At 70.8% G+C, this 115,343-nt stretch carries 101 protein-coding genes, 1 tRNA gene and 1 riboswitch (1 of these 103 running past the window's edge); of the genes, 62 read left to right on the forward strand and 40 right to left on the reverse strand.

The genetic code is table 11. From position 1 onward, the window contains the following. Positions 1-18: the 3' end of a hypothetical protein gene (locus OG866_RS25470; RefSeq protein WP_329338111.1), read on the forward strand. It extends 168 nt beyond the left edge of the window; the window shows 18 of its 186 coding nt (coding positions 169-186); its start codon lies beyond the left edge, outside the window; its stop codon occupies positions 16-18. Between the two features lie 163 nt (positions 19-181). On the opposite strand, the gene OG866_RS25475 is transcribed toward OG866_RS25470, so the two are convergent. Further along, a complete protein-coding gene (locus OG866_RS25475) occupies positions 182-3,451 on the reverse strand; it encodes a S41 family peptidase (RefSeq protein ID WP_329338112.1) in 3,270 nt (1,089 codons plus the stop codon). A gap of 170 nt (positions 3,452-3,621) precedes the next feature. Between OG866_RS25475 and OG866_RS25480 the strand changes: the two genes are divergently transcribed. The 7 genes from OG866_RS25480 (at position 3,622) to OG866_RS25510 (ending at position 10,507) form a co-directional block, all read left to right on the forward strand. Next, positions 3,622-4,227, forward strand: a complete 606-nt coding sequence (locus OG866_RS25480) for a TetR/AcrR family transcriptional regulator (protein WP_329338114.1) — start codon at positions 3,622-3,624, stop codon at positions 4,225-4,227. Positions 4,228-4,356: 129 nt separating this feature from the next. Continuing rightward, positions 4,357-6,582, forward strand: a complete 2,226-nt coding sequence (locus OG866_RS25485; RefSeq protein ID WP_329338116.1) for an MMPL family transporter — start codon at positions 4,357-4,359, stop codon at positions 6,580-6,582. Between the two features lie 101 nt (positions 6,583-6,683). After that, on the forward strand, positions 6,684-7,244 hold the full coding sequence (locus tag OG866_RS25490) for a cysteine hydrolase family protein (RefSeq protein WP_329338118.1): 561 nt from the start codon (positions 6,684-6,686) through the stop codon (positions 7,242-7,244). A 41-nt stretch (positions 7,245-7,285) separates the two neighbouring features. After that, a complete protein-coding gene (locus tag OG866_RS25495; RefSeq protein WP_329338119.1) occupies positions 7,286-7,804 on the forward strand; it encodes a YbaK/EbsC family protein in 519 nt (172 codons plus the stop codon). Next, the gene (locus tag OG866_RS25500; RefSeq protein WP_329338121.1) at positions 7,801-8,646 is read left to right on the forward strand and encodes a DMT family transporter; all 846 of its coding nucleotides are present in this window, start codon (positions 7,801-7,803) and stop codon (positions 8,644-8,646) included. The genes OG866_RS25495 and OG866_RS25500 overlap by 4 nt, the downstream gene beginning before the upstream one ends. 29 nt (positions 8,647-8,675) lie before the next feature. Beyond that, complete coding sequence (locus OG866_RS25505) at positions 8,676-10,139, forward strand: toll/interleukin-1 receptor domain-containing protein (RefSeq protein ID WP_329338123.1); 1,464 nt, start codon at positions 8,676-8,678, stop codon at positions 10,137-10,139. Between the two features lie 92 nt (positions 10,140-10,231). Beyond that, positions 10,232-10,507, forward strand: a complete 276-nt coding sequence (locus tag OG866_RS25510; RefSeq protein ID WP_329338125.1) for a DUF1876 domain-containing protein — start codon at positions 10,232-10,234, stop codon at positions 10,505-10,507. A 4-nt stretch (positions 10,508-10,511) separates the two neighbouring features. Here OG866_RS25510 and OG866_RS25515 read toward each other — a convergent pair whose 3' ends face one another. The 6 genes from OG866_RS25515 to OG866_RS25540 form a co-directional block, all read right to left on the reverse strand. Beyond that, a complete protein-coding gene (locus OG866_RS25515) occupies positions 10,512-11,666 on the reverse strand; it encodes a serine hydrolase domain-containing protein (RefSeq protein ID WP_329338126.1) in 1,155 nt (384 codons plus the stop codon). A 45-nt stretch (positions 11,667-11,711) separates the two neighbouring features. Beyond that, positions 11,712-12,158, reverse strand: a complete 447-nt coding sequence (locus tag OG866_RS25520; RefSeq protein WP_329338127.1) for an organic hydroperoxide resistance protein — start codon at positions 12,156-12,158, stop codon at positions 11,712-11,714. Between the two features lie 128 nt (positions 12,159-12,286). Next, entirely contained in the window at positions 12,287-12,757 is a 471-nt protein-coding gene (locus tag OG866_RS25525; protein ID WP_329338128.1) for a MarR family winged helix-turn-helix transcriptional regulator, read from the reverse strand. Positions 12,758-12,767: 10 nt separating this feature from the next. Further along, positions 12,768-13,583: an energy-coupling factor ABC transporter ATP-binding protein gene (locus OG866_RS25530; protein WP_443063563.1), complete on the reverse strand. Its 816-nt coding sequence runs from the start codon at positions 13,581-13,583 to the stop codon at positions 12,768-12,770. Further along, positions 13,559-14,320, reverse strand: a complete 762-nt coding sequence (cbiQ, locus tag OG866_RS25535) for a cobalt ECF transporter T component CbiQ (protein WP_329338131.1) — start codon at positions 14,318-14,320, stop codon at positions 13,559-13,561. Before cbiQ ends, OG866_RS25530 begins: the two co-directional genes overlap by 25 nt. Position 14,321: 1 nt before the next feature. Continuing rightward, positions 14,322-15,371, reverse strand: coding sequence for an energy-coupling factor ABC transporter permease (locus OG866_RS25540; RefSeq protein WP_329338133.1), 1,050 nt, complete (start codon positions 15,369-15,371; stop codon positions 14,322-14,324). A gap of 201 nt (positions 15,372-15,572) precedes the next feature. On the opposite strand from OG866_RS25540, the gene OG866_RS25545 reads away from it, so the two are divergent. Next, positions 15,573-15,923: an SsgA family sporulation/cell division regulator gene (locus OG866_RS25545; protein ID WP_329338134.1), complete on the forward strand. Its 351-nt coding sequence runs from the start codon at positions 15,573-15,575 to the stop codon at positions 15,921-15,923. Here the strand turns inward: OG866_RS25545 and OG866_RS25550 are convergent. The 3 genes from OG866_RS25550 to OG866_RS25560 form a co-directional block, all read right to left on the reverse strand. After that, positions 15,920-17,602 carry a penicillin-binding transpeptidase domain-containing protein gene (locus OG866_RS25550; RefSeq protein WP_329338135.1) on the reverse strand — a complete coding sequence of 561 codons (1,683 nt, stop codon included), beginning with the start codon at positions 17,600-17,602 and terminating at the stop codon, positions 15,920-15,922. The genes OG866_RS25545 and OG866_RS25550 overlap by 4 nt on opposite strands. Positions 17,603-17,702: 100 nt before the next feature. Further along, positions 17,703-19,337, reverse strand: coding sequence for a penicillin-binding transpeptidase domain-containing protein (locus tag OG866_RS25555; protein WP_329338136.1), 1,635 nt, complete (start codon positions 19,335-19,337; stop codon positions 17,703-17,705). Positions 19,338-19,431: 94 nt separating this feature from the next. Further along, positions 19,432-21,183, reverse strand: coding sequence for a dolichyl-phosphate-mannose--protein mannosyltransferase (locus tag OG866_RS25560; RefSeq protein ID WP_329338138.1), 1,752 nt, complete (start codon positions 21,181-21,183; stop codon positions 19,432-19,434). A 62-nt stretch (positions 21,184-21,245) separates the two neighbouring features. On the opposite strand from OG866_RS25560, the gene rsmI reads away from it, so the two are divergent. The 14 genes from rsmI to OG866_RS25630 all read left to right on the forward strand — a co-directional run bounded on the left by rsmI (position 21,246) and on the right by OG866_RS25630 (position 38,822). After that, positions 21,246-22,094, forward strand: a complete 849-nt coding sequence (gene rsmI / locus OG866_RS25565; protein WP_329338141.1) for a 16S rRNA (cytidine(1402)-2'-O)-methyltransferase — start codon at positions 21,246-21,248, stop codon at positions 22,092-22,094. Positions 22,095-22,342: 248 nt separating this feature from the next. After that, entirely contained in the window at positions 22,343-22,753 is a 411-nt protein-coding gene (locus OG866_RS25570) for a hypothetical protein (RefSeq protein ID WP_329338143.1), read from the forward strand. A 45-nt stretch (positions 22,754-22,798) separates the two neighbouring features. Next, positions 22,799-23,689, forward strand: coding sequence for a TatD family hydrolase (locus OG866_RS25575; protein WP_329338145.1), 891 nt, complete (start codon positions 22,799-22,801; stop codon positions 23,687-23,689). A gap of 87 nt (positions 23,690-23,776) precedes the next feature. Beyond that, entirely contained in the window at positions 23,777-25,150 is a 1,374-nt protein-coding gene (locus OG866_RS25580) for a ubiquitin-like domain-containing protein (RefSeq protein ID WP_329338147.1), read from the forward strand. 312 nt (positions 25,151-25,462) lie between these two features. Beyond that, positions 25,463-26,401, forward strand: coding sequence for a 16S rRNA (adenine(1518)-N(6)/adenine(1519)-N(6))-dimethyltransferase RsmA (gene rsmA / locus OG866_RS25585; protein WP_329344294.1), 939 nt, complete (start codon positions 25,463-25,465; stop codon positions 26,399-26,401). Next, positions 26,398-27,300 (forward strand): 4-(cytidine 5'-diphospho)-2-C-methyl-D-erythritol kinase, encoded by a 903-nt coding sequence (locus OG866_RS25590; RefSeq protein ID WP_329338149.1) that lies wholly within the window; start codon positions 26,398-26,400, stop codon positions 27,298-27,300. Before rsmA ends, OG866_RS25590 begins: the two co-directional genes overlap by 4 nt. A gap of 223 nt (positions 27,301-27,523) precedes the next feature. Beyond that, positions 27,524-28,303: an MHYT domain-containing protein gene (locus OG866_RS25595; RefSeq protein WP_329338151.1), complete on the forward strand. Its 780-nt coding sequence runs from the start codon at positions 27,524-27,526 to the stop codon at positions 28,301-28,303. A 127-nt stretch (positions 28,304-28,430) separates the two neighbouring features. Further along, complete coding sequence (locus OG866_RS25600) at positions 28,431-30,431, forward strand: sensor histidine kinase (protein ID WP_329338153.1); 2,001 nt, start codon at positions 28,431-28,433, stop codon at positions 30,429-30,431. 99 nt (positions 30,432-30,530) lie between these two features. Beyond that, the gene (locus OG866_RS25605; protein ID WP_329338155.1) at positions 30,531-31,637 is read left to right on the forward strand and encodes a peptidoglycan recognition protein family protein; all 1,107 of its coding nucleotides are present in this window, start codon (positions 30,531-30,533) and stop codon (positions 31,635-31,637) included. Between the two features lie 84 nt (positions 31,638-31,721). After that, a complete protein-coding gene (locus OG866_RS25610; protein WP_329338156.1) occupies positions 31,722-33,524 on the forward strand; it encodes an ABC-F family ATP-binding cassette domain-containing protein in 1,803 nt (600 codons plus the stop codon). Between the two features lie 191 nt (positions 33,525-33,715). Then, positions 33,716-35,485 carry an outer membrane protein assembly factor BamB family protein gene (locus tag OG866_RS25615; RefSeq protein WP_329338157.1) on the forward strand — a complete coding sequence of 590 codons (1,770 nt, stop codon included), beginning with the start codon at positions 33,716-33,718 and terminating at the stop codon, positions 35,483-35,485. Between the two features lie 76 nt (positions 35,486-35,561). After that, positions 35,562-37,397 (forward strand): outer membrane protein assembly factor BamB family protein, encoded by a 1,836-nt coding sequence (locus tag OG866_RS25620; protein ID WP_329338158.1) that lies wholly within the window; start codon positions 35,562-35,564, stop codon positions 37,395-37,397. Between the two features lie 223 nt (positions 37,398-37,620). Beyond that, on the forward strand, positions 37,621-38,325 hold the full coding sequence (locus tag OG866_RS25625; protein ID WP_329338160.1) for a helix-turn-helix transcriptional regulator: 705 nt from the start codon (positions 37,621-37,623) through the stop codon (positions 38,323-38,325). Further along, the gene (locus OG866_RS25630) at positions 38,322-38,822 is read left to right on the forward strand and encodes a hypothetical protein (RefSeq protein ID WP_329338161.1); all 501 of its coding nucleotides are present in this window, start codon (positions 38,322-38,324) and stop codon (positions 38,820-38,822) included. The genes OG866_RS25625 and OG866_RS25630 overlap by 4 nt, the downstream gene beginning before the upstream one ends. A 54-nt stretch (positions 38,823-38,876) precedes the next feature. Here the strand turns inward: OG866_RS25630 and OG866_RS25635 are convergent, their stop codons facing one another. Together OG866_RS25635 and OG866_RS25640 are read right to left on the reverse strand one after the other, a co-directional pair. After that, positions 38,877-39,197 (reverse strand): hypothetical protein, encoded by a 321-nt coding sequence (locus OG866_RS25635; protein ID WP_329338162.1) that lies wholly within the window; start codon positions 39,195-39,197, stop codon positions 38,877-38,879. A 21-nt stretch (positions 39,198-39,218) separates the two neighbouring features. Continuing rightward, the gene (locus OG866_RS25640) at positions 39,219-40,907 is read right to left on the reverse strand and encodes a sodium:solute symporter family protein (protein WP_329338165.1); all 1,689 of its coding nucleotides are present in this window, start codon (positions 40,905-40,907) and stop codon (positions 39,219-39,221) included. Positions 40,908-41,016: 109 nt separating this feature from the next. Between OG866_RS25640 and galT the strand changes: the two genes are divergently transcribed. The 7 genes from galT to OG866_RS25675 all read left to right on the forward strand — a co-directional run bounded on the left by galT (position 41,017) and on the right by OG866_RS25675 (position 47,363). After that, entirely contained in the window at positions 41,017-42,078 is a 1,062-nt protein-coding gene (galT, locus tag OG866_RS25645; protein ID WP_329338167.1) for a galactose-1-phosphate uridylyltransferase, read from the forward strand. Continuing rightward, positions 42,075-43,043 (forward strand): UDP-glucose 4-epimerase GalE, encoded by a 969-nt coding sequence (gene galE, locus OG866_RS25650; protein ID WP_329338169.1) that lies wholly within the window; start codon positions 42,075-42,077, stop codon positions 43,041-43,043. Before galT ends, galE begins: the two co-directional genes overlap by 4 nt. Next, positions 43,043-44,197 (forward strand): galactokinase, encoded by a 1,155-nt coding sequence (galK, locus tag OG866_RS25655; protein ID WP_329338171.1) that lies wholly within the window; start codon positions 43,043-43,045, stop codon positions 44,195-44,197. The genes galE and galK overlap by 1 nt, the downstream gene beginning before the upstream one ends. A gap of 154 nt (positions 44,198-44,351) precedes the next feature. Then, positions 44,352-44,645, forward strand: coding sequence for a hypothetical protein (locus tag OG866_RS25660; protein ID WP_329338172.1), 294 nt, complete (start codon positions 44,352-44,354; stop codon positions 44,643-44,645). A gap of 2 nt (positions 44,646-44,647) precedes the next feature. After that, on the forward strand, positions 44,648-45,925 hold the full coding sequence (locus OG866_RS25665) for a putative T7SS-secreted protein (RefSeq protein ID WP_329338174.1): 1,278 nt from the start codon (positions 44,648-44,650) through the stop codon (positions 45,923-45,925). Then, entirely contained in the window at positions 45,925-46,548 is a 624-nt protein-coding gene (locus OG866_RS25670; RefSeq protein WP_329338175.1) for a hypothetical protein, read from the forward strand. The genes OG866_RS25665 and OG866_RS25670 overlap by 1 nt, the downstream gene beginning before the upstream one ends. Beyond that, the gene (locus tag OG866_RS25675) at positions 46,545-47,363 is read left to right on the forward strand and encodes a hypothetical protein (RefSeq protein WP_329338176.1); all 819 of its coding nucleotides are present in this window, start codon (positions 46,545-46,547) and stop codon (positions 47,361-47,363) included. Before OG866_RS25670 ends, OG866_RS25675 begins: the two co-directional genes overlap by 4 nt. Here the strand turns inward: OG866_RS25675 and OG866_RS25680 are convergent. Then, the gene (locus tag OG866_RS25680; RefSeq protein ID WP_329344296.1) at positions 47,360-47,815 is read right to left on the reverse strand and encodes a GNAT family N-acetyltransferase; all 456 of its coding nucleotides are present in this window, start codon (positions 47,813-47,815) and stop codon (positions 47,360-47,362) included. The genes OG866_RS25675 and OG866_RS25680 overlap by 4 nt on opposite strands. Before the next feature lie 262 nt (positions 47,816-48,077). Here OG866_RS25680 and OG866_RS25685 point away from each other — a divergent pair, with 262 nt between their 5' ends. Further along, positions 48,078-48,851 (forward strand): response regulator transcription factor, encoded by a 774-nt coding sequence (locus OG866_RS25685; protein WP_329338177.1) that lies wholly within the window; start codon positions 48,078-48,080, stop codon positions 48,849-48,851. Between the two features lie 13 nt (positions 48,852-48,864). Here the strand turns inward: OG866_RS25685 and tamR are convergent, their stop codons facing one another. Continuing rightward, complete coding sequence (gene tamR / locus OG866_RS25690) at positions 48,865-49,362, reverse strand: MarR family transcriptional regulator TamR (protein ID WP_126903729.1); 498 nt, start codon at positions 49,360-49,362, stop codon at positions 48,865-48,867. Positions 49,363-49,451: 89 nt separating this feature from the next. Between tamR and OG866_RS25695 the strand changes: the two genes are divergently transcribed. From OG866_RS25695 to OG866_RS25705, 3 genes are read left to right on the forward strand one after another with little or no spacing between them, the layout of a single operon-like run. Beyond that, the gene (locus tag OG866_RS25695) at positions 49,452-50,249 is read left to right on the forward strand and encodes a trans-aconitate 2-methyltransferase (protein WP_329338180.1); all 798 of its coding nucleotides are present in this window, start codon (positions 49,452-49,454) and stop codon (positions 50,247-50,249) included. A 2-nt stretch (positions 50,250-50,251) separates the two neighbouring features. Next, on the forward strand, positions 50,252-50,614 hold the full coding sequence (locus OG866_RS25700) for a VOC family protein (protein WP_329338181.1): 363 nt from the start codon (positions 50,252-50,254) through the stop codon (positions 50,612-50,614). A 58-nt stretch (positions 50,615-50,672) separates the two neighbouring features. After that, positions 50,673-50,846, forward strand: coding sequence for a CsbD family protein (locus OG866_RS25705; protein WP_329338183.1), 174 nt, complete (start codon positions 50,673-50,675; stop codon positions 50,844-50,846). Positions 50,847-50,926: 80 nt separating this feature from the next. Here the strand turns inward: OG866_RS25705 and OG866_RS25710 are convergent, their stop codons facing one another. Together OG866_RS25710 and OG866_RS25715 are read right to left on the reverse strand one after the other, a co-directional pair. Continuing rightward, complete coding sequence (locus tag OG866_RS25710; RefSeq protein WP_329338185.1) at positions 50,927-51,604, reverse strand: TetR/AcrR family transcriptional regulator; 678 nt, start codon at positions 51,602-51,604, stop codon at positions 50,927-50,929. Beyond that, the gene (locus OG866_RS25715) at positions 51,601-52,611 is read right to left on the reverse strand and encodes an acyl-CoA desaturase (protein ID WP_329338187.1); all 1,011 of its coding nucleotides are present in this window, start codon (positions 52,609-52,611) and stop codon (positions 51,601-51,603) included. Before OG866_RS25715 ends, OG866_RS25710 begins: the two co-directional genes overlap by 4 nt. 302 nt (positions 52,612-52,913) lie before the next feature. On the opposite strand from OG866_RS25715, the gene ppc reads away from it, so the two are divergent. Further along, on the forward strand, positions 52,914-55,655 hold the full coding sequence (gene ppc / locus OG866_RS25720) for a phosphoenolpyruvate carboxylase (protein WP_329338189.1): 2,742 nt from the start codon (positions 52,914-52,916) through the stop codon (positions 55,653-55,655). Between the two features lie 93 nt (positions 55,656-55,748). On the opposite strand, the gene OG866_RS25725 is transcribed toward ppc, so the two are convergent. The 8 genes from OG866_RS25725 to OG866_RS25760 all read right to left on the reverse strand — a co-directional run bounded on the left by OG866_RS25725 (position 55,749) and on the right by OG866_RS25760 (position 62,258). Continuing rightward, the gene (locus OG866_RS25725; protein ID WP_329338191.1) at positions 55,749-56,420 is read right to left on the reverse strand and encodes an LPXTG cell wall anchor domain-containing protein; all 672 of its coding nucleotides are present in this window, start codon (positions 56,418-56,420) and stop codon (positions 55,749-55,751) included. A gap of 134 nt (positions 56,421-56,554) precedes the next feature. After that, entirely contained in the window at positions 56,555-57,070 is a 516-nt protein-coding gene (locus OG866_RS25730; RefSeq protein WP_329338192.1) for a hypothetical protein, read from the reverse strand. A 63-nt stretch (positions 57,071-57,133) separates the two neighbouring features. Next, positions 57,134-57,736: an aminoacyl-tRNA hydrolase gene (gene pth / locus OG866_RS25735; RefSeq protein WP_329338195.1), complete on the reverse strand. Its 603-nt coding sequence runs from the start codon at positions 57,734-57,736 to the stop codon at positions 57,134-57,136. A gap of 95 nt (positions 57,737-57,831) precedes the next feature. Beyond that, positions 57,832-58,425 carry a 50S ribosomal protein L25/general stress protein Ctc gene (locus OG866_RS25740; protein ID WP_329338196.1) on the reverse strand — a complete coding sequence of 198 codons (594 nt, stop codon included), beginning with the start codon at positions 58,423-58,425 and terminating at the stop codon, positions 57,832-57,834. A gap of 201 nt (positions 58,426-58,626) precedes the next feature. Next, positions 58,627-59,607 (reverse strand): ribose-phosphate diphosphokinase, encoded by a 981-nt coding sequence (locus tag OG866_RS25745; protein ID WP_329338198.1) that lies wholly within the window; start codon positions 59,605-59,607, stop codon positions 58,627-58,629. A gap of 133 nt (positions 59,608-59,740) precedes the next feature. Beyond that, positions 59,741-61,189: a bifunctional UDP-N-acetylglucosamine diphosphorylase/glucosamine-1-phosphate N-acetyltransferase GlmU gene (gene glmU / locus OG866_RS25750; RefSeq protein ID WP_329338200.1), complete on the reverse strand. Its 1,449-nt coding sequence runs from the start codon at positions 61,187-61,189 to the stop codon at positions 59,741-59,743. A gap of 111 nt (positions 61,190-61,300) precedes the next feature. Continuing rightward, positions 61,301-61,374: transfer RNA gene (locus OG866_RS25755), tRNA-Gln, on the reverse strand. Positions 61,375-61,385: 11 nt separating this feature from the next. Continuing rightward, positions 61,386-62,258: a hypothetical protein gene (locus tag OG866_RS25760; protein ID WP_329338202.1), complete on the reverse strand. Its 873-nt coding sequence runs from the start codon at positions 62,256-62,258 to the stop codon at positions 61,386-61,388. A gap of 167 nt (positions 62,259-62,425) precedes the next feature. Here OG866_RS25760 and OG866_RS25765 point away from each other — a divergent pair, with 167 nt between their 5' ends. After that, positions 62,426-63,730 (forward strand): sensor histidine kinase, encoded by a 1,305-nt coding sequence (locus OG866_RS25765; protein ID WP_329338204.1) that lies wholly within the window; start codon positions 62,426-62,428, stop codon positions 63,728-63,730. Positions 63,731-63,749: 19 nt separating this feature from the next. On the opposite strand, the gene OG866_RS25770 is transcribed toward OG866_RS25765, so the two are convergent. Together OG866_RS25770 and OG866_RS25775 are read right to left on the reverse strand one after the other, a co-directional pair. Then, positions 63,750-64,244, reverse strand: a complete 495-nt coding sequence (locus OG866_RS25770; protein ID WP_329344297.1) for an SUKH-3 domain-containing protein — start codon at positions 64,242-64,244, stop codon at positions 63,750-63,752. 58 nt (positions 64,245-64,302) lie between these two features. Continuing rightward, positions 64,303-64,860: a YwqJ-related putative deaminase gene (locus tag OG866_RS25775; protein ID WP_329338206.1), complete on the reverse strand. Its 558-nt coding sequence runs from the start codon at positions 64,858-64,860 to the stop codon at positions 64,303-64,305. Between the two features lie 322 nt (positions 64,861-65,182). On the opposite strand from OG866_RS25775, the gene OG866_RS25780 reads away from it, so the two are divergent. The 4 genes from OG866_RS25780 to OG866_RS25795 all read left to right on the forward strand — a co-directional run bounded on the left by OG866_RS25780 (position 65,183) and on the right by OG866_RS25795 (position 70,931). Beyond that, a complete protein-coding gene (locus tag OG866_RS25780) occupies positions 65,183-66,184 on the forward strand; it encodes an SMI1/KNR4 family protein (RefSeq protein ID WP_329338208.1) in 1,002 nt (333 codons plus the stop codon). Positions 66,185-66,192: 8 nt separating this feature from the next. After that, positions 66,193-69,225, forward strand: a complete 3,033-nt coding sequence (locus OG866_RS25785) for an SUKH-4 family immunity protein (protein ID WP_329338210.1) — start codon at positions 66,193-66,195, stop codon at positions 69,223-69,225. Between the two features lie 237 nt (positions 69,226-69,462). Continuing rightward, positions 69,463-69,924 carry a carboxymuconolactone decarboxylase family protein gene (locus OG866_RS25790; protein ID WP_329338211.1) on the forward strand — a complete coding sequence of 154 codons (462 nt, stop codon included), beginning with the start codon at positions 69,463-69,465 and terminating at the stop codon, positions 69,922-69,924. 119 nt (positions 69,925-70,043) lie between these two features. Next, positions 70,044-70,931, forward strand: a complete 888-nt coding sequence (locus OG866_RS25795; RefSeq protein WP_329338212.1) for a cellulose-binding protein — start codon at positions 70,044-70,046, stop codon at positions 70,929-70,931. A gap of 29 nt (positions 70,932-70,960) precedes the next feature. Here OG866_RS25795 and OG866_RS25800 read toward each other — a convergent pair whose 3' ends face one another. From OG866_RS25800 to OG866_RS25815, 4 genes are all read right to left on the reverse strand, one after another. Then, positions 70,961-71,884 (reverse strand): RNA polymerase sigma-70 factor, encoded by a 924-nt coding sequence (locus OG866_RS25800; protein WP_329338214.1) that lies wholly within the window; start codon positions 71,882-71,884, stop codon positions 70,961-70,963. A 69-nt stretch (positions 71,885-71,953) separates the two neighbouring features. Next, complete coding sequence (locus tag OG866_RS25805; RefSeq protein WP_329338216.1) at positions 71,954-72,184, reverse strand: DoxX family protein; 231 nt, start codon at positions 72,182-72,184, stop codon at positions 71,954-71,956. 74 nt (positions 72,185-72,258) lie between these two features. Then, on the reverse strand, positions 72,259-73,869 hold the full coding sequence (locus tag OG866_RS25810; protein WP_329338217.1) for a sodium/solute symporter: 1,611 nt from the start codon (positions 73,867-73,869) through the stop codon (positions 72,259-72,261). Continuing rightward, positions 73,866-74,321, reverse strand: a complete 456-nt coding sequence (locus OG866_RS25815; RefSeq protein WP_329338220.1) for a DUF485 domain-containing protein — start codon at positions 74,319-74,321, stop codon at positions 73,866-73,868. Before OG866_RS25815 ends, OG866_RS25810 begins: the two co-directional genes overlap by 4 nt. A gap of 328 nt (positions 74,322-74,649) precedes the next feature. Here OG866_RS25815 and OG866_RS25820 point away from each other — a divergent pair, with 328 nt between their 5' ends. Beyond that, positions 74,650-75,348: an NAD(P)-dependent oxidoreductase gene (locus OG866_RS25820; protein ID WP_329338221.1), complete on the forward strand. Its 699-nt coding sequence runs from the start codon at positions 74,650-74,652 to the stop codon at positions 75,346-75,348. Positions 75,349-75,400: 52 nt separating this feature from the next. On the opposite strand, the gene OG866_RS25825 is transcribed toward OG866_RS25820, so the two are convergent. Continuing rightward, positions 75,401-75,907 carry a GNAT family N-acetyltransferase gene (locus OG866_RS25825; protein ID WP_329338222.1) on the reverse strand — a complete coding sequence of 169 codons (507 nt, stop codon included), beginning with the start codon at positions 75,905-75,907 and terminating at the stop codon, positions 75,401-75,403. A gap of 65 nt (positions 75,908-75,972) precedes the next feature. After that, positions 75,973-77,466: an MFS transporter gene (locus OG866_RS25830; RefSeq protein ID WP_329344298.1), complete on the reverse strand. Its 1,494-nt coding sequence runs from the start codon at positions 77,464-77,466 to the stop codon at positions 75,973-75,975. 446 nt (positions 77,467-77,912) lie between these two features. On the opposite strand from OG866_RS25830, the gene OG866_RS25835 reads away from it, so the two are divergent. The 4 genes from OG866_RS25835 (at position 77,913) to OG866_RS25850 (ending at position 87,120) form a co-directional block, all read left to right on the forward strand. Beyond that, positions 77,913-78,701, forward strand: a complete 789-nt coding sequence (locus OG866_RS25835; protein WP_329338223.1) for an ABC transporter ATP-binding protein — start codon at positions 77,913-77,915, stop codon at positions 78,699-78,701. Continuing rightward, positions 78,698-81,262 (forward strand): ABC transporter permease, encoded by a 2,565-nt coding sequence (locus tag OG866_RS25840; RefSeq protein WP_329338224.1) that lies wholly within the window; start codon positions 78,698-78,700, stop codon positions 81,260-81,262. The genes OG866_RS25835 and OG866_RS25840 overlap by 4 nt, the downstream gene beginning before the upstream one ends. A gap of 283 nt (positions 81,263-81,545) precedes the next feature. Next, positions 81,546-85,076, forward strand: coding sequence for a transcription-repair coupling factor (gene mfd / locus OG866_RS25845; RefSeq protein WP_329338225.1), 3,531 nt, complete (start codon positions 81,546-81,548; stop codon positions 85,074-85,076). A gap of 52 nt (positions 85,077-85,128) precedes the next feature. Continuing rightward, complete coding sequence (locus OG866_RS25850; RefSeq protein WP_329338226.1) at positions 85,129-87,120, forward strand: NACHT domain-containing protein; 1,992 nt, start codon at positions 85,129-85,131, stop codon at positions 87,118-87,120. Positions 87,121-87,123: 3 nt separating this feature from the next. On the opposite strand, the gene OG866_RS25855 is transcribed toward OG866_RS25850, so the two are convergent. The 3 genes from OG866_RS25855 to OG866_RS25865 form a co-directional block, all read right to left on the reverse strand. Further along, positions 87,124-87,495 carry a MerR family transcriptional regulator gene (locus tag OG866_RS25855; RefSeq protein WP_329344301.1) on the reverse strand — a complete coding sequence of 124 codons (372 nt, stop codon included), beginning with the start codon at positions 87,493-87,495 and terminating at the stop codon, positions 87,124-87,126. Positions 87,496-87,527: 32 nt separating this feature from the next. After that, positions 87,528-88,283, reverse strand: a complete 756-nt coding sequence (locus OG866_RS25860) for an SDR family NAD(P)-dependent oxidoreductase (RefSeq protein WP_329338228.1) — start codon at positions 88,281-88,283, stop codon at positions 87,528-87,530. Between the two features lie 524 nt (positions 88,284-88,807). Further along, positions 88,808-89,392 carry a TetR/AcrR family transcriptional regulator gene (locus OG866_RS25865; protein ID WP_329338230.1) on the reverse strand — a complete coding sequence of 195 codons (585 nt, stop codon included), beginning with the start codon at positions 89,390-89,392 and terminating at the stop codon, positions 88,808-88,810. A 128-nt stretch (positions 89,393-89,520) separates the two neighbouring features. Here OG866_RS25865 and OG866_RS25870 point away from each other — a divergent pair, with 128 nt between their 5' ends. After that, positions 89,521-90,420: an SCO6745 family protein gene (locus OG866_RS25870; protein WP_329338232.1), complete on the forward strand. Its 900-nt coding sequence runs from the start codon at positions 89,521-89,523 to the stop codon at positions 90,418-90,420. A gap of 145 nt (positions 90,421-90,565) precedes the next feature. Here the strand turns inward: OG866_RS25870 and OG866_RS25875 are convergent, their stop codons facing one another. Further along, complete coding sequence (locus OG866_RS25875) at positions 90,566-90,751, reverse strand: Rv0909 family putative TA system antitoxin (RefSeq protein WP_329338233.1); 186 nt, start codon at positions 90,749-90,751, stop codon at positions 90,566-90,568. Between the two features lie 177 nt (positions 90,752-90,928). Between OG866_RS25875 and OG866_RS25880 the strand changes: the two genes are divergently transcribed. Beyond that, positions 90,929-91,699: an HNH endonuclease family protein gene (locus tag OG866_RS25880; RefSeq protein ID WP_443063564.1), complete on the forward strand. Its 771-nt coding sequence runs from the start codon at positions 90,929-90,931 to the stop codon at positions 91,697-91,699. Positions 91,700-91,781: 82 nt separating this feature from the next. Beyond that, entirely contained in the window at positions 91,782-92,525 is a 744-nt protein-coding gene (locus OG866_RS25885; RefSeq protein WP_329338234.1) for a GNAT family N-acetyltransferase, read from the forward strand. 12 nt (positions 92,526-92,537) lie between these two features. Here the strand turns inward: OG866_RS25885 and OG866_RS25890 are convergent, their stop codons facing one another. Next, a complete protein-coding gene (locus OG866_RS25890; RefSeq protein ID WP_329338236.1) occupies positions 92,538-93,347 on the reverse strand; it encodes a hypothetical protein in 810 nt (269 codons plus the stop codon). Between the two features lie 104 nt (positions 93,348-93,451). Further along, entirely contained in the window at positions 93,452-94,135 is a 684-nt protein-coding gene (locus tag OG866_RS25895) for a hypothetical protein (RefSeq protein ID WP_329338237.1), read from the reverse strand. Positions 94,136-94,357: 222 nt separating this feature from the next. On the opposite strand from OG866_RS25895, the gene OG866_RS25900 reads away from it, so the two are divergent. From OG866_RS25900 to OG866_RS25965, 14 genes are all read left to right on the forward strand, one after another. Continuing rightward, complete coding sequence (locus OG866_RS25900; protein ID WP_329338239.1) at positions 94,358-96,535, forward strand: N-6 DNA methylase; 2,178 nt, start codon at positions 94,358-94,360, stop codon at positions 96,533-96,535. Between the two features lie 227 nt (positions 96,536-96,762). Then, complete coding sequence (locus OG866_RS25905) at positions 96,763-97,452, forward strand: hypothetical protein (protein ID WP_329338240.1); 690 nt, start codon at positions 96,763-96,765, stop codon at positions 97,450-97,452. Between the two features lie 38 nt (positions 97,453-97,490). Next, positions 97,491-98,984, forward strand: a complete 1,494-nt coding sequence (locus OG866_RS25910) for a protein kinase domain-containing protein (RefSeq protein WP_443063659.1) — start codon at positions 97,491-97,493, stop codon at positions 98,982-98,984. A 147-nt stretch (positions 98,985-99,131) separates the two neighbouring features. After that, on the forward strand, positions 99,132-99,776 hold the full coding sequence (locus OG866_RS25915; protein WP_329338242.1) for a SurA N-terminal domain-containing protein: 645 nt from the start codon (positions 99,132-99,134) through the stop codon (positions 99,774-99,776). A gap of 94 nt (positions 99,777-99,870) precedes the next feature. Beyond that, positions 99,871-100,866 (forward strand): nucleoside triphosphate pyrophosphohydrolase, encoded by a 996-nt coding sequence (locus tag OG866_RS25920; protein ID WP_329338243.1) that lies wholly within the window; start codon positions 99,871-99,873, stop codon positions 100,864-100,866. Between the two features lie 113 nt (positions 100,867-100,979). After that, complete coding sequence (locus tag OG866_RS25925) at positions 100,980-102,260, forward strand: cytochrome P450 family protein (RefSeq protein WP_329338245.1); 1,281 nt, start codon at positions 100,980-100,982, stop codon at positions 102,258-102,260. Between the two features lie 192 nt (positions 102,261-102,452). Then, on the forward strand, positions 102,453-103,433 hold the full coding sequence (locus OG866_RS25930; RefSeq protein ID WP_329338247.1) for a LysM peptidoglycan-binding domain-containing protein: 981 nt from the start codon (positions 102,453-102,455) through the stop codon (positions 103,431-103,433). A gap of 194 nt (positions 103,434-103,627) precedes the next feature. Then, positions 103,628-103,795, forward strand: a riboswitch (cyclic di-AMP (ydaO/yuaA leader). Between the two features lie 3 nt (positions 103,796-103,798). Further along, positions 103,799-104,491 carry a transglycosylase family protein gene (locus tag OG866_RS25935; protein WP_329338249.1) on the forward strand — a complete coding sequence of 231 codons (693 nt, stop codon included), beginning with the start codon at positions 103,799-103,801 and terminating at the stop codon, positions 104,489-104,491. A gap of 317 nt (positions 104,492-104,808) precedes the next feature. Then, complete coding sequence (gene eno / locus OG866_RS25940) at positions 104,809-106,104, forward strand: phosphopyruvate hydratase (RefSeq protein ID WP_329338251.1); 1,296 nt, start codon at positions 104,809-104,811, stop codon at positions 106,102-106,104. A gap of 105 nt (positions 106,105-106,209) precedes the next feature. Beyond that, the gene (locus OG866_RS25945; protein WP_329338253.1) at positions 106,210-106,686 is read left to right on the forward strand and encodes an FtsB family cell division protein; all 477 of its coding nucleotides are present in this window, start codon (positions 106,210-106,212) and stop codon (positions 106,684-106,686) included. Positions 106,687-106,736: 50 nt separating this feature from the next. Further along, positions 106,737-107,261 (forward strand): DUF501 domain-containing protein, encoded by a 525-nt coding sequence (locus tag OG866_RS25950; protein WP_329338255.1) that lies wholly within the window; start codon positions 106,737-106,739, stop codon positions 107,259-107,261. A 123-nt stretch (positions 107,262-107,384) separates the two neighbouring features. Continuing rightward, complete coding sequence (locus OG866_RS25955) at positions 107,385-108,338, forward strand: Ppx/GppA phosphatase family protein (RefSeq protein ID WP_329338257.1); 954 nt, start codon at positions 107,385-107,387, stop codon at positions 108,336-108,338. 467 nt (positions 108,339-108,805) lie between these two features. Next, positions 108,806-110,197: an NAD(P)/FAD-dependent oxidoreductase gene (locus OG866_RS25960; RefSeq protein ID WP_329338258.1), complete on the forward strand. Its 1,392-nt coding sequence runs from the start codon at positions 108,806-108,808 to the stop codon at positions 110,195-110,197. A 175-nt stretch (positions 110,198-110,372) separates the two neighbouring features. Beyond that, positions 110,373-111,665, forward strand: a complete 1,293-nt coding sequence (locus OG866_RS25965; RefSeq protein WP_329338259.1) for a cyclopropane-fatty-acyl-phospholipid synthase family protein — start codon at positions 110,373-110,375, stop codon at positions 111,663-111,665. Between the two features lie 53 nt (positions 111,666-111,718). On the opposite strand, the gene OG866_RS25970 is transcribed toward OG866_RS25965, so the two are convergent. After that, positions 111,719-114,247: an ABC transporter permease gene (locus OG866_RS25970; protein ID WP_329338260.1), complete on the reverse strand. Its 2,529-nt coding sequence runs from the start codon at positions 114,245-114,247 to the stop codon at positions 111,719-111,721. After that, positions 114,247-115,017, reverse strand: a complete 771-nt coding sequence (locus OG866_RS25975) for an ABC transporter ATP-binding protein (protein WP_329338261.1) — start codon at positions 115,015-115,017, stop codon at positions 114,247-114,249. Before OG866_RS25975 ends, OG866_RS25970 begins: the two co-directional genes overlap by 1 nt. Positions 115,018-115,343 lie beyond the last annotated feature (326 nt).

Below are 115,343 nucleotides of genomic sequence, written 5' to 3' on the forward strand. Positions count from 1 at the left end.
CAGGACTACGACGCGTAGCCGCTGCGCTCGGCTTTAGCCGCTGAACATGGGGTGCCCTGAGGAGGGGCGCCCCATGTTTGCGTTGCTGTTTTGAGGTGCGTTGTCTGGTGCGAGGCGGTGGGGGCTTGTCGCGCAGTTCCCCGCGCCCCTTACGGTTTACGGCATCAACGCATCACCCTTTTCATGTTCTCGGCGGCAGTTTTGGCCTTGATCGGTCCGGTACGTTCGAGTAGTCCGGCGGGGTCGCGGGTGGGTTGGTGGTCAGTAGGTCCACCGCCAGTTGCACCGCGTCGTCCAGTTGGGCGTGGCGGCCCTCTGCCCAGTCCAGGGGGGTGCGCAGGACTTCCAGGTCCGGGGTGACGCCCCGGTTCTCCACGGTCCAGCCGTACGCGTCGAACCAGCCCGCGTTCATCGGTACGGTGATGATCGTTCCGTCGCCCAGTTGGTGGCGGCCGGTCATGCCGACGACTCCGCCCCAGGTGCGCTGGCCCACGACCGGGCCGAGCTTGAGGAGTTTGAAGGCGGCCGTGATCATGTCGCCGTCCGAGGAGGTCGCCTCGTCGGCGAGGGCGACTACCGGGCCGCGAGGGGCGTTTGAGGCGTACGACACCGGCTGGGCGTTTCTCGTGAGGTCCCAGCCGAGGATCGTGCGGGTCAGCTTCTCCACCACCAACTCGCTGATGTGGCCGCCCGCGTTGCCGCGTACGTCGACGATCAGGGCCGGCCTCGACACCTCCATGCGCAGGTCCCGGTTGAACTGGGCCCAGCCCGAGCCGCCCATGTCGGGGATGTGCAGATAGCCGCAGCGACCGCCGCTCAACTCCCGTACCACCTGCCGTCGTTTGGCCACCCAGTCCTGGTACCGCAGGGGGCGTTCGTCGAGCAGGGGGACCACCGCCACGCGCCGTGCGCGGCCCTCGCCCTCCGCCGGGGTGAACGTCAGCTCCACCGTCGTACCGCCCGCCCCGGCGAGCAGCGGGTACGGGCCGGTCACCGGATCGACCGGGCGGCCGTCGACGTGGGTGAGGACCGCGCCCTCGCGGATGCCCGTGCCGGCCAGCGGGGAGCGGGCCTTGGAGTCGGAGGAGTCGCCGGGGAGGATGCGCCGGACCGTCCAACCGGCCTCCCGCCGGACCAGGTTGGCGCCCAGCAGGCCCTGGCGGCGCTGGTAGTGGGGCGGGCCCTCGTTGCGGCGGGCGGCGGTGACATAGGCGTGGGAGGTGCCCAGTTCGCCGAGGACCTCGCGGAGCAGGTCGGCGAACTCGTCCGGGGTCGCCACCCGTTCCACCAGCGGGCGGTACTGGTCGAGGACCGCGTCCCAGTCGATGCCGCACATCCCGGGGTCCCAGAAGTAGGCGCGGATGATCCGGCCCGCCTCCTCGTAGGACTGGCGCCACTCGGCACCCGGGTCGGCCTCGTGCAGGATGCGGCGGGCGTCGATCCAGACGGTGGAGTCGCTGTCGCCGGACTCCGTGGCGGGCACCGCGCGCAGATCGCCCTCGTCGACGATCACCAGCCGCGACCCGTCACCGCTGACCGCGAACCAGTCGAGGTCGTCGACGAGTTCGGACTTCTTCGCCTTGGTGATGTTGAAGTACTCCAGGGTCGGACGGCCGCTCGTGTCGTCCGGGTTGGCGAAGGTCTCGCCGAGGGCGCCCGAGATCGGCCAGCGCAGCCAGACCAGTCCGCCGCCCGCCACCGGGTACAGCGCCGAGTACTTGGAGGCGCTGACCGGGAAGGGCGTCACGCGGCTTTCCAGGCCCTCGACCTCCACCGTGACCGCGCTGCCGTCGCCCGGCTCGTCCTCCGCCGGGTCCAGGCCGCCGGCCGCCGGGCGCCCTTCCGGGTTCAGGGCGAAGGGGGAGGGGGTCGCGGAGGACAGCGGGACCAGGTACGGGCGGCAGCCCAGCGGGAAGGAGAGGTCGCCGGTGTGGACGTCGTACACCGGGTCGAAGCCGCGCCAGGAGAGGAAGGCGAGGTAGCGGCCGTCCCGCGTGAAGACCGGGTTCTCGTCCTCGAAGCGGCCGTTGGTGACGTCGATGATCAACCGGTCCTTTATGCGGGCCATCTTGATCTGGCGCAGGGAGCGCCCGATGCCCGGGTGGGACCAGGTCAGCCACGCCCCGTCCGGGGAGAAGGAGAGGTCCCGTACCGGGCCGTTGACGGAGCGGATCAGCTCGGTGACCTCGCCGTTGGAGTCCTCCGTCCCCGCGGCGGCAGCCGCATCATCAGACACAGTGATGAGGAGGAGCCGCCCGTCGTGGGAGGCGATGGCCAGACGCTCGCCCTGAGGGTCGGACACCAGCTCCAGGACGCGGCCCAGCTCGCCCGAGGCCAGGCGTCTGGGCTCGCGGTCGCCGGTCGCGCGCGGCAGATAGGCGATCTCGATCGCGTCCTCGCCGTCCGCGTCGGTGACGTACGCGACCTGGCCGACCGAGCCGAGCATCTCCGGGAGCCGGACCCGTACCCCCGGGGTGTCGGTGATCGTACGGGCCGGGCCGTCGCGGTGGGTGAGCCAGTAGAGGCTGCCGCGGACGACGACGGCGCTCGCGCGGCCCGTCTCGTCGACCGAGACGCCGTCCACGTGCTGGGCGGCCGGCACCTGGTACGTACGGCGTCCCGCGCGCGGGCCGCTGAGGCGGACGTCGAGCCTGCGGGGCGTCCCGGCCGGGGACAGGTCGTCGACGATCCACAGGTCGCCCGCGCACTGGTACACCACCCGGTGGCCGTCGCTCGACGCGTGCCGGGCGTAGAAGGCGTCGTGGTCGGTGTGGCGGCGCAGGTCGGTGCCGTCGTGGGCGCAGGAGTAGAGGTTGCCGACGCCCTCGTGGTCGGAGAGGAATGCGATCCGGCCGCCGACGAACATGGGGGAGTGGAGATGGCCGTCGAGCTCTTCGAGCAGGCGGTGGCCGTGCAGCCACAGGCGGCCCGTGGCGCCGCCCCGGTAGCGCTTCCAGGCGGCCGGTTCGTGCGGTGGGGTGCCGGTGAGCAGCAGGGTTCTGCGGTCGCCGTCGAAGTCGGCGACCTGGAGGTCGGAGACCGGGCCCCAGGGCAGCTTGCGGCCGGGATCGCCGTCGGTGGGCACCTTGTAGGCCCAGGTGAAGTACGAGAAGGGCTCGCCGTGCGAGGCGACGGCGAGGATCTGCGCCCCGCCGTTGCTGTCGGCCGGGGTCCAGCCGCACACCTGGGTGTCCGGCGACCCCCAATAGGTCAGCCGTCTGCCGGGGCCGCCCGCCACGTCCACCAGGTGGATCTCGGGCACGAGGCTGCGCCAGCTCGTGTACGCGATGTGGCGGCCGTCGGGGGAGAAGCGCGGGTGGCCCACCTTGGTGCGGTCGACGGTGAGCCGCCAGGCGCGGTCGGCTCCGTCCAGGGGGGCCAGCCACAGGTCGTCCTCGGCCACGAAGCACAGCAGGTCACCGCTCAGATGCGGCAGGCGCAGATAGCTCACCTCCCTATGCTTTTCCGGGGGATGGACCGGAGCAACTTATGAATAATCGCCCCCGGGTGACCCATGACACGAACGAAACCGTTTCGTTTCGCTAGCGGGTGCGCTACATTCGTCATGTACGAAACCGTGTCGTTCGGCGCGGGAAGTCGGAGTGGGAAAGGGTGATCGGCATGACTGAGGTCGCAACGGCGCGTCGCAGTCGGATCACGCCCGAGCGTGAGGCCGAGCTGTACGAGGCCGTGCTCGACCTGCTCCGCGAAGTCGGCTACGACGCCCTCACCATGGACGCCGTGGCCGCTCGCACCAAGTCCAGCAAGGCCACGCTCTACCGCCAGTGGGGCGGCAAGGCCGAACTCGTCGCGAAGGCCGTCCGGCACACCAAGCCCGGCGGCGCGGGTGTCGCCCAGATCGACACCGGGTCGCTCCGAGGCGACCTGCACGCCCTCACCATGCGCTCGGACGACTGCGAGATGGAGCAGAACTCCGCGCTCATGCGAGGCCTGGCCATGGCGATCCACGGCAACCCGGATCTTCTGAAGGCGTTCAAGGAACACCTCATCGGCCCGGAGGTGGCGGATTTCCGTACCGTGCTGCAACGCGCGGTCGACCGCGGTGAGATCCGCCCGGACAACCCCGCGATCGACTTCGTGATGCACATGATGATCGGCGGGTTCGCCGCCCGCTCGATGATCGACGAGCAGCCGCCGACACAGGCCTTCCTCCTGTCGTACATCGACGCCGTGGTCCTCCCCGCCCTCGGCAACCAGAACTACTGACCCCTTTCCCCGGCACGACCCTCACCTGACGTACCCGCTCACGTCGTCGGGACGATCACGCCTGCCACCCACCGGGCTGATCACCCCTGCCCCTGAACCACCTCACGACCTGACCGGGAGTACGCCCACGTGGCCACTTTCCTGTACAAACTCGGCCGGCTCGCCTTCAGGCGACGGCATTTCGTCGCCCTGATCTGGGTCGCCCTGCTGACGCTCGCGGGCGTCGGCGCGGCCAGCGCCCCCGCCGCGGGCTCCTCCTCCTTCTCGATCCCGGGCACGGAGGCGCAGAAGGCCTTCGACCTGCTGGAACAGCGCTTCCCCGGGGCCAGCGCGGACGGCGCGACCGGACGCCTCGTCTTCAAGGCGCCCGACGGCGAGAAGATGACCGACGCCGCCAACAAGGCGACCGTCGCGAAGACCGTGGCCGCGCTCGGCGACGGCTCCGAGGTCGTCTCCGTCACCGACCCCTACAAGACCAACGCCGTCAGCAAGGACGGCACCGTCGCCTACACCTCCGTGTCGTACGACGCCCCCGCCATGGAGCTCAAGGACTCCACCCGGGACGCCCTGGAGGCGGCCGGGGACGAGGCCAGGGACGCGGGGCTGACCGTCGAGGTCGGCGGTGACGCGCTCCAGGCCGGGGCCGAGCCGGGCGCCATCGGCGAGGTCATCGGCCTCGCGATCGCCGCGGTCGTCCTGGTCATCACCCTGGGCTCACTGGTCGCGGCCGGGCTGCCGCTGCTGACGGCGATCATCGGCGTAGGGATCGGCGTCTCCACCATCACCGCCCTCGCCAACGCGCTCGACCTCGGCGACACCACCTCCACGCTCGCGCTGATGATCGGCCTCGCGGTCGGCATCGACTACGCCCTGTTCATCGTCTCCCGCTACCGGGGCGAGCTGGCCGAGGGCCGCGACCGCGAGGAGGCGGCCGGCCGGGCCACCGGCACCGCGGGCTCCGCGGTGGTCTTCGCCGGCCTCACGGTCGTGATCGCGCTGGCCGGACTGTCGGTGGTCGGTGTGCCGATGCTGAGCAAGATGGGCCTCGCGGCGGCGGGCACGGTCGTCATCGCCGTCCTCATCGCGCTGACCATGATCCCGGCGCTGCTCGGCTACGCGGGCAAGAAGATCCGGCCGACGGGCGAGAAGCGCAGGAAGCAGGCGAAGAACGCGGCGGAGAAGCCGGCGGAGAAGGCGGTGGAGAAGCCGAACCTCGGCACCCGCTGGGCCAGCTTCGTCATCCGCCGCCCGGCCGTCGTGCTCCTCCTCGGCGTCGTCGGCCTGGGCGCCATCGCCCTGCCCGCCACCTCCCTCGAACTGGGTCTGCCGGACGACGGCTCGCAGCCGACCTCCACCACCCAGCGCCGCGCCTACGACCTCCTCTCGGAGGGCTTCGGACCCGGCTTCAACGGACCGCTCATGGTCGTCGGCGACGCCAAGGACAGCGCCGACCCGAAGGGCGCCGCCACCGAGGTCACCGACCGGATCAAGGGCCTCGACGACGTCGTGACGGTGACGCCGGCGGCGTTCAACAAGGCCGGGGACACCTTCACCATCACCGTGATCCCGGACTCCAAGCCCTCGTCGACGCAGACCGAGGACCTGGTGCACGCCATCCGGGACAGCGGGGCGGACGTCAAGGCCGCCACGGACACCGACGTCCTGGTCACCGGCACCACGGCCATGAACATCGACTTCTCGCAGAAGCTCTCCGACGCGCTGATCCCGTACCTGGCGCTGGTGGTCGGCCTGGCCTTCCTGCTCCTGATCGTGGTCTTCCGCTCGATCCTGGTCCCGCTGAAGGCGGCCCTCGGCTTCCTGCTCTCGGTGCTCGCCGCGCTCGGCGCCGTCGTCGCGGTCTTCCAGTGGGGCTGGCTCGGCGGTCTGATCGGGGTCGAGGAGACCGGCCCGATCATGTCGATGATGCCGATCTTCATGGTGGGCGTGGTCTTCGGCCTCGCGATGGACTACGAGGTGTTCCTCGTGACCCGGATGCGGGAGGCGTACGTCCACGGCGAGTCCCCGAGCCAGGCCGTCGTCACCGGCTTCAAGCACAGCGCCCGGGTCGTGGTCGCCGCCGCGGTGATCATGATGGCCGTCTTCGGCGGCTTCATCAGCTCCAGCGAGTCCATGATCAAGATGATCGGCTTCGGCCTCGCGATCGCGGTCTTCTTCGACGCGTTCGTCGTCCGCATGGCGATCGTCCCGGCGGTGCTCGCGCTGCTCGGCAAGAAGGCCTGGTGGCTGCCGAAGTGGCTGGACCGCGCCCTGCCGAACGTGGACGTCGAGGGCGAGGGCCTGCGCAAGTCCGACGACGACAAGAAGGACGAGGACCGGGAGCTCGTACCGGCCTGACGTCAGGGTCCTGAACCGAAGCCGTGGTGGAGTCCGCTCCACCACGGCCTCGGCCGTTCAGGCCGGGGCCATTGTCAGTGGTCGGGTCTAACGTGGCGGGCATGACCACACTTGCCGCACGACCTCGCACGGCCCTGCTGGTGATCGACGTCCAGAAGGGTGTCGTGGCCGAGGCCCACCAGCGTGACGCGGTCGTCGCCACCATCGCCGCGCTCGTCGACCGGGCCCGCGAGGAGGGCGTCCCGGTGGTCTGGGTCCAGCACTGCGACGACGACCTGGTGAAGGGCAGCGAAGCCTGGGAGTACGCGCCGGAGCTGATACGCCGGGACGCGGAACCCCTGATCCACAAGAACTACGGCGACTCCTTCGAGGACACCGAACTGGAGGAGGTCCTCGCGGGCGCCGGGGCGGGCCACCTCATCGTGACCGGGGCGTCGACCGACGTCTGCATCCGCTCCACCCTCCACGGCGCCTTCGTCCGCGGCTACGACGTCACCCTCGTCGCCGACGCCCACACCACGGACGACAACAGCAAGTGGGGCGCCCCACCGCCGGACCAGGTCATCGCCCACACCAACCTGTACTGGCGGTACCAGTCGGCGCCGGGACGGACGGCGGCGGTGGCGGAGGCGAAGGACGTGACGTTTCAGTACCCGGCTTAACCGTTCGCCCGCGCCATCCACCCACCGCTAGCGTGCCCCGCATGACGACGACCGACAGCCCAGCGGGCACCGCCGACTCCGGAGCCCACCCCCTGTTCGCCGAGGCCCTGCGGGAGAAGGGGCTCGATGAGCTGCGTGCCCAGGTACGGCGGTTCCCGGAGGCGACCCGTACCGCCGCCGAGGCCGCCGCGGCCATCGGGTGCGAGCTGAGCCAGATCTGCAAGTCGCTGATCTTCGCGGCGGACGGGGTGCCGGTGCTGGTGCTGATGGACGGCGCCTCCCGGGTCGACGTCGAGCTGGTGCGCGAGGTGCTCGGGGCCGAGAAGGTGACGCGGGCCGAGGCGGACGTCGTACGGGAGACCACCGGGTACGCCATCGGGGGTGTCCCGCCCTTCGGGCACCGGACCAGGACGCGGGTGCTGGCCGACCGTTCGCTGCTGGAGCACGACCTCGTGTGGGCCGCGGCCGGCAATCCGCACGCCGTCTTCCCGATCTCGCCCAAGGACCTCGTCGCGCACGCCGGTGCCGACCTCGTGGACGTGCGCGAGCCCACCGCGTGACGCCGGCCGTCACCGCGGCCGTGCTGCTCGCCGCGGTCACGCACGCCAGCTGGAACGCCATCGCGCACAAGATCACCGACAAGCTGGTCGGGTTCACGCTGATCGCCGGCGGCGGGATGCTGATCGGGCTGGTCATGGTGCCGTTCGTGGCGATACCGGCGGCGGGGGCGTGGCCGTATCTCATCGCCTCCGCCGTGATCCACGTCGTGTACTACATGCTGCTGATGAAGTCCTTCCGGCTGGGGGACTTCGGGCAGGCGTATCCCATCGCCCGCGGCAGCGCGCCCCTGGTCGTCACCCTCCTCGCCGCCGTCTTCGCCCACGAGGTGCCCGACGGATGGGCCGCCGCCGGGATCGCGGTGTCCTGCGCGGGACTGACCGGCGTCGCGCTGTGGGGGCTGCGCGGGCGTCGGCCCAACTGGGCGGCGATCGGGGCCGCGTTGGCGACGGGCCTGTCCATCGCCGCGTACACCGTCGTCGACGGGCTCGGGGTGCGCGCCTCCGGATCGTCGCTCGGGTACATCGCCTGGCTGATGGCCCTGGAGGGCGTGTTCGTACCGGCATACGCGCTCTACCGTCGGCGCGGGCAACTGATCGCCGAGCTACGGCCGTTCGCGGCGGTCGGACTGCTCGGGGCGGCGCTGTCCGTCGCCGCCTACGGGCTCGTCCTGTGGGCGCAGACCAAGGCCGAGCTGGCGCCGATCGCCGCCCTGCGGGAGTCGTCGATCATCGTCGGCGCGGCCATCGGGGCGGTGTTCTTCAAGGAACGGTTCGGCGCGCCGCGGATCGTCGCGGCCGGGTTGCTGGTGGCCGGGATCGGGCTCATGCTGCACGCCGGGTGACCGAGCCGTCACTGGCTAACCTGTGGGCCATGAGCGGTGTCTTCATCAACTACCGCAGGGGCGGGCACTCCGGTGTCGTCGACGATCTCGACGCGGCCCTCGCGCGGCACTTCGGCCGGGGGCAGGTGTTCCTGGACCGGCCGTCCCTGCTGCCGGGGCAGCGGTTCGCGGACGCGCTGGCGGAGCGGGTCGGCGACTGCGACGCGCTGGTCGCCGTGCTCCACCCCGGCTGGGCGGACGCACGGCACCCGTCCGGGGCCCGGCGGCTCGGGGACGAGGACGACTGGGTCCGGCGGGAGATCGAATGGGCGCTGGCGGGCGGGAAGTTCGTCCTGCCGGTGCTGCTCGACGGGGCCGAGATGCCCACCGCCGCCGAACTGCCCGACACGCTCCGGGCGCTCGCCGGGCTCAACGCGCCCCAGCTGCGCGAGACGCACTGGACCGCCGACCTCGCCGTGGTGATCGCCGCGCTGGAGGGGAGCGTGCGCGCGAAGTGGCAGCCGGTCCCGGCGCCCGACGAGCCCGGGCCGCGCCCCGGGCGGTGGCTGGGGGCGCTGACCGTGCTGCTCGCCGCGGCCACCCTGGCCGGCGTTCCCGCGCTGCCGCAGGACGACGACTGGGTCGGCACCGGCGTGCTGCCGTACACCCTGACCGCCGCCCTGATGTGCTGTCTGCTGCTGTGCGCGCCGCTGGTCGCGGTCGCCGCCGTGCGGGTCGTACGGCGGTCCGTCGACGGCCTGGAGCGTGATCTGCACGCGGTCCGGCACCGGACGTACATCGGCAAGACCTGGCCGGTCGGGGTCGGGCTGGTCCTGGTCGGGGTGTACGGCGCGCTCCGCGGCGACCTGGGCATGGTGCAGGCGCTGGTCCTGCTGCTGGTCCTGGGCGTCGCGGTCGCCCGGGCGGCGGCGACCGACATCCGGCTGCGCCGCCGCGACGACGACCTGTGGGCCCGCTGGCCGCACCGGCTGCCCGAGCGGGTGAACCGGGCCGTGCTGCGCCGCGCGGTCGCCCGGCTCCATGTCCGCCTCGACGGGATGACCGCCCCGCTCTCGCTGGAGCAGCGGGAGAAGGCGGACTGGGAGCTGGAGGACATCGGCGGGGCGGTCGGGCGGGTGGCGGACGAGGCGGGGCGCTCGCGCGGGGAGTGGCTGCGGGAGGACCATCCGTGGCTGTTCGCCGGGTACGTGGTGTGGCTGGCGCTGATCGCGGCGCTGGCCGTCGCCTCGGGGCTCGCCTTCGCCGACGCCGGGGAGGGGACGGTCCGGCGGTATGTGACGCTGGCGGTGGTGGTGCTGATCGGCGTGCTGCTCGCGCTCGGCACGCTGGAGCTCGCGCACCGGTATCAGCGGCGGCAGCGGCGGGAGCTGGTACGGCAGGTGGGCGGGTTCCGGGTGACGCTGGCCGCGCGGGTGGCCGCGATGAGTCTCCCCGCACGCACCAAGCCGACGGCGCCCGCACCGCGGCCGGAGGAGTACGCGGAGCCTGAGTAGTAATCGCCGCGGACCGAGCGCTCAGCTCGCCGACTGGTCGCGTTCGCCTCTCCGGTAGCACTCTGGAAGGAGTTCTTCCGGAGGTGATCGTCATGATGCACACCACTGTGGGATGGCACGTCGAGATGGAGTTCATGGAGGACACCGATCACACGCGCGCGGTGGCGATGGTCCGGCTGCCCGACGGCAGCGAGGTACGGGCCCACGGCCACGCCAGCCGTCACCACACCGACTCGCATCAGCCGCGGGTCGGCGAGGAGGTCGCCGGGGCCCGCGCGCTCAACGAACTCGCCATGCAGCTGCTGACCAAGGCGCACGGCGAGATCGACGCGGCGTCCGGGCGGACGTCCCACCCGATCCACGTATAGGCGGCTATACGGCTGCCCGTACCGCCCGCACCAGCGCCTGCGCCCGCGGATCCGCCGTGACCGTCCTGCGCAGGCCGTTGGTCACATAGCCGAAGGCGATGCCGGACTCGGGGTCGGCGAAGCCGAGCGAGCCGCCGCGGCCGGGGTGGCCGAAGGAGCCCGGGCCGAGGAACGGGGCCGCGCTGCCGTGCAGCATGTAGCCGAGCCCGAAACGCGTGTTGACCACCAGAACGCGGTCGGGCCCGGCGGACTCCTCGGCGCGTGCCCGCTCCACCGTGGCCGGGGACAGCAACCGGACGCCGTCCACCTCGCCGATCGTCGCCGCGTAGAAGCGGGCCAGACCGTCGGCCGTGGCGATCCCGTTGGTCGCGGGCAGGGCGCTCGCCCGGTAGGCCGGGTCGTTCTGGTCGGGGAAGGGGGTGATCGCGCCGAAGGCGCGGTTGGTGAGCGAGTCGGGGTCCTGATAGGCCTCGGTCACCGAACGCTTCGGCCGCATCCGCGGCGCGGCGGCGGCCTCCGGCGCGTCGACCCGGCCCACGCGCCCGGCCCGGTGCGCCTCCGTCTCGGGCAGCCCCAGCCACAGCTCCGCCCCGAGCGGCCCGGCGATCTGCTCGGCGATCCACTCACCGGTGCCGCGGCCCGTCACCCGTCGCACCAGCTCGTCCAGCAGCCAGCCGTACGTCAGCGCGTGATACCCGTGATCCGTGCCGGGCTCCCACACGGGCGTCTGCGCGGCCACGGCCTCCGGGCCCGTCAGCGGGTCCAGGGCCTGCTCGGGCGTGATCGGGCGGTCGAGGACCGGCAGTCCGGCCCGGTGGTTCAGCACCTGCCGGACGAGCACCCGCTCCTTGCCGTGCGCCTTGAACTCCGGCCAGTACTCGCCGACCGGCGCGTCCAGGTCGAGGCGTCCGCGCTCGGCCAGCATCAGGGGTACGGCGGCGGCGACGCCCTTGGTCGCCGAGCGCACGATCTGGGCGGTGCCGCGCTGCCACGGCTCACCACCGTCGACATCTTTGGTGCCGGCCCACAGGTCGACGACCTTGTGTCCGTCCCGGTACACGGTGACGGCCGCGCCCCGGTCCCCGAGCTGCTCGAAGTTGCGGACGAACGCGTCCCTGACCGGCTCGAAGCCCTCGGCGACTGTGCCGTTCACGTCCACGGCCGTACTCCTCTGCGTGCTGACCGGTGCGGGTGTGCCCCTGTCTCACCCAAGCAGGATCGTCACGTCGATGTTCCCGCGGGTCGCGTTGGAGTACGGGCACACCTCGTGGGCGGCGTCCACCAGCTGGCTCGCGAGGGTCTGGTCGAGCACGGGGAGCGAGACGCTCAGGGCGACCGCCAGACCGTAGCCGCGCTGGGCGTTGGGGCCGATGCCGACCTTCGCGGCGACCATGGAACCGGTCAGGTCGAACCCGGCGCGGCGGCCCACCAGCACCAGCGCGTTGTGGAAACAGGCGCTGAAGCCCGCCGCGAACAGCTGCTCCGGATTCGTGCCGTTGCCGTCGCCGCCCAGCGCCGGAGGCATCGCGACCTTCAGCCCGATCTGGCCGTCCTGGCTGGTGACGTAGCCGTCCCGGCCGCCGTGGGCGGTGGCCTCGGCGACGTACATGATCTTCGTCGGGCGGGTGTCGACGACGGTGGTGTCACTCATGGCTGGCCCCCCAGAGAACGAGTGTGCGCAAATACATCGTGCACAAGGTACCGGTCGGTAGGTCGACCTTGAACGAGCAGGGGGTAGCGACCGGCGGTAACAGGAGGTCAGTAGAAGGCGGCAGGGGCTCAGTAGGGGCGCTCGGTCGCCGCGTGTGCCCTCTTTGCGAGCTCCCACAACTCCTCGCGCAACCTCGCGACGCCCGGGGCGTCGAGCCCCGTCGCGGACAGGAGCGCGCCGGGCACGCGCGCCGCGCGCTCCCGCAGTTCCTCTCCGCGCCCCGTGCAGGCGACGAGCACCGAGCGCTCGTCGTGGGCCGCGCGCTCCCGGCGCACCACCCCGGCGCTCTCCAGCCGCTTGAGCAACGGCGACACCGTGCCGTAGTCGAGCCGCAGCGCCGCCGCCAGCTCCTTGACCGTCGTCTCGCCGCGCTCCCAGAGCACGAGCAGCACCAAGTACTGCGGGTAGGTGAGACCGAGTTCCTCCAGCAGCGGGCGGTACGCGGCCGTCACGGCGCGCTGGGCGGCGTACAGCGCGAAGCACAGTTGCTCGTCGAGGAGCAGTGAGCCGTCGGCCGCTGTGGGGTCCTCGTTCGTCACGCGCCCATTGTCACGGACGGTCCGACCCGGCGGACACCGAACGCGGATCGAAGCCGAACGGCAGCTCCAGGCGGTGGGCGCGCATCAGGTCGTCGTCGGAGAGCAGCTCGGACGTCTTGCCGTCGGCCGCGATGACGCCCTCGCTGAGGATGAGGGAGCGCGGGCACAGCTCCAGGGCGTACGGGAGGTCGTGCGTGACCATGAGGACCGTGACGTCCAGGGAGCGCAGGATGTCGGCGAGTTCGCGCCGGGAGGCGGGGTCGAGGTTGGAGGACGGCTCGTCGAGGACGAGGATCTCCGGTTCCATGGCGAGCACGGTGGCGACGGCCACGCGGCGGCGCTGGCCGAAGGAGAGGTGGTGCGGCGGGCGGTCCTTGAACTCCGCCATGCCGACGCGCGCCAGCGCACGGTCGACGCGCGCCTCCAGTTCCGCGCCCTTCACGCCGGCGGCCGCCGGTCCGAACGCGACGTCCTCGCGCACGGTCGGCATGAACAGCTGGTCGTCCGGATCCTGGAAGACGATCCCGACCCGGCGCCGGATCTCCGCCATGTGCCGCTTGCCGACGGGCAGCCCGGCGACGCGCACGCTGCCGGTGCCGCCGGACAGGATGCCGTTGAGGTGGAGCACGAGGGTCGTCTTGCCGGCGCCGTTCGGCCCGAGCAGCGCGACCCGCTCCCCGCGCGCGACGGAGAAGTCCACGCCGAACAGGGCCTGATGCCCGTCGGGGTAGGCGAAGGCGAGGCCGGAGACCTCGAGAGAAGCGGTCACGGCATCCAACCCACTCACAGCGTCCAACCCACTCACAGCATCCATCCCAACAGACATACGACCAGAGCCGCGCCCGGCAGCGCGAACGCGTACGTCCACTGCGCCCGGGACGCGGTCACCTCGTCGATGACCGGCATCGAACCGGCGTAACCCCGGCTCACCATGGCGAGGTGCACGCGCTCGCCGCGCTCGTAGGACCTGATGAACAGGGCGCCCGCCGACTTGGCGAGCACCCCCCAGTGCTTCACGCCCCGCGCCTCGAAACCGCGCGACTCCCGCGCGATCCGCATGCGCCGCATCTCGTCCGTGATGACATCGCCGTAGCGGATCATGAAGGAGGCGATCTGCACGAGCAGCGGCGGGAGCTTCAACCGCTGGAGCCCCAGCAGGAGTTCGCGCAGCTCGGTCGTGGACGCCAGCAGGACCGAGGCCGCCACGCCGAGCGTGCCCTTGGCGAGCACGTTCCAGGCGCCCCACAAGCCGTTGACGCTCAGCGAGAGGCCCAGCACCTCGACCCGCTCGCCCTCCGCCACGAACGGCATCAGCACCGCGAACGCGACGAACGGCACCTCGATCAGCAGCCGCTTGAGCAGGAAGCCGGCGGGCACGCGCGCGAGGTACGTGACAACGCCCAGCAGCACGGCGTACAGCCCGAAGGCCCACATCGCCTCCCGCGGGGTCGAGACGACGACCACCACGAAGCAGAACACCGCGGCGAGCTTGGTGTGCGGCGGCAGGGCGTGCACGGGGGAGTGCCCGTGCCGGTAGAGCTTGTGAGCGTGTCCGGCGCCCATCTCAGACGCCCGCGCTCACGGGGGAGGCGTCCGCGTCGGCGGTACGGCGCCTGCGCACCGCCCAGAACACCGTGCTGCCCGCGACGACCGTGACGCCGACGCCGATCACGCCCGCGAGACCGCCGGAGAGCCGGGCGTCGTCGACGTCCTTGACGCCGTAGTCGGCGAGCGGGGAGTCGGCGGAGGCGTGCTTCTCGGTGTTCTTGTCGATGCCCTGGTCGGCGGCGACCTTCTCCAGGCCGTCGGGGCTGGCGGAGGCGTAGAAGCTGACGCCGCCCGCGAGGACGAGGGAGGTGACCAGGCCGGCCAGCCACACCTTGCGGTGCGAGCGGGCGGCGACGGGGACGGCCACCGGGTCGGGCGCGTCGACGAGTTCGCCGTTGACGCGCAGCTTGAGCCGTTGCCGCAGGTCGCGGGCGCCGTACACGAGGTCCGGGCGGACGGCGACGACGGCGCCGACCGTCAGCGCGGTGATCACGGCCTCGCCGATGCCGATCAGCACGTGCACGCCGACCATCGCGGTCGTGACCTTGCCGATGGAGACGTCGGTGGTGCCGCCGACCCAGTAGATGAACGTGAAGGCGACGGCCGCGGCCGGGACGGAGAGCAGCGCGGCGGCGAAGGAGGCCACGGTGATCGACCGGCGCTTACGGGGCAGCACCTTCACCAGGGCGCGGAAGACGGCGTACGCGACGACCGTCGTGACGACGGCCATGTCCGTGATGTTCACGCCGAGCGCGGTCAGTCCGCCGTCCGCGAAGAGGATGCCCTGCATGAGCAGGACGACGGAGACGCAGAGCACGCCGGTGTAGGGGCCGACGAGGATCGCCGCGAGGGCGCCGCCCAGGAGGTGGCCGCTGGTGCCCGCGGCGACGGGGAAGTTGAGCATCTGCACGGCGAAGATGAACGCCGCCACCAGGCCCGCCAGAGGCGCGGTGCGCTCGTCGAGCTCGCGGCGCGCACCGCGCAGGCTCACGGCGACGGCGGCAGCCGCGACCACTCCGGTCGCGGCGGATACGGGGGCGTCGATAAATCCATCAGGCACATGCACGGTTAGATGATGCGGCTTAATGCGAACAAGTTGCAAGAGCGATCCTCTTGTGGGCTCGCTGTGGGTTTCGCCGCGACCTCGCTGTGTGAGATGCCCGACGATGTCCGGCGTCCGGGGGCGGACCCGGGAAAATGTGCGACATTGGAGGGGAAGCGGTCGCACAGCTTCCGCACAGGTCACGCAGCGTAAGGGGCCGAGCCGATGTCGGTAGTCGAACAGTACGCGCGAGCCCATATCGTCACGGACGCCGACATCACGGTCGCGGAACCCGAGGCGGTCCCCGTCGTCCTGCGCTACGACCCCGACGCCGACCCGCGCGCGGTACGCGTCGGCCTGCCGGGGCCGCACGAGTGGACCTTCGAGCGGGCGCTCCTCGAACAGGGCCTGCGGGCGCCGGTCGAGGCCGGGGACGTACGGGTGTGGCCGTGCGGGCGGGTGCAGGCTGTGGTCGAGTTCCACTCCACCCACGGCGTCTCTGTGGTGCAGTTCGAGTCCAAGGCACTGCTCAGGTTCCTGCGCCGGACGTACACGGCCACCCCGGTGGGCAGCTAGCTCCCCATCTTCAGCAGCGCGGCCACGATCGGCCCCGCCGTGTCACCGCCGTGCCCGCCCGCCTGGACGACACCGGCGGCGGCGAGGTCGCCGCGGTAGGCGGTGAACCAGCCGTTGGGCTTCTTCTGGCCGTCGACCTCGGCCGAGCCGGTCTTCGCGCCGACGTTGCCGTAGACGCCCTGCATCGCCTCCGCCGCCGTGCCGTAGGCCGCTGTGTACGCCATCAGCTCGCGCAGCTGGGAGAGCGTGCCCGAGGACATCGTGCGCGAGGCCTTCGCGAGCGTGCGGCCGTCCACGTCGGGGGAGACCAGGTACGGCTGCCTGAAGACGCCGGACTCCACGGTCGCCGACACCGACGCCATGTTCAGCGGGTTCATCCGCACCGCGCCCTGGCCGATCAGCGAGGCCGCCATCTGGGCCTGCGACTGCACCGGCACCGAGCCGTCGAAGGTGGGCACGCCGACCGCCCAGTTGTTCATGGACAGACCGAAGACCTGCTGGGCCTGCTCGGTCAGCGAGTCGTTCTCCAGCTTGGGCGCCTGGCTGATGAAGGCGGTGTTGCAGGAGCGGGCGAAGCTCGCCTTGAAGGTGCCGCCCTTGATCGAGAACTTGTCGTCGTTCTGGAACTTCCAGCCGCCGTACGTGAAGTACTTCGGGCACGGATGCGCCTTGTCCGCCGACGCCAGCCCCTTCTCGATCAGCAGCGAGGAGGTGACGACCTTCATCGTCGAGCCGGGCGCCAGGGAGCCCTGGAAGGCCACGTTGAAGCCCTTGTTGGCGTTCGCCACGGCGAGGATCTCGCCCGTCGAGGGCCGCAGCACCACCACGGACGACTGCGCCCGCTTCGCGACCTGCGCCTCGGCCGCCGCCTGGAGCGTGGGGCTGAGCGTCGTCTTCACCGTGCCCGGCGTGCCCTTGCTCAGCTCCAGCAGGGTCTTGTCGGACAGCTTGGCCTTCTTCGACTCCTTGCCGCGCACGACCTGGAGCTCGACGCCCGCCTTGCCGCCGGCCTTCTTGCCGTACTTCTCGCGCAGCCCGTCGAGCACCGAGCCCAGCGACGGGTACTTCTCGGTGGTGATCTCGCCGCCGTCGCGGTCCATGGCCTTGACCGGCGGGGTCCCGGACTCACCGGTGACGAGCGTGTCGCCGTCCTTGAGGTCGGGGTGGACGACCGCGGCGTGCCAGTCGACCTGGGGCTTGCCGGTGGTGGTGTTCCGGACGACGGTGAGCGAACTGTCGTACGACAGCGGCTTGGAGGTGCCCTTGTACGACACCGTCGCCTTCACCGCGAAGGGCACCTTGCCGCCGGTCGGGGTGCCGGGGGTGAGGGTGACGTCCTTGAGGTGGGCGTCCTTGGTGTAGCCGGTGAGGAGCTTCGCGGCGGCCTCGGTGTCACTGGTGACGGCGGCGGCCCGGTCGGCCTTGCCCTGCTGCCAGGACGTCAGGAACGTCCGGGTCGTGGTGTTGACCTCGGTCGCGGACAGCGGGCCCGTCTTCACCTTCGGCTTCTCGTCGGCCGAGGCCGCCGTCGAGGACGTACGGTCCTCGGCCGCCGCCCCACCGCTGTACAGCACGTACCCGGCGAAGCCGGCGCCGCCGACGACCACGGCGACCATCCCGCCGATCACGGCGGGACGGTGCGTCCTACGTCGCTCGGCGACGCGCCTTCTCTTGCCCACAGCCTTCGTTCCTCCGCGAATTTCACCGGGGTTCCCGTTGTCCTCGTCCACCACCTCAACGACGGCGACCACCCCAGAGTCCCGTCCTGTGGGGGTGAGTTCAGTCTCCCGCCACCAGCACGGCCCGCACGATCGGTCCGGCCGCGTCGACCCCGTGGCCGCCCTGCTCGGTCATGGCGGCCGCCGCCACATCATTGCGGAAGCCGGTGAACCAGCTGTTCGAGGTGGCGTTCCCGTCGACCTCCGCCGAGCCGGTCTTCGCGCCGATGTCGTCCCCGGCCAGGCCCCGCATGATGCCCGTCGCGGTGCCCGGCGCCTGCGTGGCCGTCATCCGCATCATCTGCTTCAGCTGGGAGACCGTGCTCGACCGCAGCCCCTCGGCGGTGGCCAGTTGGCGGCCGTCGAGCTTCGGCGAGACCAGGTACGGCTGGCGGAAGGTGCCGGTGATGGCGGTGGCCGTCACGGACGCCATGTTCAGCGGGTTCATGGTGACCTGGCCCTGGCCGATGGCGCCCGCCGCACGGTCCGGGCCGCTGACGGCCGGGACACTGCCGTCCTGGGAGGTGATGCCGGTCTTCCAGTTGTCGCGGCCGAGCCCGAACTTGTTCTGCGCCTCGGCCGTCAACGACTCGTCGGTCAGCGGCTTCTCGTCGATCAGCTTGATGAAGGCCGTGTTGCAGGACCGCATGAAGCTGTTGGCGAGCGTGGCGCTCTCGTTGGGCTGCATGTTCTTGAGGTTGTGGAAGGTCTGTCCCTGCCACACCGCGTCGGGCGGGCAGGGCGCCGGGCTGTTCATCGAGGTCACGCCGTTGTCGATGAGCATCGCCGAGGTGACGATCTTCCAGGTGGAGCCCGGGGCGACCTTGCCCTCGAAGGCCGCGTTGAAGCCGTCGTCGCGGTGGTTGGCGACCGCCAGCACCTCGCCGGTGCTCGGCTTGACGGCGACCACCGAGGAGTTGTCGTACTGGGTCACCGCCTTCTCGGCGGCGGCCTGCGCGCCGGCGCTGATCGTGGTCCGGAGCTCCCCCGCCCTGCCCTTGGAGAGCGTCAGCAGCGAGGTGTCCGCAGAGCCGTCGCCGTCGTGCTGCACATACAGCTCGACGCCCGGTGTGCCGCCCGCCTTGGCGCCGTACTTCTCGCGCAGCGCGTCCAGGATCGGGCCGAGGGAGGGGTACTTGTCCTTCGTCAGCACCTTGCCGTTGCGGTCCACGGCCTCGATGGGCGGCGTGGACGACGTGCCGACGACAAGGCTGTCCTGGTCCGTCCGCAGCTCCGGGTGGACCACGGACGGCTTCCAGTCGACCAGCGCCCTGCCGGTGGTGATCCCGCGCACGACGGTCAGAGAGCTCTTGTACGACAGCGGCTTGGACTTGCCCTCGTACGACACCTTCGCCTTCACGGTGAAGGGCACGGTGGTGCCCCGGGCCGTACCGGGCGTGATCCGCACGCCGGTGATGTGCGCGTCCTCGGCGTACGACGTCAGCAGGGTCTGCGCCGATGCGTTGTTGTTGGTGAGCTGCGCCGCGGCCGTGGCCGAGCCTTTCTCCCAGTCCGCGAAGAACTTCGCCGATGTCTCCCGGACCTCGTCGGCGTCGGGCGGACCGGTCTTGACCTCCGTGCCGGAGCCCCCGTCGCCGTTCAGCGCGGACACGATGTTGAACGCGCCGTACCCGGCCCCACCCACCATCACGGCGAACACACTGCCGATGATGGTGACCTTGACCCCCTTGTTCATGGAACTGAACCCCTCCCCGTTATCAGTCCTCCGCACTTTAAGTGGGCCGAGTGAAAACTGTGAGGGGTGTTTCCCTTTGTGGCCGAGTTGTTGACTAGACCCAGGTGTCCAGCCACATCCGTGAACGCCAGTCATCGATCGGGATGGCGGTTCCGGTGTACAGGGGCCAGAAGTAGATGAAGTTCCAGGCGATCAGCAGCACCAGCACGCCCGCCCCGGTCGCCCCCGCCACCCGCCGGGTGTCGCTCGCCCCCGGCGGCCCGACGATCGCGCCGATCATCATCGCCACGGCCAGGCACAGGAAGGGCAGGAAGACGACGGCGTAGAAGAAGAAGATCGTGCGCTCCTGGTACATGAACCAGGGCAGATAACCGGCCGCGATACCGCAGGCGATGGCACCCGCGCGCCAGTCCCGGCGGAAGAACCAGCGCCACAGCACGTACAGCACCGCGAAGGCCGCCGCCCACCACAGCAGCGGGGTGCCGATCGCGAGGACCTCGCGCGCGCACTTCTCCGTCGCGTCGACCGGGCAGCCGTCCTTGCCGGCGGCCGGGGACTCGTAGAAGTACGACACCGGGCGGCCGTCGACGATCCAGCTCCACGGGTTGGACTGGTAGGTGTGCGGGGAGCTGAGGCCCACATGGAACTCGTAGACCTGGTGCTCGTAGTGCCACAGGCTGCGCCACCAGTCAGGGAACAGCCAGGACCAGTTGCTGTCCTTGCCGTCGGTCACGGCCCAGTTGCGGTAGTAGCCGCCGGAGCCGTCGGTCGGGGAGAGGATCCAGCCGAGCCAGGACAGCAGGTACGTGACGATCGCGACCGGGACCGTCGCCAGGAAGGTGATGCCGAGGTCGCGCTTGAGGACGGCCGTGTACGGGTGGCGGGCGCCGGCGACCTTGCGCGAGCCGACGTCCCACAGCACGGCCATCACACAGAACGCGGCCATGATGTACAGGCCGTTCCACTTGGTGCCGATGGCCAGGCCCAGCATCAGGCCCGCCAGCCAGCGCCACGGACGCCACCCCAGGCGCGTGGTCTCCGCGGTGTGCGCGTCCGGGCGGACCCGGCCGTCCGCGTCGACCGGCAGCGCGGCGGCGAGTTTCTCGCGCGCCTTGTCCCGGTCGACCACCAGGCAGCCGAACGCGGCCAGCACGAAGAACATCAGCACACCGTCGAGCAGCGAGGTGCGGGCCATCACGAACGCCAGCCCGTCCACGGCCATCAGCGCGCCCGCGAGACAGCCGAGGAACGTCGAGCGGAAGATACGGCGGCCGATCCGGCACAGCATCAGGACCGACAGCGTGCCCAGCAGCGCCGTCATGAACCGCCAACCGAACGGGTCGAAGCCGAAGATCAGCTCGCCGACGCCGATGACGTACTTGCCGACCGGCGGATGCACGACGTACGACGCGTCCGTCGGGATCGTCACCTTGCTGCCGATGTCGAGGATGACGTCGTTGGCGTTCTTGTCCCAGGACACCTCGAAGCCGCGGTGGACGATCGCCCACGCGTCCTTGGCGTAGTACGTCTCGTCGAATATCACCGCCTTGGGGCTGCCCAGGTGCCAGAACCGGATCACGCCCGCGAACAGGGTGACGAGCAGCGGGCCGCCCCAGCCGGACCAGCGCACGAGCCGCTCCGTCAGCGCCTTCGGGAAGCCGAGCGCCGCCCACATGCGCGGGTTGGGCCGCGCGTACGGCGGCACCAGCCGGTCCCGGACATCGCTGCTGGGCCCCGCCGAGTAGCCGAAACGCCGCAGTCGCTGCTGCCACGAAGGCCGCTGGTCCTGCGGCGGCTGGTCCTGCCGGGTGTCCGTGGAGTCCATGGACGACGCTGTACTGGTCACCGCGCCATCGTAGGGAACACGTCTGTGGGAGTCGCGTGGATGGGCCCTGCGAGGATGGAAACGTGACAGGAACCCTTGTTTTGGCAGGCACCCCCATCGGTGACATCGCGGACGCCCCGCCCCGGCTGGCCGCGGAACTGGCCGCCGCGGACGTGGTCGCCGCCGAGGACACCCGGCGGCTGCGGCGCCTCACCCAGGCGCTCGGCGTCACCCCCAAGGGGCGTGTCGTGTCGTACTTCGAGGGCAACGAGGCCGCCCGTACACCCGAACTGGTCGAGGAACTCGTCGGCGGCGCGCGCGTGCTGCTCGTGACGGACGCCGGCATGCCCTCGGTCTCGGACCCCGGTTACCGGCTCGTCGCGGCCTGCGTGGAGAAGGACGTCAAGGTCACCGCCGTGCCGGGGCCGTCCGCCGTGCTGACGGCGCTCGCGCTGTCCGGGCTGCCCGTCGACCGGTTCTGCTTCGAGGGGTTCCTGCCCAGGAAGGCGGGGGAGCGGCTGTCGCGGCTGCGCGAGGTCGCCGAGGAGCGCCGGACCCTCGTCTACTTCGAGGCCCCGCACCGGCTGGACGACACCCTCGCCGCGATGGCCTCCGTCTTCGGCGAGGAACGGCGGGCGGCCGTCTGCCGCGAGCTGACCAAGACGTACGAGGAGGTCAAGCGCGGTCCGCTGGGGGAGCTGGCGGCGTGGGCCGCGGAGGGGGTGCGCGGGGAGATCACCGTCGTCGTGGAGGGGGCGCCCGAGAAGGGCGCGCAGGACGTGAGCGCCGAGGAGCTCGTGCGCCGGGTGCGCGTGCGCGAGGAGGCCGGCGAGCGCCGCAAGGAGGCGATCGCGGCCGTGGCGGTCGAGGCGGGACTGCCCAAGCGAGAGGTCTTCGACGCGGTCGTCGCGGCGAAGAACGCGGGGGCGTAGACGACGTCTGTGAGGGGGGCGTAAAGCGCCCCTGAGCAGGGCGCTTCTCCTCTGAGCGCGCGCCCCACGCGCAGGCAAAGGGCGACGGCCGAAAGCAAAGCCCAGCCCCTGTCGGCAGGGCCGTTTCGGCAAGGAAGGTCCAAATCGGGTCCAACAGTCGACAGGGCTGATGCATTCGCGGCGGCGGAAGCGTCCACTGGTCGAAGGGACGCACCCGTCCCGGTGTCCAGCGGACCAGAGGAGCTGGCATGAGCGAGATCGCAGGGCAGTCCGCCGCACTGCGCAGTGGCGCCACCGCCGTCGTCCACGAGTCGTACTCCTTCGCCTGCATGCGCTGCGGGCACGGCTGGGAGCAGTCGTACGAGATCGAGCACCACACCGACGCCGACGGCCACCAGTTCGTCATCTACGTCGCCGACCAGCAGGTCGTGCCGTCCCCGCTGTCCCGGCCCACGTGCCAGAACTGCGACGGCCACGTCGTGCGCATCATGCGGCCGGGCCAGGTCTCCTCGGTGCTCGACGTGGTGCACCGCCATCAGCACGGCACCCCGCAGGCCGGCCCCGTAGAGGTGCCGGAGGTGCCCGCGCAGGGCAAGGAGCGCCATCACTGGCAGCTGTCCGATCTCCTGCACCCCTTCCACCACCGCAAGGCGAGCTGAGCTCCGCCGGTCCGGGTGGGCATGCCCCTTTCGTAGGATCGGGGCATGCCTTCGAACTCCTCCGCCGCTTCCGACAAGAACGCGGCGCCGCCGCTCCCGGAGCCCCTCCGGGTGCCCGTGGCCGACTCCCACACCCACCTGGACATGCAGTCCGGGACGGTGGAGGAGGCGCTCGCGAAGGCCGCGTCGGTGGGTGTGACCACGGTGGTGCAGGTCGGCTGCGACATCAAGGGCTCGCGGTGGGCCGCGAAGACGGCCGCTGCCTTCGACAGCGTCCACGCGACCGTCGCCCTGCACCCCAACGAGGCGCCGCGCATCGTGCACGGCGACCCCGACGGCTGGTCCCGGCAGGGCGCCCGGCAGCCGGGGGGCGCGCAGGCGCTCGACGAGGCGCTCGCCGAGATCGACCGCCTCGCCGCACTCCCCCAGGTCAAGGGCGTCGGCGAGACCGGCCTCGACTACTTCCGCACCGGGCCCGAGGGCAAGGAGGCGCAGGAGCGCTCCTTCCGCGCCCACATCGAGATCGCCAAACGGCACGGCAAGGCCCTCGTCATCCACGACCGCGACGCCCACGAGGACGTCCTGCGCGTGCTGAAGGAGGAGGGCGCACCGGAGCGGACGGTGTTCCACTGCTACTCCGGGGACGCGGAGATGGCCGAGGTGTGCGCCCGCGAGGGCTACTTCATGTCCTTCGCCGGCAACGTCACCTTCAAGAACGCCCAGAACCTGCGGGACGCGGTGGCGGTGGCCCCGCTGGACCTCCTCCTGGTGGAGACCGACGCGCCCTTCCTGACGCCGGTGCCGTACCGCGGACGGCCCAACGCGCCCTACCTGATTCCGGTCACGGTGCGCGCGATGGCGGCGGTGCGCGGGATCGACGAGGACGCCCTGGCCACGGCCCTCGCCGTCAACACGGCACGCGCGTTCGGCTACTGAACACCACGCTGAGTACTCGCGTCGCTTTGGAGAGTGACGGCCGCTCCGCTAGGTTCTGGGTCTCTCTGGACCCTGGAGCGTGTCGGCGTGAGCAACTCCCAGTACCAGACGTACGAGCCGTACGGCGCGGCCTACGACCCGCACAACGCGGAGACGCTGGCCTACGGCGTGCAGGTGGCGCCGACGCTGCCGATGCCGGTGGCGTACGAGGACACGTACCGGCCCGCCTACGACCTCGCCGGAGGAGCCACGCCGGTGCCGGCGCCCACGGCCGTGCCCACGTCGGCGCCCGTGCCCGCGCCTGCCTCGCGCGCCGGAGCGGACCGGCGGGCCGCGCGCCGGCGGAAGGCTCGGGGCCCCGAGCGCGTCGACAACACCATGCGCCGGCTGCTGCCGCAGGCGCTGGTCGTCGCGTTCCTCGCGGGCGGGACCACCGCGTTCGTCGCCGAGGACAAGGCCGTCGAGCTGAACGTCGACGGCAAGCCGCGCACCCTGCACACCTTCGCGGACGACGTGACCGAACTGCTCGCCGAGGAAGGTGTCGAGGTGGGAGCGCACGACGTGGTCGCGCCCGCCCCCGGCACGGAGCTCAGCAGCGGCGACGAGATCGCGGTGCACTACGGGCGCCCCGTACGCCTCACGATCGACGGGCAGCGGCACGAGGTGTGGACCACGGCGCACACGGTGGAAGAGGCGCTCAGACAGCTGGGGGTGCGTGCCGAGGGCGCGTATCTGTCCGCCGCACGCTCCCAGCGCATCGGGCGCGGCGGGCTCACGCTGGACGTGCGCACCGAGCGCGCGGTCACCGTCATGGCCGACGGACGGTCACGGACCGTCCGCACCAACGCGGCGACCGTGCGGGAGGTCGTCGAGGAGGCCGGCATCACGCTGCGCGGGCAGGACACCACGTCGGTCGCGCCGGAGAGCTTCCCGCGCGACGGACAGACGGTGACCGTGCTGCGGATCACCGGCACCAAGGAGGTCCGCGAGGAGGCGATCCCGTTCCGGGTGGAGCGCAGTGCGGACCCCACGCAGTTCAAGGGCACGGAGATCGTCGAGCAGGCCGGACGCGAAGGACTGCGGAAGGTCACGTACTCCCTGCGCACCGTCAACGGGGTCCGGGAGAAGCCGCGGCGGATCAGGACCGAGGTGGTGCGCGAGCCGCGGGCCCAGGTGGTGAAGGTGGGCACGAAGCCCATGCCGACGTCGGTGCAGGGGGCGGACGGGCTGAACTGGCAGGGGCTCGCGGCGTGCGAGTCCGGCGGGCGGCCCGGCGCGGTGGACCCCTCGGGCACGTACGGCGGGCTCTACCAGTTCGACACACAGACATGGCAGAGCCTCGGCGGCAGCGGACGCCCGCAGGACGCGCCGGCGGCGGAGCAGACGTTCCGGGCGAAGAAGCTGTACGTACGGCGCGGGGCGAGCCCCTGGCCGCACTGTGGGCGCCGGCTGCACGGCTGAGCGGTGTGGGGGCCGGCGCCGGGCGGGTTTCCGCTCGCCTGCGCCGGCGAGGTGCCGCTGCGCCCACCCGTGCCGCCCCAGCGGCACGACTGCCCGCAGTTGCGGTGGGTGGAGGGAGCGGAGTGGCTGGGGCGGGTGCCGGTCCTGCGGCATGGCTGTCCGCAGTTGCGGTGGGTGGAGGAGGCGGAGTGGCTGGGGCGGGTGCCGGTCCTGTGGCACGACTGCCTGCGGTTGCGGTGGGTGGAGGGAGCGGAGTGGCTGGGGCGGGTGCCGCGGCTGGGGGGCGGTCCTGCGGCACGGCTGTCCGTAGCCATGGCGGCGGACAGCCGAGCGGAGCGGCCCCCGTACCCTTGTCCCGTGACCAGCAGCCCCACCCCCGACGCCCTCCTCGGTCCCGCCGACATCCGTGAGCTCGCGGATGTTCTCGGTGTACGGCCGACCAAGCAGCGCGGACAGAACTTCGTCATCGACGCGAACACGGTCCGCCGGATCGTGCGTACCGCCGGCGTACGGCCGGACGACGTGGTCGTGGAGGTCGGGCCGGGACTCGGGTCGCTCACGCTCGCGCTGCTGGAGGCCGCCGAGCGCGTCACGGCGGTCGAGATCGACGACGTACTCGCCTCGGCCCTGCCCGCCACCATCGCCGCGCGCATGCCGACGCGGGCCGAGCGGTTCGCGCTGGTGCACTCCGACGCCATGCAGGTCGCCGAGCTGCCGGGGCCGCCCCCGACCGCGCTGGTCGCGAACCTGCCGTACAACGTCGCCGTGCCCGTGCTGCTGCACATGCTCGACACCTTCCCGAGCATCGAGCGCACCCTCGTGATGGTGCAGGCGGAGGTCGCCGACCGGCTCGCCGCCGGGCCCGGCTCCCGGGTGTACGGGGTGCCGTCCGTCAAGGCCAACTGGTACGCCGAGGTCAAGCGCGCCGGCTCCATCGGGCGCAACGTCTTCTGGCCGGCGCCCAATGTCGACAGCGGGCTCGTGTCGCTGGTGCGGCGGGCCGAGCCGATCAAGACCAGCGCCTCCAAGCGTGAGGTCTTCGCCGTCGTGGACGCCGCGTTCGCGCAGCGCCGCAAGACCCTGCGGGCCGCGCTCGCCGGCTGGGCCGGCTCCGCGGCCGCCGCCGAGGCCGCCCTCGTCGCCGCCGGGGTCTCGCCGCAGGCACGCGGGGAGTCGCTCACGGTGGAGGAGTTCGCGCGGATCGCGGAGAACAAGGTGGAGCAGCAGGAGCAGGAGCAGGAGCAGCAGTGAGTGTCACCGTCCGCGTTCCCGCCAAGGTCAATGTCCAGCTCGCCGTGGGTGCCGCCCGCGCCGACGGGTTCCACGACCTCGCCAACGTCTTCCTCGCCGTCGGGCTGCACGACGAGGTGACGGTGACGCCCGCCGACGAGCTGAGCGTCACCTGCGAGGGCCCGGACGCCGCCCTCGTCCCCCTCGACCGGACGAACCTCGCGGCGCGGGCCGCGCTGATCCTCGCCGAACGCCGGGGCATCGAGCCCGCCGTCCACATCCACATCGCCAAGGACATCCCCGTCGCCGGCGGCATGGCGGGCGGGAGCGCCGACGGCGCGGGCGCGCTGCTCGCCTGTGACGCGCTGTGGGGCACGAACGCCTCCCGTGAGGAACTCCTGGACATCTGTGCCGAGTTGGGCAGCGACGTGCCGTTCAGCCTGGTCGGCGGGGCGGCGCTCGGCATCGGGCGGGGGGAGAAGCTCACGGTCCTCGATGTCGGCGGGACCTTCCACTGGGTCTTCGCGATGGCGGAGCGCGGGCTGTCCACCCCGGCCGTGTTCGGGGAGTTCGACCGGCTGACGCGGAGCGTGGAGGTGCCCGAGCCCGTCGCCTCCCGGGCGCTGCTCGACGCGCTCGCCGAGGGCGACCCCGAGGCGCTCGCCGCCGCCGTCTCCAACGACCTCCAGCCCGCCGCCCTCTCCCTCTTCCCGGAGCTCGCCGACACCCTCGCGACCGGCAGCGGCGCCGGTGCGCTTGCGGCGCTGGTGTCGGGGTCGGGGCCGACGACGGCGTTCCTCGCGCGTGATCCGGAGTCCGCGGCGAAGGTGGCCGAGGCGCTGGGCGCGTCCGGTACGTGCCGTTCCGTACGCGTCGCGTCGGGGCCGGTGCGGGGCGCCACCGTGATGGCCGGAAACTGACGTTCTCCCGACCATCCCCGGAAGATCCACAAACCCCTCACCAGGCCGGGGTTGACTGCATAAACATGCAGGTCAGATGTAACCCACGCCACAGTAATTTAATGTTCACCATTGCGGCCCATGGCCCTTTTCGCCCCCCTCTGTGTCCAAGAGACGGCTGGCATGATCGGCCATCCCCGGTCCCCTGTTACCGGTGGTATTTCGTGGCGAGAGGAAATTCCCCATGGGCCACATGGATCACTTCAGCGCAGGCTGGGTCACTCCCGTTCTCTCCTATGTGATGGCGTGCGTCGGATCGGCGCTCGGGCTGCGCTGCACCGTCAGGGCGCTCGAAGCGGACGGCGCCTCGAAACGGAACTGGCTGACGCTCGCCTCCGTCGCCATCGGCTCCGGCATCTGGACCATGCACTTCGTCGCCATGCTCGGCTTCAGCGTCGAGGGCACGCCGATCCGCTACGACATCCCGCTCACCGTCCTCAGCCTGCTGATGTCCATCGGCGTGGTCGCGGCCGGCGTCTTCACCGCCGGGTACGGCAGGTCCCGGGTCACCTCGGTCGCGTTCGGCGGCCTCGGCACGGGGGTCGGGGTGGCCGCGATGCACTACACCGGCATGGCCGCGCTCAATCTGCACGGCGCGGTCGACTACGACCCCGCGCTCGTCATCGCCTCGGTCGCGATCGCGGTCGTCGCGGCGACGGCGGCGCTGACGCTCACGCTGATCGTGCGCGGGGGTGTGCTCGCGGCTCTCGCCGCGCTGGTCATGGGGCTCGCGGTGAGCAGCATGCACTACACCGCGATGTATGCCGTGAGCATTCAGCTCGCGCCCAGCAGTGCGGAGTTGGGCGGGGCTACGCCGACCGCGTTCATCTTCCCGTTGGCCGTGGTGCTGGGGTCGTTCCTGTTCCTCGCCGCCGCGTACGTCGCGTTGTCGCCGACCGGGAAGCGGCATGAGTCGGCTATTGCCGCGGAGATTCTTCGTGAGGTCGAGCTCGCGACTGCTTGAGAGCGCCAACGGATCTGCCGTGCCATGAGGTGTGGCGTGCGCGGGTCCGTTGTGGCTGGTCGCGCAGTTCCCCGCGCCCCTGACGGGGCGCTGTACGCACCCGAACCATCAAACCGAGGCACCCCCCATGCGCGTTCTCCGTAGTACCACCGGCCGGCTCCGGCCCAGATCCGTCCGCGCCAAGATCGTCTCCCTGCTCATGCTGCCCATCGTGTCGCTCATGGCGCTGTGGGGCTTCGCCGCCGTGACGACGGCTTCCAGCATCGGGGACACCGAGCGGGCCAAGGACGTCAACGTCGAACTGCTCACGCCTGTCAGTGAGTTCGTCACCGCCTTGCAGGCCGAGCGGGTCGCGGTCATGGGGCGCGGGGCCCTGCCCGCCGGTGTGCGCAAGGCCACCGACAAGGCCGCCGCCGCGCTCCTCGACGGCATCAACGCCTCCAGCTCCGACGCCGCGCTGCTCGACGCGAGCCTGCCGCAGCGGATCGAGACGCTGAAGGGCGAGGCCGGGGGGATCGCGCGGGTGCGTACCGAGGTGTCCGCCAAGGGGGCCAGGTCCACGAAGGCGTACACGCTGTACTCCGCGATCGTCGAGGACGCCTTCTCCGTCGCGGGCGGCCTCACCGGGGACCAGAGCACCGACGCCGCGTCCGACGCGCGCGTGGTGCTCGAACTCGCCCGCGCGCGCGAGGCGCTGGCCCGGGAACAGGCGCTGCTCGGGGCGGCGGAGGCGGCCGGGACGCTGACCCGGCAGCAGTACACCGAGTTCGTCGGCGCGGTCGCCACCCAGCGCCAGCTGCTGCGGCCGGCGGTCGCCGACCTCAAGCCCGAGCACCAGGCGGCGTACGAGGAGATCCTGGACGGCGACGCGTACGCCGGGCTCCAGGCCGTGGAGAACCGGGTGCAGAGCGCCGGGCCGGGGGCCTCGGCCGTGGCGGCGGGGCTGCTCAGCGGCTGGGACGCGGACGTCACCGGGACGCTGAAGGAGCTGACGGCCGCCGAGACCGGTGCCGGTACGGGCGCCACCGCCCAGGCCGACCCGTTCGGCTGGGACACCCTCGGCGCCTCCGGTGTCGCCGTGGTGCTCGGTCTGGTCGGTGTGCTGCTGTCGCTGCTCGTCTCCGTGCTCGTCGGGCGCGGGCTCATCGTCGAACTGCTCGACCTGCGCAACGACGCCCTGGAGGTGGCCGGCCGCCGACTGCCGCAGGCCATGCGGAAGCTGCACGCCGGTCAGGGCGTCGACATCGACGCCGAGGCCCCCATGCGCCGCCTCGTCGGTGACGAACTCGCCCAGGTGGGCACCGCGTTGACCGCCGTGCAGCGGGCCGCGCTCAAGGCGGCCTCCGAGCGCGCCGAACTCCTCAGCGGCATCTCCGGCGTGTACGTCAGCCTCGCCCGCCGCAGCCAGGTCCTGCTCCACCGCCAACTGGACCTGCTCGACGGCATGCAGCGCCGCCGGCAGGACCCCCAGGAGCTCCAGGACCTGTACCGCGTCGACTACCTGGCGACCCGGATGCGCCGCCACTCCGAGTCCCTGCTGATCCTGTCCGGCATCGCCCCCGGCCGTGGCTGGCGGGACCCGATCCCGCTGGCGGACGTGCTGCGCGCGGCCGTCGCCGAGATCGAGAACGCGCCCCGCGTGCAGATCTGGGCCGTGCCGAAGGTGTCCGTGGTCGGCGGCTCGGTCGCCGACGTCATCCACCTCCTCGCCGAACTCGTCGAGAACGCCACCGCGTTCTCACCGCCCAGCACCAAGGTGCAGCTGCGCGCCGCCCGGATGCGCGACGGCGTGCTCATCGAGGTCGAGGACAGCGGCTTCGGCATGAACGAGCAGGCCTTCACCGACGCCAACCGCAAGATCCAGTCCGAGAAGGTCGACCTCCTCGACGCCAAGCAGATCGGCCTGTTCGTGGTCAACCGGCTGCGCGAGCGGCAGGGGCTGCGGGTGGAGCTGCGTCCCTCGCCGAACGGCGGTGTCACGGCCGCGGTGTTCATCCCCGAGGCGCTCACGCGCGACGACATGCCGGTCGGCGAACGCGCTGTCGGCGGACGCGGGCTCGCCCCGGCGGCGGCGCTGATCCAGCGGCAGGGCTTCCCGCAGCAGGGGTTCGGTGGGGCGGGCGCCTGACGCGGTCTTTGCCCGATCTCCACACGATCCACCGCACCGGGAGTACGCGGTGGACACCCCGGGCCTCTAGGGTCACTTGACGCTTCAAGCTTCCCTCAAGTGACCGTCCTGGAAGGCACCTCCGTGTCCCAACCCCCCACCCACCGCAGGAAGCGGTCCCTGTCACGCCGTGGCGTGATCGGGGCCGCCGGAGCCGTCGCCACCGGGGCCGCCCTGACCCCGGTGGTCTTCGCGGCGGCCGACAGCGACTCCGACTCCGCTACCACCGACGCCGGTACGACCCCCGAGAAGTTCCCGGCCACCCGCTCCGACGCGAGCACCGGCGCCGGTACGGCCACCACCGCCTTCGCCGCCTCCTATGTCGGCGTCCGCTGGAACGGCCCCGCCGCCTCCCTCCGCCTCCCCGACGGCGACTGGCAGACGCTGAACGGCGGTTGCGCGACCGTCGAGGACGGCGGGACCGCCCTGGTCTCGACGGCGCCCGTCACGTCGTACGACCTCAAGGCCGCGGACGGCACCACCGACGTGCGCTCGCTCGCCATCGACACCACCGGCGGCCCGAAGCGCACCGTGAAGGTGCCGTCCGAACCCACGCGCGTGCGCGGCGTGCGGTATCTGTCGCGTCCGGCGTGGGGTGCGGACGAGTCGAAGCGGTACAAGGACGGCGTGGTCAACTCGCCCGAGAAGTACTACGCGTTGCAGGCGATCACCGTCCACCACACGGACACCCCGAACGGCGACGCCGACCCCGCGGCGACCGTCCGGGCGATCTACGAGTACCACGCGGTCACCCTCGACTGGGGCGACATCGGCTACCACTTCCTGATCGACGAGGCCGGTGTCGTCTACGAGGGCCGCTACTCCGGCGACGACGGCGTCCCCGCCTTCGACCCGGACGGCAATGTCGTCACCGCCTTCCACACCGCCGGTTACAACTCCGGCAACCTCGGCATCGCGCTGCTCGGCACCCTCACCGAGCAGGGCCCGACGGACGCGGCGAAGGCCTCGCTGACCCGGCTGATCAAGGTCATCGCCCGCTTCAAGGGCCTCGACCCGCAGGCGAAGATCACGTACACCAACCCGGTCAACGGCGTCACCAAGGACGCGACCACCGTCAGCGGCCACCGCGACTGGCTCCAGACCGACTGCCCCGGACAGACGATGTACGACCTCCTTGACGAGGTCAGGGCAGCCGCAGGACGCTGACCTGGGCTTACCTGCGGAGGGATCGGTCACCGAACAGCGCGCACTAGGCTGGGAGGCTGATCGATCCCCCTCGTCAGGAGAGAAATGGCCGTCAACCTGGTCAATGTCGAGAACGTCAGCAAGGTGTACGGCACCCGTGCGCTGCTGGACGGTGTCTCGCTCGGCGTCTCCGAGGGCGATCGGATCGGTGTCGTGGGCCGCAACGGCGACGGCAAGACCACCCTGATCCGCATGCTGGCCAAGCTGGAGGAGGCCGACACCGGCCGGGTCACCCACTCCGGCGGACTGCGCAGCGGCGTCCTCACCCAGCACGACTCCCTCGACTCGACGGCGACCGTCCGGCACGAGGTCATCCGTGACATGGCCGACCACGAGTGGGCCGGCAACGCCAAGATCCGGGACGTGCTCACGGGCCTGTTCGGCGGGCTCGACCTGCCCGGCTTCCCGCAGGGACTCGACACCGTCATCGGCCCGCTCTCCGGCGGTGAGCGGCGCCGGATCGCGCTCGCCAAGCTGCTCATCGAGGAACAGGACCTGATCGTCCTCGACGAGCCGACCAACCACCTCGACGTCGAGGGCATCTCCTGGCTCGCCCAGCATCTGCGCGAGCGCCGCTCCGCGCTCGTCTGCGTCACCCACGACCGCTGGTTCCTCGACCAGGTCTGCACCCGCATGTGGGACGTGCAGAAGGGCGACGTCTACGAGTACGAGGGCGGCTACTCCGACTACGTCTTCGCGCGCGCCGAGCGCGAGCGCATCGCGGCGACGGAGGAGACCAAGCGGCAGAACCTGGTCCGCAAGGAGCTGGCCTGGCTGCGCCGCGGCGCCCCCGCCCGTACGTCGAAGCCGCGCTTCCGGGTCGAGGCCGCCAACGAGCTGATCAAGGACGTGCCGCCGCCGCGCGACACCAGCGAGCTGATGAAGTTCGCCTCCTCGCGGCTCGGCAAGACGGTCTTCGACCTGGAGGACGTGACCGTCCAGGCCGGCCCCAAGGTGCTGCTCAAGCACATCACCTGGCAGCTCGGCCCGGGTGACCGCGTCGGCCTCGTCGGGGTCAACGGCGCCGGCAAGACCTCGCTGCTGCGGGCCATGGCCCAGGCCGCCCGCACCGAGGGCGAGACCCAGCCGGCCGGCGGCCGGGTCGTCGTCGGCAAGACGGTCAAGCTGGCCTACCTCTCCCAGGAGGTCGCCGAGCTCAACCCCGGCCTGCGGGTCCTGGAGGCCGTCCAGCAGGTGCGCGACCGCGTCGACCTCGGCAAGGGCCGCGAGATGACCGCCGGGCAGCTGTGCGAGACGTTCGGCTTCTCCAAGGAGAAGCAGTGGACGCCGGTCGGGGACCTGTCGGGTGGTGAGCGCCGCCGCCTCCAGCTGCTGCGTCTGCTGATGGACGAGCCCAACGTCCTCTTCCTCGACGAGCCGACCAACGACCTCGACATCGAGACCCTGACCCAGCTGGAGGACCTCCTCGACGGCTGGCCCGGCTCGATGATCGTCATCTCCCACGACCGGTTCTTCGTCGAGCGCACGACCGACCGTGTCTTCGCGCTCCTCGGCGACGCCACCCTGCGGATGCTGCCGCGCGGTATCGACGAGTACATCGAGCGCCGCCACAAGATGGAGCAGGCCGCGGCGGCCTCGGCGCCGGTCGTGCAGAAGGCCGTCCCCGAGAAGAGCGCCGCCGACCAGCGGGCCGCCAAGAAGGAACTCCAGAAGATCGAGCGGCAGCTCGACAAGCTCTCCGAGAAGGAGACCAAGCTGCACGCCCGAATCGCCGAGAACGCGACAGACTTCGCGAAGGTGGCCGAACTCGACGCCGAGCTGCGCGACTTGGCCGGCGAGCGGGACGAACTGGAGCTGCGCTGGCTGGAACTCGCCGAGGACGCGTGAAGGGTACGTGAAGGCGCATAACAGAGGCATCACGGGCCGGTCCTCCCTTGGGTACAGGGGATGATCGGCCCGTCTCGCTGTCGGTCCCGAGTGATAGAAAGAGCCGTCTGAGAACTTTCTGAGTACGACTCTGAGTCCGTTACGTACCTCAGGGCGTGGCTAAAAATCAGTGAATGAGGGGGAACGCGCTGATGACCCAGCCGCCCGGTTTTGGAGCACCGCAGGACCCGCCGCCGCAGGGCGGTTTCGGCGCGCCGCCGCCTCCCGCGGGACCGCCGCAGACGCCGCCGCCTCCGCAGGGGCCGCCGCAGCCCGGTTACGGCTATCCCCAGAAGGTCGACCAGCCCGGCCCGTACGGCCAGCCGCCGCAGCAGCCCGGTCCCTACGCTCAGCCGCAGCAGCCCGGCCCTTACGCCCAGCCCGGCCCCTACAACCAGCCGCAGCAGCCGGGTCCGTACGGCCAGCCCGGTTACGGCTACCCGCCCCAGCCGCAGTACCCCGGTGGCCCCGGCACCCCGCCCCCGCCCGGCTCGCGCAACCCCTTCAAGGGCAAGCCGGCCCTCGTCATCGCGGCGGCGGTCGCCGGACTCCTCGTCGTCGGCGGCACGGTGTGGGCGGTCAGCGGCGGGGACGACGACCCGAAGAAGCCGGTGGCCGAGGAGAGCGGCAGCGCCAAGCCCTCCGCGTCCGACGACCCGGTCAACCCCGGTGACGGCGACGGTGGCGGCGGCAAGGACCAGGAGGACCTCAACGAGGGCCGCCAGGCGGGCGAGTCGAAGGTGCTCTGGTACAAGACCGCGCCGGACGCTCCCGGTTCGGGGGCCGACGCCCCCGGCATGTGGATCACCGACAAGACCGCGGTGAAGGCGGCGTACAAGCAGCTCTTCGGCTACCAGGTCAGTGACGGCACCCCCGCCTGGGACCCGATCACCTTCGACCAGAAGATCTGCTCGGTCACCCCGCAGAAGACCGCCGCCAACAAGATCGTCGTCGCCTACATGAGCGGCAGCAGCGACCGCGCGGAGTGCAACAAGCTCCAGGAGGTCGACCTCGACACCGGCGCCAAGGGCTGGACCGGGGAGGTCGCCGACGGCGAACTGTTCGACTCCACGCTCCAGATCGAGCTGACCATCACCGGCAGGACGCTGATGGTGGGCCGCTCGATGTCCGGCACCGCCCTCGACGTCACGACCGGCAAGAAGCTGTTCGACAAGAAGAAGTACGGCGACGCCTGCTTCCCGAGCGCGTTCGCCGGCGGCTCCAAGCTGATCGCCGTCTCCTCCTGCGACGCCTCCGGGGCGAACGAGCACGACGAGGTGCAGGAGCTGGACCCGACGACCGGCAAGGTCAAGTGGACCCAGAAGTTCGACAAGGGCTGGCGGGTCGCGCGCGCCTACTCCATCGACCCGCTCGTCATCTACAGCACCAACGAGGACAAGAACGCCTGGAACATCTCCACGTTCACCTCGGGCGGCAAGTTCCGCTCCCAGGTCGGCTTCGACGAGGACTTCGATCCCGCCTGCGACTGGGCGATCTTCGCCCGTGACCTGACGGGCTGCACCGGCACGGCCGCCGACGCCGACACGCTCTACCTGCCGACCAAGGCGACGACGGGCGCGAACGAGATCGTGGCGATCAACCTCTCCACCGGCAAGGAGAAGTGGCGCGTGAAGTCCCCGGCGGACGAGTCGATGCTGCCGCTGAAGATCGAGAACGGCAAGCTCATCGCGTACGTCGCACCGTCGTACGACGCGGGCGGCCAGGTGGTGTCCATCGCGACGACCGGCTCGGAACACAAGCCGGCGAAGCTGCTCCAGAACCCGGCGTCCGCCGCCGACGTCGAGGACGGCTTCTACTCCAAGGCCGTCGACTGGGTCGGCGGACGCTTCTATCTCTCGACCACCCGGCTGAACGGCGACGACGACGCGCAGGAGAAGTTGATGCTCGCCTACGGCAAGTAGCGCGCCCTGCCCGCCACGGCAGGCAGCCCTCCCGCCCTTCGTCCGCTTCCGTCCCCGCTTCCCGAGGTGCTCCGTCATGACCCAGCCGCCGCCCCCGCCGAACCAGCCCCCGCCCGGGGGAGGCTTCGGCCCGCCCCAGGACCAGCCCCCGCAGCCACAGCCCGGCTACGGATACCCGCAGGCTCCGCAGACGCCGCCGCCCCCGCTCCCGCAGGGCCCGCCGACGCCCCCGGCCGGTCCGGGCTACGGCTACCCGCAACAGCCCCAGCCGCAACAGCCGTACGGCCAGCCGCCCACCCCGGCGCCGAACCCGTACGGACAGCCGCAGCCCGACACCTACGGGCAGCAGCCCGGCGGCTACGGCCAGCCGCAGCCGAACCCCTATGGCCAGCAGCCCGGTTACGGCTACCAGCAGCCCACCGTGCCGATGCAGCCGCAGGCCGCGCAGCCGGCCGGCGGACGGAAGCTCAACTCGCAGCTGACGATCATCATCGCGGCGGTCGTCGCGATCGCGCTGATCGTCGGCGGCGGCCTCTGGTACGCGGGCTCCTCCGGTGACGACGGCAAGAAGGACACCGCGGGCAGCGGCGGCGCCACCGGCGGCGGCGACGAGAAGGGCGGCACCGGCGGCACCAGCAGCAAGGGTGACGAGAAGGTCCCGGCGAACACCGCCGCCTCCGTCCTCTTCCAGGTCCCGCAGCCCGAGGTCAAGGTCGACACCACCTACACCGTCAACGGCTCCTGGCTGACCGACACCGTGTACGCCAAGAGCGGCATCGCCGAGATCGTCGGCTACGACCCCGACAAGGGCACCGAGAAGTGGACGATCAAGTTGCCCGGCCCGGTGTGCCAGGCCAGCCGTCAGATGACCGACAAGCATCTGACGGCCATCGCCTACGAGCCCGCGATGCCGACCAAGGAGGAACCGACGGCCGGATGCAGCCAGGTCGCGGCGATCGACCTGGACGCGGGCACGAAGCTGTGGACGAAGACCGCCAAGGCCGGTGACCGGCTGATCCCCTGGGACAACGTCACCGTCAGCGCGAACACCGTCGCCACCGGCTCCACCAGCGGCGGCGCCGCCTGGGACATCACCACCGGCAAGTCCCTGTGGAGCCCGAAGCCGACCGACAGCTGCTACGACGCGGGTTACGGCGGCGGCGCGAAGCTGGTCGCGGTCCGCAAGTGCGGTGACTACGACGCGCGCCAGCTGCACATCCAGACCATCGACCCGGCGTCCGGCAAGGTGATCTCCGAGTACAAGATGTCGCAGGGCATCGAGTACGCGAGCATCGTCTCCACCGACCCGCTGGTCGTCGCCGCCGAGGTCGGGGAGGACGCGGGTGCCAGCGGCATCTCCGACGTCTTCTCCATCGACAACAGGACCGGCAAGCTGCGCACCCGTATCGCCCTCCCGGGCGACGAGTACGCGGCCCGTTGCGACGGCATCTACCGGCCCGAGTACTGCTTCCAGATCGCCGTCGGCAACGACCGGGTGTACGTGCCGACGGAGGAGCACCAGGGGACCGGCAGCGACTACAGCCGGACCAACGAGATCATCGCCTTCGACCTGGCCACGGGGAAGCAGACCGGCCAGCGCGCGGACGCCGGCGACGGCTACACGATCAGCCCGCTGCGCATGGACGGCGGCAACCTGATCGCGTACAAGCGTCCCCCGTACGACAAGGGCGGCCAGATCGTCAGCATCGACGGCGGCACCTTCAAGGAGACCAAGCTCCTGGAGAACCCGGCGACGGAGGCGGTGCGCGACGTGGAGACGAGCATGCTCCCCGACTCCTCCGAGCTGATCTACCACGACGGCCGGCTGTTCATGTCGGAGGTCTACGCGAGCGATTTCGGCAGCAGTTCGGGCGAGAAGGAGTATCTGGCGATCGCTTTCGGCGCGAAGTGATCGCGTAACCGCCTCCACGCACTGCCCCGTCCCTGCTCAGGAGCGGGGCAGTGCGCGTACCACCCATCAATCTCGAATGACGGAAATTCCGTCGATCCGGGGCACTTCTCACCAGTAGGGGGAGCGCAACGTCGAACAAGCGTGTAGCTTCCGGGGGCATGAAGGGCGGGGGAGCCGGGAGGGGGCTCCTGTCCGTGCGGAGGGGGGACTGGGGGGTTGCTCGATGGGAGTGCGGCTCATGGTGGTCGACGACCACCGACTGCTGGCCGAGGCGTTGGCCTCGGCGTTGAAACTGCGGGGCCATCGGGTCCTCGCCGCGGCGGCACCGGCCGCGGGGGCGGCGGAGCTGGTGATCACCCGGGCGCCGGAGGTGTGCCTGCTGGGCACGGCGACCCCGGCCGAGCCGGGCATCTTCGACCCGGTGGTCAAGATCAAGCGGGACCGTCCGCAGGTGGCGGTGCTGGTCCTCGGCCCGGTGCCGAACCCGCGCGGGATAGCCGCGGCCTTCGCCGCGGGCGCCTCGGGCTATGTACGGCACGACGAGCGCATCGAGGGTGTCGAGCGGGCGATCATGAAGGCGCGGGCGGGCGAGGCGGCGGTGGCACCTCAGCTGCTTCAGGGCGCCTTCAGTGAACTGCTCAACCCCGCCGCCCAGCCCGACGACGAGGGCCAGCGCCTGCTCCAGATGCTGACGCCGAGGGAGGTCGAGGTCCTGGTCCGCGTCGCCGACGGCGAGGACACCCGCCTGATCGCGGCCGGCATGGGCATCGCCCCGTCCACGGCCCGTACCCATGTGCAGCGGGTGCTGATGAAGCTGGGGGTGGGCTCGCGGCTGGAGGCGGCGGCATTGGCGGCGCGCACGGGGCTGCTGGAACGTGCGGGACCGGTGCCGCACGGGCTGCCGGAACCGGGGGCGGGGCCGGAATGACCGTCAGCGTCTCCAGGCTGCGGGATCGGCGCTTCAACGGCTACTTGAAGGTGAGGCTCCCGCATCCGCTGGATGCCGAGGTGAAAGCCGTCGTCGTCGCGTACTGGGCAGGCTCGGCCGAGGGCAAAGAGGGCCTGCTCGAGGGCGTGGACGGCCGGGTCGCCGGTGTCCTGAACGCGTACGCCCAGCGGATGGCGTCGATCGCGGTGCGCACCGGGTCCGTGGACGATCTTCGGCGCGGGGTGGTCGCTGCGGCGCTGGCACACGGGCGCCTTGACGACTACCGCAACAGCTTGTTCGTCCTGTCCACCGTCCATGACAGCGCGTCTCTGATCGGTACTTCGCTCGGGAAGGTCCTCGACGGGCTGAAGGGTGTCCTGCCGCCTGCCGGGCTGGACACGCTGCGAACCTTCGACCGGCGCGACGAGCGGAGCAAGTCGCTGAAGGCGTTCGGACGCAGGAGGTCCGGCGCCGGGGACACCTTCCGCTACGTCTAGCACCACGCGACGGGGCCGGAGTCCCGCAGACCCCGGCCCCGTCGCGTCGCCGTCCTACTCGGTCGGCTTCTCCTCCGCCGTCACCGGAGGCACCGGCGGCGGGGTCGGGCGCAGCTTCAGCCACACCAGGAAGAAGATGCCGAGGAGCAGCATCCCGAGCCCGGTCCACAGGTTGATGTTGACGCCCTCCGCCTTGTCGAGGGTGGCGTCGGACGGGTTGATGCCGGCGATGGTGACGATGACCCCGTACAGGACGAACAGACCGCCGATGATGCGGCGCAGGTCGAAGATGCGGGCGGCGGTGGCCGACTTGGCCTGGAGCTCGGCGACTTCCCGCTGGACGTCCTTCTCGGAATATCCGTGGTGGTCAGACATGGTCTCTCAATCCTCCCGCGATCAGAACGAGAACGGGATGTAGCAGGCGGCGGCCAGCACGATCGCGCCCCAGCCCAGCAGGGCCGGCCTGCGGTACCAGGCGTCGTCGCCCTCGGCGGGGGCCTCGGTCATACCGGGGGAGCGGGTGCCGTAGACCAGGCCCTGGAGCTCCTCGGCGGGCTTGGGCGCGGTGAACATCGACACCGCGAACATCACGACCGCGCCCGCGACGAAGCCGACGATCGCGGAGACGAAGTTGGCGCCCTGGTCGGAGGGGATGTCGATGATGCCCTGCTTGTAGATCCAGAAGTAGTTCACCATCGCCGCGACCGTGCCGGCGAGCAGGCCCCAGAAGCCGGACTTCACCGACGCCCGCTTCCAGAACATGCCGACGATGAAGACCACGAACATCGGCACGTTGAAGAAGGAGAACAGCGTCTGGAGGTAGCTCATGATGTTGGAGAAGGAGGAGGCGAGGAACGCCGTGCCCACCGAGGCCGCCACACCGATCACCGTGATCAGCCGGCCGAAGCGCACGTAGTACTCGTCCTCACGGCCGCGCTCCACGTACCGACCCCAGATGTCGTTGGTGAACACCGTGTTGAAGGACGACACGTTCGCCGCCATGCCCGCCATGAACGCGGCCAGCAGACCCGTCACCGCGATGCCCAGCACGCCGTTCGGCAGCAGCTGTTCCATGAGATAGGGGATGGCGTCGTTGTACTGGTAGCCCGAGTCGGGGGTGCCGAAGCCGGGGATCAGAGCGGCGGCGGTCAGGCCCGGGATCATCACCAGGAAGACGATGAAGATCTTCGGGAACGCCGCGATCAGCGGCGTGCGCTGGGCGGCGCTCAGGTTCTTCGCCGACAGGGCGCGCTGGACCTCGGCGAAGTTCGTCGTCCAGTAGCCGAAGGAGAGGACGAAACCGAGGCCGAGCACGATCGTCAGCCAGTTCGCGCCCAGCGGGTTGTCCGAGCCGATGCCGGTACCGCCCCAGGCCGTCGTGAAGTTCGCGCCGTGCTCCGCCGTCAGCTTGTCCGTCAGGCCGTCCCAGCCGCCGACCTTCTTCAGGCCAAGGACCACGATGGGGATGAGGGCCGCGAGGATCACGAAGAACTGAAGCACCTCGTTGTAGATCGCCGACGACAGTCCGCCGAGGGTGATGTACGCCAGCACGAACGCGCCCGCGACCACGATCGCCACCCACTGCGGCCAGCCCAGCAGCGCCTCGACGACGATCGCGAGGGCGTACAGGTTCACCCCGGCGATCAGGATCGCGGCGAAGGCGAACAGGGCCGAGCTGAGCAGGTGCGCCCATTTGTCGAAGCGCAGCAGCAGCATCTCGGGGACCGAGCGGACCTTGCTGCCGTAGTAGAAGGGCATCATCACCAGGCCCAGGAAGACCATGGCCGGGATGGCGCCGATCCAGTACCAGTGCACGGTGTACGCGCCGTACTGGGCGCTGTTGGCGGCCATGCCCAGGATCTCGGTGGCGGCGAGGTTGGCCGAGATGAAGGCGAGGCCGGTGATCCAGGCGGGCAGTGAACGTCCGGAGAGGAAGAAGTCGAGGCTGGTCTTCACCGATCTGCGGGCGGCGAAGCCGATGCCGAGGACCACGACGAAGTAGATCGCCAGGATCGTGTAGTCGAGCCAGTTCGTGGGGAGTCGCAGCTCGGCCGCCAGATTTGTGACCTCTGTGGGGGTTTGCATGGGGCAATTGAACCCTTCGGCTGGCGTTCTTTGTTTGATTCTGATGTTGACGCTGCTGTCGAGTTATGGTTACTTGTGTTTAGTTCTGTTTGAGTGAAGGAGTCCGGCGGTGAAGAAGACCTCGACCCGGCTGGCCGACGGTCGCGAGCTCATCTACTACGACCTGCGTGACGACACCGTGCGGGACGCGGTCGACCGCCGTCCGCTGGAGCGGACCGTCACCACCTCCGAGGTCCGCCGCGACCCGCTCCTCGGCGACTCGGTGGCCATCGCCTCGCACCGGCAGGGCCGCACCTACCACCCGCCGGCGAACGAGTGCCCGCTGTGCCCCTCCGAGGGCGACCGGCTGAGCGAGATCCCGGACTCGTCGTACGACGCCGTCGTCTTCGAGAATCGTTTCCCCTCCCTGGCCGGCGACTCGGGCCGCTGCGAGGTCGTCTGCTTCACCTCCGACCACAACGCGTCCTTCGCCGACCTCACCGAGGAGCAGGCACGCCTGGTCCTGGAGGCGTGGACGGACCGGACGTCGGAGCTGTCGCATCTGCCCTCCGTGGAACAGGTGTTCTGCTTCGAGAACCGCGGCGCCGAGATCGGGGTGACCCTCGGACATCCGCACGGGCAGATCTACGCGTACCCGTTCACCACGCCTCGCACCGCCCTGATGCTGCGCCAGGTGGCTCAGCACAAGGAGGCCACCGGCGGCGAGAACCTCTTCGACAGCGTGCTGGAGACCGAACTCGCCGGTGAGCGGGTCGTCCTGGAGAGTGAACACTGGGTCGCGTTCGTGCCGTACGCCGCGCACTGGCCCTACGAGGTCCACCTGTACCCGAGGCGCCGGGTGCCGGACCTGCTGGGCCTGGACGAGGACGCGCGCTCAGAATTCCCCCAGGTTTATCTGGAACTCTTGAGGCGCTTCGACCGGATCTTCGGCGAAGGTGAGCCCCTCACGCCGTACATCGCGGCCTGGCACCAGGCCCCGTTCGGCGCGCTGGAGGAGTTCGAGGGCGTCAGCCGTGACGATTTCGCGCTCCACCTCGAGCTTTTCACCATCCGCCGCACGCCCGGCAAGCTGAAGTTTCTCGCGGGTTCCGAGTCCGGCATGAACGTGTTCATCAACGACATCCGGCCGGAGGCCGCGGCCGAGCGACTGCGAGAGGTAGCGAGTTCATGAGCGGTAAGTACCTGGTGACGGGTGGCGCGGGTTACGTCGGCAGCGTGGTCGCCCAGCACCTGCTGGAGGCGGGCCACGAGGTCGTCGTCCTCGACAACCTCTCCACCGGCTTCCGCGAGGGCGTCCCGGCCGGCGCCGGCTTTATCGAGGGCGACATCCGCGACGCCGCCAAGTGGCTCGACGCCTCCTTCGACGGCGTGCTGCACTTCGCCGCGTCCTCCCAGGTCGGCGAGTCCGTCGTCAAGCCCGAGAAGTACTGGGACAACAACGTCGGCGGCACCATGGCGCTGCTCGGCGCGATGCGCGAGGCAGGCGTGCGCAAGCTCGTCTTCTCCTCCACGGCCGCCACCTACGGCGAGCCCGAGCAGGTCCCGATCGTCGAGACCGCGCCCACCAAGCCGACCAACCCCTACGGCGCCTCCAAGCTCGCCGTCGACTTCATGATCACCAGCGAGGCGGGCGCCCACGGCCTGGCCGCCGTCTCCCTGCGCTACTTCAACGTCGCGGGCGCGTACGGCGCGTACGGCGAGCGGCACGACCCCGAGTCGCACCTCATCCCGCTGGTCCTCCAGGTCGCCCAGGGCAAGCGGGACGCCATCTCCGTCTTCGGCGAGGACTACCCGACGCCGGACGGCACCTGCGTCCGCGACTACATCCACGTCGCCGACCTCGCCGAGGCCCACCTCCTCGCCGTCCAGGCCGCCACCCCCGGCGAGCACCTGATCTGCAACCTCGGCAACGGCGAGGGCTTCTCCGTCCGGCAGGTCATCGAGACCGTCCGCCAGGTCACCGGCCACCCGATCCCCGAGGTCGTGGCCCCCCGCCGCGGCGGCGACCCGGCGACCCTGGTGGCCTCGGCCGCCACCGCCCGCGAGAAGCTGGGCTGGAACCCGTCCCGCGCGGACCTCGCGGGCATCGTCGCGGACGCGTGGGAGTTCGCGCAGAACATCTCAAGGGAGCAGTAGTGGGCGCAGAGCAGGTGCGCGACGGTTTCGTGGCGCTCTACGGCACCGAGCCCGAAGGCGTCTGGTCGGCGCCGGGGCGCGTCAACCTCATCGGTGAGCACACCGACTACAACGACGGCTTCGTGATGCCCTTCGCGCTGCCGCACACCGCCGTCGCCGCGGTCTCCCGCCGCGACGACGGCGTCCTGCGCCTGCACTCGGCGGACATCGAGGACGGCGTCGCGGAGCTGCGCCTGGACGACCTCGTCCCGGAGACCGACCGCGGCTGGACGGCGTACCCGGCGGGCGTGGTCTGGGCCCTGCGCGAGGCCGGCCACGCCGTGACCGGCGCGGACATCCACCTCACCTCCACCGTCCCCTCGGGCGCGGGCCTGTCGTCCTCGGCGGCGCTGGAGGTCGTGGTCGCCCTGGCGCTCAACGACCTGTACGAACTGGGCTTGCAGCGCTGGCAGTTGGCCCGGCTGTGCCAGCGCGCGGAGAACGTCTACGTCGGCGCTCCGACCGGCATCATGGACCAGACGGCGTCGGCGTGCTGCGAGGAGGGCCACGCGCTCTTCCTCGACACCCGCGACCTCTCCCAGAAGCAGATCCCCTTCGACCTGGCCTCCGAGGGCATGCGTCTGCTGGTCGTCGACACCCAGGTCAAGCACTCCCACAGCGAGGGCGAGTACGGCAAACGCCGGGCCGGCTGCGAGCGGGGCGCCGCCCTGCTCGGCGTCGACGCGCTCAGGGACATCGCCTACGGCGACCTCGACGCGGCCCTCGCACGGCTCGGCGACGACGAGGAGGCGGTCCGGCTGGTCCGGCACGTCGTCACCGAGGACGAGCGGGTGGAGAAGGCCGTCGCCCTGCTGGAGTCGGGCGACACCCGCGCGATCGGCCCGGTGCTGGTGGCCGGTCACGCCTCCCTGCGCGACGACTTCCGCATCTCCTGCCCGGAGCTGGACCTCGTCGTCGACACGGCGATGAGCGCGGGCGCCCTGGGATCGCGCATGACCGGCGGCGGCTTCGGCGGCTCGGCGATCGTGCTGGCGGACGTCGCCGACGTCGACAGCATCACCAAGGCGGTCGAAGAGGCCTTCGCCGCGGCCGGGTTCACCGCGCCGCGCGTCTTCGAGGCGGTACCGGCGCCGGGAGCGCGCAGGCTCGTCTGAGGTCCCGGATCAGCCCCGCGCCCCTGGTGGAGCGCGGGGCTGACCCATGCTTTGCCCGCGTTGGCGCGATCTTGGCGAATTCCCGACGGATCCCTGACGCCGCCGCGAGTAGCGTCACCGTGTTCGAGTGGATGCGGACGCAAACGGGGGCACGATGAGCGACCTGTCGGTCGACTACGCGGTACTGAACCGGGTCAGGCACAACCTCGACCACATCGCCGAGCTGATGAAGAAGCCGGGCCGCGAGATGCGGGACGTCACCGGCGACTCCATGGGCGTGCCCGAACTGGCCCGCCGCATGGACCACTTCGGCGACGAGTGGTCGTACGGCATCAAGCAGCTGACGAAATTCTCCGAGAAGGCGTCCAAGGCGCTGCTCAAGGTCAAGGAGTCCTTCGAGCAGCTCGACCACGAACTCGCCCAGTCCCAGCGGCATCGGGACTCGTGACCGTGGCGGACGAATTCCCGGCGCTCGGCTTCGTGCCCTGCCCCGGCGACCACGAGGCCGCCGACGAGGTGGCGAAGACGGTCCGCCGTACGGCGAAGGCCCTCGCCGAGATCTCCCAGGTGCTGCACGGCACCGGCGCCGGCGACTGGAAGGGCCAGGCGGCGGAGGCCTTCCGGGAGAAGTTCGACGACGAGTTCCGCCCCCGCGTCGACGACGCCCGCGACTCCTTCGCGGGCGCGGCCGGCGCCCTGGAGGACTGGGCGGCCCACATGGCCCACCAGCAGGCCGCCGCCCGCCGCCTGGAGGCCCGCGCCGCCGAGGCCGCCGGGCGGGTGGACAGCGCGCACGCCCAGGCCAAGAAGGTGAAGGACGCCGACGACCACCAGGCTCACGACGCCGACCGGGCCGTCCACGCCCGCCAGGCCGAACTCGACGACCTGCGCCGCCAGGCCCACCGCATGTCCGAGCACTACCACGCCTACGGCAAGGACATCGCCGAGCGCCTCAGGACCGCCATGGACATCGCCCCCGACGAGCCCGGCATCTGGGACCGCCTCGGCGACGCCATCGCCGACCTGGGCAAAGCCCTGGCCGATCTGCCGGGTCAGGTGGGCGAGTTGCTCGCGGACGTCGGTGACTGGCTCAAGGCCCACGCGGACTGGATCACCGTCGCCGCCTCCGTCGTCGGCGTGATCGCGATCTTCTGCCCCGCCCTCGCCCCGCTCGCCATCGGCCTGAGCGCGCTCGCCCTGTTCGCGCACGCCGCGTCGTACGGCATGAGCGGCCTCTTCCCGCCCACCGGCGACCACATCGGCAACTGGCTCACCCTCGGCGGCGACGCCCTCGGCATGATTCCGGGCGTGGGCGCCGCGAAGTCGGGCCTGACGGCCGGGTTCAAGGCGGGCCGGGCCGCCGAGGGCTTCGTCGCGGGCACCCGCGTCGGCATCAAGACGGCCGCCGTGACCGCGAAGGACGTCATGAAGGCCGCCGACCCGGTCGCCAAGATGATCGACCGCCCGGTGATGGCCGTGGCCACCCGCCTCGGGGTGTCGCGCGGCGCCGCCCTCACCGCCACCGAGGGCGTCCAGGCCGCCGCCACCCTCGCCTGGACCGCCCCCACCGCCCTCAACGCCTATGCCACCAGCACCGGCCGCTACGACGCCGCCACCTGGGGCACCGGCGTCGGCAACATCACCATGGGCACGGGCGGCGGGAAGTTCGGCGGACTCGTGGCCGTGGGCAGCGCGATCGGCCTGGGCGCATGGGAGCTGACGGACTGATGACCGACGTGGACGTGGCCGACCTCTGGTTCGAACTCCCGCCGGGTTTCGTCGAGTTCGACCTCGCCGAGGACCCGGAGGCGCGCATGCTGCGCATGGCGGACGCGGTCGACGCGCTCTTCGCCGACGCGACCCCCGAGCAGAAGTTCAGCCTCGTCGTCTCCGGCGAACACGTCCTGACGACGATGATCTCGGCCGGCGCCGCACATGTGTCGAGCTGCCTGCTGCGCATGCCCGGCGACGAACCCTCCCAGGCCATGCTCTGCGTCCTCGTCGAACACCCCCAGACCGGCCCCGAGTTCCAGGACCGCCAGGCCGCCGCCCGCCGCACCGCCGCCCAGTGGCGCGCGCTGCACCCGGACGCCGAGGTCGGCCTCGTCATGCTGCCCTACGGCATCTCGGCCCTCTGCATCCGCGAACAGCACCTCGCCGTCCCCGGCGCGCTCTTCGGCCTGCCCGACCCGGTTCCGGCGACGGTCCGCCAGGCCGAGTTCTGGGTGCCGCTGAAGACGGGCCCCGGGGCGGTCCTGTTCGTGTTCACCACGCAGGACGTGGCGCACTGGGCGCGGTACGTCGACGTACTGAGCGGCATAGTGAAGTCGATCTCGGAGGAACGGGCATGAGCGACGAGGTCACGCACCGGACGCCGGTGCTCCTGGCGACCGGAATCAGCGCATACGTGCTCGCGGTGATCGCCGGCATGTACTTCCTGGACGTCTCCGCCCTCCAGATCCCCCTGTGGATCGCCCACGCGGTCGTCCTGGCCCTGCTGATCCGCAAGCTGGGCGCGAAGGAGTCCAGCGTGTACGCCGCCCTGTTCGTCGTCCTCACCTCGGCTTCGGCCGTGTACGTCATGGGCCTGGCCCGCGACGACCTCACCCTCCAGCGGCGCGGCGAGAAGGTCACGGCCACGGTGTTGAAGGAGTGGCGCGACCCGGCCGAGGGCCGCACGGGACGCGACTCCCACTACACGCTCCGCCGCGAGGACGGCACCCGCGTCCCGGGCCCGCCCCTGACGACGACCTCCGACGCGTACGACGTGGGCCAGACCCTGACGGTCATCGAGGACCCCGACGCGGAACTGGCCCCCGAGACCCCCGGCCAGGCGAACGCCACCGCCGAGATCCTCGGCGCGGCCGCCCTCGCCCTCGCCGCGCTGGGCGCGGTCGGCTGGATGACGTGGAAAGGCGCACGGAAGGAGCAGGACGTGGACACGGGAGCACAGGCGGCACAGGAGGAGAAGCTCCGCGAGGCCCTGCGCACCTACCCCGCCGACCGCCGCGGCTACATCAAACTCCACCCCGAGGACTACCCCGCCCTCACCCACCGACGAGCCGCCCGCATCGCCTGGGAGACAGGCCTGCGCACGGAGGCGGCGGGCAACCGGGGTTCGTGGCGCTTCAAGGAGACGGTGGTGGAGCAGGTCCCGCTCGACTAACCGAGCCGCTTCGTCAGCGTGAACTCCGTGATGCCCGGTGGATAGTCCGGGATCACGCACACCACGTCGTAGCCCCGCTTCCGGTAGAACTCCGGCGCCTGGAAGTCCCAGGTCTCCACCCGGGACATCGCGCACCCCCGTTCGTCGCGCGCGATCCGCTCCGCCTCCGTGAGCAACCGCGAACCCAGGCTCGCGCCGCGGTGGCGTTCGTCGACCCACAGGTAGGTGACGTGGAGCCAGGTCGTCCAGGTGTGGCCGACCAGGCCGCCGGCGAGGTTCCCCGCCCCGTCCAGCACCCAGACGTGGAGCGGAAGTTCCCGTTCGTCCGGGGTGCCGCGCAGGGCGCGCAGGACGGGCGAGGCCGCGGTGTTGGTGTCCCGCAGCCGGATTCGCAGCAGATCGCGCCGGTCTTTGTCGACTTCTGTCTCCATACGAAACATGCGGCTCACCATAAACGCGCTGGACAGCCAGTTCTGCAAATTGCCTTCCGCTCCTGCCCCCCGGCCGTACCCTGATGAACAGCACCGGTGGGGGCCGGTGCTGATCAGGGGGCGAGACAGTCGGGTACGGCACCCGAAGTGGGGGTAGCAGTTGGTGCACGGCGGCGGCCGTGCGCAGCGCCATCGCGCTTCGGGCGTCGTACCTGCGCCTGGTCTTCCGTCTCCCGACGATGGGGTATCCCCTGCTCTTCAAGAGCTTGGGGAAGGGGGTTTCGTGGTTCGCATCCGAGTCCTGGTCGTCGACGACCATCGCATCTTCGCCGAGTCGCTCGCCGCCGCACTGGCGGCCGAGCCCGACGTCGACGTCTCCGCGGCCGGCAGCGGTCCCGCCGCGCTGCGCAGTCTGGAGCGCGCGGCGGCCGAGGGGCGGCGGTTCGATGTGCTGCTCGTCGACGCCGACCTGGGCGGCAACGTCCAGGGCATCCGGCCCGCCGTGCCCGTCCAGGAGGCGGGCGAGGACGGGCTCGTCGACGGCATCTCACTGGTGGTCGGGGTGCGTACCGCACAGCCCGGCGTCCGGATCGTCGTACTCGCCGAGAAGGACGATCCGCGGCGCGCCGCGCTCGCCCTTCAGGCCGGTGCGTCCGGCTGGGTGGCCAAGGACTGTTCCTTGTCCCGCCTGCTGACCGTCATACGAGGGGTCCTGCGCGAGGAGACCCATCTGCCGCCCGCCCTGCTCACCGGGGTGCTGCGGGAGCTGACCGCCGCGCGCAAGCACCGCACCGAGAGCGAGCGGCTGGTGGAGTCGCTCACGCCGCGGGAGCGGGAAGTGCTGCGGTGCATGGTCGCCGGGCTCGGCAGAAAGGCGGTCGCCGAGCGGCTGTTCCTCTCCCCGCACACCGTGCGCACCCATATGCAGAACGTCCTCGGCAAGCTGGGCGTGCACTCCACGCTCGCGGCCGTCGCACTGGCCCGCCGGGCCGGGGTCGGGCCGGTGGACCTGGAGCCGGCCGGGCGTATCCGGGCGGAGGAGACCCACACGGCCTGAGCCAGGTGGGCGCTCAGCCGGGGATGTTGTCGAAGGGGGCGGTCAACTGGCGCAGCAGCCCCGCCAGTTCGCCCCGCTGGGCCCGGGAGAGCTCCGCGAGGATCGCCCGCTCCTGGTCGAGGAGGCCGGCCAGGGCCTGGTCCGCGCGGTCCCGGCCCTCGTCCGTCAGCCGGACCAGGACGCCACGCCGGTCCGAGGGGTCCGGCAGACGCTCCACCAGGCCCTTCTTCGTCAGCCGGTCGATGCGGTTCGTCATGGTGCCCGAGGTGACCAGGGTCTGCGTCAGCAGCTGTCCGGGGGAGAGCTGGTACGGCGTGCCCGCGCGCCTGAGCGCGGTCAGGACGTCGAACTCCCAGGGCTCCAGGCTGTGCTCGGAGAAGGCGAGACGGCGTGCGCGATCCAGGTGCCGGGCCAGTCTGCTCACCCGGCTGAGCACCTCGAGCGGTTCCACGTCGAGGTCCGGGCGCTCCCGGCGCCACGCAGCGACCAGCCGATCGACCTCGTCCTCCATGACGATCAGTGTAGTGGTTGTGTCGATGTGAAGTCTCTTGATGTCGAGTCTCTTGACGTCGAGAGACTTCGCGGAGGACAGTGGATCTCATGACGACTTGGGACCCCGCCCAGTACCTGCGCCACGCCGACCACCGCGCCCGCCCCTTCCTCGACCTCCTCGCCCGCGTACCCGGCCTGCCGGCCGACCCGGCCCGTATCGCCGACCTCGGCTGCGGCCCCGGCAACGTCACCGCCCTCCTCGCCGACCGCTGGCCCACCGCCCGCATCACCGGCTACGACAACTCGCCCGAGATGCTCGACAAGGCCCGGGCCGAGCACGCCGGCCCCACCCCGGGCGGCGGCAGCCTCGACTTCTCCCCCGCCGACGTACGGACCTGGGCGCCCACGGGGTCCTACGACCTCATCATCAGCAACGCCACGCTCCAGTGGGTCCCCGGGCACGTGGAGTGCTTCGCGGACTGGATCGGCGCCCTCGCACCCGGCGGCACCCTCGCCTTCCAGGTGCCCGGCAACTTCGACGCCCCCAGCCACCGCCTGATGCGCGAACTCGCCCACTCCCTCGGCCTCCCCGTCGCCCTGCGCCACGACGACGCCGTCCACACCCCCGAGGCCTACCTGGAACACCTCACCGCCCTCGGCTGCACCGCCGACGTCTGGGAGACGACGTACATCCATCTCCTCACCGGCGAGGACCCGGTGCTGGACTGGGTGAAGGGCACAGGACTGCGGCCCGTCCTCACCGCCCTCGCCGACGACCCCGCGGCCCGCGAGAAGTTCCTGACCGCCTATCGCACCGCCCTGCGCGAGGCCTATCCGACCAGGCCGCACGGCACGCCGTTCCCCTTCCGCCGCATCTTCGCGGTCGCCCGCAAGGAAGGGGCGTAAAGATGATCACCGCCGTCGACCACATCCAGCTCGCCGCCCCGCCCGGCTCCGAGGACCGGCTGCGCGCCTACTACGCCGGCGTCCTCGGCATGACCGAGATCCCCAAACCGACCGCGCTCGCGGCCCGCGGCGGCTGCTGGTTCCAGGCCGGGATCGTCCAGCTCCACCTCGGTGTCGAGGCCGCCTTCCGGCCCGCGATCAAAGCCCACCCGGGGCTGCGCGTCACCGACATCGACATGTACGCCGCCCGCCTGGAGGCCCGCGGCGCCACCGTCACCTGGGACACCGACCTGCCAGGACACCGCCGCTTCTACTCGTACGACCCCGTCGGCAACCGCCTGGAGTTTTTGGAGCCGGGCGTTTGAGCTGCCGGGCCACGGTTCACCCGGCAGCCGGGAACCAACGCAGTCGGGAGTGAGTGACGTGGCGAAGGACCAGAAGGCCAAGGCCAAGAAGGAACAGGCCAAGGGCAAGGCCAAGGAGGCCATGGGCCGCGCGGTCGGCAATGAGCAGATGACCACCAAGGGACGCGCCGAACAGATGAAGGGCGACGCACGCCAGGCGAAGGAGAAGGAGAAGGACATCTTCAAGCACTGACGTCTTCAAGCACTGACGTCTTCAAGCACTGAGGAAAAGGGCGCCTGCGAGCCCTGAGGACGGGGTCGGCACCACCGGGCTCAGCTCTTGCGGCGCCCTATCAGGTGCGGCTTCGCCTCCAGGCCGTCCAGGCCGTGCCAGGCCAGGTTCACCAGGTGCGCCGCGACCTCCGCCTTCTTCGGACGGCGGACGTCCAGCCACCACTGGCCGGTCAGCGCGACCATGCCGACCAGCGCCTGCGCGTACAGCGGGGCCAGCTTGGGGTCGAAGCCGCGGCTCTTGAACTCGCGGCCCAGGATGTCCTCCACCTGGGTCGCGATGTCCGAGATCAGCGAGGCGAAGGAACCCGTCGACTGCGGGATGGGCGAGTCACGGACCAGGATGCGGAAGCCGTCCGTGTACTCCTCGATGAAGTCCAGGAGCGCGAACGCCGCCTGTTCGAGCAGCTCGCGAGGGTGACCCGCGGTCAGCGAACTCGTCACCATGTCGAGCAGCCGCCGCATCTCGCGGTCCACCACCACCGCGTACAGCCCCTCCTTGCCGCCGAAGTGCTCGTACACCACCGGCTTGGACACCCCGGCCTTCGCCGCGATCTCCTCCACCGACGTGGCATCGAAGCCCTTGGCGGCGAAGAGGGCACGACCGATCTCCAGCAGCTGTTCCCGGCGCTGGGCACCCGTCATCCGGGTGCGACGCGCGCGCCGGGGCTTCTCATTGCTCTCGGTGCTGCTCGAGTCGGTCGCCACGCCGTCAATCATGCCGCCTCGACGCTGTCCTTCCGGCGCCGGGAGCCGTCTTCACCGCTGATGCGGCGCGAATCGATACGCGAGCGTGACGGCCAGCGCACGTCGTACGCCCAGCCCGCCATCTCGAACCAGCGGATCAGCCGCGCCGAGGAGTCCACCTGGCCGCGCATCACACCGTGCCGCGCCGACGTCGGGTCGGCGTGGTGCAGGTTGTGCCAGGACTCACCGCACGACAGCACCGCCAGCCACCACACGTTGCCCGAACGGTCCCGCGACTTGAACGGCCGCTTGCCCACCGCGTGACAGATCGAGTTGATCGACCAGGTGACGTGGTGCAGCAGACAGACCCGGACCAGGGAGCCCCAGAAGAAGCCGGTGAACGCGCCCCACCAGGACATCGTCACCAGACCGCCGATCACGGCCGGCAGCGCCAGGGAGAGCATCGTCCAGTAGATGAAGTGCCGGGAGATCGAACGGATCGCCGGGTCCTTGATCAGATCCGGCGCGTACTTCTCCTGCGGCGTCTGCTCCTCGTCGAACATCCAGCCGATGTGCGCCCACCACAGGCCCTTCATCAGCGCCGGAACCGTCTCCCCGAACCGCCACGGAGAGTGCGGGTCACCCTCCGCGTCGGAGAACTTGTGATGCTTGCGGTGGTCGGCCACCCACCGCACCAGCGGGCCCTCGACCGCCATCGACCCCGCGATCGCCAGCGCGATCCGCAAAGGACGCTTGGCCTTGAACGAACCGTGCGTGAAGTAGCGGTGGAAACCGATCGTGATGCCGTGGCAGCCGAGGTAGTAGAAGAAGACCATCAGGCCGAGGTCCAGCCAGCTCACCCCCCATCCCCACGCCAGCGGCACCGCCGCCAGCAGCGCGAGGAACGGAACGATGATGAAGAGCAGCAGCGTGATCTGTTCGATCCCGCGCTTCTGCTCCCCGCCGAGTGTGGCGGAGGGCACGGATGAGCCGTCGTTCGCCTTCGGGGCGTCTTCGATCACATCGGACCTTGTGGTCATGGGGCGTCCCCTGTGGGGTTCGAGGGTTGGAGAAGAATCGTGGTACCGGTAACCGCGCGGGAGTCGAGCGGGACGTCCCTACGGTTCCGTAACCTACGGCGACGTAAGTATGGCAGCGCGTCGCCCGACGGCAAGAGCCCGAGAGTCTGCGCGTCCCGACCGCCACCTATCCTGGAGTCGTTCGGACAGCGCGGTCCGCTCTCATTTCTTCCCGGATGACCGGCCCGTATGCGGCAGCCGCCGTGCGACCGACATCCGGGTTCCCTCCCGGACGAGCTTCAACACTGCAAGGAGCCGCACCTGTGAGCAGTGCCGACGACCAGACCGTTTCTCAGGAGACCACCTCCGCCGAGCTGCGCGCCGACATCAGGCGACTCGGTGACCTCCTCGGCGAGACCCTCGTCCGCCAGGAGGGCCCGGAGCTGCTGGAGCTCGTCGAGAAGGTCCGCCGCCTCACCCGCGAGGACGGTGAAGCCGCCGCCGAGCTGCTGCGAGGCACGGAACTGGAGACCGCCGCCAAGCTGGTGCGCGCCTTCTCCACCTACTTCCACCTGGCCAACGTCACCGAACAGGTGCACCGAGGCCGCGAACTGCGCGCCAAGCGCGCCGCCGAGGGCGGACTCCTCGCCCGAACGGCCGACCGGCTCAAGGACGCCGACCCCGAGCACCTGCGCGCCACCGTGCAGAACCTCAACGTGCGCCCCGTCTTCACCGCCCACCCGACGGAAGCCGCCCGCCGCTCGGTGCTGAACAAGCTCCGGCGCATCGCCGAACTCCTGGAGACCCCGGTCCTGGAGACCGACCGCCGCCGCTACGACACCCGCCTGGCCGAGAACATCGACCTGGTGTGGCAGACCGACGAGCTGCGCGTCGTACGCCCCGAGGTCACCGACGAGTCCCGCAACGCCATCTACTACCTCGACGAACTGCACGCCGGAGCCGTCGGCGACGTCCTGGAGGACCTCACCGCGGAGCTGGAGCGCGTCGGCGTCACCCTGCCCGAAGAGACCAGGCCCCTGACGTTCGGCACCTGGATCGGCGGCGACCGCGACGGCAACCCCAACGTCACCCCCCAGGTCACCTGGGACGTCCTGATCCTCCAGCACGAGCACGGCATCAACGACGCCCTCGACCTCATCGACGAACTGCGCGGCTTCCTCTCCAACTCCATCCGCTACACCGGCGCCACCGAGGAACTGCTGACCTCGCTCCAGGCCGACCTGGAGCGCCTCCCCGAGATCAGCCCCCGCTACAAGCGCCTCAACGCCGAGGAGCCCTACCGGCTCAAGGCCACCGCGATCCGCCAGAAGCTCGAGAACACCAAGCAGCGGCTCGCCAGGAACACCCCGCACGAGCCCGGCCGCGACTACCTCGGCACCAGCGAACTGCTGAACGACCTCACCCTCATCCAGACCTCCCTGCGTGAACACCGCGGCGGCCTGTTCGCCGAGGGCCGCATGAACCGTACGATCCGTACGCTCGCCGCCTTCGGCCTCCAGCTCGCCACCATGGACGTCCGCGAACACGCCGACGCCCACCACCACGCCCTCGGCCAGCTCTTCGACCGGCTCGGCGAGGAGTCCTGGCGCTACGCCGACATGCCCCGCGACTACCGCGGCAAGCTCCTCGCCAAGGAACTCAGGTCCCGCAGGCCCCTGGCACCCACCCCGGCACCCCTGGACGCGGCCGGCGAGAAGACCCTCGGCGTCTTCCACACCGTCAAGCGCGCCCTCGACGTCTTCGGCCCCGAGGTCATCGAGTCGTACATCATCTCCATGTGCCAGGGCGCCGACGACGTCTTCGCCGCCACCGTCCTCGCCCGCGAAGCAGGCCTCATCGACCTGCACGCCGGCTGGGCCAAGATCGGCATCGTGCCGCTGCTGGAGACCACGGACGAGCTCAAGGCCGCCGACACGATCCTGGAGGACATGCTCTCCGACCCCTCCTACCGGCGCCTGGTCGCGCTGAACGGGGACGTCCAGGAGGTCATGCTCGGCTACTCCGACTCGTCGAAGTTCGGCGGCATCACCACCTCCCAGTGGGAGATCCACCGGGCACAGCGCCGCCTGCGTGACGTCGCCCACCGCTACGGCGTCCGGCTCCGGCTCTTCCACGGCCGCGGCGGCACCGTCGGCCGCGGCGGCGGCCCCTCGCACGACGCGATCCTCGCCCAGCCCTGGGGCACCCTGGAGGGCGAGATCAAGGTGACCGAGCAGGGCGAGGTCATCTCCGACAAGTACCTGGTCCCCTCACTCGCGAGGGAGAACCTGGAGCTCACGGTCGCGGCGACACTCCAGGCCTCCGCCCTGCACACCGCCCCCCGCCAGTCCGACGAGTCCCTCGCCCGCTGGGACGCCGCGATGGACGTCGTGTCGGACGCGGCGCACGCCGCCTACCGCCAGCTGGTCGAGGACCCCGACCTGCCGACGTACTTCGTCGCATCGACCCCCGTGGACCAGCTCGCCGACCTGCACCTCGGCTCGCGGCCCTCCCGCCGCCCCGGCTCGGGCGTCTCCCTCGACGGACTGCGCGCCATCCCGTGGGTGTTCGGCTGGACCCAGTCCCGCCAGATCGTTCCCGGCTGGTTCGGCGTCGGCAGCGGACTGAAGGCCCTGCGCGAGGCCGGCCTCGACACGGTGCTCGACGAGATGCACGAGCAGTGGCACTTCTTCCGCAACTTCATCTCCAACGTCGAGATGACCCTCGCCAAGACCGACCTGCGCATCGCCCGCCACTACGTCGACACCCTCGTCCCGGCCGAGCTCCAGCACGTCTTCGCCCGCATCGAGGCCGAACACGCGCTCACCGTCGCCGAGGTCCTGCGCGTCACCGGCGAGAGCGAACTCCTTGCCGCCCAGCCCGTCCTGAAGCAGACCTTCACCATCCGCGACGCCTACCTCGACCCCATCTCCTACCTCCAGGTCGCCCTCCTCAAGCGCCAGCGCGACGCCGCCGCCGCCGGCGAGGAAGCCGACCCGACCCTGGCCCGCGCCCTGCTCCTCACCGTCAACGGAGTCGCGGCGGGCCTGCGCAACACCGGCTGACACCCCCGCACGACACGACGGTGCCCCCGAGGTCCGACCTCGGGGGCACCGTCGTACTCCGTGCTGACGCCTCGCTTGCGCCTATGCCTATGCCTATGCCTTACGGCGGCGGAACACCAGGTAGCCGCCAGCGGCCACCAGCGCGGCGGCAGCGCCGCTCAGCAGGCCCACCGGGGCACCGTTGCCGGTCTCCGCGAGGTCACCGCCCTCGCTGTCGCCGCTGCCGCCGCCCTGGGCGGACGGGGAGGAAGAGGGCTCCGCGGACTCACCGGCGGGCGCCGACTCGGACGCGGAAGCCGACGGAGAGGCGGACGCGGACGACGACGGCGTCTCACCGGGCTTGCCGCCGTCGTCGCTGTCCTCGCAGTCGGTCCAGAAGACCTTGTGCTTCGCGGCGCCCTTCTCGCCCTCGAAGTTCCAGAACAGCTTGTAGTGGCCGTCGGGCAGCGACAGGTCCTCGGTCCGGCCGTGACCCTCGGCGTCGAGGGTGATCTCACCGGACTTGACCGTCTCACCCTTGACGTCGGCCGTCGGGGCCCAGGCCTCGATGTGCCAGTCGACCTCCTGGACGGAGTCGAAACCGAACGCGTCCAGGTAGAAGGTGCACACGTGCGGCTCGTTGCGGTGAAGCTCCTCGCCGGTCGTGGCGTCATGGATCTTCACCGTGCCGTTGTCACCGGGAGCGGTGGCATAGGCGGAAGGGGCCGCGAGCAGGGCGGCCAGGGCGACGGCGGACAAAGCGCCGGCGCGGCTGAGGGTACGCATGGGCAGTCCATCTTCGAGACGTGACAGGGAAGATGTGGAGGGGGCGGCTCAGCATCCAGCCACGACTGACCCAAGGTCAATCACGAACAGACAACACTCACGTCCTCCACAGCTGTGGAGAACCCCGAAAGCCGTCAGATGGTCACGAAAGCGGCGGTGAGCAGCGCGATTCCCGCCCCCGCCATCACCCACGCGCCCCGCGTGCGCCCCAACCCGCCCGCCACCACGACCGACGCCAGCAGCAGCGCACCACCGAGCGGAACCCAGGCATAGAGAATCCCCGCCGGACCGGACCGTACGACGTCATCACTGCTGGGCTTCACGACCACCGTGTACGTCTCGCCCTTGCGCACGGCGACCGTCCTCTCGATGACGACCACCGCACGCGCCTTGGACCCCTCGGAGATCGGCGTGTACGGCCCGGAGCAGGTGTCCTCCCCGCACCGCGTCACCTCGATCGTGCCGCTCTCCCGGCCCTTCGTCAGCATCACGTGCTGCGCGGTGCCCCACGACGCCCACACCCCGGCGATCAGGATCAGCGCCGCGACCGCGCCCATCGCCGCGAGCCGCCCGAAACGGAGGGCGGCGACCGAGGCCTGGCGGGAGGCCTGACGGGACTTTGCGGCGGTGGCAGGCATGGCGGGGATCATTGGCCATGGCCGGACAGCCCGTCAACTTCGGCTGGCCCGGCGCCGCCTCCGCGCCCGGACAAGTCAGGAGTTGTACGTGCTTTGCGCCCGCTCCAACCCCTCGATCACCAGACTCTCCACGGCATCCGCCGCCCGGTCCACGAAGTAGCCGAGCTCCTTGCGCTCGGCCGAGGAGAAGTCCTTCAGCACGAAGTCCGCGACCTGCATCCGACCCGGAGGCCGCCCGATCCCGAACCGCACCCGGTGATACTCGGCGCCGAACGCCTTCGTCATCGACTTCAGCCCGTTGTGCCCGTTGTCCCCGCCGCCCAGCTTCAGCCGCAGGACGCCGTAGTCGATGTCCAGCTCGTCATGGACCGCCACGATGTTCGCGACGGGCACCTTGTAGAAGTCCTTCAGCGCGTTCACCGGCCCACCGGACAGATTCATGAACGACATCGGCTTGGCGAGGATCACCCGGAGGTTGAACGGCCCCGGCGGCCCGATCCGCCCCTCCACGACCTGAGCCTGCGCCTTCCCGGCCCGCTTGAACCTCCCCCCGATCCGCTCGGCCAGCAGATCGGCCACCATGAAACCGACATTGTGGCGGTTGGCCGCGTACTCCGGCCCGGGATTGCCGAGGCCGACGATCAGCCAGGGGTCGTTGGCGGGGGTCGTCACGTCCATGTCTCCTCGATACGCGCCAGCCGCCACTCCCGTACGGAAGCAGCGGCTGACGAATTCTCGCAGAGCTCCCGCAGAGCTCCTGCCGAGCCTCAGGCTCAGGCCTCGGCGGCCTCGTCGCCCTCGGCCTCGCCCTCGGCGGCCTCCTCGGCCTGCGCGGCCAGGACCTGGAGAACGACAGCGTCGCCGTCGACGGCCAGGGTGGTGCCCTTGGGGAGCGTGATGTCCTTGGCGAGGATGGAGGCACCGGCCTCCAGGCCCTCCACGGAGACCGTGACGGACTCGGGGATGTGCGTGGCCTCGGCCTCGACCGGAAGCGCGTTCAGCACGTGCTCCAGCAGGTTGCCACCGGCGGCCAGCTCGCCCTCGGTGTGAACCGGGATCTCGACCGTGACGGTCTCGCCGCGCTTGACCAGCTGAAGGTCGACGTGCTCCAGGAAGCCCTTGATCGGGTCACGCTGGACCGACTTCGGGATCGCCAGCTCGTTGCTCTTGCCGTCGATGTCCACGGAGAGCAGGACGTTCGGGGTACGCAGGGCGAGCAGCAGCTCGTGGCCCGGAAGCGTCAGGTGCAGCGGGTCCGAACCGTGGCCGTACAGCACACCGGGAACCTTGGCGTCACGACGGATGCGGCGGGCAGCGCCCTTGCCGAACTCGCTGCGGGTCTCGGCGGAGATCTTGATCTCGGACATGTGGATCACTCCTCGTATGGGTGAGAGCGGACAAGGTCACCCGGCCACGAACGGCCTGCTACGAAGAGCGCGTCGATAACGGACAGCCGTACCTCGTCATGAGGACGGCCTCCCTCGCCGAGCAACTGGGGCAGTCTACTCGGCGAGGAAGGCCGCAGAAAAATCGATCATGCAGAAGCGTTCTGCCGGTGAGCGGCAGGCCTACTGCTCGTCGAACAGGCTCGTCACCGAACCGTCCTCGAACACCTCACGCACCGCACTCGCGATCGTCGGCGCGATCGACAGCACCGTGATCTTGTCCAGGTCACGACCCAGCTCACCCGGCGTCGGCAGCGTGTTCGTGAACACGAACTCGCCCACCCGGGAGTTCTTCAGCCGGTCCGCGGCGGGCCCCGAGAGCACACCGTGCGTCGCCGTGACGATGACATCCTCGGCACCGTGCGCGAACAGCGCGTCGGCCGCGGCGCAGATCGTGCCACCGGTGTCGATCATGTCGTCGACGAGGACGCACACGCGACCCTTGACCTCACCCACGACCTCATGGACGGTCACCTGGTTCGCCACGTCCTTGTCACGCCGCTTGTGCACGATCGCCAGCGGCGCACCCAGACGGTCGCACCAACGGTCGGCCACCCGGACGCGTCCGGCGTCCGGCGACACGACCGTGAGCTTGTCCCGGTCGATCTTCCGGCCCACATAGTCCGCGAGCAGCGGAAGAGCGAAGAGATGGTCGACCGGGCCGTCGAAGAAGCCCTGGATCTGATCGGTGTGCAGATCGACGGTGAGCAGGCGGTCGGCACCCGCGGTCTTCATCAGATCCGCGATCAGACGCGCCGAGATCGGCTCACGCCCACGGTGCTTCTTGTCCTGCCGCGCGTACCCGTAGAACGGCACGATCACCGTGATGGAGCGGGCCGACGCCCGCTTCAGCGCGTCGATCATGATCAACTGCTCCATGATCCACTGGTTGATCGGAGCCGTGTGGCTCTGGATCACGAAGCAGTCCGCACCACGTGCCGACTCCTGATACCGCACATAGATCTCGCCGTTGGCGAAGTCGAAGGCCTTCGTCGGGACAACCCCGACACCCAGCTGCTGGGCGACCTCCTCGGCAAGCTCGGGGTGGGCGCGGCCGGAGAAGAACATCATCTTCTTCTCGCCGGTCGTCTTGATCCCGGTCACAGCACTGTCTCCTCAGAGGTGTCTCAGCTGGGTGTCGAGAGACCTCGCCGCTGGGCGCGACGGGGCCGTCTCAGCTGGTAGGTGCGGGTGTGCACTTATCACGGTACGCCGTGTTTGACGCACCTGTTTCCGGTCAGCTATCGCTGCCCGGCTCCCGGGACGCCGCCTCGGCCGCCTTCGCCGCCGCGCTTCCCGGACGCTTACGAGCCACCCAACCCTCGATATTCCGCTGCTGACCACGGGCCACAGCGAGCGAACCGGGCGGCACATCCTTCGTGATCACCGACCCTGCGGCCGTGTACGCACCGTCCCCGACCGTGACAGGCGCCACAAACATGTTGTCCGAACCCGTCCGGCAGTGCGACCCGACGGTGGTGTGATGCTTGTCCTGCCCGTCGTAGTTCACGAACACGCTCGCGGCACCGATGTTGCTGTACTCACCGATGGTCGCGTCACCGACGTAAGAGAGGTGAGGCACCTTCGTCCCCTCCCCGATGGCGGCGTTCTTCGTCTCCACGTACGTCCCGATCTTGCCCTTGGCACCGAGACGGGTACCGGGCCGAAGATAGGCGTACGGCCCCACGGTCGCCTCCGGCCCGATGTGCGCCCCGTCCGACACGGTGTTGTCGACACGGGCACCGGCGCCGACGTGGGTGTCCTTCAGACGGCTGTTGGGACCGACCTCGGCGGTGGAGCCGATGTGGGTGGTGCCGTGCAGCAGGGTGTTCGGGTGGACGACCGCGTCCTGATCGAAGGTGACGCTGACATCGACCCAGGTCGTCGCCGGGTCGATGACGGTCACGCCGGCCAGCATGGCCTGCGTCAGCAGCCGGTCGTTGAGAATCCGGCGGGCCTCGCTCAGCTGGACGCGGTTGTTGATGCCGGCGATCTCACGGTGATCGACGGCGACGGAGGCGCCCACGCGGTGCCCGGCTTCCCGGAGGATCCCGAGAACATCGGTGAGGTACTCCTCGCCCTGACTGTTGTCGGTCCTGACCTTCCCGAGCGCATCGGCGAGCAACTGCCCGTCGAACGCGAACACCCCGGAGTTGATCTCACGGATCGCCCGCTGCGAGTCGGAGGCGTCCTTGTGCTCCACGATCGCGGTGACGGCACCCGAGGCGCTGTCGCGCACGATCCGCCCGTAGCCGGTCGCGTCCGGGACCTCTGCGGTGAGGACGGTGACGGCGTTGCCGTCGGTGGAGTGGGTGGTCGCGAGGGCGAGGAGGGTCTCACCGGTGAGAAGGGGAGTGTCCCCGCAGACGACCACGACGGTCCCGTCGACGACCCCACCAAGCTCTTCGAGCGCCATCCGTACGGCGTGCCCGGTGCCGTTCTGCTCCGCCTGTACGGCGGTCCGTACGGCCGGGTCGATGTCGTTGAGGTGCGCGGTGACCTTCTCGCGCGCGTGACCCACGACGACGACCAGGTTCTCGGGGTCCAACTCACGGGATGCGGCCAGCACATGGCCCACGAGGCTGCGGCCACAGAGTTCGTGCAGAACCTTGGGGGTGGCCGACTTCATACGGGTGCCCTCACCCGCTGCGAGAACGACGACGGCTGCCGGGCGGTTGGCGCTCACGGGATGCCCTTCGGCTGTGGAGGGGGTGGGGTGACATCCGCAGGATACCGGGGCGTTTCTTGGGGGACATGAGTGTGGGCCCTGACTGTGCTGTCAGGGCCCACGTTCAGTTGGCTCCCGGGGAAGGAATCGAACCCTCATTCAATGGACCAAAACCATTTGTCCTGCCTTTAGACGACCCGGGATGGTTCGTCCGCTATGTCCGATTCTCTAGATCGGTGCGGCGCGCAGCCCCTACTATGCCGTACCACCAGCCTTCGATGCGACGGTACAAGTCGGCGCCCTTCAGGACTCTGACGGCCAGGCAGCCGCGATAGGAGTCACCGATGTTTTTCCGTACCGTCTTCGGGTTGTGTTTCTTCAGCGTTGTCTTGTAGAAGGCGGAGCGGTCGGCGTCGACGAGTTCGGCCCAATACTCTTCGGCGGCAGGCACGTCCGCGGTCTCATGGATCATCACGGAGTACCGCAGGCGCTCACGCTCAACGCCGAGAAGGTCGAGCCAGGCATGGAAGACCTTGATCATTCCAGGGTCGCTGTTGACGAAGGTGACGCTTTCCCGGCGGGCGTACGGCTTGTCCTTGCCGCCCTCGGCCCAATAGAGGGCGACGCCGGCAATGAACAGATCCCGGTCGGACAGGTCGCCGATTTCTGCGGTTGCGGCTGCCTTGGTTTGCCGGCGCTGCTCGTCCCGTACGGCCAGTTCGTGCTCCCAGCGTTTCCGACCGGCCAGCCTGGCCTGCTCCGCGGGGTCACGCCGCTCCGGCTTCGGCAGATCCCGAACCCACAACGAGATCGAACTCTTCGAGCACCCCAGCTCCACCTGGATCTGGTCATAGGTCCAGCCCTGGAGCCGTAGCTCCCTCGCCCTGTCCCTCAGGTCGTCCTTCGCGTTTGGGCGCCTCGTCCATTCCGGAGGGGGCTCGCCCTCCAGGAGGCGGTTGAGGATGTCGTTGTTGTGGACGTGCAGGTGGTCGCGGATCTGGCGTCGGCTGAGTCCTGCCCGTCGTAAGGCCACCGCCTGTTCCCGCAGCCTCTCGAAGTCGGCGTATTTGTCATGTGAACGTGCCATGGGCATACCGTCCGGGCGGAATAATCGCTTCCGGGGTCGAACAGGGGCTGGTTCAGCAGTTCGAGGGAAATCGGGTGGTTTCGCTTCTGGCCGGTCATGGCAGGTGGTGTAGGCCAGTCCCGGAAACTCACCGGAAAAGCCGCACCCGCCGCCCGTAGGCTGGAGGCATGACCACGACGGGGGAAGACCACGCCGCGGCCCGGACGGGGCCGTGGTGGTGGGCCAGGTGGCGTACCGCACTGTTGGACGTCGGCCTCGCGTTCGTGTCCGTGCTGGAGTGCGCGCGTGAGGGGATCGACTTCGCGGGGGATGCGGGGATCCCGACCGCGGCGGGGGTGGTGTTCGGGGCGTTCGCGGGGGCCGCGCTGCTGGTGCGGCGGAAGTGGCCGATCGCGGTGGTGCTGGTGTCGATCGCGATCACGCCTGCCCAGATGGGCTACCTGATGGGCATCGTCGGGCTTTACACCCTTGCCGCGTCCGAGCTGCCTCGGCGGATCATCGGGTCGCTGGCCGGGATGTCGTTCGTCGGCATGCTGATCGTGATGTTCGTGCGGGTGCGGCAGAGCATGGAGACGGGGGAGAGCGATCTCGGGAGTTGGTCGGTGCCGTTCGCGGCGATCGCCATTTCCATTGGGCTCACCGCTCCGCCTCTGCTGCTCGGGCTGTATGTCGGGGCTCGGCGGCGGCTCATGGAGAGTTTGCGGGAGCGGGCCGACAGCTTGGAGCGGGAGCTTCAGTTGCTTGCCGAGCGGGCCGAGGAGCGGGCGCAGTGGGCGCGTAATGAGGAGCGGACCCGGATCGCTCGGGAGATGCATGACGTCGTCGCGCATCGGGTGAGTCTGATGGTGGTGCATGCGGCGGCGTTGCAGGCCGTTGCTCGGAAGGATCCTGAGAAGGCCGTCAAGAATGCCGCGTTGGTGGGGGACATGGGGCGGCAGGCGCTGACCGAGTTGCGCGAGATGCTCGGGGTGTTGCGGAGCGGGGACGGCGGTGGGGTGCGGCAGGTGGCCGTGCCGTTGGCCGCTGTGGGGGTCGCTGCCGCGGCTGCGGCTTCGCGGGCCGTTGAGGAGTCCGACGGGCCTTGTCTGTCCGAGTTGGAGGAGTTGATCGGGCAGTCGGCGGCCGCGGGGATGGTCGTGGATCTGACCGTGGACGGGGATGTGCGGCCGTATGCGGGGGAGGTCGAGCAGACCGCGTATCGGGTCGTCCAGGAGGCGTTGACCAACGTCCACAAGCATGCGGCCGGTGCGAAGACGCACGTACGGCTCGCGCATCGGGGGTCCGAGATCGCGATGCAGGTGGAGAACGAGCCGCCGCCGGAGGTGTCGGTGGCGTCGTCGGCGCGGTTGCCGTCCGGGGGGAACGGGCTCGTGGGGATGAAGGAGCGGGTCGTCGCGCTGGGCGGGGTGTTCGTGTCCGGGCCGACGGATGCGGGGGGTTTTCGGGTGTCGGCGGTGATTCCGGCGGCGTAGCGCTGTCGCTCGGGGTGTTTCAGCCTGCTGTGAGTCGTACGGGTTCTATGCCTGCGACGAGTGCGGCGAGGGCGTGGTCGATGTCGGGGCCGAGGTACCAGTCGCCGGTGTGGTCGAGGGCGTAGGTGCGGCCTTCGGCGTCGATGGCGAGGAGGGCGGCGGTGTCGGTCTCGGCGCCGAGGGGGCAGATCTCGGTGTCGAGGGCGCGGCCGAGGTCGCCGAGGGTGCGGGCGAGGTGGAGGCCGTGCAGGGGGTCGAGGTGGAGGTGGGCGGGGGCGACCTGGCGGCCGGGGCCGGTGGGGGTGATGTGGAGGCCGCCGAATTCGGCCCAGGCTTCGACCGCGGCGGGGAAGACGGTGTGGCGGTGGCCCGCGGGTGAGGCGTGGGCGCGTAGGGCGTCGGCCCAGATCTCCGCTTGTTTGATGTCCCAGCGTCCGGGTTGCCAGCCGGCGGCGCGCAGGGCGGCGTCGACGGGTACGGGGAAGCGGGTGCTGCTGGTGCGGTCGGGGTGCATCTGCCCTTCGATCGTCGAGGTCATGGACGTGTAGCGGTTCTTCGGTAGGTGTGGGGGGTTAGTCGTCCGCGGCCGGGTCGACGATGCGTACGCCGAAGTGGGCGCTGAGGGCGGTGCAGGCGCGGCAGGGCGTGGCGAAGCTGCCGTGGAGGGGGTCGCCGTCCTCGCGGATGCGGCGGGCGGTGAGTTTGGCCTGCTTGAGGGCTTTGCGGGCCTCGCCGTTGGTCATGGGTTTGCGGGCGGCGCGTTTGGTGCGGGCGGCGTCGGCGGCGGCGAGGTGGCGGGAGATGAGGATCGTCTCGGCGCAGCGGCCGGTGAAGCGGTCCCGCTGGGTTGATGTGAGGGTGTCGAGGAAGTCCTGGACGAGTGGGTGCAGGGGTGGGACCTGGTCGCCGCGGGCGGCGGTGCCGGTGAGGGTGGCGCCGCGGACGGAGAGGGCGGCGGCGACGGTGGGGAGTATGCCGTCGCGGCGGTGGCGCAGGACGGGGGCGTGGGCGGCTTCGGCGCTGCTCCAGCCGATGCGGGGGTCGCCGGACAGGCCGGTGCGCGGGTCGCCGGTTGCGGCTGGTCGCGGTCCTGGGTGCGGCCCCGTCTGCGTCGTATTCATGATCATCATCCCCTCCGAGCATCCCCCCGGATCACACAGAGTGCCAAATGCCGTGGCTGGTGCGGAAGCTGGGGCGGTGCGACACGCCCGTGTTTGGGCGGGCTGTCACGACGGGGTGACGGCTGGTCACGGAAGCGGAGGGCCGCTGACCGGCGCCCGGTGACCGGTGTCGTCGTACCGCATAGGCTGTCGGCACCCGCATGTATGCGGTCACACGCTGGAGAACGTCGGAGAAGTCGAATACGGGCTGGGGTGGCGGGTCGGAGCCGGGTGGACCGGGGCCGGGGCCGGTCGCCGTGGGTCGTACAGAGTGCCGCAGGGGGCAACCGCCATGACGACAGGTCGGCTCGGGCAGCAAGCCGCGCCGCCGAACGCGGCCTATGCCGGGCAGGTCGTGCATTTCCCGGATCCGGTCCGGGCTGCGCGTCACCCGAGGGGGGTGCGGGTGGACGAGCACGGCTATCCCGACTTCTCGGCGTATGCGCGTGCGGCTGCCGAGATCGCTGATCCGCCGGAGGGTTTCGGTGTCGATGAGTTGCGGCTGACGGACTATGTGTCGGCGAACGCGGCGCTCGCGGCGACCGGCCATGACCTGTGGGACACGATTCCGGCGGTGGCGACGCCGCACGGCTGGACGTGGCATCACGTGGTGGGTTCGCGGCGCCTTGAGCTGGTTCCGGTCGAGGTGAAGGCTTTGCTGCGGCATCATGGCGGGATCGCCACGGCGGCGGTGGACCACGGGAAGCGGGGGACGCGGCCGTTGCAGGAGACGCGGCCCGCGCACTTCGGTCTGCCGAAGTCGGGTACGGCGGTGTCCGAGTCGCAGGTGCTGGGGGTCGAGGAGGATCTCGGGTACCGGTTGCCGGGGGCGTATCGGTCCTTCTTGAAGGCGGCGGGTGGTTGTGCGCCGGTGGGGACGGCTCTGGACCCGGAGTTGGGTCTGCTGGTGGACCAGCCGTTCTTCACGGTGCGGGACGAGGCGGCCGTCAACGACCTCGTGTATGTGAACAAGTGCCTGCGCGACCATCTGACCAAGGACTACCTGGGTGTCGGGTTCGTGCAGGGCGGTCTGCTGGCCGTGAAGGTGAAGGGCGCGGGGGTCGGTTCGGTCTGGTTCTGCGCCTACGACGACGCGCGTGACGTCGATCCTTCGGTGGCGCCCGCGGACCGGGTGGAGCGGCTGTTGCTGCCGTGCGGTGATGACTTCGATGTGTTCCTGTCCCGACTGGCGGGTTCGCCGCCGGAGTTGGAGACAGTGGCGAACCTGATGGTGGACGGCGGTTTCGCGCGGTCCGTGCCGGTGGCCGGGGCCGTTGCCGGGGCTGGGGAGTGAGCTGACCGATGGTGACGTTCGCGCAGGCGCAGGAGCGCGCGGAAGAGTGGATCAACGGGGACGTTCCCTCGTATCAGCATCGTGAGGTGCGGGTGCGGGAGTTCGAGCTCGGGTTCGTGGTGTGGGCGGAGGACCGTGCGGACGGGCCGCGTTCGGACGGGGGTGCCCAGCGGTTGGTGCTCGCCCGGGACAGCGGGGAGGCCACGTTGTGGCCGGCGCTGCCGGTGGGTGAGGTGATCCGCCGCTACGAGGAGGAGTACGGGCGTGCCGCGGAGGACGCGGCCGCGGCTTCGGCGCCTGCGGCTCGGGTGGATCTGAATCAGACGTCGTTCCTTTTGACGCCGCCGGAGTGGTTGCAGGAGGCGGCGGATCAGTTGGGGATTCCTGATCGGCGGGGGGCGGGTTCGGGTTCCGGGAGTGGGGCCGGGGCCGGTGGTGGGGCGGCTGCGGCTGGTGGCTCTGCCGGTGGTTCTGCCGGTGGCGGTGCTGGGTTCGGTGCGGGTGCGGGTCCTGGTGCGTTGCCTGAGACGCAGGCCGGTGTGCCGGTCGGGTCGGGGAACGGGGCCGGGGGGCCGGGTGCGGCTTCGTCGGGGTCGGCGCCGGGGGCCCCGGGTGTGCCTGCCGGGGCGACTCCGTGGGCCGGGACCGATACCAACGCCGATGCGGGCGACGACCGTTCGGTGCCGTTGCCGGCGACGGTGTTCGCGCCGCCGCTGAGCGGTAGCGACGATGACACTCCGCCGCCTGCGACGCCGCCGGAGGCCAAGACCGCGCTGATTTCGGGCGGCAGCCAGCTTCCGCCGACGGCGCTCGCACCGGCGCTCGACGATGCGCATGCGCCGGGTGGTGCGGTGCCGCCAGGTGCACCTGGGGTGGCTCCGGGTGGGGCGCCGTACGGGTATCCGCAGGGTGCGGGGGGTGTGGGTGGTGCGGGAGTGCCGGGCACGCCCCCTCCGGGCGCCCCGCACGCGCCTGTGCCGGGTGGGCCGCAGGGGAGCACGCCGCCGCCTGTTCCGGGTGCTCCTTCCTATGGCTATCCGCAGGGGCCCGGGGGTGGGCCGGGGGCGCCTCAGCCTCCTGGCGCGCCGGGTGCGCCTGGCGGGGTCGGTGGTCCGGGGGCGTCGGAGCGGTCGCTCGCGCCGAACGCCGGGGACATCGCCGACGCCGCGACCAGCAAGGCCGCGCCTCCGCCGCGCCGTGGGCATGGAGCTGGGACGCCGCCTCCGCCGCCGGGTGCTCCGGGGGCGCCTGGCGCGCGTCCGGGGGGTACGCCCCCGCCTGCGCCGGGTGCGCCGCCTGCGCCTGGTACGCCGGGTGCGGCGGCCGGTGGGTATGTGCCGACGCAGCTGGTGTCCGCGCTCGGGCCGGACGGTCCTGAGGGCGTGCCGGCTGCCGGACCGGGCGCACCGACCCCGCCGGGCGCCCCTCAGCCTCCCGGTGCGCCGAACCCGCCCGGCGGTACGCCTCCGGGCGGTATGCACCATGCCGCCACGATGCTGGCCGACCCGGGGCGGATGGGCCCGGGTGGGGGCGCGCCGCAGTCGCCGGGCGCCCCTGGCATGCCTGGTGCGCCCAGCGCTCAGACTCCTCCGGGCGCCCCGGGTGCACCTCACGCGCCCGGCGCTCCGGGAGTTCCTGGCGCCCCCGGTTATGCGGGTGCGCCGGCCCAGGGTGGCCCCGGCGCACCGCAGCCTCCTGGCGCTCCTGGCGCCCCGGGCATGCCTGGCGCGCCCGGCGCGCAGGGTTCTGCCGGGGGCGCGGGGGGCGCTGTTCACCAAGCGGAGACGATGCTGGCCGCGCCCCCGGTGGGTGGCCCCGGCGCGCCTCCGCCGCCGCAAGCCCCGGGTGCACCCGGCATGCCCGGCGCGCCCGGTGTTCCTGGCGCCCCCGGTATGGCGCCGGGTGCGGGCGCCCCTCAGCCCATGGCGCCCGGTGCGATGCCTCCCGGTGCGATGCCGCCTCCCGGTGCGATGCCGCCTCCTGGTGGGATGCCGCCGGGTGCCGTGCCGCCGCCGGGGCAGCCCGGTCCCGGTCAGGCGCCGGCGTACGGCTACCCGCAGCAGGGGCAGCCGACCGTCGGTCCGGGCTACCAGGCCGTGTTGCGCTACCGCGCGCAGGACGGTTCGGAGCAGCAGCTGATCCGGCGTTCGGCGCCGGGTACGCCGCACCCGGAGTGGCAGATCTTCCATGAGCTGCGGGGGATGAACATCCCGCCGGACCAGGTGCTGGAGCTGCACACGGAGTTGGAGTCGTGTGAGCTGCCGGGTGCGTACTGTGCGCGGATGATCCGGGAGCAGTGGCCGCAGGCGCGGATCGCGAGCATCGCGCCGTACGGCACGGATCACGCGAGCCGGCAGCAGGGGATGCAGCAGTTGCTGGCGCATCAGGGCGAGTTGCACCAGGTGGCGGACGGACCGGCGCGGCCGGGACCGGTGCGCGCCCCGATTCCGCCGGTGCAGGCCGCGCCGCCGATTCCGCCGGAGGGCGTGGCGCAGGAGCTGGCGGGGGCGTTCGGGCCGGGGATCTTCCGGTTCGAGCAGGCCGCGGTGTCCCGGCAGGGCGTGCCGCCGGTCGTGGCGCACTCGCTGGTCGCGGCGGGGCTGCCGATGGACATGGGCCCGTTCTTCTGGGCGCAGGCCCAGCCGGGGCGGCCGGTTCCGACGCTGGCCGAGCTGGCGCAGGAGCGCGGGGTGCAGCCGGCCTCGGACGCGGGGTCGTACCTGGTGATGGGCAGTGACTTCGGCCGGGCGATCTGTGTGCAGTACGGGACGGCGAACATCGTGGCCGTGCCGGTGGAGGCGGGGCCCGGCGGGGCGCCGGTGCCGCCGCAGTTCGTGAACACGGGGCTGCCCGAGTTCCAGCGGTGTCTGGCGCTGCTGGGGCGGATGTGGCGGCTCCGGTTCGGGCTGAACCAGGAGCAGGCGGGTCGTTGGACCGTCGACTTCCAGGCGCAGCTGGCCTCGTTGGACCCGGCGGCGCTGGGTTCGCCGGAGAGCTGGTGGTCGGTGCTGCTGGAGCAGATGTGGGACGGGCTGCTGTAGGGCCCTGAGCGTGGAAGAGGCGGGTCCGGTCGCAGTGGCCGGGCCCGCCTCCGCGTCGTCCTGGACTGTTCTCGGCTGCTTCGAGCACTTCGACTGCTTCGATTCCTTCGAGTACTTCGAGTACTTCGAAGAAATCCTTCGCCGTCCTGTCACACCTTCCCGGTCCGCTCCGTCAGTGCAGTGAACGCGGCCCACAGCAGTGGGCGGCAGCTCACCACTTGTCTCAGGAGGCAGGACATGAAGGCTCGGATGACGAACCCCGCGTATGTGCTCCCCGGTGCGCTGAAGGGGATCGGGACGATCTTCCAGGCGGTCGGCGAGAGCGGTCTGTCGCAGGAGCTGGCGGAGATCGTGGGGTTGAGGGCGAGTCAGATCAACGGGTGCGGCGCGTGCGTGTACGGGCACGTGAACAATCTGCGCAAGGCGGGGACGAGCGAGGAGCGGATCGCGAGCGTCGTCGGATGGCGCGAGGCCCCCTTCTACAGTGACGCCGAGCGGGCCGCGCTCCAGTTGACCGAGGTGATGACGCGGCTCGCGGACCGTTCGCACGAGTCGGTGCCGGACGAGCTGTGGGACGAGGTGGCCGACCACTTCGACGAGAAGGAGCTGTCCGGGCTGATCCTCGTCGTCTCGCTGACGAACCTGTTCAACCGCATCAACACCACCATCAAGGAGCCGGCGGGCACCAGCTGGGGCTGAGGCTGGGGGAAGGCCGTGACCTGTGCGCGGAGTGTCGCGTTATGCACTGTTCTCCCTGATACATCAAGATGTGCGCGAAATCATCATTTTGCATCTCTTTGATGGAGAGGGGTTCCAGGATGAGCGGCACACCTGTCTCGTCCCACGGCTTCGCGGTCGTACGGGGGCGTGGCTACCGTCCCGGACAGGTCGACGCGTACGCCGCGGCGCTCTCGCAGGACCGTGACGCCTCCTGGGAGCGTGCCGCCCGTCTCACCGTGCTCGCCAAGGAGATGGAGGCGGAGCTGGAGGCGTTGCGCGAGAGGGTCGTACGGCTCGCTCCGCAGACGTACGAGACGCTCGGGGAGCGTGCGCGCCGGATCTTCCAGCTGGGGCAGGAGGAGGCGGCGGCCCTGCGCGACGGCGCGCGGCAGGAGGCGCAGCACCTTGTGGAGGAGGCGCGGGCGCGCGCGAACGGCGTGCGCGACGCGGCTCAGGCGCACGCCGATGCCGTACGCGCCGAGGCGGACGAGCGCGCCCGGCAGCGCCTGCTCGTGGCGCGCGCCGAGGCCGACGAGATCCGTATCGCCGCCCGGCGCGAAGTGAAAGAGGGGCGCACAGAGGCGCTGGAGGCGTTGCGCGAGGTACGGCAGCGCACCGCCGGCATGCTCGCCGAGCAGGCCAGGGAGCACGCCGAGCGCTGGGCCGAGGCCGAGCGCGCGGAGGTCGAGCGCGCCGCCGCGCTGGACGCCCGCCATGCCGAGCAGGTCGCCCGCGCGGAGGCCGCGCTGTCCGAGGCGAAGCAGGCGTTCGCCGACGCGGAGGCCGCTACGCGCGGACGCCAGGAGGAGGCGCGGGCGCGGGCGGCGGAGCTCCTCGCCGAGGCGCGGCTGCGCGAGGACCGCATCGCGCGCGAGACGGAACGGGTGCTGCGCGAGCACGGGGAGCGCTGGGACGACGTACGCGCCCACATGGACCTCGTACGCAACAGCCTGACCACACTGACGGGCCGGGCACCGGCGGAGTAGTGGAGCCACCTGACGCGTCGGCGCCCGGATCACTCCTCCGCGCCCCGCCCCCGCCGTACCTCCCGCGTGAGCGCCCAGGCGTCCGCCACCGGGCCCAGGTGGGTGAGTTTGTCGGGGTTGAGGATCGTGCGGATGGTCTGGACGCGTCCGTCGAGGACGTCCAGCGTCCAGGTGTGGAGCACCTTGCCGTCCCGGTCGCGGGAGACGGCGCCCGGCTGGCCGTTCAGTTCGCAGGGCTCGGTCGTGACGTCCACGCGCGCGTGGAGGTGCACGAGGGAGGCGAGGACGCGGGCCACGTGGTCGGCGCCGGCGACGGCCCTGGCGAGCTGGGGGGCCTTGCCGCCGCCGTCGCCGACCAGGGCCACGTCGGCGGCGAGCAGGTCCCGCAGCGCGGTGACGTCGCCCGCGCGGAAGGCGTCGACGAAGCGGGCGGCGAGTTCCGCGCACTCCTCGCGGTCCGCCGGGAAGCGGGGCCGGCCCTCGGCCATGTGGCGCCGGGCCCGTACGACGAGCTGACGGCACGCCGACTCCGAGCGCCCCACGGCCGACGCGACCTCGGGGAAGCCGAAGTCGAAGACCTCGCGCAGCACGAAGACGGCCCGTTCCAGCGGGGAGAGGCGTTCGAGCAGCAGGAGGGCCGCCATGGACACGGAGTCGGCCAGTTCCGCCGAGCGTTCCGGGTCCTCGTAGGGGTCGTCGAGCAGGGGCTCGGGGAACCACGGGCCGACGTACGCCTCCCGTCGGACGCGGGCCGAGCGCAGTACGTCGATCGCGATCCGGGTCACCGTGGTGGAGAGGAAGGCCTTGACCGACCGGGGCTCGACCGGGGAGGCGGCGTAGCGCAGCCAGGTCTCCTGGACCGCGTCCTCGGCCTCGCCGACGCTGCCCAGCATGCGGTAGGCGAGGGAGAACAGCAGGGGCCGCAGCTCCTCGAACTCCTCGGTCCTGCCCATGTGTCGGCTCCTCCCTCGCTCCCCGGCCCTGGCTTCCGTCGCGCGCGGGGCCCCCTCCGCCGTCGCCGGTCAGTTCATGAACGACTCGGGACCGAAGCGCCCCCACGCGACGATCACGGCGAGCGCGAGGTGGACGAGGTTCAGCGGTACGAACCCGGTCTCGCCGCGCCGGCCGTGAGTGATCATCGCGCCGATCATCAGCGGGGTCCAGCAGACGGCGGTCACCGGCACCAGGACCGGTGCGACGCCGACGGCCGCGGGCAGGACCAGGCCGGCGGCGATCCACAGTCCGAGGTTCATCGTCCACTCCCAGATCGAGGATGCTCTGCACCCTCTGGACGAGACAGCGACCGGCCCTGTGACATCCCTGGCCTTTACTCCCCTCTCCGCACCGCCCCCGCCAGAATCCACCCCTCCACGGCCTCGTACTGGCGTCGCTGCTCGTCGGACCCGCGGCGTTCGGAGAGCACCGTGCCGAGCCAGCCGAGGGCGAAGCCGGCCGGGATGGAGACGAGGCCGGTCGTGGTGAAGGGGAACCAGTTGAAGTCGCTCTCCGGGAACGCCGAGACGGGTGACCCCGAGACGAGGTTCGTGCCCGGCATCAGCAGCAGGACCACCAGCGAGCCGCCGATCAGCGTGCAGAGCAGGCCTGTTCGGGTGTAGCGGCGCCAGAAGAGGCTGTAGACGAGGGCCGGGGCGATGGCGGAGGCGCCGAGGCAGAACGACAGCGTCACCAGGGGCTGGAGGCTGCGGTGCTGGACCAGGGTCGCCAGCAGGATCGCCGGAAGGCCCACGGCGAGCGCGGAGACGCGTGCCACGGTCATCTCGCGGCGGGCCGAGATCTCCCGGCCGCGCCCCGCGAACACGTCGTGGGCCAGGGAGTTGGCGCAGGCGAGGATCATGCCGGCGACCGAGGCCAGCAGGGTGAGGAAGATCGCGGTGGTGACCGTCGTGAACAGCAGGGTCTCGGCGGTCGAGACCTCCGCGCCGAACGCCGCCCGGGAGCCCAGCAGATAGGCCGTGTTGCCCTGCGGGTCGGCCTGCGCGATGACGGCCCGGCCGATGAGGGCCGTGGCGCCGAAGCCGACGACCGTGATGACGACGACGAACAGCACCACCGAGGACACCGCCCAGGACATCGAACGGCGGACCTGGCGGGCGCTGCCGGCGGTGTACATGCGCATGGTGATGTGCGGGAGACAGGCTCCGCCGACGACCACCGTGAGCTGCGAGACGATCATGTCGAGGCGGGGTTCGGGCCCGCCCGCGAACTGAAGCCCGGAGTGCAGGAACGCCGTTCCGACGCCGCTCTGCCCGGCCGCCGCGTCGAACAGCGCGCCGGGGTCCCAGTCGAAGCGCTGGAGGATCAGTACGGCGACCACGCCGCCGGAGCCCAGCAGCATCACCATCTTCAGGATCTGGATGAGGGCGGTGCCCTTCATCCCGCCGATCGCCGCGTAACTGATCATCAGCACACCCAGTCCGATGATGCAGCCTGTCTTCAGGGAGCCCGAGGAGAAGCCGAGGATGAACGCCAGCAGCTGGCCCGTGCCCGCGAGCTGCACCAGCATCAGCGGCACCAGCGCGGCCAGCGTCACCGCGCACGCGGCGATCCGCACCGCGCGCCCGGGCATCCGGCGGGTGAGCGCGTCGCCCATGGTGAACCGGCCCGCGTTGCGCAGGGGTTCGGCCAGCAGGAACATCAGCAGCACCAGCGACAGGGCGGTGCTGAGGGCGAGGACGACCCCGTCGTAGCCGCACAGCGCGATGACGCCGCCGGTGCCGAGGACGGTCGCGGCGGAGATGTAGTCCCCGGCGATGGCGAGGCCGTTGCGCATGGGGGACAGGGAGCCGTAGCCGGTGTAGAACTCGTCGAGGTCGTCGCGGTCGGGGCCGGTCATCACGCACAGCAGCAGCGTGACCGTGGCCACCGCCGAGAACGCCACCAGCGACATCGCCTGCGCGGAATCACTGAATCCGGTCATCGTGCGGCCTCCCGCTTGGCGTCCACCGCGGCCTGCTTGCGGATGCGGTCGGCGATCGGGTCGACGTACACGCGCGCGGTGTGCTCGTAGAGCGCGATCGCCAGCCAGGTGACGGGGAGTTGGAGCAGGGCGAGCAGCAGGCCGGTGGGCAGCCCCGCCATGACCGTGCTCGTCATCAAGGAGGGCGCGAAGGCGGACAGGACGAGGAAGAGGGTGAAGTAGCCGAGCGCGGTGAGGGTGGCGACCCGCCGCTGGCGGCGGTAGGCGCCGCGCAGGACGCGCAGATCGCTGTGGTGCCCCAGGGCGGGGCGGCGCGGCCGGCGGCGGGCTGCCTCCGGTTCACGGTCGACGGGCGGCTGCCAGGGGTACGTGGGGTGCGTGGGGTGCGCGGAATACAGCGGGTGGGTCGGGGGTGGGGTCGGGGGCGGGGACGAGTACGGGTCGTAGGACATCCCGGTGGCTCCTTGCGCGGCTCGGGTCCTGTGTGGTGCGGATGCAGGGAGTTGGGGGGTGGGGTGCGGGGGAGCCACGCACGTTACTCGTAGGTAGCCGGAGGGGCGAGCTTTTCGGCAAACTGATTGGTCGGTACGCGCTTACTTCGCTGACCTCGGGTGTTACCCGGATTAACTCAGGTTTTTGAATGTGACGTCCGGGCGGAAAGTGTCACCCATGTCTCATCGGCGCCTTCCGGCGTCACATCGCCCGGTACGTCGCTCTCTTGTTGGCACACACGCCTTGAGGGTCGTCTCTCAAGGCATCCGCTCACGAGAGGGGACCCCCGTGAACATCGTCGTCTTCGGCGCGAACGGCCCGACCGGGCGCCTCGTGGTGGCCCGGGCCGCCGCGGCCGGACACACCGTCACCGCCGTCACCCGCCGCCCCGACGCGTTCCCGGTGCCGGGCGCGCGCGTGGTGGGGGCGGACGTCCACGACGCCGCCGCGGTGAGCGCCGCCGTCGCCGGACAGCACGCGGTGATCTCGGCGCTCGGAGTGCCGTACACCCGCGACCCGGTGACCGTGTACTCCGGCGGCATCACGCACATCACCGAGGCCATGCACGAGCACGGCGTACTACGGCTCGTCGCCGTCACCTCGACGGTGCTCTTCGGCACGCCCGCGCCCGGGGAGAACTTCCTGTTCCGCAGGGTGCTGGAACCCTCGCTCATGCGGTTCATGGGGCGCACGGTGTACGAGGACATGCGGCGCATGGAGGAGATCGTGCGCCAGAGCGGCCTGGACTGGACGGTCCTGCGGCCGGGCGGGCTCTTCGACGGGGAGCGGGTGAGCGACTACGGGACCGGTACGTCACGGCTCGCGGGGCGCTACACCGCGCGCGTCGACCTCGCCTGCGAGCTGGTGCGACAGGCCGTCGAAGAGCGGGGCCAGGTGGGGGAGTTCGTGGACGTACGCACCACTGAGGGCACCCCGAGCCTCCTGGACCTGATGAGGAAGGAGGCGGTCGCCGGGAAGGCCGCGTGAGGGGGCGTGGGCGCGCGGGGTACCTAAACGGGGCGCGAAGGCGCTCGGCTAGTCAGGGTGTGAGGCGTGCGCGCTGGTAGCGCGCGCCGGGGCGGGTGCCGATGACGCACTCCCCTACGGGGGTGAAGGCGTTGCGTGCGAGGACCGCGCGGGAGGCCAGGTTGTCGAGGGTGGTGCGCGCGATCAGAGAGGTGAGTCCGTACGACGTCCCCGCCGTCCGGCACACCTGCGCCACCGCCTGCGTCGCCACCCCGCGACCGGCCGCGCGTTCTCCCACGCGGTAGCCCAGTTCGGCGCAGCCGTCCTCGACGTCGATCAGGTTCACGCGTCCGACGATCTCCCCGGAGGCGTCCAGCACCACGTGGAAGTGGCAGATTCCGGCGTCCTGTTCGGCCAGCCGCGCGCGGTGCACCTCGGCGAAGTCGGCGAAGTAGGCGTCCCCGCGGTCCGAGATCGACCGGGTGAAGTACTCCCGGTTCTCCCGCTCGAACGCGAGCAGCGCCGCCGCGTGATCCGCCCGCAGCCGCTCCAGTCTCAGCCCCAGCTCCGCTCCAGCCATGTCAGGCACCTTTCGCAGACTCGGTCCCAGCTCCCGTCCAGCCACGTCCGGCACCCTACGCAGACTCAGTCGGAGAGCACCGGGAATTTCCGTGGCGCGAGGAGCAGCAGCACCAGGAACGCCAGCGCCGCCGCGCACGACGCCCCCAGGTACACGGCGTGGACCGCGTCCGCGATGGCCCGCCGGGTCGACTCGGGGGCCGTACCGGCGTCCAACGCGCGCGTGACGGAGTCGAGATCGCTCGCCCCGCCGAGCCGGGCGGCCAGCACCCCGTTGGCCACCGCCCCGAAGAGCGCCGCGCCGAGCGTCTGCCCGGTCTGCCGGCAGAAGAGGACCGAGGCCGTCGTCGTACCGCGCTCCGACCAGCCCACCGTCGACTGCACCCCGACGATCAGGGGGAGTTGGAACAGCCCCAGAGCGGCGCCGAGGACCAGCATCAGCAGCGTCGGCTGCCAGGCCGCGCCCGGATACGGCAGGAAGGGGAACGCGAGCAGCACCAGCGCTGCCGTGCCGATGCCGAGCATCGCGGTGTTGCGGAAGCCGATCCGCCGGTACACGTGCTGGCTCAGCGCGGCCGACACCGGCCAGCTCAACGTCCATACGGACAGCACGAATCCGGCGGCCACCGGCCCCAGGCCCAGCACCGACTGGGCGTACGTCGGCAGGAACACCGTCGGCGCCACCATCAGCAGCCCGAGCGCGCCCAGCGCCAGGTTCACCGCGGCGATCGTACGGCGCCGCCACACCCACCCCGGGATGATCGGCTCGGCCGCCCGGCGCTCCACGGCCACCACGACCGCCACCAGCGCGAGACCCGTACCGAACAGGCCCAGTGAGGGTGCCGACAGCCACGGCCAGGCCACTCCGCCCTGCACCAGCGCCGTCAACAGCACGCCCCCGCACGCGAACACGGCGAGCGCGCCCGCCCAGTCGATGCGCGGGCGTGCGCCGGAGGCGCGTTCCGGCTCGTGCAGGTGGCGCACGATCAGCCACAGCGCGACCGCGCCGATCGGCAGGTTCACCAGGAAGATCCAGCGCCAGTCCGCGTACGCCGCGAGGACGCCGCCCACTCCGGGGCCGGCCACCGCCGAGACGGCCCACACCGTGGAGAGCTTCGACTGGATCTTGGGCCGCTCCTTCAGGGGGTACAGGTCGGCGGCGAGTGTCTGCACGGTGCCCTGGAGCGCGCCGCCGCCCAGGCCCTGCACCACGCGGAACGCGATGAGCGCGCCCATGTTCCAGGCGAGCGCGCAGAGCAGGGAGCCGAGCAGGAACAGCGCCGCGCCCGCGACCAGCACCGGCTTGCGGCCGAAGGTGTCGGACAGCTTGCCGTAGACCGGGAGCGTCACCGTCACGGCCAGCAGATAGCCCGAGAACAGCCATGAGAAGACGGAGAAGCCGCCGAGGTCGCCGACGATCTGCGGGACGGCCGTCGAGACGATCGTGGCGTCGAGCGCGGCCAGCGCCATCGCGAGCATCAGCGCGGCCACGACGGCTCCGCGCCGGTGCGCGCCGGGCGGGTTCGCGTCCGTGGCGGGCTGTGTCTCCGTGGCCCCCAGCTCCCCCAGCTCCCCCTGCTCCCCCTCGCTCACCGGAATCCTTTCCCCTTGCATCTATCTGCCGCCCCACACCCTCTCACTTGACCCTCACGTCGCGGCAGGGTGCAGGCTGAGCCCGCTGAAGGGTGGAGCGGACCCCTAGATCGGCTCCACCCGGGGGTGGACTGCCCCTAGGGGTCTCTCCGTACTACGGCTCGGGGAGGGTTCGTCCCGCTGGAGGACGAGACGGTCCCTGCCCCGTCCTTAACCTGGCTTTACGCCGCTCAGGAGGGGCTCGGGGTGGCGGACCGCAGGTCCGGGGGTGGGGTTTTCCCCAGGAAAAGACTGCGCTGGGCACCAGCGCGCCGGACCCCCGGTGAGCAGCAGACTCATCGACGTAGCCAAGAACGCATGCAGGACTCAGCAGCACACGTGATTCATCCGCTGACGGATATAGGAGACATACCGTGACATCGGCTGTGACCATCACCAGGCACGGGGGCACTGGAGGGACTACGGCCGTTGCCGCGCGGGCGCGGCAGGTCGTGAAGGCGTACGGGTCCGGCGAGACCCGTGTCGTCGCCCTCGACCATGTGGACGTGGACATCGCACGCGGTCAGTTCACCGCGATCATGGGCCCCTCGGGGTCCGGCAAGTCCACGCTCATGCACTGCCTCGCCGGGCTCGACACCGTCAGCAGCGGCCAGATCTACCTGGACGACACCGAGATCACCGGGCTGAAGGACAAGAAGCTCACGCAGCTGCGCCGGGACCGGATCGGATTCATCTTCCAGGCGTTCAATCTCCTGCCCACACTCAGTGCGCTCGAGAACATCACGCTGCCCATGGACATCGCGGGCCGCAAACCCGACAAGCAGTGGCTGGCGCGGGTCGTGGACACCGTCGGGCTGTCCTCGCGGCTCAAGCACCGGCCCAACCAGCTCTCCGGCGGCCAGCAGCAGCGCGTCGCCGTGGCCCGGGCGCTGGCGGCCCGGCCGGAGATCATCTTCGGTGACGAGCCGACCGGAAACCTCGACTCGCGCGCGGGCGCCGAGGTGCTGGGCTTCCTGCGGCGTTCCGTGGACGAACTCGGCCAGACCATCGTCATGGTCACCCACGACCCGGTCGCCGCCTCCTACGCCGACCGTGTGCTGTACCTCGCCGACGGCCGGATCGTCGACGAGATGTACAAGCCGACCGCGGAAGCCGTCCTGGACCGCATGAAGGACTTCGACGCCCGGGGGCGTACGTCATGACCGTCATGAAGACCTCGATGCGCAACTTCTTCGCGCACAAGGGGCGCATGGCCCTCTCCGCCGTGGCGGTGCTCCTGTCGGTGGCGTTCGTGTGCGGCACGCTCGTGTTCACCGACACCATGAACACGACGTTCGACAAGCTCTTCGCCACCACCGCCTCCGACGTCACGGTCTCCGCGAAGGGGGCCAAGAGCGACGACACCCCGCAGAACGGCAAGCCCGCCTCCCTGCCGGCGTCCACGGTCCAGCAGGTCGCGAAGGCGGACGGCGTGAAGTCCGTCGAGGGCGCGGTCAGTTCGATGAACGTGACCGTCGTCAACGACGAGAACAAGAACATGGGGTCGTCCAACGGTGCGCCCACCATCGCGGGCAACTGGACCAAGAGCGACCTGCGTTCCATGGAGATCACCTCCGGGCACGCCCCGCGCGGGCCGACCGAGACCATGGTCGACGCCGACACCGCCGACAAGCACCACCTGAAGATCGGTGACGAACTGCGCACCATCTCCGTCGTCGGTGACTTCAAGGCGAAGATCGTCGGCATCGCCACCTTCAAGGTCACCAACCCGGGTGCGGCGATCGTCTACTTCGACACCGCCACCTCCCAGCGTGAACTCCTCGGCGCCGAGGGCCGCTTCACCCAGGTCTATGCCACCGCCGCGGCCGGCGTCAGCGACACCCAGCTCAAGCAGAACGTCACGCAGGCCCTGGACGGCTCCTACAAGATCCAGACGGCCAAGGAGAACGCCGACGAGAACCGAGAAGACGTCGGCCAGTTCATGAACGTCATCAAGTACGCCATGCTCGGCTTCGCCGGGATCGCGTTCCTGGTCGGCATCTTCCTGATCATCAACACTTTCTCCATGCTGGTCGCCCAGCGCACCCGCGAGATCGGCCTCATGCGGGCGATCGGCTCCTCCCGCAAGCAGGTCAACCGGTCCGTGCTGGTCGAGGCACTGCTGCTCGGCTTCGTCGGCTCGATCCTCGGCGTCGGCGCCGGTGTCGGCATCGCGATCGGCCTGATGAAGCTCATGTCGATGGCCGGCATGAACCTCTCCACCGACGACCTCACCATCAAGGCCTCCACCCCGGTGGCCGGCCTGGTCCTGGGCGTCGTCGTCACCGTCCTCGCCGCCTATCTGCCCGCCCGCCGGGCCGGCAAGGTCTCCCCGATGGCCGCCCTGCGCGATGCCGGCACCCCGGCCGACGGCAAGGCCGGCTGGGTGCGCGCCCTGATCGGGCTGGTCCTGACGGGTGCGGGCGGTTACGCCCTCTACGCCGCCGCCACCTCCGACACCGCCAAGGACGGCTCGCTGCTGCTGGCCGGGGGCGTAGTCCTCTCCCTGATCGGCTTCGTCATCATCGGCCCGCTGCTGGCCGGCGGTGTCGTCCGGGTCATCAGCGCGGTGATCCTGCGGGCCTTCGGTCCCGTCGGCCGCATGGCCGAGCGCAACGCCCTGCGCAACCCCCGTCGTACGGGTGCCACGGGCGCGGCCCTCATGATCGGCCTGGCGCTGGTCGCCTGTCTGTCCGTCGTCGGCTCCTCCATGGTCGCCTCGGCCACCAGCGAGCTCGACAAGTCGGTCGGCGCGGACTTCATCGTCCAGGGCAACCAGCGGATCGTCCCGCAGGCCCAGAAGGCCATGGAGCAGACCCCGGGCATGGCCCACGTGACCTCCTACAAGGAGGTCGAGGCGGTCCTGACCTCGCCCGACGGCAAGAAGGACGACTCCCAGGTGACGGCGGCCGACCCGTCGTACGCCCAGGACCTGCGCCGCGCGACGACCGCGGGCACCCTGAGCGCCGCCTACGGCAAGGACTCCATGTCCGTCGGCTCCGACTACGCCAAGGACCACGGCGTCCACGTCGGCGACACCATCAGCGTCGCCTTCAAGGGCGGCGACACGGCGAAGCTCAAGGTCGCGGCCATCACCGACGACGACTCGGCGCTCGACCAGGGGGCGCGCTACCTCTCCATCGAGACGATGAAGCGGTACGTCCCCGCCGACCAGGTCCCGCCGAACACGATCATGTTCGCCAAGGCCAAGGACGGCCAGGAGAAGCAGGCCTACGCCGCCCTGAAGAAGGCGCTGGACGAGTACCCGCAGTACCAGGTGCGCGACCAGACCGACTACAAGCAGGAGCTGAAGGACCAGATCGGCCAGCTCCTCAACATGGTCTACGGCCTGCTCGCCCTGGCGATCATCGTGGCGGTCCTCGGTGTCGTGAACACCCTGGCGCTGTCCGTGGTCGAGCGGACCCGGGAGATCGGCCTGATGCGGGCCATCGGCCTCTCGCGGCGGCAGCTGCGCCGGATGATCCGCATGGAGTCGGTCGTCATCGCCCTCTTCGGCGCCCTGCTGGGCCTCGGGCTCGGGATGGGCTGGGGAGCCACGGCGCAGAAGCTGCTCGCACTGGAGGGCCTGAACGTCCTCGACATCCCGTGGCCGACGATCATCGGCGTCTTCGTCGGATCGGCCTTCGTGGGGCTGTTCGCGGCCCTGGTCCCGGCCTTCCGGGCGGGGCGGATGAACGTCCTGAACGCGATCGCCACCGAGTAGCCACAGTCCGCGGAGGACCGAGTGGCCACAGCCCGAGGGGGGGGCCGAGTGGCCACCGCCCACGGGGGAGCAAGGGCCCGGCGCCGAGAAGTCACGGGGGACTTCTCGGCGCCGGGCCCGTCGCTTTTCGGTTCGTGGGGAGAACCGGCGTTATCCACAGCCCCCGGCAGCGCCGCTCGCACCGACGTACGCTGGAGACCCCCCGGCCGGTCACCGCGTCGGGCCCCTCGTGATGCCCAGCCACGTTCGTGTTGCCCACACCCAGGACGGAAGCGCCCCCTCCATGAGCCTGCACGGTCTGCTCGACGCCGTAGTCAAGGACACCGCCCTAGCGGAAGCGATCACCGCGGCCGCGGACGGCAACCGCATGCACGTCGACCTGGTAGGCCCCCCGGCCGCCCGGCCCTTCGCGATCGCCGCGCTGGCCCGCCAGGCCGGCCGCCCGGTGCTGGCGGTGACGGCGACCGGCCGCGAGGCGGAGGACCTGGCGGCGGCCCTGCGCTCGCTGCTGCCCTCCGAGGGCGTCGTCGAGTACCCCTCCTGGGAGACCCTCCCGCACGAGCGCCTCAGCCCGCGCAGCGACACCGTGGGCCGCCGCCTCGCCGTCCTGCGCCGGCTGGCCCACCCGCGCCCGGACGACCCCGACACGGGCCCCGTGTCGGTCGTCGTGGCGCCCGTACGGTCCGTGCTCCAGCCGCAGGTCAAGGGCCTCGGCGACCTGGAGCCGGTGGCGCTGCGGACCGGCCAGAACGCCGACCTCAACACGATCGTCGAGTCCCTCGCGGCCGCCGCCTACGCGCGCGTTGAGCTCGTGGAGAAGCGCGGCGAGTTCGCCGTACGCGGCGGCATCCTGGATGTCTTCCCGCCCACCGAGGAGCACCCCCTCCGCATCGAGTTCTGGGGCGACGACGTCGAGGAGATCCGCTACTTCAAGGTCGCCGACCAGCGCTCCCTGGAGATCGCCGAGCACGGCCTGTGGGCGCCGCCCTGCCGCGAACTGCTGCTCACCGACGAGGTACGCGCGCGTGCCGCCGCCCTCGCCGTGGAGCACCCCGAGCTCGGTGAGCTGCTCGGCAAGATCGCCGAGGGCATCGCGGTGGAGGGCATGGAGTCCCTCGCCCCGGTCCTCGTCGACGACATGGAGCTGCTGATCGACGTCCTGCCGAAGGGCGCCATGGCCGTCGTGTGCGACCCGGAGCGGGTCCGCACGCGCGGCGCCGACCTGGTGGCGACCTCGCAGGAGTTCCTCCAGGCGTCCTGGGCGGCCACCGCGGGCGGCGGCGAGGCACCCATCGACGTCGGCGCGGCCTCCCTGTGGTCCATCGCGGACGTCCGGGACCGGGCGCGCGAGCTGGACATGATGTGGTGGTCGGTGTCGCCGTTCGCCGCGGACCTGGAGCTGGAGGCGGACACCCTCCAGCTCGGCATACACGCGCCCGAGACCTACCGCGGCGACACCGCGAAGGCGCTCGCCGACACCAAGGGCTGGCTCGCCGACGGCTGGCGCACGGTCTTCGTGACCGAGGCCCACGGCCCCGCGGCCCGCACCGTCGAGGTCCTCGGCGGCGAGGGCATCGCGGCCCGCCTCGACGCCGAACTGGGAGAGATCTCCCCGTCCGTCGTGCATGTGGCGTGCGGCTCGATCGACTACGGCTTCATCGACCCCGCGTTGCGGCTCGCCGTCCTCACCGAGACCGACCTGACCGGCCAGAAGGCGGCCGGCAAGGACGGCGCCCGGATGCCGGCCCGGCGCCGCAAGACGATCGACCCGCTCAGCCTGGAGGCGGGCGACTACATCGTCCACGAGCAGCACGGCGTGGGCCGCTACATCGAGATGGTCCAGCGCACCGTGCAGAGCGCCACGCGCGAGTACCTCGTCGTCGAGTACGCCCCCGCCAAGCGCGGCCAGCCCGGCGACCGCCTCTACATCCCCACCGACCAGCTGGAGCAGATCACCAAGTACGTCGGCGGCGAGGCCCCCACCCTGCACCGCCTGGGCGGCGCCGACTGGACGAAGACCAAGGCGCGCGCGAAGAAGGCCGTCAAGGAGATCGCGGCCGACCTGATCAAGCTCTACAGCGCGCGCATGGCGGCCCCCGGCCACACCTTCGGCCCGGACACCCCCTGGCAGCGCGAGCTGGAGGACGCCTTCCCGTACGCGGAGACCCCCGACCAGCTGACCACTATCGCCGAGGTCAAGGAGGACATGGAGAAGTCGGTCCCCATGGACCGCCTGATCTGCGGCGACGTCGGCTACGGCAAGACGGAGATCGCGGTACGGGCCGCGTTCAAGGCCGTGCAGGACGGCAAGCAGGTCGCGGTCCTCGTGCCGACGACGTTGCTGGTGCAGCAGCACTTCGGCACCTTCTCCGAGCGCTACTCGCAATTCCCGGTCAATGTCCGGGCGTTGAGCCGCTTCCAGACCGACACCGAGGCGAAGGCGGTCCTGGAGGGCCTGCGTGAGGGCGCGGTGGACGTCGTCATCGGAACCCACCGCCTGTTCTCCTCCGAGACCAAGTTCAAGGACCTCGGCCTGGTCATCGTCGACGAGGAGCAGCGCTTCGGCGTCGAGCACAAGGAGCAGCTGAAGAAGCTCCGCGCGAACGTCGACGTCCTGACGATGTCCGCGACCCCGATCCCCAGGACCCTGGAGATGGCGGTCACCGGCATCCGCGAGATGTCGACGATCACGACACCCCCGGAGGAGCGCCACCCGGTCCTGACCTTCGTCGGCCCCTACGAGGAGAAGCAGATCGGCGCGGCCATCCGCCGTGAACTGCTGCGCGAGGGCCAGGTCTTCTACATCCACAACCGCGTCGAGTCGATCGACCGCGCGGCCGCCCGGCTGCGCGAGATCGTCCCCGAGGCGCGGATCGCGACCGCGCACGGCCAGATGTCGGAGACGGCGCTGGAGCAGGTCGTCGTCGACTTCTGGGAGAAGAAGTTCGACGTGCTGGTGTCGACGACGATCGTCGAGTCCGGCATCGACATCTCCAACGCCAACACCCTGATCGTGGAGCGCGGCGACAACTTCGGCCTCTCCCAACTGCACCAGCTGCGCGGCCGGGTGGGCCGAGGCCGGGAGCGCGGGTACGCGTACTTCCTCTACCCGCCGGAGAAGCCGCTGACGGAGACCGCCCACGAGCGCCTGGCCACCATCGCCCAGCACACCGAGATGGGCGCGGGCATGTACGTGGCGATGAAGGACCTGGAGATCCGGGGCGCGGGCAACCTCCTCGGCGGCGAGCAGTCCGGCCACATCGCGGGCGTCGGCTTCGACCTGTACGTCCGCATGGTCGGCGAGGCGGTGGCGGACTACCGGGCGTCCCTGGAGGGCGGCGTCGAGGAGGAGCCGCCCCTGGAGGTCAAGATCGAGCTCCCGGTCGACGCGCACGTCCCGCACGACTACGCCCCCGGCGAGCGGCTCCGGTTGCAGGCCTACCGCTCCATCGCCTCGGCCAACACCGAGGCGGACATCAAGGCCGTACGGGAGGAACTCGTCGACCGCTACGGCAAGTTGCCGGAGCCGGTGGAGAACCTGCTGCTGGTGGCGGGCCTGCGGATGCTGGCACGCGCGTGCGGCGTCGGCGAGATCGTCCTCCAGGGCACCAACATCCGGTTCGCGCCGGTGGAGTTGCGGGAGTCGCAGGAGCTGCGGCTCAAGCGGCTGTATCCGGGGACCGTCATCAAGCCGGCGGCGCACCAGGTGCTGGTGCCGCGTCCGAAGACGGCGAAGGTGGGCGGAAAGCCGTTGGTCGGGCGGGAGTTGCTGGGATGGGTCGGGGAGTTTCTGACGTCGATCCTGGGGTCGTAGAAGTGAGGGGTTGAGGGGTCACGACCTGCCGTTCTGCGGCACCATGTCGGGCATGGCGTTCGGGGGAAGCGGGAGCAGGACCGCCTCGGTCGTGGGGGTGACGTGCGCGCTGGTCACCGGGGTGGTGGTGTACGTGCTGTGGGGGCAGCACGGCCCGCTCGGGGTGTCCGACCGCGGCAGCCTGGTCTCCGTGGCCCTGCTACCGCCCGCTCTGGTCGTGTCCGTCGTGGGGCTCAGGCGGCAGCGGTCCGGGGCGCGCGAGGACGAGGCGGTCGCGGTCGCCCGGCTCGTACGGGAGGTGCGGTCGGTCGGCGAGCCGCAGTGGATGCACAGCCTCGGCGGTGAACTGACCGCCATCGACGTGACGTTCGCGTTCCGGCCCTACGCCCACGCGCGCGCCGCCGAACTGCCGCCCACGCCCGCCGGGCAGTTGGAACGGGTCGTCGAGGACTACCGGGCCGTCCGGCCGCGACGGCTGGTGATCACCGGGGAGCCCGGAGCGGGCAAGACCGTGCTCGCACGCAAGCTCCTGATGGAGCTCAACAAGGCACGCGGTGAGCGTGAACCGGTCGCCGTGCTCATCGCGCTCGCCGACTGGGACACCCGTGAGGCCCTGACCGACTGGATCGTGCGGCACCTGGAACGCGACTTCGGCATGCCGTCCCGCTCCGCCCGCAAGGTCATGGACGCGCGCATGGTCCTGCCCGTGCTCGACGGACTGGACGAGATGGACGCCGCCGACGTCGACCTGGCCGACTCCCGGGCGCGCCGGGCGCTGGAGGCGCTGGCCCGCTACCAGGACGGCACCGACCCGGCACCGCTCGTGCTGACCTGCCGGGCCCGGCGATACGACGAACTGGAGGCCGACGGCAGCCACATCCTCGACGCGGCCCGTATCGAGATCGAACCGGTGGACTCCGCGCGAGCGGTTCGCTTCCTCGAACTGCGAGGCGCCGCGCGCAGGCCGGCGCTGTGGGAGCCGGTGCTCGACGAGTTGCGGTCCGCGCCGGGGGGCGTACTCGCGTCGGCGCTGTCCACCCCGTGGCGGCTCGCGCTGGCGGCGATCGTCTACGAACGGGAGGGCGACCCGGGGGAGTTGGTGGGCACGGCCGCGTCCTCCGCCGATGCCGTCGCCGAGTTGCTGCTGGGGCGCTTCATCGCGGCGGTGGTGGACCGTGTGCCCCAGCAGGCCGGACGGTTCCCGGAACGGACCGTGCACGCCCGGCTGCACCGGCTGGCCAGGGGACTGGAGACGGACCTGGTGCTGCACCGGCTGGGAGACCGGGTGGCGCCGGCGGTACGGACGGCGGTGATCGGGGGGTTGGTGCTGACGACCGCCGTACAGGTGGCGGCTCTGTGGCAATGGCCGGTGTACGTCGAAGTCGCGACGGTGAACTGCCTCGGCCTGATCCTCGGTGTTCTCATCCTCTTCAACGAACTCCGGTCCCTCCAGACCGGTTCCACCGAGGAGAGCATCCTGTCCACCATCGCGGTGCCGCCGCTGGGCAGTCCGCTGTGGCGGCTGGGGCTGCGCCGGTTCGGCCGCAGAAAGGTGCGCGTCCTCGCGGTGTTCCTGCTGGTGGGCGCGGGCGCCTGGCGGGATCTGGCCGGCGGACCGTTCGACGCGTGGACCGTCCTGTTCCTGGCGTCCACCGGCTGGATCGCCCTGATGATCGTGGTCGGGTGCGTCATGGCCGAGTTCGACAGCACGGCCGTCGGGCCCGGTGGGCCGGTCAGGGCGGTGTGGTGCCTCAGCGCGCTCGTCGCCGGCACGATCGCGGGCGGCATCGCGATCAGCGGCGGTCCCGAACTGATCGACGTGCTGTTCGGGGCCTGCATGATCGCCGTGCTGCTCGGGGTGATGTCGGAATGGGTCGGCTACCTGATCTACCGCCTCGCGAACCCGGCCCTCGGCCTCCGCCTCCCCGCCTTCCTCGACTGGTGCGTCACCGCGGGCCTGCTCCGCACCTCCGGCATCGCCTACCAGTTCCGCCACCGCGAGTTCCAGGAGTGGCTGGTACGACACCCTCGGCCGATCCACTGAGCCTCACGCCACAGGACGTATGCGCCCCCGCGTCGCCTCCGCCAACACCCCCGCCAGCCGGTCCCGTACGGCGACCTGCGCGGCGATCCGCTCCTCCATCACGGCCAGCCGGTCCAGGGCCACCCGCAGCGCCTGGGCGGAGGCCGGACCCTCGGTCACATCGCCGTCCAGGCACGGCAGGAACACGCGTACGTCGTCGAGGGTGAGCCCCGCGTCCAGGAGGTGCCGGATGTTGCGGACCCGGACGGCGACCCCGGCGTCGTAGAACCGGTAGCCGTTCGCCGCGCGGACGGACGTGATGAGTCCCGCCTGCTCGTAGTGGCGCAGGGCGCGCGGTGTGCTGCCGGTGGCCTGGGCGAACTCGCCGATCCGCAGGCGGGGCGTCGGGGCGGTCATGCCGGTGAGTCTCATGCGACGACCGCACCCCCGTCCACCGGAAGGACCACGCCCGTGATGAACGACGCCTGCGGCGAGGCGAGTTGGGTGATGGCCCAGGCCACCTCCTCGGGGCGGCCGACCCGGCCCAGCGGAGTGTGCTCCAGCTGCCACGCGCGGATGGCGGCACGCTGCTCGGGGGTGAAGCCGGAGTGGTCCGCGATGGGCGTCTCGATCGCGCCGGGGGCGACGGCGGCGACCCGGATGCCGAGCGGGGCCAGTTCGACGGCCCAGCTGCGGGTGAGCACTTCGAGGGCCGCCTTCCCGGCGGCGTAGAGCGAGTTGCCGGGCCAGCCGCGCTGACCGACGGCGGTCGTGACGTTGACGACGACACCCCGGCTCTTGGTGAGGGCGGGGAGCGCGGCCTGGGTGAGCAGTACGGGCGCGAGGAGGTTCGTCGCGAGCTGGGGCGCGACCGACGCGCGCGTGTACGTGCGCAGGGACTCGGCGTTGACGATCGCCGCGTTGTGGACGAGGCCGTCGATACGGCCGTAGTGCGCGAGTGCCGTACGGACGACCGTGTCCGGGCCGTCCTCGGCTGTGATGTCGGCGGAGAGCGGCGTGATGAGGGCCTCGTCGTACGCCGCGGTCTCGGCGAGCGGTGCCGGGCGGCGGCCCACAGCGAGGACGTGCGCGCCGCGGGCGGCGAAGGCGTGGGCGGTGGCGCGGCCTATGCCGGTGCCCGCTCCGGTCACGATGACGGTTTCCGGGGCCTTGGTGGAGGTCATGCGGGGATTGTCGAACCCTGACACCGGTGTCAAGGTCAAGCCGTACGGTGCCGGGGCGGGGGTCTCGCGGGGCCTGTCGCCGGGGCGTGAGGGTCGCACGGAGCCCGTCACCAGGGCGTGGGGGCGCGTGGAGCTTGTCGCCGGGGCCCGGGGGCGCGTGGAGCTTGTCGCCGGGGCGGGGGTCTCGCGGAGCTTGTCGCCGGGGCGTGGGGGCGCGTGGAGCTTGTCGCCGGGGCCCGGGGGCGCGTGGAGCTTGTCGCCGGGGCGGGGGTCTCGCGGAGCTTGTCGCCGGGGCGTGGGGTCTCGCGGAGCCTGTCACCAGGGCCCGGGGGCGCGTGGAGCCTGTGGCCGGGGCGGGGGTCTCGCGGGGCTTGTCGCCGGGGCGTGAGGGTCGCACGGAGCCCGTCACCGGGGCGGGGGTCGCGCGGGGCCTGTCACCAGGGCCCGGGGGCGCGTGGAGCCTGTCGCCGGGGCGGGGGTCTCGCGGAGCCTGTCGCCGGGGCGTGGGGGACCGTCGGAGCCCGTCAGCGGAACAGGGTCGCCGTCAAGGTCCGGAACACCTCCTCGGGGTCCTTGTCGCCGACCGGCCCGTCCAGGTTGCGGCCGAGGAGCAGCGTGGCGAAGCCGTGGGCGAGGGACCAGGCGGCGACGCCGGCGAGGCGCGGGTCGATGCCGCCGGGGTCCACCGTGGACACGGACGTGCGCAGGGCGTCGCCGGCGAGGGCGCGGGCGGTGGTCAGTTCGAGGTCGTCGGCGCGCAGCAGTCCCGGCGTGAACATCACCTGGAAGTGCGCGGGGTGCTCGCGCGCGAAGCGCACATAGCGCACGCCCGCCTCCTTGAGGTCCGGGGCCTCCCGGAGCGTGGCGGCCAGCAGTCCGAAGCCCTCGGCCGCGATCGACGTCAGCAGACCGGTGCGGTCCTTGAAGTGGTGCGCGGGAGCCGCGTGCGAGACCCCGGCCCGGCGGGCGAGGTCGCGCAGGCTCAGCGCGGCGGGCCCGTCGGCGGCGATGACGTCGAGCGCGGCGGTGAGGATCGCGCGCCGCAGGTCGCCGTGGTGGTAGGGGCGGCGTGAGGCCGGCTTGGTGCTGTCGGTGTCCGCAGGTGCCATGGACAGCAGCGTACGCGCAATCTAGGCATTGACAAGTTCGGGCGGTCGAGGCAATCTTGTCAGTGTCAAGTTGTGCGGTGGGCGGCCGAGAGGCTTCCGCCGACTTCGGTACGACGAGGAGGCGTGGCATGTCGCAGCACGAGGGTGGGGCCGGTGTCGTCGGCGGCGTGGAGCCGGCCCGGGTGCGTCAGCTCTGGCACCTGCTGGAGCCCCTGCACGCGGTTCTGTACTACGCGCCGGAGGTCTTCGAGGAGGCGGCGGCGCTCGGTTACGACACCAAGGAGCGCTGGCCGAGCTACTTCCCCTTCCGCGCGGCGCCGTTGGGGGCGGTGGACGCCGGGCGCGTGACGTCCGCGTTCTACAGCTTCAGCCCGCGCATGGTCGCCGAGCATGCCGACACCGCGTGGAGCGTCGCGCCTCCGGAGGCGGTGCTGGCCGCGCGGCTGCGCGGGATCGACCGGGCGTACCGCGCGATATTCGGCGACCGCGTCGACAGCCCCGAACTGGCGGAGGCCGCCGCCCTCGCCCGGCGCGTGGCGGAGGCGGCGAACACCGCGGGCCGCCCGTTGGCCGCGGCCAACGCCGCGCTGGAATGGCCCGAGGCCCCGCACCTCCAGCTGTGGCAGGCGGCGACGATCCTGCGCGAGCACCGCGGCGACGGCCATCTCGCCGCCCTGCTCGTCGCCGGCCTCGACCCGGCCGAGTCGCTCGTCTCCTTCGCGGCGATAGGCGCCGCGTCCGTCGAGCGCTTCGAGAGCCGCGGCTGGAGCGAGGCGGAATGGACGGCCGCCCGCGAACGCCTGGCCGCCCGCGGCCTGCTCGACGCCGACGGTACGGCCACGGAGGCGGGCCGCGCGCTGCGCCACCGCGTCGAGGAGCACACCGACCGACTCGCCGCCGACCCCTGGCAGCCCCTCGCGCCGGCCGACATCGACCGTCTCGTCGAACTGCTCGGCGACTACTGGGTGGCGGTGCTGTCCTCCGGACTGCTGCCCTCGGAGGCGACGTTGGGGATCGGGAAGGTGTGAGGGCCGGGGGGCAGGGTGAGGTCCCGAGACGTGGGGGAGCTGCGGTGAGCGACCTGTCGGTGCGGGACGCGCGAAGCCGCCCGCGGGAGGGATGCTCTCCGCGGACGGCCCCTACGATGTCGTGTTCCTCCGTGGGCCTGCGGCCTTACGGCTGCTCGGGCCTGTCTCGGTCCATGCCCATCGTGCCTTCGATCTTCTGCTGTGCGTCGTCGACCTGGCTCTCGTACTTGTTGCCCGTCTTGTCGTTGGCCTTGCGTTCCGCCATGTCGGACATGTCCTTGGCCTTGTCCTGCATCTGGCGGTTGCTCTTGAACCTGTCGAAGATGCCCATCCAGAGCTCCTTCCGGAGGTGACTCGATTCGACGATACGCCCGACATGCGAGGAACGCCCCTTGAGGCCCCATATGGTCTGGACCTCTTGCCCGCTACGGTGAGAACAGGCAGCTGAGAACAGGCAGTACATGCCTGTGCGGGGCGGAGACGGACAGAACAAGGGGAGGGGCGCACCGTGACGCGTCTGAGGGGTGGGGCGGCGGGTGTCGCCGCGATACTCGGCATGGTCGTACTGCTCACCGGATGCGAGGGCGTCGACCTGCCCTCGGACAGCGAGCCCTCGGGCTCCGCCCCGGCCGTCGGCTCCGGCCGCGCCGTGAGCCCGCTGGACAACCCGGACGGCACGAAACCCGGCCTCGCCGCCATCACCTCGGACGCCGACCGGGCCAAGGCCCGGGACCTGATCGAGAAGGTGGCGACCAAGGGCCGCGGCCCCAAGACGGGGTACGACCGGGACGAGTTCGGCTACGCCTGGATGGACTCCGCCCCCGGCGGCGTCCCCTTCTCGCACAACGGCTGCGACACCCGCAACGACCTCCTCAAGCGCGACGGCGACGACGTCCGCTTCCGCTCCGGCTCGGACTGCGTCGTCGCCTCCATGACCCTGGCCGACCCCTACACCGGCCAGGAGATCGACTGGGTCAAGGCCCGTGCCACCAAGGTGCAGATAGACCACGTCATGCCGCTGTCGTACGACTGGCAGATGGGCGCGGCCCGCTGGACCAAGGGCAAGCGCGAGGACATCGCCAACGACCCGCTCAACCTGATCCCGGTCGACGGCCCGGCCAACGGCTCCAAGAGCGACTCGGGCCCCGCCTCCTGGCTGCCCCCGAACAAACAGATCCGCTGTTCCTACGTGGTGCGCTTCGCGCAGGTGTCCCTGAAGTACGAGCTGCCCGTGACGAAGGCGGACAAGGAGATCATGCTGCGCCAGTGCGGCGGCTGATCCGGCCATGGCTCCGCCCGACCCGGCCTCGGGTCCGTAAAACGGGTTCCCGCTCCTGCCACCGCCCGCCTACGGTGGCCGCATGGAGCTGAAGGTGTCGAGTCTCGCCGAGCGCCCCGACGACCTCGAGCGAGTCGTCGGGATGGCCGACAGCTGGCCGGAGTTCGTCACCCGGGACCTCGTGGGGGACTACCACTACGGCCGGATCGCCCGGGAGTTCCCGGCGTATGTGCTCTTCGCCGAGGACGAGCGCGGCGAGGTCGTCGCCACCGGGTTCAGCGTGCCCTTCGCCCTCGATGCCGAGGGACGGGGCGAACTGCCCGTCCGAGGCTGGGACGAAGTGCTCCTGTGGGCCTTCGCCGACCTGCGCCGCGGACAACGGCCCGACACGGTCAGCGCGATCGCCATCAACGTCCGGCCCGACCACCAGGGCAAGGGCCTGTCAGGTCGCATGCTGTCGGCGATGCGGGACAACGCCCGCGCCCACGGCTTCGGCGAGGTCGTCGCCCCGGTCCGCCCCAGCGCCAAGCACCTCGAACCGCACACCCCCATTGAGGAGTACGCCCACCGCGTACGCCCCGACGGACTCCCGCACGACCCCTGGCTGCGCGTGCACGCCAGGGCCGGCGCCACCGTCGAAGCGGTGGCGCCGGCGTCCATGACCGTGGTCGGCTCGCTGGAGCAGTGGCGCCGCTGGACCGGGCTGCCCTTCGACACCCGGGGCGACATCGAGGTGCCCGGAGCGCTGGTGCCGGTGCGGTGCGAGCCGGAGCGCGGGTACGCCGTGTACGTCGAGCCCAATGTGTGGATGAGGCATCCGCTGTAGCCGTACGGCGGTTCAGCCGGCCAGCGCGTCCAGGTCCAGGATCTCGCCGCTGGGCTTCTGCGCCGGGACCTTCTTGTCGTAGTCGCTGAAGGTGAGCGTGCCCGGGTCCTTCGCGGAGGCGCTGTCGACCCGCAGCAGATACGGCTTGCCCTCGGTGGCGACGTACAGCGTGTAACGCTCCTTGCCGTCCCGCTCGTTCAGCACGATCGCGGGCGTGCCGTCCACGGTGGTCGTCTTCCCGCGCGAGGCGTCCGAGTCGACGTCGTCGGCGTCGCCGAGCACCGTGTCGAGGTCGCAGAAGCTCGCGATGTCCTTGGCGTCCTCGCCCTTCGCGGACATCTTGGTCCACTTCCCGGCGAGCAGCGCCACGGCCGCGTCCACGTCCGACTTCTTCTCGCCCTTGCTCTGCTCGCGCAGGAACGCCTCGTCGTACTTCATGTAGACGGTGTCCCCGACCTTGATCAGATCGGCCTTGCCCTGACCGCCCATGCGCATCGTGCCGGCGCACTCGCCCTGCTTGTTCAGGGCCATGTCGATCGTGATGGTGCTCCCCGACTCATCGTCGGGGACGTCCCCCTTCATCCGCAGCGAGGAGGCACCGGTCGTGGCCTCGACGGCCTTGTCGGCGATCTCGGCGCCGGTGAGCCCGGCGAAGGGTTCCTTCGGCTTGCTCTGACTCTTGCCCGGCGAGGACGAACTCGACGTGCTGGAACCGGCCTTGTCCGGCTTGCTGTCGGCCTTGTCCTGCCCGGACTGGCAGCCGGTGAGACCGATCGTGGCCGCGGCGGCGAGGCAGAGAGTGGCAAGTGCGGTGTGACGCATGGGAATTCCCCGATGGTGAGGCGGTGGGATGAGCGGGTACGGCGAGACCTGCCGCGGGTACGGCACCACGGGCGTGGCGTGGTCCCGCCGTACGGGGGCCGACGTCAGCCGGCCTTCTTCCAGTCCGTGCAGCCGGACGTCTTGAAGTAGGTGTCCTTGGCGCTGATCGTGACGACGGCGCTGCCGGAGACGTTGTCGTTCGCGATGATCGAGTCGAGGCCGTGCTCGGCGTCCTTGGTGCGCTCCCAGTAGCACATGTCGTCCTCGTTGCCGGTGGACTTGTATGTGCCGGGCGCGATGTCGGCGCCGACTCTGAACATGCCGCCGTCGCCGGCCATCTTGGCGGCGGGCGAGCCCTTCGCCTTGGTGTCGACGGCCTCCCAGTCGTTGCAGTCGCTCGACTTGAAGATCTTGTCGCCGGCCTTGACGGTGACGTAACTGGTGCCGGTGACATTGTCGTTGGCGAGCAGCGAGTCCATCTCGCCCGAGGCGTCCTTGGCGCGCTCCCAGTAGCACATGCCGTCCTCGTTGCCGGTCGTGCGGTAGGTGCCGGGCTTGATGTCCGAGCCGACCTGGAACTGGCCGTCCCCCTCGAACGCCGGCTTCTTCTCCTCGGCGGCCTTCGCCGACTCCTTCCCGCCCCCGGGCTTCGCCTGAGCGGACGACGAAGAGCCCTTGCCGCTGCTCTCGGAGTCGCCGGTGGAGTCGTCCCCCGAGTTCGCCGACACGGCGCCGATGACGACGATCCCCACGACGGCCCCCAGCGCGATCTTGCCCTTCATGCCCATGACTGTGTCCCCTCCCGACACGGTGACAGCCGCTGTTCGGCCGTCGCTCGTTCGCTGGGTCAATAAGAACAGAGGCTGTGAACCGAGTCAACACGGTTCACAAGATGTCCTGTGTACACGGCCGTGAATGGGTAGATCTTGCGTACGCCGCTATGCTCGGCGTCACACGCGGAGCGGGACGTGCACAGGGACATGCGTGCAGGGACGACGAGGGAGCGGCCGGTGCAGGACAACGCCACAGAGGTGACCGCCGCCGGGATCGCCCGGCTCGCCGGGGTCGGCCGCGCCGCCGTCAGCAACTGGCGCCGCCGCCACGCCGACTTCCCCAAGCCGGTCGGCGGCACCGAGACCAGCCCGTCCTTCGCCCTCGCCGAGGTCGAGGCATGGCTGCGCAAGCAGGGGAAACTCGCCGAGGTCCCGTTGCGGGAACGCGTCTGGCAGCAGCTCGTCGGCCACCCCGAGGGCCCGGTCGCCGCGCTCATCCACGCCGGGTGCGTGCTGCTGCTCATCCACGACCGGCCCACCGTCTGGCTGGACGTGAGCGCCGGTTCCGACGAGCGGCTCGCGGCGATGCTGCCGGGCGCGCTGGAAGAGGTGCTGACGCCGCGCTTCGGACCGGTGACGGCTGTGAACTCCCGGCGCGCTGTGAACTCACCGCGCGCCGTCACCACGCCGCGCGCTGTGAACACCGCCGATGCCGAAGCCGACGGTGTGAACACCTCCACCCCCGGCGGCCCTGTGAACACCCATCCCGCTGCTCACCCGGCCGCCCACCCCGCCGTCCACCTCCCCACCGGCCCCGAACTCCTGCCCTCCACCCCCCTCCTGCGCGGCACCGCCGAACTCGCCGCCGAACTGGGCGCCCGGCAGACCTTCGAGTTCCTGCTCGGCCGGCACCTCGACGCCAACCCGCGCCAGTACACGCTCACCCCCGCCGACCTCGCCGACCTCATGGCCGACCTGGCCGGCCCCGTCCGCACCGTCCTCGACCCCGCCTGCGGCACCGGCGCCCTGCTGCGTGCCGTCACCACCCGCGCCGACCAGGAGCTCTACGCCCAGGACAGCGCCCCCGAACTCGCAGCCCTCACCGCGCTCCGGCTCGCCCTGCACACCCGGGCCGTCGTGCGCGGCGCCACCGGCGACACCCTGCGCGCCGACGCCCACCCCCAACTGCACGCCGACGCCGTCCTGTGCCACCCGCCGTTCAACGAGCGCAACTGGGGCCACGACGAACTCGCCTACGACCCCCGCTGGGAGTACGGCTTCCCGGCCCGCACCGAGTCCGAGCTGGCCTGGGTCCAGCACGCGCTCGCCCGCCTCAGGGACGGCGGCACCGCCGTCCTCCTCATGCCGCCCGCCGCCGCCTCCCGCCGCTCCGGCCGCCGTATCCGCGCCGACCTGCTGCGCCGCGGCGCGCTGCGGGCCGTCGTCGCCCTGCCGGTCGGCGCGGCACCGCCGTACAACATCCCGCTCCACCTGTGGGTGCTGCGCCGGCCCGAGAAGGCGCCGACGCAGCCCGAGGTGCTGCTCGCCGACACCGGGCAGTTCGCCGCCGACGGACGCGGCGGGCCCGACTGGCGGGACGTGCGGGAGGCCGTGCTCGACGCCTGGCGCGCCTTCGACCGCGCGGGCACCCTTGCGGAGCGGCCCGGCCTCGCCCGCTCTCTGCCGGTCATCGACCTCCTCGACGACGACGTGGACCTCGCCCCGGCCCGCCACCTCCCGCCGCCGACCGCGGCCGACGGCGCCGAGCAGCTCACGGCCGTGCGCGAGCGCCTCGGCGAGACCCTGCGCCTGACCGCGGAGCTGACGCCGGCGCCCGCCGACGCCGCGCACCCCGCCCGCTGGCCGCTCACCACCATCGGCGAACTCGCGCGCGGGGGCGCCCTGGTGATGCGCACCGGCGGAAACGGCGGCCACGCGCGCGTGCCCGTCCTCACCGACCATGACGTCCTCGCCGGAACGTCGCCCTCCGGCTCGCTCCCGGAGAGCGACGAGGCGGCCGTACTGGTCGAGGCCGGCGATGTCGTCGTGCCGGTGCTCGGCGGCGGCTCGATGGCGCGCGTGATCGACGACGCGACAGGGGGCGCCGCCCTGGGGCGCAACCTCGTGCTCCTGCGCCCCGAGCTCACGGCGCTCGATCCGTGGTTCCTCGCCGGCTTCCTGCGCGGCACCGCCAACAACCGCCAGGCCAGCAGCTACGCCTCCACCGCCACCCGCCTGGACGTGCGCCGCCTCCAACTGCCCCGGCTCCCGCTCGACGAACAACGACGCTACGGCGAACGCTTCCGCGCCCTCGACGAGTTCGAGCGGGCGCTCAGGCGCGCGGGCCGACTCGGAGAACAGCTCCTGCGCGGGATGTACGACGGCCTCACGGACGGCACGGTCACCCCCGACTGACGCACCGGCTGAGGCTTCCGTGGCGCACGCCCGGCGTGGAAGCCACCACTCCGCCGACCTGCGCGGGCGCGAGAAGTGATCAGTGCGACAACGGTTCGGTACAACCCGGGACCGCATGTCCGTGTCGGCCTATACGCTCGCCTGTACGCGCGAAGCGACAAGCGCAGGAACGGGGTTGCCGGGTGTCGGCCGCCCTCGTACGCCCACCCAAGGCACCAGGAGCAGTCATGCATGGCCACGGCTACACGCAGCCGGTGAAGCAGCCGCCCCACCCGGCATGGCTGGTCCTCCTGCGTGTGCTGTTCGTGGTGCTCGGGATCTTCACCATCGGCCTGTTCTCCTGGGCGATGCTGCTGCGCCTGGCGCTCGTGACCCGCAGGGCGCTCGACTGGGGCCTGTTCGTCGCCTCGCTCGTCGCGGTCGCCCTCGGGCTCGTGCTGGTCGGCATCGAGCCGGGCGACGAGATCCACACCGCGGGCGGCTGGACGGGCATGGCCCTGCTGTTCGGCACGCTGGTGGCGGCGATCGCGTACTACCTGTCCGCGGACGTACGCCACTTCCACCAGCTCCGCTACGGCGCGTACGCCGCGCAGCCCGCCCCGGTCCCGGCGCCCTCACCGGCGTACGGCTATCCGCAGCCCCACGCCCCGGCTCAGCCCCACGCGCAGGCTCAGCCCCCCGCACAGTCGCCGTACACCGCAACAACCCTGCCCCAGGCGCCCGCCCCGGTCCCACAGCGACAGCCGCACCCGCAGAACCCCCTGCCACAACCCCCCGCGCCCCACACGCCCCCGCCCGCACCCCAGCGCCCCGCGCCCGCCCGCATCGACCAGGTGCGCGCCGAACTGGACGAGCTCAGTGACTACCTGCGCCGGCAGGACGGCCAGGCCGGCGGCAACCACGAGGGCGGACGGTGACCGTGGCGACAGGACGTGTCGTCGCCGGCCGCTATGAACTGTCCACGCTCATCGGACAGGGCGGCATGGGACAGGTCTGGACGGCGTACGACCAACGGCTCGACCGGCGCGTGGCGGTGAAGCTGCTGCGCCCCGACAAGGTCGCCGGGCAGGAGGCCGACGAGCTGCGCCGCCGGTTCGTGCGCGAGTGCCGGGTGACCGCGCAGGTCGACCACCCCGGGCTCGTCACCGTGCACGACGCGGGCAGCGAGGGCGAGGAGCTGTTCCTCGTCATGCAGTACGTCGACGGCGCGGATCTCTCCGACCACCTCGCCGAGCACGACCCGTACCCCTGGCAGTGGGCGGTCGCGGTCGCCGCGCAACTGTGCGCCGTGCTGAGCGCCGTGCACGCCGTGCCGATCGTCCACCGCGACCTCAAGCCGCGCAACGTGATGGTGAAGCAGGACGGCACGGTCACCGTGCTCGACCTCGGCGTCGCCTCCGTCATGGACGCCGACACCACCCGCCTCACCCACACCGGCACCCCCATCGGCTCGCCCGCCTACATGGCGCCCGAGCAGGCCATGGGCGGCGCCGTCGGCCCGTACACCGATCTCTACGCGCTCGGCGTGCTGCTGCACGAACTCCTCAGCGGCGACGTCCCGTTCTCCGGCTCCACGGCGCTCGGCGTACTGCACCGCCACCTCTACGAGCCCCCGCTCCCCGTGCGCCGCCTGCGCCCCGAGGTGCCGGAAGCGCTCGAAACGCTCGTCCTGCGCCTGCTCGCCAAGGACCCGCAGCACCGCCCCGCCAGCGCGCAGGAGGTCTACGAGCACCTGGAGGCGCTCCTGCCCGCGCGCGGGATGCCCACGGGGGCGCCTCTCGACCCCACGCGCCCCTTCCTGCGCCCGCACGCCCCCTGGCCGGACCGCGCGCGCACACCCGCGCCCCAGCCGGCGCCCGCCGTCCCGCACACGCCCCCTGCCGAGAAACCCGACGTCGCGCGCGCCGTCGACGAGGTCAAGCGCCTCCTCGGCGAGGGCCGCATCACCCAGGCCGTCGACATCCTCGGCGCGATCCTGCCCGCGGCGGCCGAGCAGCACGGCGAGCACTCACCGGTGGTCCGCACCCTGCGCAAGCAGTACGCCGCCACGCTCATGGACGACGGCCAGTACCGGCGCGCACTGCCCGAACTGCGCCGCCTCGCCGACGAACGCGCCGCCGAGGCCGGCCACGCCGACCCCCAGTCCCTCCGCTTCCGCTACGACGCCGCCCTGTGCCTGGAACAGCTCGGCGAACCGGCGGCGGCGCTGGCCGAGTACCGCGCGCTGCTCCCGTTCTACGAGAACCAGTACGTGGCCGGCGACCCGGACATGGCCCACGACATCCGCCGCCGCATCGGCCTTCTCCTCCTCGCCCTCGGCGACCGCCCCGCCGCCCACGACACCCTGGCCCGCCTCGTCCACGACGTCGAACACCTCCACGGCCCCGGCCACCCCCTCGCGACGGAGGTACGCCGGACACTGGAGTGGCTGGGACAAGTACGTGGCTGAGGCGGCCCAGCCCGGTACCGGGGCGTGCCGGTGCCCCAAGTCCTGGTGAATCGTTGGTCGAATGGGTTGGCCAGAGCTTGCCCACTGCCTACCATCGATCACCGCAAGACTTTGTGCACCGTCGCACAATCTCCTCGGGAGGCTTCCTTGCACCGCCGTCGTCGCACCGCGTTCCTCCTCTCCGCCGCGATCGTCGCGGCGCCGCTGCTCACCGCCTGCGGGAGCGACGCGCATCCCGGCGCGGCCGCCGTCGTCGGCGACCAGCGGATCACCGTCGCGCAGCTGGAGACCAGGGTGAACGAGGTGCGTGACGCCCAGCGCGCCGCGCTGCCGGACGACGCGCAGTACGCGCAGGCCATCGCCAAGACCGGCACCCTCACCCGCGACACCCTGCACGGCATGGTCCTCGACCAGGTCCTGCACCGCGCCGCCGAGGACGCCGGCATCACCGTCACCCGCAAGGAGATCCAGACCATGCGCACCGGTCTGGAACAGCAGGCCGGCGGCTCCAAGGCCCTGGAGACGGCCTGGCTCCAGCAGTACGGCGTCGCCCCCGAGCGCCTCGACGACAACCTCCGCCTCCAGCTGGAGGCCCAGAAACTCGCCGCCGCCCTCGGCACCGACACCAGCCAGCCCGCCTTCTGGGCGGCCCTGTCCAAGGCGTCCGAGGAACTCGACGTCGACCTCAACCCCCGCTACGGCACCTGGGACGTCAAGAAGAGCAGCCGCGTCGACGCCAAGACGCCGTGGGTACGCGAGGTCACGGCATCGGGGACCCAGCAGACGGCCTGACCCGGGAAGCGCGCGGCGGCGGAACGGTACGGCACCGCCGATCACCCTGTGGATGACTCGCGGGGCTGTCGGCGGCGTGGGTTAGCTTCGAACCGTGAACACCACCAGCCCCGAAGTCACGCCGGACACCCCCGCGGACCCCGGCCGCATCGTCCTGCTGACCACCAGCCACCGCGTCGCCCCCGGCCTGCTGTCCTGGCCCGCCTGGCAGGCCCTGCACGCCGCCGACCGGGTGCTGTGCGCCGACGGCGCGCACCCGCAGCTGCCGTATCTGCGCGAGGCCGGGACAGCGGTCGACGAGGCGTCGCCGACCGCGGAGGAACTGGTCGCCGCCTGCGCGGGCGGTCACACCGTGGTCGTCGTGGCGACCGGTGAGGGCGAACCGGCCCTCACCGACGGCCTCGCCCGCCTCGCCGGCTCGGGCCGTGTGTCCATGCCCGATCTGGAACTCCTCCCCGCCTCCTACGACCTCCCCGGCGCCCGCCTCCTCGACCTCGTCCAGGTCATGGACCGCATCCGCGCCGAGTGCCCCTGGTCCTCGCAGCAGACCCACAAGGGCCTGGCCAAGTACGGCATCGAGGAGGCGTACGAACTCGTCGAGGCCATCGAGGACGGCGACCGCGACGAACTCCGCGAGGAACTCGGCGACGTCCTCCTCCAGGTCGTCTTCCACGCCCGCATCGCGGAGGAGCACCCGGACGCCCCCTTCTCCATCGACGACGTGGCAGGCGGCATCGTCACCAAGCTCATCCACCGCCACCCCCATGTCTTCGGCGACGAGACGGCGACGACCCCGGAGGAGGTCAAGGAGCACTGGCTGCGCACCAAGGCGATAGAGAAGCAGCGGGAGTCGGTGACGGACGGCATCCCCCTCGGCCAGCCCGGTCTGGCCCTCGCCACGAAACTGGCGTCGCGGGTCCGGACGGCGGGCCTGGAGGTACCGCTGCCGAAGGGCGAGGGCATCGGGTACGAACTGCTCGCGCTGGCGGCCGGCGCCGAGGCCGAGGGCGTCGATCCGGAGGCGGCGCTGCGGGTGGCGGCGCGGGCCTATCGGGACGCCGTACGCACGGCTGAGGGGCTCGGCGCTTAGTGCCGTCGCCTTGCTGTCGGAGTACTTAGGACCGGGACGAAGCAGCGGGCCGCCGCCAGGGGGTACCCCGGCGCGAAGGAGGGCATGGAGGAAAACCCGGATACGGTCAAGGAGTGACCGACCAGCCCCTCGCCGACCGCGCCACCCCCTCGGCCCCCGAACTCTTCACGTGGGAGTTCGCCACCGACCCCTACCCTGCCTACGCCTGGCTCCGCGAGCACGCGCCCGTGCACCGGACGCGGTTGCCGAGCGGTGTGGAGGCCTGGCTGGTCACGCGTTACGCCGACGCCAAGCAGGCCCTCGCCGACCAGCGGCTCAGCAAGAACCCCGCGCACCACGCCGAGCCCGCGCACGCCAAGGGGAAGACCGGCATCCCCGGGGAGCGCAAGGCGGAGTTGATGACGCATCTGCTCAACATCGACCCGCCGGACCACACGAGGCTGCGCCGGCTCGTCAGCAAGGCGTTCACGCCGCGCAGGGTCGCCGAGTTCGCCCCGCGCGTGCAGGAGTTGACCGATCAGCTGATCGACCGGTTCGCCGCTCAGGGTTCCGCCGACCTCATCCACGACTTCGCCTTCCCGCTCCCCATCTACGCCATCTGCGACCTGCTCGGCGTCCCACGCGAGGACCAGGACGACTTCCGGGACTGGGCCGGAATGATGATCCGGCACGGGGGAGGGCCGCGCGGCGGGGTCGCGCGCTCGGTGAAGAAGATGCGCGGGTATCTGCTGGAGCTCATCCACCGCAAGCGCGAGAGCCTCCCCGCCGACCCCGTCCCCGGCGAGGACCTGATCTCCGGCCTTATCCGGGCCTCCGACCACGGCGAGCACCTCACCGAGAACGAGGCCGCGGCGATGGCCTTCATCCTTTTGTTCGCGGGGTTCGAAACCACGGTCAATTTGGTGGGTAATGGTCTGTTTGCTCTGATGACCCACCCCGACCAGCGTGCCCGCCTCCAGGACTCCCTCGCCGCCGGCGAGACCGGCCTCCTGGAGACCGGTGTCGAGGAACTCCTGCGCTACGACGGCCCGGTGGAGCTCGCCACATGGCGCTTCGCCACCCAGCCGCTCACCGTCGGAGGGCAGGACATCGCCCCCGGCGATCCCGTGCTCGTCGTGCTCGCCGCCGCCGACCGGGACCCCGCGCGGTTCGCCGACCCCGACACCCTCGACCTGTCCCGCCGTGACAACCAGCATCTCGGCTATGGCCACGGCATCCACTACTGCCTCGGCGCACCGCTCGCCCGGCTGGAGGGTCAGACCGCGCTCGCCACTCTGCTCACCCGGCTCCCCGACCTCCGACTCGCGGTGGATTCAGCCGATTTGAGATGGCGCGGCGGTCTCATCATGCGTGGGCTGCGGACGTTGCCGGTCGAGTTCACGCCGACCTCGTAGCCGGGTTCGCGCCAACTCGGCCATGAGTGCAGGTCGTTGTAAACGTGACACGCTCTCATGTCTGTGATCTTCACGTGATCTGCGCGGCATTAACTTGTGACAAGTGATCGTCTGCCGATACGTTCACCAACCAGCGTGGCGCCCAGCCTCACTCGCCACGCCGGTCACCGCTGTCTCGCGAAAGGTCCCCGCATGCTCACCGGGAACGGTCGTCACCGTCGCCCCCGCCAGGCTCCGGCACTTCTCGTCGCGGCCGGAGTGACCGGCTCCGCCATCGCGATCCCGCTGCTCGCCGCCACCGCCGCGAGCGCGGCCGACGGAAGCACCTGGGACAAGGTCGCCAAGTGCGAGACCGATGGCTCCTGGAGCCAGAACAACGGTGACGGTACCTACGGCGGGCTCAGCCTCTCCCAGGAGGACTGGGAGAAGTACGGCGGCCTCGACTACGCCCCGACCGCCGACCTGGCCAGCCGCAACCAGCAGATAGCCGTCGCCGAGAAGGTCCTCGCGGACCAGGGTGTCGGCGTCTGGGGCGCCTGTGGGCTGCTCAACGGGCTGAGCAAGGACTCCGGGTCGGCCGATGTCGACACGGGTGTCGGAAGCGGCTCGTCCGGCGCGGACACCTCCGAGTCCGATGCGTCCGGATCAGGGTCGGAATCATCCGGGTTGCCCAACTCCTCGGAGTCCGACTCGTCGGGCGACACCTCCACCGACGCCTCCGGCGATGCGTCCGACGGCGCCTCCGGCGATGCCTCCGCCTCGCCCTCCGCCTCACCGGACAAGTCTTCCAAGTCGGACACTTCCGACTCCGGTCCGGCCGATTCACAGTCGCCGGACAGCTCACCCACAGTTCCGGCCAATGAGGTCGAATCGGACAACTCGTGGCAGGAAGGCGGCTCTTCGAGCCTCGTCGACATCGGCGCTCTCGGTGCCGACGCCGAGGACGGCACGGACGCCGCCGCAGATGCCACCGCGGGCACCGGACGGCATCGTGGCGCGAGCGCCGCCGAGAAGGCGTACGCCGTCCGCGAGGGCGACACGCTCGCCTCCATCGCCGACTCCCTTGGACTCGACGGCGGATGGCGCCGGCTCTACGCCGTGAACAAGAAGGTCATCGGCGCCGACCCGAGCGCCATCATGCCCGGTCAGACCCTCGTAGTCAGGTCTGAATAGGGCGAAAACCGGCGGGAGTTCACGTCATGCTTCGCGCTGAATGTCCGTTTTGGCGAAAGTGTGGGATGAGTCTCAGAAGCCCTGATCGTCTTTGAAATTCCCCGGATTCCGTGGCTACGGTCAACACCGCTCGTCACCGCGAGCCCCGGCTGCCGCAACGCCGAATCCTGCCAGCGGCCGTCCGGGAACAGTCGTCGCGTCAAGCGCCGTAGGCAGGAGCGGGGGACCCAAGGTAAGTGCCGGGCCCAGCAGTTCACGCTGGACCGGCTTGGGGTGAAGCCGCGCATCGGGAGATGCGCGGCCGGGCAACTCAACCGGCCCGAACCCGACAGCTCACCTCGCAGGCGTCGGTGAGGGGATCCACCATGCTGTTTTCCGGCAAGGGCAAGCACCGTCGTCCGTCCAAGGCCACCCGCGTCGCCGCGCTCGCCGGCGTCACCGGTGTCGCCATCGCCGCCCCGCTGATGGCGGCCGGCAACGCCTCCGCCGCCACCGCCTCCGAGTGGGACGCCGTCGCCCAGTGCGAGTCGGGCGGCAACTGGTCCATCAACACCGGCAACGGCTACTACGGCGGTCTCCAGTTCTCCGCCTCGACCTGGGCCGCGTACGGCGGCACGGCGTACGCCTCCACCGCCGACCAGGCCTCCAAGTCGCAGCAGATCGAGATCGCCGAGAAGGTCCTCGCCTCCCAGGGCAAGGGCGCCTGGCCGACCTGTGGTGTGGGCCTGTCCGGCGCCACCTACAGCGGCGGCAGCAGCTCGTCCTCCTCCGGCTCCTCCAGCTCGTCGAGCGACAGCAGCACCAGCACCCGTTCCTCCGAGCAGTCGACGTCCCGTTCCTCGGAGCGCACGACCGCCAAGAAGACCGTCACCACCCCGACCGGCAAGAAGGTCAAGAAGGGCGACGGCGAGTACAAGGTCGTCAAGGGTGACACCCTCAGCTCCATCGCCGAGAAGCACCAGGTGAAGGGCGGCTGGCAGAAGCTGTTCAAGCTGAACAAGGACATCATCACCGACGCCGACTTCATCTACCCGGGCCAGCAGCTGCACCTCAAGTAAGAGGCACGGGCCAGGCCCAGCTGAACCACAGCGCCCTCACATCCGTGGTCCTCATACTGAAGGCCTCGTGAGGGTCCCCCCGTCCCCACGGGCTCCCCGCTCCGGTGCGTGTTCCCCCGTACGCACCGGGGCGGGGTTTTTTCTGCGCCGGTTTCCGCCAGGTTTCCGAAACCGTCTTTGTTCCGTTCGGAAACAATTTACTCTCGGTTCTGTCCACGGGGCGGTCCACGCGGTGGCCGATGGCCCGGAGCCGGTTAGGCTCGGTCTCGCAGAACCCACCGCGGTCCCGGCGGACCGTGTCACATCCCAAGAAGGAGATGCTCGTGCCGTCCATCGACGTCGTCGTAGCCCGGGAAATCCTGGACTCCCGAGGCAACCCCACGGTCGAGGTCGAGGTCGGCCTCGACGACGGCAGCACGGGTCGTGCCGCCGTCCCCTCCGGCGCCTCCACGGGCGCCTTCGAGGCCATCGAGCTTCGCGACGGTGACCCGAACCGCTACATGGGCAAGGGTGTCGAGAAGGCCGTCCTCGCCGTCATCGAGCAGATCGGCCCGGAGCTGGTCGGCTACGACGCCACCGAGCAGCGCCTGATCGACCAGGCCATGTTCGACCTGGACGCCACCGACAACAAGGGCTCCCTCGGCGCCAACGCCATCCTCGGCGTCTCCCTCGCCGTCGCCCACGCCGCCTCCGAGGCCAGCGACCTCCCGCTCTTCCGCTACCTGGGCGGCCCGAACGCGCACCTGCTGCCGGTGCCGATGATGAACATCCTGAACGGTGGCTCGCACGCCGACTCCAACGTGGACATCCAGGAGTTCATGATCGCCCCGATCGGCGCGGAGTCCTTCTCCGAGGCGCTGCGCTGGGGCGCCGAGGTCTACCACACCCTCAAGAAGGTGCTGAAGACCAAGGGCCTGTCCACCGGCCTCGGCGACGAGGGCGGCTTCGCCCCGAACCTGGAGTCCAACCGCGCCGCCCTCGACCTCATCGTCGAGGCCATCAAGCAGGCCGGTTACGTCCCCGGTGAGCAGATCGCGCTCGCGCTCGACGTCGCCGCGTCCGAGTTCTACAAGGACGGCAAGTACGAGTTCGAGGGCAAGTCCCGCTCGGCCGCCGAGATGACGGAGTACTACGAGGAGCTCGTGGCGGCGTACCCGCTCGTCTCCATCGAGGACCCGCTGTTCGAGGACGACTGGGCCGGCTGGAACGTCATCACCGAGAAGCTGGGCGACAAGGTCCAGATCGTCGGCGACGACCTCTTCGTCACCAACCCGGAGCGCCTGGCCCGCGGCATCGAGGAGGGCTCCGCCAACGCCCTGCTCGTCAAGGTCAACCAGATCGGTTCGCTGACCGAGACCCTGGACGCCGTCGAGATGGCCCAGCGCAACGGCTTCAAGTGCATGATGTCCCACCGCTCCGGCGAGACCGAGGACGTCACCATCGCCGACCTCGCCGTCGCGGTGAACTGCGGCCAGATCAAGACCGGCGCCCCGGCCCGCTCGGACCGCGTCGCCAAGTACAACCAGCTGCTGCGCATCGAGGAGATCCTCGACGACGCCGCGGTGTACGCCGGTCGCAGCGCGTTCCCGCGGTTCCGCTCCGCGGACCATTAAGCACAGCGAGGGCTGACACCCTCAAGACAGCGTCGTACGTACGTCCCCGTACTCGGTCCCGTACCGTGTGCGGGGACGTACGCGCGTGTGAAACGGGAGTGAGAGATGGCCGTCAAGGACCGGGACCGCTTCTCCACCGCGACCCGGATCAAGCTGCTCGGTGAGCAGACGGCCGCCCGGGTCTACCGCTCCCAGACCAAGCGCCAGGCCCGCCGCTCCCGGCTGACCGGCCGCGCGGCGCTGCTCGCGCTGGTGCTGTGCTCGCTCGTCGTCGCGCTCGCGTACCCGATAAGGCAGTACGTCTCCCAGCGCGCCGAGATCGGCGATCTTCAGCGGCAGCAGGAGCAGGCCAGGCAGCGGGTCGAGCAGCTGCGCGACCTCAAGGCGCGGTGGCAGGACGACGCGTACGCCGAGCAGCAGATCCGGCAGCGGCTGCACTATGTGATGCCGGGGGAGACGGGGTTCGTCGTCGTCGACCCGGGTTCCGCCCAGCAGTCGCGGGCCGAACGGGGGGCGGCGGACCGCCCCTGGTACTCGAACGTCTGGGACGGGGTCGACAAGTCCGACGCCTCCGACCAGTAGACCGACAGACCCGTAGACCGACAGACCGACAGAGGAATTCAGTAACAGGCATGGAAACGCCCCCGCCCACCACCCCGCGCACCGAGCCGACCGACGCCGACGTCGAGGCCTTCAAGCAGCAGCTCGGGCGCCCGCCGCGCGGGCTGCGCGCCATCGCGCACCGGTGCCCCTGCGGGCAGCCGGACGTGGTGGAGACGGCCCCGCGGCTGCCCGACGGCACGCCTTTCCCGACGACGTACTACCTGACATGCCCCAGGGCGGCTTCCGCGATCGGCACCCTTGAGGCGAACGGCGTCATGAAGGAGATGTCGGAGCGGCTCCAGACCGACCCGGAGCTCGCCGCCGCGTATCGCGCCGCGCACGAGGACTACATCGCGCGCCGGGACTCCATCGAGGTCCTGGAGGGCTTCCCGAGCGCGGGCGGCATGCCGGACCGGGTGAAGTGCCTGCACGTACTGGTGGCGCACTCCTTGGCCGCGGGCCCCGGTGTGAACCCGCTCGGCGACGAGGCCCTTGCGATGCTGCCGGAGTGGTGGCGCAAGGGGGCGTGTGTCGTGGCCCCCGCCGATCAGTGACCGTCAGTCCAGCTGCCGTACCAAGGGGCTCCGCCCCCTGACCCCCGGCCTTCGCCCACCCACCACCCGACTCGGTAGGTCACATGAGTGCCGACTCGGTCGGCTGAAGAGTTAGGACCTCCCATGCCCCGCGTCGCCGCCATCGACTGCGGTACCAACTCCATCCGCCTCCTCGTCGCCGACGTCGACCCCGCCACCGGTGAACTCGTCGACCTGGACCGCCGTATGACGATCGTGCGGCTGGGGCAGGGCGTCGACCGGACCGGGCGGCTCGCGCCGGAGGCGCTGGAGCGGACGTTCGCGGCCTGCCGCGAGTACGCGGCGGTCATCAAGGAACTCGGCGCCGAGCGGCTGCGGTTCGTCGCCACGTCGGCCTCACGGGACGCCGAGAACCGGGACGAGTTCGTGCGCGGGGTGCTGGAGATCCTCGGTGTGGAGCCCGAGGTGATCACCGGCGACCAGGAGGCGGAGTTCTCCTTCACCGGCGCCACGGGGGAGCTCAAGGGCCGTGCCGACCTCGCCACGCCCTATCTCGTCGTGGACATCGGCGGCGGCTCGACCGAGTTCGTGGTCGGCGAGCGGCATGTACGGGCCGCGCGCTCCGTCGACGTCGGCTGTGTGCGGATGACCGAGCGGCATCTGGTCGTGGACGGCAAGGTCACCGACCCGCCCACGCAGGCGCAGATCGCCGCGATGCGGGCGGACATCGAGGCCGCGCTGGATCTCGCCGAGGAGACCGTCCCGCTGCGCGAGGCGCGCACGCTGGTCGGGCTCGCGGGGTCCGTCACCTCCGTGTCGGCGATCGCGCAGGAGCTGCCCGAGTACGACTCGGCCCGGATCCACCACTCCCGGGTCCCCCACGACCGGGTCCGTGAGATCACCGAGTGGCTGCTGCACTCCACGCACGCCGAGCGGGCGGCCGTACCGTCCCTGCATCCGGGCCGGGTGGACGTCATCGCCGCGGGGGCCCTCGTACTACTGTCGATCATGGAGCGGATCGGCGCCGAGGAGGTCGTCGTCAGCGAGCACGACATCCTCGACGGCATCGCCCTCAAAACGGCGGCCGACGCCCGGTAGCCGGTGGCGTGGGTCTCTTTTGTTACCCATCGGTAGCCACCTGTTGAGCAGGACGGATAACGTATGAGCGGGTCCGGGGGGCCGGAAAACGCCCCTCGGCGACACCCCGTCGGAAAAGTTCGTGAAGTTCTTCACAAGGAATTCCGCCCTGTGGAACCAGGAAAAGCGTCCGACTGACCCTTCCGAGGGTCCAATAGCCCCTTGAACATGTTCAGAAGCGTGATACAGGGGGTCCGCCGGGAGGGCTCGCGGAGGGTCCGTGCGGGGTTGCCGCGGACCGCTCACAGGGGTCCCGAACGGCAAGAGAGGCAGCTCACGCGGCATTGACAACGGCTCGCCGTACACGCTGGTTCCAGGTCTGCGCCATGACTTGGATCACGTGAGTCGCGGAGGATAACACACCCCCTGTCGGACCTTGTGAAGGGGCGCACGAGCGACCCCCCTGGGGCGGGTGGATACTCGATGGCATGAGCACCACGGAGCGTCCCAGGATCCTCGTAGTAGGCGGTGGGTACGTAGGCCTGTACGCAGCTCGGCGCATCCTCAAGAAGATGCGCTACGGCGAGGCGACCGTCACGGTCGTCGACCCCCGGTCGTACATGACCTACCAGCCCTTCCTCCCCGAAACCGCCGCCGGCAGCATCTCCCCGCGACACGTCGTCGTCCCGCTGCGACGCGTGCTGCCCAAGGCGGAGGTTCTCACCGGCCGGGTCACCACCATCGACCAGGACCGCAAGGTCGCCACGATCGCCCCGCTGGTCGGCGAGGCGTACGAGCTGCCCTTCGACTACCTGGTGATCGCGCTCGGCGCGGTCTCCCGCACCTTCCCGATCCCCGGCCTCGCCGAGCAGGGCATCGGTATGAAGGGCGTCGAGGAGGCCATCGGCCTGCGCAACCACGTCCTTGAGCAGCTGGACAAGGCCGACTCCACGACCGACGAGGAGATTCGCCGCAAGGCGCTCACTTTCGTCTTCGTCGGCGGTGGCTTCGCCGGTGCGGAGACCATCGGTGAGGTCGAGGACATGGCCCGCGACGCGGCCAAGTACTACAGCACCGTGTCCCGCGAGGACATGCGGTTCATCCTCGTCGACGCCGCCGACAAGATCCTGCCCGAGGTCGGCCCCAAGCTCGGCCAGTACGGCAAGGAGCACCTGGAGAGCCGCGGTGTGGAGATCTACCTCTCCACCTCGATGGACTCCTGCGTCGACGGCCACGTCGTGCTGAAGAACGGGCTTGAGGTCGACTCCAACACGATCGTGTGGACGGCCGGCGTCAAGCCGAACCCGGTCCTGTCCCGCTACGGCCTCCCGCTCGGCCCGCGCGGCCACGTGGACACCGCCCCGACCCTCCAGGTCCAGGGCACCGACTACATCTGGGCCGCCGGCGACAACGCCCAGGTCCCGGACGTCGCCGCCCGCAAGGCCGGCGTCGAGAACGCCTGGTGCCCGCCGAACGCCCAGCACGCGCTGCGTCAGGCCAAGGTCCTCGGCGACAACGTCATCTCCGGCATGCGGGGCTTCCCGCAGAAGGAGTACGCGCACTCCAACAAGGGTGCGGTGGCGGGCCTCGGCCTCCACAAGGGCGTCGCGATGATCGTCATGGGCAAGATGAAGATCAAGCTCAAGGGCCGTCTCGCCTGGTACATGCACCGTGGCTACCACGGTCTGGCGATGCCGACCTGGAACCGCAAGATCCGCGTCATCGCCGACTGGACGCTCGCGATGTTCCTCAAGCGCGAGGTCGTCGCCCTCGGCGCCCTGGAGACTCCGCGCGAGGAGTTCTACGAGGCCGCCAAGCCCGCGCCGGCGCCCGCCGCGGCGCAGCCGGAGAAGACCCAGGAGAAGGCCAAGGCCTCCTGACCCGCTCCGGTCGCTGATCGAAGAACCGAAGAACCGAAGGGCCTCCCGCCATCCGTGGTGCGGGAGGCCCTTCGGCGTGTCCGGGGATCTTCGGCGTGTCCGGGCATGGCAGCGCCCTCTGTCGCTGTTTACGTAGGTGGACCATTCCGGGATCCTCGTCACGGAGGTGTGCGCCATGGCTGACGCCGCGCTGCGGCTGAAGAACCTCTTCGAACTACTGCTGGGAGCCCCGCTCCCGGTCCGGCTGCGGGCATGGGACGGTTCGCAGGCCGGTCCACCGGGCGCCCCCGCCCTGGTCCTGCGCAATCGCCGCGCCGTGCGCCGCCTGCTGTTCAAACCGGGCGAACTCGGTCTCGCCCGTGCCTGGGTCGCCGGCGACCTCGACATCGACGGTGACCTCTACACCGCCCTCGACCTGATCTCCGGCCTGGTCTGGGAGCGCGGCGAGGACACCAGGAGCCGTGCCGCGATGCTCCGCGACCCCGAGGCGCGCGCCGCCCTGCGCGGCCTGGTCCGGCTCTCCGGGCTCCCGCTGCCGCCCGCCCCGCCGCCCGAGGAGGTCCGCAGACGCCGCGGCCACCTGCACACCAAGCGCACCGACAGACGCGCCGTCAGCCACCACTACGACGTCGGCAACGACTTCTACGAGATCGTCCTCGGCCCGTCGATGGTCTACTCGTGCGCCTACTGGGAGACGCCGGGGAGCACCCTTGAGGATGCCCAGCGCGACAAGCTCGAACTCGTCTGCCGCAAGCTCGCCCTGACACCCGGTCAGCGGCTTCTCGACGTCGGCTGCGGCTGGGGCTCGATGGCGATCCACGCCGCCCGCGAGCACGGCGTGAGCGTCGTCGGTGTCACCCTCTCCCAGGAGCAGGCCGCCTACGCCCGCAAGCGCGTCGCCGAGGAGGGCCTGACCGACCGGATCGAGATCCGCGTCCAGGACTACCGGGACGTCGCCGACGGCCCCTACGACGCGATCTCCTCCGTCGGCATGGCCGAACACGTCGGCGCCGAACGCTACCTGGAGTACGCCGAGGACCTCTACGCCCTGCTCAAGCCCGGCGGGCGGCTCCTCAACCACCAGATCGCCCGCCGCCCCCAGCGCGACGAATCGACCTACCACGTCGACGAGTTCATCGACGCCTACGTCTTCCCCGACGGTGAACTCGCCCCCCTCGGCACCACCGTCACCCAGCTCGAACGCGCCGGGTTCGAGGTGCGTGACGTCGAGTCGATCCGGGAGCACTACGGCCTCACCCTGCGCCGGTGGGTGGCCCGCCTGGAGGCCGACTGGGCCCGCGCCATACGGCTCACCGGTCCCGGCCGGGCCCGGGTCTGGCGCCTCTACATGGCCGCCTGCGCCCTCGCCTTCGAACGCAACAGCATCGGCGTCAACCAGGTCCTGGCCGTCCGCGCCCCCGACTCCGGGGACTCCGGAATGCCGCTGCGGGCCCGCACCTGGAACTGAAGACGCGGAAAGGGCCCGCCACTTGTCGGTGGCGGGCCCCAACGCTCCTGTGACTACTCCGCCTTGATGGCCGACAGCATGTTCAGCCTCGCCGCGCGCCGGGCCGGCCACAGGGCGGCCAGGACCCCGACCAGCGCGGCGCCCAGCAGGAAGACGCCCATCCTCGTCCAGGGCAGGACGAGTTCGTACGTCGCCATCTTCGTGCCCAGCAGCTCGCCCGCCGCCCAGCCGAAGAACACGCCCAGTCCGATGCCGAGCACACCGCCGAACAGGGAGATGACCAGGGACTCCAGGCGGACCATCCGCTTGACGCCCTTGCGGTCCAGGCCGATGGCGCGGAGCATGCCGATCTCCTGCGAACGTTCGAAGACCGACATGGCCAGGGTGTTGATGACCCCGAGGACCGCGACGATCACCGCCATGGCGAGCAGGCCGTAGAGCATGTTCAGCATCAGCGTGAACATCTGCGCGATGTCGTCGGACAGATCCTGCTTGCTCTGGACCTTGACGGCCGGGTTGGTGCCGAGGGCCTTCTCCAGCTTGTCCTTCGTGGCGTCGGAGGCGCCGTCGGCGGTCTTCACCAGGACCTGCATGTCGGCCGGGTCGGTCAGATGCGGGGTCAGGCCCTTGTTGTCGACCATGATGCCCCGGATGAGCTCGTTGCCCTCGTACACCGCGGAGACGGTGAGCTTCTGTGCCTCGCCGTCCTCGTAGTGCGCGGTGAACGTCGAACCGGCCGTCCAGCCACGGGACTTGGCGGTGTCGCTGTCGACGACCACCTGGCCGCCGCCCACCTCGAAGCGGCCGCTGTCGACCTTCAGCTCGGTCAGCTCGGCGATCGCCGCGCCGTTCACACCGGTCAGGTACTCGGTCTCGCCGTCGATCCGGGACGGGGCGTTGCGCAGCGGGCTGGTGACGGTGACGCCGTCCGTGGCGTTCAGCTTGCGATCGACGTCCGTGGACAGTTCGTTGCCGTTCGCCATCGACACGATGTAGTCCGCGCGGATCGCCGACGAGGCCATCTTGTCGATCGACTTCTGGAGGCTGCCCGCCATCACCGTCATGCCCGTGATCAGGGTCAGCCCGATCATCAGCGCGGACGCGGTGGCGGCCGTACGACGGGGGTTGCGGACCGAGTTCTGCCGGGCCAGCTTGCCCGCGGTGCCGAAGATCCGCAGGACCGGCGCCGCGGCGGCGATCAGCGGGCGGGACAGCAGCGGCGTCAGGATGAACACGCCGATGATGAGGAGGACCGCGCCGAGACCCATCGGGGCCTGGCCGTCCGAGCCGTCCATCGTGGTCGCCGCGAGGACGACCGCGACACCGGCGCCCGCGAACAGCGCGCCCAGCGTGTTGCGCAGCACCAGCGACTTGGTGGTGGCCTGCGCGTGCACGCTGCTCATCGCCGCGACCGGCGGGATCCTCGCGGCCCGGCGGCCCGGCAGCCATGCCGCGAGCATGGTGATGAGGACACCGACCGCGAGGGCGGTGGCCACCGTGCCGCCGGAGATGATCAGCGGCCCGTCCGGGACGGTCGCGCCGAGCGTGCCCATCAGCGACCGCAGCCCGGCCCCGATGCCGATACCGGCGACCAGACCGGTGACCCCGGCGACGGTGCCGACGACGAACGCCTCGATGAGCACCGAGCGGGTCACCTGGCGCCGCGAGGCACCGACGGCCCGCAGCAGCGCCAGCTCCTTGGTGCGCTGGGCGACCAGCATGGTGAAGGTGTTGGCGATGATGAACGTGCCGACGAACAGCGCGATCCCGGCGAAGACCAGCAGGCCCTGCTTCAGCCCGGACATCGAGGAGGAGATCAGCTCGGCCTGGTTGTCGGCGAGTTCCTTGCCGGTGGTGGTCTCGACGACGTCGGCCGGCAGGGCCTTGTCGAGCGCGGCCTTCAGCGCCGCCTGGGAGGTGCCCGCGGCGGCCTTCACATCGATCTCGTCGTAGGTGCCGGTCTTGCCGAACAGCTGCTGCGCGGTCGCCGTGTCGAACAGGGCGAGGCTGCCGCCGGCCGCGACATTGCCGTCGTCGGTGGTGAAGATGCCGGTGACGGTGGGGGAGAGGACCGGACCGTCGATGGAGATACGGACCGTGTCGCCGACCTTGTACCCGGCGCGGTCGGCGGTCTCGGAGTCGATGGCGACCTGGTTCGCGCCGCTGGGGGCCGCGCCCTCGACGAGCGGGTACCGGGGGTCCTTGTCGCCCCAGTAGTTCCCGCCCTGCGACTGGAAGCCGCCGCCGATGAGCTTGCCGTCCTTGTCGGCGATGGCGGTGAAGCCGTTCACCACACCGATGGCGGAGGCCGCACCCGGAGCCTTGGCGCTCTCGTCGAGCAGCGCCTCGGTCAGTTCGGGGGTCTTGCCGAGCGTATTGCCCTTGCTCTCCTGGTAGTTGGGCTCGACCGCGACGTCAACCTGGTCGAAGCCCTTGGCGGAGCTGTTCTGGTAGGCGTGGGAGATGGTGTTGGTGAAGACCAGCGTCCCCGACACGAAGGCCACGCCGAGCATCACGGCGAGGACGGTCATCAGGAGCCGGGCCTTGTGCGCGAGGACGTTGCGCAGGGCGGTGCGGAACATCAGGAGGTACGGCCCTTCGCGTCGAACTGCTTCATGAAATCAAGCACGTTGTCCGCTGTCGGCCGGTACATCTCGTCGACGATCCGCCCGTCGGCGAGGAACACGACACGGTCGGCGTACGCGGCGGCCACCGGGTCGTGGGTCACCATGACCACCGTCTGCCCCAACTCCCTCACGGAGTTGCGGAGAAAGCCCAGCACCTCCGCGCCGGAGCGGGAGTCGAGGTTTCCGGTCGGCTCGTCGCCGAAGATGATGTCGGGCCGGGAGGCGAGGGCGCGGGCGACGGCGACGCGCTGCTGCTGGCCACCGGAGAGCTGGGAGGGCCGGTGCGAGAGCCGGTCCTTGAGACCGACCATCTGGATCACGGACTCCAGCCACTGCTTGTCGGGCTTGCGGCCCGCGATGTCCATCGGCAGCGTGATGTTCTCCAGCGCGGTCAGGGTCGGCAGCAGGTTGAACGCCTGGAAGATGAAGCCGATCTTGTCCCGGCGCAACTTGGTGAGCTGCTTGTCCTTGAGCGAGCCGAGCTCGGTGTCGCCGATGCGCACGGAGCCGGAGGAGAAGGTGTCGAGTCCGGCCACACAGTGCATCAGGGTGGACTTGCCGGAGCCCGACGGGCCCATGATCGCGGTGAACTCGGCCTGCCGGAACTCGACGGAGACCCGGTCGAGGGCGACCACCTGGGTCTCGCCCTGTCCGTAGATCTTCGACAGATCCGTGGCGCGCGCGGCCACGGTGGTGGTCCGGTCGGCGATGGGGGTGGTGGTCACGGGTGGGTGCTCCTGACGGGGACGACGATGTGTTCTGGACTCCTGAACCATCGTTCCTGCGCCCCGGCGCCCTGTAGTCACCCGCTGCTCCGGTTCCGGAGGGCGACTCGAGTCTGACCACACCCGGTGATGTCATACCTGGGGATGACGGCGCGGCTCCAGGACGGAGGCCGCGTCGAGAACAGGTGGAGCCCCCTGGTTGAAGCGGTGAAATTCCGTCATTCCGCATGCGCGGCCAGGCCTCACACGTAAGGCTATTGGCAAGTGCGGATGGCTCGTTCCACGGGCTGATGCACCCTCAGACGTCAATAAAATAAGACAACATC

The organism is Streptomyces sp. NBC_00663, from assembly GCF_036226885.1.
GTDB lineage: Bacteria > Actinomycetota > Actinomycetes > Streptomycetales > Streptomycetaceae > Streptomyces.

What these genes read in the sequence shown, in the direction of transcription:
- OG866_RS25480 (WP_329338114.1), top strand. Translation starts at nt 3,622, where the DNA reads ATGACTGAGGTCGCAACGGCGCGTCGCAGTCGGATCACGCCCGAGCGT.
- OG866_RS25490 (WP_329338118.1), top strand. Translation starts at nt 6,684, where the DNA reads ATGACCACACTTGCCGCACGACCTCGCACGGCCCTGCTGGTGATCGAC.
- OG866_RS25495 (WP_329338119.1), top strand. Translation starts at nt 7,286, where the DNA reads ATGACGACGACCGACAGCCCAGCGGGCACCGCCGACTCCGGAGCCCAC.
- OG866_RS25505 (WP_329338123.1), top strand. Translation starts at nt 8,676, where the DNA reads ATGAGCGGTGTCTTCATCAACTACCGCAGGGGCGGGCACTCCGGTGTC.
- OG866_RS25510 (WP_329338125.1), top strand. Translation starts at nt 10,232, where the DNA reads ATGATGCACACCACTGTGGGATGGCACGTCGAGATGGAGTTCATGGAG.
- OG866_RS25520 (WP_329338127.1), bottom strand. Translation starts at nt 12,158, where the DNA reads ATGAGTGACACCACCGTCGTCGACACCCGCCCGACGAAGATCATGTAC.
- OG866_RS25530 (WP_443063563.1), bottom strand. Translation starts at nt 13,583, where the DNA reads ATGTCTGTTGGGATGGATGCTGTGAGTGGGTTGGACGCTGTGAGTGGG.
- cbiQ (WP_329338131.1), bottom strand. Translation starts at nt 14,320, where the DNA reads ATGGGCGCCGGACACGCTCACAAGCTCTACCGGCACGGGCACTCCCCC.
- OG866_RS25545 (WP_329338134.1), top strand. Translation starts at nt 15,573, where the DNA reads ATGTCGGTAGTCGAACAGTACGCGCGAGCCCATATCGTCACGGACGCC.
- OG866_RS25555 (WP_329338136.1), bottom strand. Translation starts at nt 19,337, where the DNA reads ATGAACAAGGGGGTCAAGGTCACCATCATCGGCAGTGTGTTCGCCGTG.
- OG866_RS25570 (WP_329338143.1), top strand. Translation starts at nt 22,343, where the DNA reads ATGAGCGAGATCGCAGGGCAGTCCGCCGCACTGCGCAGTGGCGCCACC.
- OG866_RS25575 (WP_329338145.1), top strand. Translation starts at nt 22,799, where the DNA reads ATGCCTTCGAACTCCTCCGCCGCTTCCGACAAGAACGCGGCGCCGCCG.
- rsmA (WP_329344294.1), top strand. Translation starts at nt 25,463, where the DNA reads ATGGCGGCGGACAGCCGAGCGGAGCGGCCCCCGTACCCTTGTCCCGTG.
- OG866_RS25595 (WP_329338151.1), top strand. Translation starts at nt 27,524, where the DNA reads ATGGGCCACATGGATCACTTCAGCGCAGGCTGGGTCACTCCCGTTCTC.
- OG866_RS25600 (WP_329338153.1), top strand. Translation starts at nt 28,431, where the DNA reads ATGCGCGTTCTCCGTAGTACCACCGGCCGGCTCCGGCCCAGATCCGTC.
- OG866_RS25610 (WP_329338156.1), top strand. Translation starts at nt 31,722, where the DNA reads ATGGCCGTCAACCTGGTCAATGTCGAGAACGTCAGCAAGGTGTACGGC.
- OG866_RS25615 (WP_329338157.1), top strand. Translation starts at nt 33,716, where the DNA reads ATGACCCAGCCGCCCGGTTTTGGAGCACCGCAGGACCCGCCGCCGCAG.
- OG866_RS25620 (WP_329338158.1), top strand. Translation starts at nt 35,562, where the DNA reads ATGACCCAGCCGCCGCCCCCGCCGAACCAGCCCCCGCCCGGGGGAGGC.
- OG866_RS25625 (WP_329338160.1), top strand. Translation starts at nt 37,621, where the DNA reads ATGGGAGTGCGGCTCATGGTGGTCGACGACCACCGACTGCTGGCCGAG.
- OG866_RS25630 (WP_329338161.1), top strand. Translation starts at nt 38,322, where the DNA reads ATGACCGTCAGCGTCTCCAGGCTGCGGGATCGGCGCTTCAACGGCTAC.
- OG866_RS25635 (WP_329338162.1), bottom strand. Translation starts at nt 39,197, where the DNA reads ATGTCTGACCACCACGGATATTCCGAGAAGGACGTCCAGCGGGAAGTC.
- OG866_RS25640 (WP_329338165.1), bottom strand. Translation starts at nt 40,907, where the DNA reads ATGCAAACCCCCACAGAGGTCACAAATCTGGCGGCCGAGCTGCGACTC.
- galE (WP_329338169.1), top strand. Translation starts at nt 42,075, where the DNA reads ATGAGCGGTAAGTACCTGGTGACGGGTGGCGCGGGTTACGTCGGCAGC.
- OG866_RS25660 (WP_329338172.1), top strand. Translation starts at nt 44,352, where the DNA reads ATGAGCGACCTGTCGGTCGACTACGCGGTACTGAACCGGGTCAGGCAC.
- OG866_RS25670 (WP_329338175.1), top strand. Translation starts at nt 45,925, where the DNA reads ATGACCGACGTGGACGTGGCCGACCTCTGGTTCGAACTCCCGCCGGGT.
- OG866_RS25675 (WP_329338176.1), top strand. Translation starts at nt 46,545, where the DNA reads ATGAGCGACGAGGTCACGCACCGGACGCCGGTGCTCCTGGCGACCGGA.
- OG866_RS25680 (WP_329344296.1), bottom strand. Translation starts at nt 47,815, where the DNA reads ATGGTGAGCCGCATGTTTCGTATGGAGACAGAAGTCGACAAAGACCGG.
- tamR (WP_126903729.1), bottom strand. Translation starts at nt 49,362, where the DNA reads ATGGAGGACGAGGTCGATCGGCTGGTCGCTGCGTGGCGCCGGGAGCGC.
- OG866_RS25695 (WP_329338180.1), top strand. Translation starts at nt 49,452, where the DNA reads ATGACGACTTGGGACCCCGCCCAGTACCTGCGCCACGCCGACCACCGC.
- OG866_RS25700 (WP_329338181.1), top strand. Translation starts at nt 50,252, where the DNA reads ATGATCACCGCCGTCGACCACATCCAGCTCGCCGCCCCGCCCGGCTCC.
- OG866_RS25710 (WP_329338185.1), bottom strand. Translation starts at nt 51,604, where the DNA reads ATGATTGACGGCGTGGCGACCGACTCGAGCAGCACCGAGAGCAATGAG.
- OG866_RS25715 (WP_329338187.1), bottom strand. Translation starts at nt 52,611, where the DNA reads ATGACCACAAGGTCCGATGTGATCGAAGACGCCCCGAAGGCGAACGAC.
- OG866_RS25725 (WP_329338191.1), bottom strand. Translation starts at nt 56,420, where the DNA reads ATGCGTACCCTCAGCCGCGCCGGCGCTTTGTCCGCCGTCGCCCTGGCC.
- OG866_RS25730 (WP_329338192.1), bottom strand. Translation starts at nt 57,070, where the DNA reads ATGATCCCCGCCATGCCTGCCACCGCCGCAAAGTCCCGTCAGGCCTCC.
- pth (WP_329338195.1), bottom strand. Translation starts at nt 57,736, where the DNA reads ATGGACGTGACGACCCCCGCCAACGACCCCTGGCTGATCGTCGGCCTC.
- OG866_RS25740 (WP_329338196.1), bottom strand. Translation starts at nt 58,425, where the DNA reads ATGTCCGAGATCAAGATCTCCGCCGAGACCCGCAGCGAGTTCGGCAAG.
- OG866_RS25760 (WP_329338202.1), bottom strand. Translation starts at nt 62,258, where the DNA reads ATGGCACGTTCACATGACAAATACGCCGACTTCGAGAGGCTGCGGGAA.
- OG866_RS25765 (WP_329338204.1), top strand. Translation starts at nt 62,426, where the DNA reads ATGACCACGACGGGGGAAGACCACGCCGCGGCCCGGACGGGGCCGTGG.
- OG866_RS25770 (WP_329344297.1), bottom strand. Translation starts at nt 64,244, where the DNA reads ATGCACCCCGACCGCACCAGCAGCACCCGCTTCCCCGTACCCGTCGAC.
- OG866_RS25775 (WP_329338206.1), bottom strand. Translation starts at nt 64,860, where the DNA reads ATGATGATCATGAATACGACGCAGACGGGGCCGCACCCAGGACCGCGA.
- OG866_RS25780 (WP_329338208.1), top strand. Translation starts at nt 65,183, where the DNA reads ATGACGACAGGTCGGCTCGGGCAGCAAGCCGCGCCGCCGAACGCGGCC.
- OG866_RS25785 (WP_329338210.1), top strand. Translation starts at nt 66,193, where the DNA reads ATGGTGACGTTCGCGCAGGCGCAGGAGCGCGCGGAAGAGTGGATCAAC.
- OG866_RS25790 (WP_329338211.1), top strand. Translation starts at nt 69,463, where the DNA reads ATGAAGGCTCGGATGACGAACCCCGCGTATGTGCTCCCCGGTGCGCTG.
- OG866_RS25795 (WP_329338212.1), top strand. Translation starts at nt 70,044, where the DNA reads ATGAGCGGCACACCTGTCTCGTCCCACGGCTTCGCGGTCGTACGGGGG.
- OG866_RS25800 (WP_329338214.1), bottom strand. Translation starts at nt 71,884, where the DNA reads ATGGGCAGGACCGAGGAGTTCGAGGAGCTGCGGCCCCTGCTGTTCTCC.
- OG866_RS25805 (WP_329338216.1), bottom strand. Translation starts at nt 72,184, where the DNA reads ATGAACCTCGGACTGTGGATCGCCGCCGGCCTGGTCCTGCCCGCGGCC.
- OG866_RS25810 (WP_329338217.1), bottom strand. Translation starts at nt 73,869, where the DNA reads ATGACCGGATTCAGTGATTCCGCGCAGGCGATGTCGCTGGTGGCGTTC.
- OG866_RS25815 (WP_329338220.1), bottom strand. Translation starts at nt 74,321, where the DNA reads ATGTCCTACGACCCGTACTCGTCCCCGCCCCCGACCCCACCCCCGACC.
- OG866_RS25825 (WP_329338222.1), bottom strand. Translation starts at nt 75,907, where the DNA reads ATGGCTGGAGCGGAGCTGGGGCTGAGACTGGAGCGGCTGCGGGCGGAT.
- OG866_RS25840 (WP_329338224.1), top strand. Translation starts at nt 78,698, where the DNA reads ATGACCGTCATGAAGACCTCGATGCGCAACTTCTTCGCGCACAAGGGG.
- mfd (WP_329338225.1), top strand. Translation starts at nt 81,546, where the DNA reads ATGAGCCTGCACGGTCTGCTCGACGCCGTAGTCAAGGACACCGCCCTA.
- OG866_RS25850 (WP_329338226.1), top strand. Translation starts at nt 85,129, where the DNA reads ATGGCGTTCGGGGGAAGCGGGAGCAGGACCGCCTCGGTCGTGGGGGTG.
- OG866_RS25860 (WP_329338228.1), bottom strand. Translation starts at nt 88,283, where the DNA reads ATGACCTCCACCAAGGCCCCGGAAACCGTCATCGTGACCGGAGCGGGC.
- OG866_RS25865 (WP_329338230.1), bottom strand. Translation starts at nt 89,392, where the DNA reads ATGGCACCTGCGGACACCGACAGCACCAAGCCGGCCTCACGCCGCCCC.
- OG866_RS25870 (WP_329338232.1), top strand. Translation starts at nt 89,521, where the DNA reads ATGTCGCAGCACGAGGGTGGGGCCGGTGTCGTCGGCGGCGTGGAGCCG.
- OG866_RS25875 (WP_329338233.1), bottom strand. Translation starts at nt 90,751, where the DNA reads ATGGGCATCTTCGACAGGTTCAAGAGCAACCGCCAGATGCAGGACAAG.
- OG866_RS25885 (WP_329338234.1), top strand. Translation starts at nt 91,782, where the DNA reads ATGGAGCTGAAGGTGTCGAGTCTCGCCGAGCGCCCCGACGACCTCGAG.
- OG866_RS25890 (WP_329338236.1), bottom strand. Translation starts at nt 93,347, where the DNA reads ATGCGTCACACCGCACTTGCCACTCTCTGCCTCGCCGCCGCGGCCACG.
- OG866_RS25895 (WP_329338237.1), bottom strand. Translation starts at nt 94,135, where the DNA reads ATGGGCATGAAGGGCAAGATCGCGCTGGGGGCCGTCGTGGGGATCGTC.
- OG866_RS25905 (WP_329338240.1), top strand. Translation starts at nt 96,763, where the DNA reads ATGCATGGCCACGGCTACACGCAGCCGGTGAAGCAGCCGCCCCACCCG.
- OG866_RS25930 (WP_329338247.1), top strand. Translation starts at nt 102,453, where the DNA reads ATGCTCACCGGGAACGGTCGTCACCGTCGCCCCCGCCAGGCTCCGGCA.
- OG866_RS25935 (WP_329338249.1), top strand. Translation starts at nt 103,799, where the DNA reads ATGCTGTTTTCCGGCAAGGGCAAGCACCGTCGTCCGTCCAAGGCCACC.
- eno (WP_329338251.1), top strand. Translation starts at nt 104,809, where the DNA reads ATGCTCGTGCCGTCCATCGACGTCGTCGTAGCCCGGGAAATCCTGGAC.
- OG866_RS25945 (WP_329338253.1), top strand. Translation starts at nt 106,210, where the DNA reads ATGGCCGTCAAGGACCGGGACCGCTTCTCCACCGCGACCCGGATCAAG.
- OG866_RS25950 (WP_329338255.1), top strand. Translation starts at nt 106,737, where the DNA reads ATGGAAACGCCCCCGCCCACCACCCCGCGCACCGAGCCGACCGACGCC.
- OG866_RS25955 (WP_329338257.1), top strand. Translation starts at nt 107,385, where the DNA reads ATGCCCCGCGTCGCCGCCATCGACTGCGGTACCAACTCCATCCGCCTC.
- OG866_RS25960 (WP_329338258.1), top strand. Translation starts at nt 108,806, where the DNA reads ATGAGCACCACGGAGCGTCCCAGGATCCTCGTAGTAGGCGGTGGGTAC.
- OG866_RS25965 (WP_329338259.1), top strand. Translation starts at nt 110,373, where the DNA reads ATGGCTGACGCCGCGCTGCGGCTGAAGAACCTCTTCGAACTACTGCTG.
- OG866_RS25970 (WP_329338260.1), bottom strand. Translation starts at nt 114,247, where the DNA reads ATGTTCCGCACCGCCCTGCGCAACGTCCTCGCGCACAAGGCCCGGCTC.